Annotated in this window: 103 protein-coding genes, 1 tRNA gene, 5 pseudogenes and 1 riboswitch (1 of these 110 only partly in view); of the genes and pseudogenes, 71 read left to right on the top strand and 38 right to left on the bottom strand. The window is 70.5% G+C overall.

The window, feature by feature from the left end; all coding sequences use genetic code 11:
* From dacB to folK, 11 genes and pseudogenes are all read left to right on the top strand, one after another.
* Window positions 1–1,623, top strand: the 3' portion of a protein-coding gene (gene dacB / locus AB0I53_RS05835; RefSeq protein WP_358597090.1) for a D-alanyl-D-alanine carboxypeptidase/D-alanyl-D-alanine-endopeptidase. 2,325 nt of this gene lie to the left of the window's left edge; only the last 1,623 of its 3,948 coding nucleotides appear in the window; the start codon falls outside the window, past its left edge; the stop codon is at window positions 1,621–1,623.
* Window positions 1,624–1,838: 215 nt separating this feature from the next.
* Window positions 1,839–2,966, top strand: coding sequence for a zinc-dependent metalloprotease (locus tag AB0I53_RS05830; RefSeq protein WP_358597087.1), 1,128 nt, complete (start codon window positions 1,839–1,841; stop codon window positions 2,964–2,966).
* 127 nt (window positions 2,967–3,093) lie between these two features.
* Window positions 3,094–4,083 (top strand): tRNA lysidine(34) synthetase TilS, encoded by a 990-nt coding sequence (gene tilS, locus AB0I53_RS05825; RefSeq protein WP_358597084.1) that lies wholly within the window; start codon window positions 3,094–3,096, stop codon window positions 4,081–4,083.
* A 90-nt stretch (window positions 4,084–4,173) separates the two neighbouring features.
* Window positions 4,174–4,728 carry a hypoxanthine phosphoribosyltransferase gene (hpt, locus tag AB0I53_RS05820; protein WP_132484498.1) on the top strand — a complete coding sequence of 185 codons (555 nt, stop codon included), beginning with the start codon at window positions 4,174–4,176 and terminating at the stop codon, window positions 4,726–4,728.
* A 229-nt stretch (window positions 4,729–4,957) separates the two neighbouring features.
* On the top strand, window positions 4,958–7,330 hold the full coding sequence (ftsH, locus tag AB0I53_RS05815; protein WP_358597082.1) for an ATP-dependent zinc metalloprotease FtsH: 2,373 nt from the start codon (window positions 4,958–4,960) through the stop codon (window positions 7,328–7,330).
* A gap of 120 nt (window positions 7,331–7,450) precedes the next feature.
* Window positions 7,451–7,678, top strand: a pseudogene (locus AB0I53_RS05810) (GTP cyclohydrolase I); the annotation flags it as partial.
* Window positions 7,670–8,197, top strand: a pseudogene (locus tag AB0I53_RS05805) (hypothetical protein); the annotation flags it as partial. The pseudogenes AB0I53_RS05810 and AB0I53_RS05805, both read left to right, overlap by 9 nt.
* A 456-nt stretch (window positions 8,198–8,653) precedes the next feature.
* Window positions 8,654–8,995 (top strand): annotated as a pseudogene (gene folE / locus AB0I53_RS05800) (GTP cyclohydrolase I); the annotation flags it as partial.
* Window positions 8,995–9,843, top strand: a complete 849-nt coding sequence (gene folP, locus AB0I53_RS05795; RefSeq protein WP_358597079.1) for a dihydropteroate synthase — start codon at window positions 8,995–8,997, stop codon at window positions 9,841–9,843. The pseudogene folE and the gene folP, both read left to right, overlap by 1 nt.
* Entirely contained in the window at window positions 9,836–10,225 is a 390-nt protein-coding gene (folB, locus tag AB0I53_RS05790) for a dihydroneopterin aldolase (protein ID WP_358597076.1), read from the top strand. Before folP ends, folB begins: the two co-directional genes overlap by 8 nt.
* A gap of 127 nt (window positions 10,226–10,352) precedes the next feature.
* Complete coding sequence (folK, locus tag AB0I53_RS05785; protein ID WP_358597073.1) at window positions 10,353–10,847, top strand: 2-amino-4-hydroxy-6-hydroxymethyldihydropteridine diphosphokinase; 495 nt, start codon at window positions 10,353–10,355, stop codon at window positions 10,845–10,847.
* A gap of 337 nt (window positions 10,848–11,184) precedes the next feature.
* On the opposite strand, the gene AB0I53_RS05780 is transcribed toward folK, so the two are convergent.
* Window positions 11,185–12,132 (bottom strand): MerR family transcriptional regulator, encoded by a 948-nt coding sequence (locus tag AB0I53_RS05780; RefSeq protein WP_358597070.1) that lies wholly within the window; start codon window positions 12,130–12,132, stop codon window positions 11,185–11,187.
* Between the two features lie 91 nt (window positions 12,133–12,223).
* Between AB0I53_RS05780 and AB0I53_RS05775 the strand changes: the two genes are divergently transcribed.
* The 15 genes from AB0I53_RS05775 (at window position 12,224) to AB0I53_RS05705 (ending at window position 28,738) form a co-directional block, all read left to right on the top strand.
* Window positions 12,224–12,709, top strand: a complete 486-nt coding sequence (locus tag AB0I53_RS05775) for a DUF3180 domain-containing protein (RefSeq protein ID WP_358597067.1) — start codon at window positions 12,224–12,226, stop codon at window positions 12,707–12,709.
* 153 nt (window positions 12,710–12,862) lie between these two features.
* Window positions 12,863–13,741, top strand: a complete 879-nt coding sequence (locus AB0I53_RS05770; RefSeq protein ID WP_358597064.1) for a DUF6779 domain-containing protein — start codon at window positions 12,863–12,865, stop codon at window positions 13,739–13,741.
* 50 nt (window positions 13,742–13,791) lie between these two features.
* Complete coding sequence (locus tag AB0I53_RS05765; protein ID WP_358597061.1) at window positions 13,792–15,075, top strand: PrsW family intramembrane metalloprotease; 1,284 nt, start codon at window positions 13,792–13,794, stop codon at window positions 15,073–15,075.
* A 188-nt stretch (window positions 15,076–15,263) separates the two neighbouring features.
* Window positions 15,264–16,163: a DUF2520 domain-containing protein gene (locus AB0I53_RS05760; protein ID WP_358597266.1), complete on the top strand. Its 900-nt coding sequence runs from the start codon at window positions 15,264–15,266 to the stop codon at window positions 16,161–16,163.
* A gap of 23 nt (window positions 16,164–16,186) precedes the next feature.
* On the top strand, window positions 16,187–17,077 hold the full coding sequence (gene panC, locus AB0I53_RS05755; protein ID WP_358597058.1) for a pantoate--beta-alanine ligase: 891 nt from the start codon (window positions 16,187–16,189) through the stop codon (window positions 17,075–17,077).
* Window positions 17,078–17,161: 84 nt separating this feature from the next.
* Window positions 17,162–17,638, top strand: coding sequence for an aspartate 1-decarboxylase (gene panD, locus AB0I53_RS05750; protein ID WP_358597055.1), 477 nt, complete (start codon window positions 17,162–17,164; stop codon window positions 17,636–17,638).
* 94 nt (window positions 17,639–17,732) lie between these two features.
* Window positions 17,733–18,536: a type III pantothenate kinase gene (locus tag AB0I53_RS05745; protein WP_358597052.1), complete on the top strand. Its 804-nt coding sequence runs from the start codon at window positions 17,733–17,735 to the stop codon at window positions 18,534–18,536.
* Between the two features lie 288 nt (window positions 18,537–18,824).
* The gene (gene lysS / locus AB0I53_RS05740) at window positions 18,825–20,279 is read left to right on the top strand and encodes a lysine--tRNA ligase (protein ID WP_358597263.1); all 1,455 of its coding nucleotides are present in this window, start codon (window positions 18,825–18,827) and stop codon (window positions 20,277–20,279) included.
* Between the two features lie 185 nt (window positions 20,280–20,464).
* Entirely contained in the window at window positions 20,465–20,818 is a 354-nt protein-coding gene (locus AB0I53_RS05735) for an Lsr2 family protein (RefSeq protein ID WP_358597049.1), read from the top strand.
* Between the two features lie 291 nt (window positions 20,819–21,109).
* Entirely contained in the window at window positions 21,110–22,192 is a 1,083-nt protein-coding gene (locus AB0I53_RS05730) for an iron ABC transporter permease (protein WP_358597046.1), read from the top strand.
* Window positions 22,189–23,280 carry an iron ABC transporter permease gene (locus AB0I53_RS05725; protein ID WP_358597043.1) on the top strand — a complete coding sequence of 364 codons (1,092 nt, stop codon included), beginning with the start codon at window positions 22,189–22,191 and terminating at the stop codon, window positions 23,278–23,280. The genes AB0I53_RS05730 and AB0I53_RS05725 overlap by 4 nt, the downstream gene beginning before the upstream one ends.
* Complete coding sequence (locus AB0I53_RS05720) at window positions 23,277–24,146, top strand: ABC transporter ATP-binding protein (RefSeq protein WP_358597040.1); 870 nt, start codon at window positions 23,277–23,279, stop codon at window positions 24,144–24,146. Before AB0I53_RS05725 ends, AB0I53_RS05720 begins: the two co-directional genes overlap by 4 nt.
* A gap of 243 nt (window positions 24,147–24,389) precedes the next feature.
* Window positions 24,390–26,942, top strand: coding sequence for an ATP-dependent Clp protease ATP-binding subunit (locus tag AB0I53_RS05715; protein WP_358597037.1), 2,553 nt, complete (start codon window positions 24,390–24,392; stop codon window positions 26,940–26,942).
* An 82-nt stretch (window positions 26,943–27,024) separates the two neighbouring features.
* On the top strand, window positions 27,025–27,837 hold the full coding sequence (locus AB0I53_RS05710) for a helix-turn-helix transcriptional regulator (protein WP_358597034.1): 813 nt from the start codon (window positions 27,025–27,027) through the stop codon (window positions 27,835–27,837).
* Window positions 27,838–27,907: 70 nt separating this feature from the next.
* A complete protein-coding gene (locus AB0I53_RS05705) occupies window positions 27,908–28,738 on the top strand; it encodes an NAD(P)H-binding protein (protein ID WP_358597031.1) in 831 nt (276 codons plus the stop codon).
* Window positions 28,739–28,798: 60 nt separating this feature from the next.
* Here the strand turns inward: AB0I53_RS05705 and AB0I53_RS05700 are convergent, their stop codons facing one another.
* Window positions 28,799–29,524 (bottom strand): DedA family protein, encoded by a 726-nt coding sequence (locus tag AB0I53_RS05700; RefSeq protein ID WP_358597028.1) that lies wholly within the window; start codon window positions 29,522–29,524, stop codon window positions 28,799–28,801.
* Between the two features lie 361 nt (window positions 29,525–29,885).
* Between AB0I53_RS05700 and AB0I53_RS05695 the strand changes: the two genes are divergently transcribed.
* Window positions 29,886–33,050 carry a BTAD domain-containing putative transcriptional regulator gene (locus tag AB0I53_RS05695; protein WP_358597025.1) on the top strand — a complete coding sequence of 1,055 codons (3,165 nt, stop codon included), beginning with the start codon at window positions 29,886–29,888 and terminating at the stop codon, window positions 33,048–33,050.
* Between the two features lie 324 nt (window positions 33,051–33,374).
* On the opposite strand, the gene AB0I53_RS05690 is transcribed toward AB0I53_RS05695, so the two are convergent.
* Together AB0I53_RS05690 and AB0I53_RS05685 are read right to left on the bottom strand one after the other, a co-directional pair.
* Window positions 33,375–34,193 carry an ABC transporter permease gene (locus tag AB0I53_RS05690; RefSeq protein ID WP_358597022.1) on the bottom strand — a complete coding sequence of 273 codons (819 nt, stop codon included), beginning with the start codon at window positions 34,191–34,193 and terminating at the stop codon, window positions 33,375–33,377.
* Window positions 34,190–35,143 (bottom strand): ATP-binding cassette domain-containing protein, encoded by a 954-nt coding sequence (locus AB0I53_RS05685; RefSeq protein ID WP_358597019.1) that lies wholly within the window; start codon window positions 35,141–35,143, stop codon window positions 34,190–34,192. The genes AB0I53_RS05690 and AB0I53_RS05685 overlap by 4 nt, the downstream gene beginning before the upstream one ends.
* Before the next feature lie 84 nt (window positions 35,144–35,227).
* Here AB0I53_RS05685 and AB0I53_RS05680 point away from each other — a divergent pair, with 84 nt between their 5' ends.
* Window positions 35,228–36,241, top strand: coding sequence for an endonuclease/exonuclease/phosphatase family protein (locus tag AB0I53_RS05680; RefSeq protein WP_358597016.1), 1,014 nt, complete (start codon window positions 35,228–35,230; stop codon window positions 36,239–36,241).
* Window positions 36,242–36,339: 98 nt separating this feature from the next.
* Here the strand turns inward: AB0I53_RS05680 and AB0I53_RS05675 are convergent, their stop codons facing one another.
* From AB0I53_RS05675 to AB0I53_RS05655, 5 genes are all read right to left on the bottom strand, one after another.
* Complete coding sequence (locus AB0I53_RS05675; RefSeq protein ID WP_358597013.1) at window positions 36,340–36,648, bottom strand: antibiotic biosynthesis monooxygenase; 309 nt, start codon at window positions 36,646–36,648, stop codon at window positions 36,340–36,342.
* A gap of 138 nt (window positions 36,649–36,786) precedes the next feature.
* A complete protein-coding gene (locus AB0I53_RS05670; protein WP_358597010.1) occupies window positions 36,787–38,727 on the bottom strand; it encodes a YhgE/Pip domain-containing protein in 1,941 nt (646 codons plus the stop codon).
* Window positions 38,724–39,404, bottom strand: coding sequence for an ATP-binding cassette domain-containing protein (locus AB0I53_RS05665; protein WP_358597007.1), 681 nt, complete (start codon window positions 39,402–39,404; stop codon window positions 38,724–38,726). The genes AB0I53_RS05670 and AB0I53_RS05665 overlap by 4 nt, the downstream gene beginning before the upstream one ends.
* 165 nt (window positions 39,405–39,569) lie before the next feature.
* Window positions 39,570–40,088, bottom strand: coding sequence for a 2'-5' RNA ligase family protein (locus tag AB0I53_RS05660; RefSeq protein ID WP_358597004.1), 519 nt, complete (start codon window positions 40,086–40,088; stop codon window positions 39,570–39,572).
* Window positions 40,088–40,990 carry an A/G-specific adenine glycosylase gene (locus tag AB0I53_RS05655; protein ID WP_358597001.1) on the bottom strand — a complete coding sequence of 301 codons (903 nt, stop codon included), beginning with the start codon at window positions 40,988–40,990 and terminating at the stop codon, window positions 40,088–40,090. Before AB0I53_RS05655 ends, AB0I53_RS05660 begins: the two co-directional genes overlap by 1 nt.
* A gap of 339 nt (window positions 40,991–41,329) precedes the next feature.
* Here AB0I53_RS05655 and AB0I53_RS05650 point away from each other — a divergent pair, with 339 nt between their 5' ends.
* Window positions 41,330–41,923, top strand: coding sequence for a hypothetical protein (locus tag AB0I53_RS05650; RefSeq protein WP_358596998.1), 594 nt, complete (start codon window positions 41,330–41,332; stop codon window positions 41,921–41,923).
* A 57-nt stretch (window positions 41,924–41,980) separates the two neighbouring features.
* Here the strand turns inward: AB0I53_RS05650 and disA are convergent, their stop codons facing one another.
* The 3 genes from disA to AB0I53_RS05635 all read right to left on the bottom strand — a co-directional run bounded on the left by disA (window position 41,981) and on the right by AB0I53_RS05635 (window position 45,187).
* Window positions 41,981–43,090 (bottom strand): DNA integrity scanning diadenylate cyclase DisA, encoded by a 1,110-nt coding sequence (gene disA, locus AB0I53_RS05645; protein ID WP_358596995.1) that lies wholly within the window; start codon window positions 43,088–43,090, stop codon window positions 41,981–41,983.
* On the bottom strand, window positions 43,087–44,463 hold the full coding sequence (gene radA / locus AB0I53_RS05640) for a DNA repair protein RadA (RefSeq protein ID WP_358596992.1): 1,377 nt from the start codon (window positions 44,461–44,463) through the stop codon (window positions 43,087–43,089). The genes disA and radA overlap by 4 nt, the downstream gene beginning before the upstream one ends.
* A 133-nt stretch (window positions 44,464–44,596) precedes the next feature.
* Window positions 44,597–45,187, bottom strand: a complete 591-nt coding sequence (locus AB0I53_RS05635; protein ID WP_358596989.1) for a hypothetical protein — start codon at window positions 45,185–45,187, stop codon at window positions 44,597–44,599.
* A gap of 298 nt (window positions 45,188–45,485) precedes the next feature.
* Between AB0I53_RS05635 and AB0I53_RS05630 the strand changes: the two genes are divergently transcribed.
* The 7 genes from AB0I53_RS05630 to rlmB all read left to right on the top strand — a co-directional run bounded on the left by AB0I53_RS05630 (window position 45,486) and on the right by rlmB (window position 50,762).
* Window positions 45,486–45,974: a CarD family transcriptional regulator gene (locus AB0I53_RS05630; protein ID WP_009947449.1), complete on the top strand. Its 489-nt coding sequence runs from the start codon at window positions 45,486–45,488 to the stop codon at window positions 45,972–45,974.
* A 19-nt stretch (window positions 45,975–45,993) separates the two neighbouring features.
* The gene (gene ispD, locus AB0I53_RS05625) at window positions 45,994–46,683 is read left to right on the top strand and encodes a 2-C-methyl-D-erythritol 4-phosphate cytidylyltransferase (RefSeq protein ID WP_358596986.1); all 690 of its coding nucleotides are present in this window, start codon (window positions 45,994–45,996) and stop codon (window positions 46,681–46,683) included.
* Window positions 46,680–47,162, top strand: a complete 483-nt coding sequence (gene ispF, locus AB0I53_RS05620) for a 2-C-methyl-D-erythritol 2,4-cyclodiphosphate synthase (protein ID WP_358596983.1) — start codon at window positions 46,680–46,682, stop codon at window positions 47,160–47,162. Before ispD ends, ispF begins: the two co-directional genes overlap by 4 nt.
* Window positions 47,163–47,376: 214 nt before the next feature.
* Window positions 47,377–47,577, top strand: a complete 201-nt coding sequence (locus AB0I53_RS05615) for a hypothetical protein (protein ID WP_358596981.1) — start codon at window positions 47,377–47,379, stop codon at window positions 47,575–47,577.
* Window positions 47,578–47,658: 81 nt separating this feature from the next.
* On the top strand, window positions 47,659–48,339 hold the full coding sequence (locus AB0I53_RS05610; protein ID WP_358596978.1) for an HAD-IA family hydrolase: 681 nt from the start codon (window positions 47,659–47,661) through the stop codon (window positions 48,337–48,339).
* A gap of 71 nt (window positions 48,340–48,410) precedes the next feature.
* The gene (cysS, locus tag AB0I53_RS05605) at window positions 48,411–49,805 is read left to right on the top strand and encodes a cysteine--tRNA ligase (protein WP_358596975.1); all 1,395 of its coding nucleotides are present in this window, start codon (window positions 48,411–48,413) and stop codon (window positions 49,803–49,805) included.
* Window positions 49,806–49,808: 3 nt separating this feature from the next.
* The gene (gene rlmB, locus AB0I53_RS05600; protein ID WP_358596972.1) at window positions 49,809–50,762 is read left to right on the top strand and encodes a 23S rRNA (guanosine(2251)-2'-O)-methyltransferase RlmB; all 954 of its coding nucleotides are present in this window, start codon (window positions 49,809–49,811) and stop codon (window positions 50,760–50,762) included.
* A 61-nt stretch (window positions 50,763–50,823) separates the two neighbouring features.
* Here the strand turns inward: rlmB and AB0I53_RS05595 are convergent, their stop codons facing one another.
* Window positions 50,824–51,684: a phospholipid scramblase-related protein gene (locus tag AB0I53_RS05595; RefSeq protein WP_358596969.1), complete on the bottom strand. Its 861-nt coding sequence runs from the start codon at window positions 51,682–51,684 to the stop codon at window positions 50,824–50,826.
* A gap of 151 nt (window positions 51,685–51,835) precedes the next feature.
* Here AB0I53_RS05595 and AB0I53_RS05590 point away from each other — a divergent pair, with 151 nt between their 5' ends.
* A complete protein-coding gene (locus AB0I53_RS05590) occupies window positions 51,836–53,269 on the top strand; it encodes an MBOAT family protein (RefSeq protein WP_358596966.1) in 1,434 nt (477 codons plus the stop codon).
* Window positions 53,270–53,462: 193 nt separating this feature from the next.
* Window positions 53,463–55,103, top strand: coding sequence for a hypothetical protein (locus AB0I53_RS05585; protein ID WP_358596963.1), 1,641 nt, complete (start codon window positions 53,463–53,465; stop codon window positions 55,101–55,103).
* A gap of 214 nt (window positions 55,104–55,317) precedes the next feature.
* Here AB0I53_RS05585 and AB0I53_RS05580 read toward each other — a convergent pair whose 3' ends face one another.
* A complete protein-coding gene (locus tag AB0I53_RS05580) occupies window positions 55,318–56,304 on the bottom strand; it encodes an alpha/beta hydrolase (protein ID WP_358596960.1) in 987 nt (328 codons plus the stop codon).
* Between the two features lie 105 nt (window positions 56,305–56,409).
* On the opposite strand from AB0I53_RS05580, the gene AB0I53_RS05575 reads away from it, so the two are divergent.
* Entirely contained in the window at window positions 56,410–57,000 is a 591-nt protein-coding gene (locus AB0I53_RS05575) for a TetR/AcrR family transcriptional regulator (RefSeq protein ID WP_358596957.1), read from the top strand.
* 155 nt (window positions 57,001–57,155) lie between these two features.
* Here the strand turns inward: AB0I53_RS05575 and AB0I53_RS05570 are convergent, their stop codons facing one another.
* Window positions 57,156–57,377, bottom strand: coding sequence for a hypothetical protein (locus tag AB0I53_RS05570; protein ID WP_358596954.1), 222 nt, complete (start codon window positions 57,375–57,377; stop codon window positions 57,156–57,158).
* 313 nt (window positions 57,378–57,690) lie between these two features.
* On the opposite strand from AB0I53_RS05570, the gene AB0I53_RS05565 reads away from it, so the two are divergent.
* Window positions 57,691–58,974 carry a hypothetical protein gene (locus AB0I53_RS05565; protein WP_358596951.1) on the top strand — a complete coding sequence of 428 codons (1,284 nt, stop codon included), beginning with the start codon at window positions 57,691–57,693 and terminating at the stop codon, window positions 58,972–58,974.
* 60 nt (window positions 58,975–59,034) lie between these two features.
* On the opposite strand, the gene thpD is transcribed toward AB0I53_RS05565, so the two are convergent.
* From thpD to AB0I53_RS05540, 5 genes are all read right to left on the bottom strand, one after another.
* Window positions 59,035–59,937, bottom strand: a complete 903-nt coding sequence (thpD, locus tag AB0I53_RS05560; protein ID WP_358596948.1) for an ectoine hydroxylase — start codon at window positions 59,935–59,937, stop codon at window positions 59,035–59,037.
* A gap of 202 nt (window positions 59,938–60,139) precedes the next feature.
* Entirely contained in the window at window positions 60,140–60,550 is a 411-nt protein-coding gene (locus AB0I53_RS05555; protein WP_132484580.1) for an ectoine synthase, read from the bottom strand.
* A gap of 221 nt (window positions 60,551–60,771) precedes the next feature.
* Window positions 60,772–62,019, bottom strand: coding sequence for a diaminobutyrate--2-oxoglutarate transaminase (gene ectB / locus AB0I53_RS05550; RefSeq protein ID WP_358596945.1), 1,248 nt, complete (start codon window positions 62,017–62,019; stop codon window positions 60,772–60,774).
* Between the two features lie 83 nt (window positions 62,020–62,102).
* Entirely contained in the window at window positions 62,103–62,603 is a 501-nt protein-coding gene (ectA, locus tag AB0I53_RS05545; protein ID WP_358596942.1) for a diaminobutyrate acetyltransferase, read from the bottom strand.
* A 403-nt stretch (window positions 62,604–63,006) separates the two neighbouring features.
* Window positions 63,007–63,726 carry a trypsin-like serine protease gene (locus tag AB0I53_RS05540; RefSeq protein WP_358596939.1) on the bottom strand — a complete coding sequence of 240 codons (720 nt, stop codon included), beginning with the start codon at window positions 63,724–63,726 and terminating at the stop codon, window positions 63,007–63,009.
* Between the two features lie 67 nt (window positions 63,727–63,793).
* On the opposite strand from AB0I53_RS05540, the gene AB0I53_RS05535 reads away from it, so the two are divergent.
* Both AB0I53_RS05535 and AB0I53_RS05530 read left to right on the top strand, forming a co-directional pair.
* Window positions 63,794–64,012 (top strand): hypothetical protein, encoded by a 219-nt coding sequence (locus tag AB0I53_RS05535; protein ID WP_358596936.1) that lies wholly within the window; start codon window positions 63,794–63,796, stop codon window positions 64,010–64,012.
* A gap of 99 nt (window positions 64,013–64,111) precedes the next feature.
* Window positions 64,112–65,320 carry a hypothetical protein gene (locus AB0I53_RS05530; RefSeq protein WP_358596933.1) on the top strand — a complete coding sequence of 403 codons (1,209 nt, stop codon included), beginning with the start codon at window positions 64,112–64,114 and terminating at the stop codon, window positions 65,318–65,320.
* A gap of 8 nt (window positions 65,321–65,328) precedes the next feature.
* Here the strand turns inward: AB0I53_RS05530 and AB0I53_RS05525 are convergent, their stop codons facing one another.
* Together AB0I53_RS05525 and AB0I53_RS05520 are read right to left on the bottom strand one after the other, a co-directional pair.
* Window positions 65,329–65,637 (bottom strand): DUF3099 domain-containing protein, encoded by a 309-nt coding sequence (locus AB0I53_RS05525; RefSeq protein WP_358596930.1) that lies wholly within the window; start codon window positions 65,635–65,637, stop codon window positions 65,329–65,331.
* 66 nt (window positions 65,638–65,703) lie between these two features.
* On the bottom strand, window positions 65,704–66,180 hold the full coding sequence (locus tag AB0I53_RS05520) for a DUF2127 domain-containing protein (protein ID WP_358596927.1): 477 nt from the start codon (window positions 66,178–66,180) through the stop codon (window positions 65,704–65,706).
* Window positions 66,181–66,363: 183 nt separating this feature from the next.
* On the opposite strand from AB0I53_RS05520, the gene AB0I53_RS05515 reads away from it, so the two are divergent.
* Window positions 66,364–67,458: a chitinase gene (locus tag AB0I53_RS05515; protein ID WP_358596924.1), complete on the top strand. Its 1,095-nt coding sequence runs from the start codon at window positions 66,364–66,366 to the stop codon at window positions 67,456–67,458.
* Window positions 67,459–67,658: 200 nt separating this feature from the next.
* On the opposite strand, the gene AB0I53_RS05510 is transcribed toward AB0I53_RS05515, so the two are convergent.
* Window positions 67,659–67,958, bottom strand: coding sequence for a hypothetical protein (locus tag AB0I53_RS05510; protein WP_358596921.1), 300 nt, complete (start codon window positions 67,956–67,958; stop codon window positions 67,659–67,661).
* Window positions 67,959–67,960: 2 nt separating this feature from the next.
* Window positions 67,961–68,191, bottom strand: a complete 231-nt coding sequence (locus AB0I53_RS05505; protein WP_358596918.1) for a hypothetical protein — start codon at window positions 68,189–68,191, stop codon at window positions 67,961–67,963.
* A gap of 82 nt (window positions 68,192–68,273) precedes the next feature.
* Between AB0I53_RS05505 and AB0I53_RS05500 the strand changes: the two genes are divergently transcribed.
* A complete protein-coding gene (locus AB0I53_RS05500) occupies window positions 68,274–69,617 on the top strand; it encodes a helix-turn-helix transcriptional regulator (protein WP_358596915.1) in 1,344 nt (447 codons plus the stop codon).
* Between the two features lie 26 nt (window positions 69,618–69,643).
* The gene (locus AB0I53_RS05495; RefSeq protein WP_358596912.1) at window positions 69,644–69,850 is read left to right on the top strand and encodes a DUF397 domain-containing protein; all 207 of its coding nucleotides are present in this window, start codon (window positions 69,644–69,646) and stop codon (window positions 69,848–69,850) included.
* Window positions 69,851–70,068: 218 nt separating this feature from the next.
* On the opposite strand, the gene AB0I53_RS05490 is transcribed toward AB0I53_RS05495, so the two are convergent.
* A tRNA-Thr gene (locus AB0I53_RS05490) sits at window positions 70,069–70,144 on the bottom strand.
* A 233-nt stretch (window positions 70,145–70,377) separates the two neighbouring features.
* Between AB0I53_RS05490 and AB0I53_RS05485 the strand changes: the two genes are divergently transcribed.
* The 9 genes from AB0I53_RS05485 (at window position 70,378) to AB0I53_RS05445 (ending at window position 80,515) form a co-directional block, all read left to right on the top strand.
* The gene (locus AB0I53_RS05485; protein WP_358596909.1) at window positions 70,378–71,817 is read left to right on the top strand and encodes a threonine/serine exporter family protein; all 1,440 of its coding nucleotides are present in this window, start codon (window positions 70,378–70,380) and stop codon (window positions 71,815–71,817) included.
* Window positions 71,818–71,961: 144 nt separating this feature from the next.
* On the top strand, window positions 71,962–73,401 hold the full coding sequence (locus tag AB0I53_RS05480; protein WP_358596906.1) for a trehalose-6-phosphate synthase: 1,440 nt from the start codon (window positions 71,962–71,964) through the stop codon (window positions 73,399–73,401).
* A 136-nt stretch (window positions 73,402–73,537) separates the two neighbouring features.
* On the top strand, window positions 73,538–76,087 hold the full coding sequence (gene otsB / locus AB0I53_RS05475; RefSeq protein WP_358596904.1) for a trehalose-phosphatase: 2,550 nt from the start codon (window positions 73,538–73,540) through the stop codon (window positions 76,085–76,087).
* Window positions 76,088–76,096: 9 nt separating this feature from the next.
* Complete coding sequence (locus AB0I53_RS05470) at window positions 76,097–76,297, top strand: hypothetical protein (protein WP_358596901.1); 201 nt, start codon at window positions 76,097–76,099, stop codon at window positions 76,295–76,297.
* A gap of 42 nt (window positions 76,298–76,339) precedes the next feature.
* Window positions 76,340–76,951, top strand: coding sequence for a DUF4178 domain-containing protein (locus AB0I53_RS05465; protein WP_358596898.1), 612 nt, complete (start codon window positions 76,340–76,342; stop codon window positions 76,949–76,951).
* 3 nt (window positions 76,952–76,954) lie between these two features.
* A complete protein-coding gene (locus AB0I53_RS05460; protein WP_358596895.1) occupies window positions 76,955–77,392 on the top strand; it encodes a DUF4247 domain-containing protein in 438 nt (145 codons plus the stop codon).
* Entirely contained in the window at window positions 77,389–78,405 is a 1,017-nt protein-coding gene (locus AB0I53_RS05455; protein WP_358596892.1) for a hypothetical protein, read from the top strand. Before AB0I53_RS05460 ends, AB0I53_RS05455 begins: the two co-directional genes overlap by 4 nt.
* 33 nt (window positions 78,406–78,438) lie before the next feature.
* Window positions 78,439–78,864 (top strand): DUF350 domain-containing protein, encoded by a 426-nt coding sequence (locus tag AB0I53_RS05450; RefSeq protein ID WP_358596890.1) that lies wholly within the window; start codon window positions 78,439–78,441, stop codon window positions 78,862–78,864.
* Window positions 78,865–78,877: 13 nt separating this feature from the next.
* Window positions 78,878–80,515, top strand: a complete 1,638-nt coding sequence (locus AB0I53_RS05445) for a polyamine aminopropyltransferase (protein WP_358596887.1) — start codon at window positions 78,878–78,880, stop codon at window positions 80,513–80,515.
* Between the two features lie 117 nt (window positions 80,516–80,632).
* On the opposite strand, the gene AB0I53_RS05440 is transcribed toward AB0I53_RS05445, so the two are convergent.
* The gene (locus tag AB0I53_RS05440) at window positions 80,633–81,733 is read right to left on the bottom strand and encodes a LacI family DNA-binding transcriptional regulator (RefSeq protein WP_132487085.1); all 1,101 of its coding nucleotides are present in this window, start codon (window positions 81,731–81,733) and stop codon (window positions 80,633–80,635) included.
* A gap of 184 nt (window positions 81,734–81,917) precedes the next feature.
* Between AB0I53_RS05440 and ugpC the strand changes: the two genes are divergently transcribed.
* From ugpC to AB0I53_RS05415, 5 genes are all read left to right on the top strand, one after another.
* Window positions 81,918–83,012, top strand: a complete 1,095-nt coding sequence (gene ugpC / locus AB0I53_RS05435; RefSeq protein WP_358596869.1) for a sn-glycerol-3-phosphate ABC transporter ATP-binding protein UgpC — start codon at window positions 81,918–81,920, stop codon at window positions 83,010–83,012.
* A gap of 229 nt (window positions 83,013–83,241) precedes the next feature.
* Window positions 83,242–84,195, top strand: coding sequence for a zinc ABC transporter substrate-binding protein (locus AB0I53_RS05430; protein WP_358596850.1), 954 nt, complete (start codon window positions 83,242–83,244; stop codon window positions 84,193–84,195).
* Window positions 84,196–84,198: 3 nt separating this feature from the next.
* Window positions 84,199–85,044 (top strand): ATP-binding cassette domain-containing protein, encoded by an 846-nt coding sequence (locus tag AB0I53_RS05425; RefSeq protein WP_358596847.1) that lies wholly within the window; start codon window positions 84,199–84,201, stop codon window positions 85,042–85,044.
* Entirely contained in the window at window positions 85,041–85,919 is an 879-nt protein-coding gene (locus AB0I53_RS05420) for a metal ABC transporter permease (RefSeq protein ID WP_358596844.1), read from the top strand. Before AB0I53_RS05425 ends, AB0I53_RS05420 begins: the two co-directional genes overlap by 4 nt.
* A 406-nt stretch (window positions 85,920–86,325) precedes the next feature.
* On the top strand, window positions 86,326–86,835 hold the full coding sequence (locus AB0I53_RS05415) for an ion channel (protein ID WP_358596843.1): 510 nt from the start codon (window positions 86,326–86,328) through the stop codon (window positions 86,833–86,835).
* A 93-nt stretch (window positions 86,836–86,928) separates the two neighbouring features.
* On the opposite strand, the gene AB0I53_RS05410 is transcribed toward AB0I53_RS05415, so the two are convergent.
* Complete coding sequence (locus tag AB0I53_RS05410; RefSeq protein ID WP_358596840.1) at window positions 86,929–87,963, bottom strand: ADP-ribosylglycohydrolase family protein; 1,035 nt, start codon at window positions 87,961–87,963, stop codon at window positions 86,929–86,931.
* A 320-nt stretch (window positions 87,964–88,283) separates the two neighbouring features.
* Here AB0I53_RS05410 and AB0I53_RS05405 point away from each other — a divergent pair, with 320 nt between their 5' ends.
* Entirely contained in the window at window positions 88,284–91,127 is a 2,844-nt protein-coding gene (locus AB0I53_RS05405; protein WP_358596837.1) for a BTAD domain-containing putative transcriptional regulator, read from the top strand.
* A 558-nt stretch (window positions 91,128–91,685) separates the two neighbouring features.
* Here the strand turns inward: AB0I53_RS05405 and AB0I53_RS05400 are convergent.
* Window positions 91,686–92,489, bottom strand: a complete 804-nt coding sequence (locus AB0I53_RS05400) for an SGNH/GDSL hydrolase family protein (RefSeq protein ID WP_358596834.1) — start codon at window positions 92,487–92,489, stop codon at window positions 91,686–91,688.
* 492 nt (window positions 92,490–92,981) lie between these two features.
* On the opposite strand from AB0I53_RS05400, the gene AB0I53_RS05395 reads away from it, so the two are divergent.
* The 4 genes from AB0I53_RS05395 (at window position 92,982) to dapA (ending at window position 97,495) form a co-directional block, all read left to right on the top strand.
* Window positions 92,982–95,003, top strand: coding sequence for a hypothetical protein (locus AB0I53_RS05395; RefSeq protein WP_358596831.1), 2,022 nt, complete (start codon window positions 92,982–92,984; stop codon window positions 95,001–95,003).
* Window positions 95,004–95,150: 147 nt separating this feature from the next.
* Window positions 95,151–95,888 (top strand): ESX secretion-associated protein EspG, encoded by a 738-nt coding sequence (locus AB0I53_RS05390; protein ID WP_358596828.1) that lies wholly within the window; start codon window positions 95,151–95,153, stop codon window positions 95,886–95,888.
* Window positions 95,889–95,960: 72 nt separating this feature from the next.
* The gene (locus tag AB0I53_RS05385; protein WP_358596825.1) at window positions 95,961–96,623 is read left to right on the top strand and encodes a DUF3159 domain-containing protein; all 663 of its coding nucleotides are present in this window, start codon (window positions 95,961–95,963) and stop codon (window positions 96,621–96,623) included.
* Window positions 96,624–96,652: 29 nt separating this feature from the next.
* Window positions 96,653–97,495, top strand: a complete 843-nt coding sequence (gene dapA, locus AB0I53_RS05380) for a 4-hydroxy-tetrahydrodipicolinate synthase (protein ID WP_358596822.1) — start codon at window positions 96,653–96,655, stop codon at window positions 97,493–97,495.
* A gap of 327 nt (window positions 97,496–97,822) precedes the next feature.
* On the opposite strand, the gene AB0I53_RS05375 is transcribed toward dapA, so the two are convergent.
* Window positions 97,823–98,776 (bottom strand): BadF/BadG/BcrA/BcrD ATPase family protein, encoded by a 954-nt coding sequence (locus tag AB0I53_RS05375; RefSeq protein WP_358596819.1) that lies wholly within the window; start codon window positions 98,774–98,776, stop codon window positions 97,823–97,825.
* A 226-nt stretch (window positions 98,777–99,002) separates the two neighbouring features.
* Here AB0I53_RS05375 and AB0I53_RS05370 point away from each other — a divergent pair, with 226 nt between their 5' ends.
* Window positions 99,003–99,845, top strand: coding sequence for an amidohydrolase family protein (locus AB0I53_RS05370; protein ID WP_358596816.1), 843 nt, complete (start codon window positions 99,003–99,005; stop codon window positions 99,843–99,845).
* Window positions 99,846–100,024: 179 nt separating this feature from the next.
* Here AB0I53_RS05370 and AB0I53_RS05365 read toward each other — a convergent pair whose 3' ends face one another.
* Genes AB0I53_RS05365 through AB0I53_RS05350 form a run of 4 tightly spaced genes read right to left on the bottom strand, consistent with a single transcriptional unit; the run spans window position 100,025 to window position 104,158 of the window.
* Entirely contained in the window at window positions 100,025–101,074 is a 1,050-nt protein-coding gene (locus AB0I53_RS05365; RefSeq protein ID WP_358596813.1) for an SIS domain-containing protein, read from the bottom strand.
* A 30-nt stretch (window positions 101,075–101,104) separates the two neighbouring features.
* Entirely contained in the window at window positions 101,105–101,926 is an 822-nt protein-coding gene (locus tag AB0I53_RS05360) for a carbohydrate ABC transporter permease (protein WP_358596810.1), read from the bottom strand.
* Window positions 101,923–102,888, bottom strand: coding sequence for a sugar ABC transporter permease (locus tag AB0I53_RS05355; RefSeq protein ID WP_358596808.1), 966 nt, complete (start codon window positions 102,886–102,888; stop codon window positions 101,923–101,925). Before AB0I53_RS05355 ends, AB0I53_RS05360 begins: the two co-directional genes overlap by 4 nt.
* A gap of 1 nt (window position 102,889) precedes the next feature.
* Window positions 102,890–104,158, bottom strand: coding sequence for an extracellular solute-binding protein (locus tag AB0I53_RS05350; RefSeq protein ID WP_358596805.1), 1,269 nt, complete (start codon window positions 104,156–104,158; stop codon window positions 102,890–102,892).
* Between the two features lie 325 nt (window positions 104,159–104,483).
* On the opposite strand from AB0I53_RS05350, the gene AB0I53_RS05345 reads away from it, so the two are divergent.
* The 3 genes from AB0I53_RS05345 (at window position 104,484) to AB0I53_RS05335 (ending at window position 107,612) form a co-directional block, all read left to right on the top strand.
* Window positions 104,484–105,239: a GntR family transcriptional regulator gene (locus tag AB0I53_RS05345; protein WP_358306931.1), complete on the top strand. Its 756-nt coding sequence runs from the start codon at window positions 104,484–104,486 to the stop codon at window positions 105,237–105,239.
* A gap of 172 nt (window positions 105,240–105,411) precedes the next feature.
* Window positions 105,412–106,326 (top strand): hypothetical protein, encoded by a 915-nt coding sequence (locus tag AB0I53_RS05340; protein WP_358596802.1) that lies wholly within the window; start codon window positions 105,412–105,414, stop codon window positions 106,324–106,326.
* 158 nt (window positions 106,327–106,484) lie between these two features.
* Complete coding sequence (locus tag AB0I53_RS05335) at window positions 106,485–107,612, top strand: S1 family peptidase (RefSeq protein ID WP_358596799.1); 1,128 nt, start codon at window positions 106,485–106,487, stop codon at window positions 107,610–107,612.
* Window positions 107,613–107,670: 58 nt separating this feature from the next.
* Here the strand turns inward: AB0I53_RS05335 and thiE are convergent, their stop codons facing one another.
* Window positions 107,671–108,342: a thiamine phosphate synthase gene (thiE, locus tag AB0I53_RS05330; RefSeq protein WP_358596796.1), complete on the bottom strand. Its 672-nt coding sequence runs from the start codon at window positions 108,340–108,342 to the stop codon at window positions 107,671–107,673.
* Between the two features lie 143 nt (window positions 108,343–108,485).
* A riboswitch (TPP riboswitch) is annotated at window positions 108,486–108,591 on the top strand.
* Between thiE and thiO the strand changes: the two are divergent.
* The 3 genes and pseudogenes from thiO to AB0I53_RS05315 all read left to right on the top strand — a co-directional run.
* A pseudogene (gene thiO / locus AB0I53_RS05325) lies at window positions 108,579–109,709 on the top strand (glycine oxidase ThiO); the annotation flags it as partial. It overlaps the preceding riboswitch by 13 nt.
* Window positions 109,697–109,897 carry a sulfur carrier protein ThiS gene (thiS, locus tag AB0I53_RS05320; RefSeq protein WP_358596793.1) on the top strand — a complete coding sequence of 67 codons (201 nt, stop codon included), beginning with the start codon at window positions 109,697–109,699 and terminating at the stop codon, window positions 109,895–109,897. The pseudogene thiO and the gene thiS, both read left to right, overlap by 13 nt.
* Window positions 109,898–110,012: 115 nt before the next feature.
* Complete coding sequence (locus AB0I53_RS05315) at window positions 110,013–110,777, top strand: thiazole synthase (RefSeq protein WP_093268724.1); 765 nt, start codon at window positions 110,013–110,015, stop codon at window positions 110,775–110,777.
* A gap of 153 nt (window positions 110,778–110,930) precedes the next feature.
* Here AB0I53_RS05315 and AB0I53_RS05310 read toward each other — a convergent pair.
* From AB0I53_RS05310 to thiD, 4 genes and pseudogenes are all read right to left on the bottom strand, one after another.
* Window positions 110,931–111,191 (bottom strand): annotated as a pseudogene (locus AB0I53_RS05310) (hypothetical protein); the annotation flags it as partial.
* 130 nt (window positions 111,192–111,321) lie between these two features.
* Window positions 111,322–111,774 (bottom strand): hypothetical protein, encoded by a 453-nt coding sequence (locus AB0I53_RS05305; protein ID WP_358596791.1) that lies wholly within the window; start codon window positions 111,772–111,774, stop codon window positions 111,322–111,324.
* Window positions 111,775–111,853: 79 nt separating this feature from the next.
* Window positions 111,854–113,815 (bottom strand): FUSC family protein, encoded by a 1,962-nt coding sequence (locus AB0I53_RS05300; protein ID WP_358596788.1) that lies wholly within the window; start codon window positions 113,813–113,815, stop codon window positions 111,854–111,856.
* 196 nt (window positions 113,816–114,011) lie between these two features.
* Window positions 114,012–114,878: a bifunctional hydroxymethylpyrimidine kinase/phosphomethylpyrimidine kinase gene (gene thiD, locus AB0I53_RS05295; protein ID WP_358596785.1), complete on the bottom strand. Its 867-nt coding sequence runs from the start codon at window positions 114,876–114,878 to the stop codon at window positions 114,012–114,014.
* Window positions 114,879–115,011 lie beyond the last annotated feature (133 nt).

Here is a 115,011-nt window from a genome sequence, read left to right as displayed (position 1 = left end):
GCCCCGCCCGGCCCGACCGCGTCGCCCGAGGACTTCGCGGGCCTGGCCCCGCCCCGGGCGCAGCCGCAGCGCATCGAGCCGCAGCAGGCTTCGCCGGCGGACTTCGCCGGTCCCGCCGCGCCGCAACCGGCTTCGCCGGCGGACTTCGCGGGCCTGGCCGGCTCGCGGGCGCAGCCGCAGCGGATCCCGCCGAACGCTCCGCCCACGCCGCCGCCGGTGAGGGCCGAGCCGCCGAAGGCTGCGCCGCGACGGCGCCGCGGAGTGCTGATCGCGGTCGCGGTGGCCGTTGTCGTGCTGCTCGGGGCGGGCGTCGCGTTCGGCCCGAACCTGGTCGATGCCCTGATGAAGACGCAGATCGCGGAGCCGCCCGCGCCGGTGCAGCTCAACCCGTCGTTCAAGCCGCTCGACCGGAACGCGCCGCAGCCGCAGCAGTCCGGCATCCGCTCGGCGCTGGCGGGACCGCTCTCCGACACCCAGGCCCTGGGCACGCTCGGCGGCGTCGTGCTCGACGCCCAGACCGGGTCGGTGCTGTGGCAGCAGAACCCGGACCAGGCGCTCATGCCCGCGTCCACCGGCAAGCTGCTGACCACCAGCGCGGCGCTGCTCGTGCTCGATCACCAGCACCGCTTCACCACCAAGGTGGTTCGCGGCAGCACGCCGGGCAGCGTGGTGCTGGTCGGCGGTGGCGATCCGACGCTGTCGAAGCTGCCGGCCGGCGAGGAGTCGGTGTACGAGGGCGCGCCGCGGCTCGACGACCTGGCGGCCCAGGTCAAGGCCGCGACCGGCGGGAACGTGACGTCCGTGCAGGTCGACACCAGCCGGTACACCGGGCCGACCGTCGCCCCGGGCTGGCTGCCGCAGGACGTGGCGGCCGGGTTCTACTCGCCGATGGAACCGGTGATGCTCGACGGCGGCCGGGCCGATCCGAAGCGGGACACCAGCCCGCGTTCGCCGACGCCGGCGACGCAGGCCGCGCAGGCGCTGGCGGCCCGGCTCGGCCTCTCGGACGCGTACGTGTCGGAGGGCACGGCGCCACCGAACGCACAGGTGCTCGGGCAGGTCCAGTCGGCGACCGTGCAGGACATGGTCGAAACCACGCTGCAGCGCTCGGACAACATCCTCGCCGAGGCGCTGGCCCGCGAGGTCGCCATCGCCACCGGGAACGAGCCGTCGTTCGCGGGCGGGTCCAGGGCGGTGCACGAGGTGCTCCAGAACAACGGCTTCGACCTGGGCGGATCGACGATGGCCGACGCCAGCGGGCTGTCGCTGGACGACCGGGTCACGCCGAACCTGCTCGCCGAGCTCCTGGCGTCGGCGACCGCCTCCGCGAGCCCGGAGGGCGGACTGCCGCCGCAGGCCGCGAAGCTGCGGGCGCTGTTGCCCGGCCTGCCCATCGCGGGCGGCAGCGGCAGCCTGGTCAGCCGCTACCAGGACGGCGTGGGCCAAGGCTGGGTGCGGGCGAAGACCGGCACCCTGGACGGCGCCAACAGCCTGGCCGGAACGGTGGTGACGGAGGACGGCCGCCTGCTGGTGTTCGCGATGGTCTCCAACGGAACGAGCTCGGCGGCGGCCCGCCCGGCGCTGGACAAGCTCGCCGCAACCCTACGAGGCTGCGGCTGCTAGCAGCGCGGTCAGGACGGCCCGATTTCAGGCGAGGACGGGAACTTTCCCATCCGCGGCGGGGTGCCCGATTTCAGGCAAAATGGGGCATTTCGGTACCGGAGTTCCGCATTGCGGAGGTCGGCTTCGGCGTCGGGGACGGTGCGCAGCTCGGAGGCCCGGCTGGGCGCTCGAAAGTGAGGTACCTGCCGCGGTGGTGAGCGGGTACGGTCGGTCGTGTGAACGCCCGACCTTCCACCCTGCCTCCGTCGCAGGACCGGGGCGCCGCCGGGGAGCATCGGGCGCTGGACTGGAACGTCGCCGTCGCCACCGCGGTCCGGTTGATGAAGCCGGGGCCGGATGTGCCGCGGTCCGAGGCCGAGCAGGCGGTGCGCTCGCTGCGGCAGTTCAGCGTCGAAGCCGAAACCCACGTCCGCGAGCAGACCGGGCTTGGCCTGGATCTGCCGATCGCCGAGGGTGACGTCGTCGACCGGCCCGCCTGGGTGCGCGGTGCGGCGGACGGCCTCGCCGAGCTCACCGACGCCGCACTGTCCACAGCGGACTCTCAAGTGCTGCGGGACCACGACATCCTCGGCGGCATCAGCGCGCGCGGCGCGGGAGTGCAGGCCGGAGTCGTGCTCGCCTACCTCGGCGGCAAGGTGCTCGGCCAGTTCGACCCGTACGGCGAATCCGGCGTGGTCGGGCAGCGCGGTCGGTTGCTGCTGGTGGCGCCGAACATCGTCGCGGCGCAGAAGTCGCTCGGCGTGCCCGGCGACGACTTCCGGATGTGGGTGTGCCTGCACGAGTCGACGCACCGGCTGCAGTTCAACGCCGTGCCGTGGCTGCGCGAGCACTTCGCGGAGAGCCTGGGCACGCTGCTGGCCGAGATGGAAGGCACCACCGGCGATCTGCTGGGCCGGTTGCCCGCGGTGCTGCGGGAGGCCCGTTCGGCACGCTCCAGCAGCGGTGACTCCAGCCCGGGCATGCTCGGGGTGATCGAGCTGCTGCAGACGCCGAGCCAGCGGGCCGCGCTGGACCGGATCATCGCCATCTCCACGCTGCTGGAGGGCCACGCCGACCACGTGATGGACGCGGTGGGCCCGCGAGTGGTGCCGAGCGTGGCGACCATCCGCCAGCGCTTCACCGAGCGGCGCAAGGGCGGCGGCCTGCTCGACCGCGTGCTGCGCAGCCTGCTCGGGGTGGACGCGAAGATCCGCCAGTACGCGCAGGGCGCGGCGTTCACCCGGCACGTCGTGGACGCCATCGGGATGGCCGACTTCAACGCGATCTGGACGTCGCCGGACCACCTGCCGACCCGCGCCGAGATCATCGACCCCGCGGCCTGGATCCGCCGCATCCACGGCTGACCCGCCGCCGACGCTCGTGAGCGATGGCTCCGGTTCTTACCGGAGCCATCACTCACGAGGGTCGTGAGCGCACAAGCCGGTTCTTACCGGAACGACCACTCACGAGCACGGACGGGAGAATGACGCCGTGCCGCCGCCCGATCCCGCCGTCAGCGCCGTCCGCACCGCCGTCCGGCGCCTCCTCGGCTCCGCCGAGGCGGCTCCGTTCCGGGGCGCTCCGCTGGCGGTCGCGTGCTCCGGCGGCGCGGATTCGCTGGCGCTCGCCGCTGCCGCGTCGCACGCCGCTCGCCGCGAGGGCGTCGCGGTGCATGGTCTGGTGGTGGATCACGGGCTCCAGGCCGGCTCCGCCGCCGTCGCCGCCCGGGCCGTCGATCAGCTCCGCGAGCTGGGGTGTTCCGCCAGGGTGATCGAGGTCGAGGTCGGGCGCGGTGGGGGGTTGGAGGCCGCCGCCCGGCGCGCGCGCTACGCGGCGCTGCGCGCGGAGCGTCCGCCGGGTTCGCTCGTGCTGCTCGGGCACACCCTCGATGATCAGGCCGAAACCGTGCTGCTCGGGCTCGGGCGAGGTTCGGGTGCCCGGTCGATCGCGGGGATGCGGCCGTTGGATCCGCCGTGGGCGCGCCCGTTCCTGGGCGTTCGCCGGGCGACGACGGAGGCCGCTTGCGCGGCGCTCGGTTTGGCGCCGTGGCAGGACCCGCACAACTCGGATGCGCGTTTCACACGTGTGCGGTTGCGCACAGAAGTCCTTCCACTGCTGGAAGATGTGCTGCAAGGCGGGGTGCGCGAGGCGCTCGCGCGCACCGCGCGGCAGCTGCGCGAGGACGCCGACGCGCTGGACGCCGTGGCCGCCGATGTGCGTGGGCGCGTCGAGTCGGGCGAGACGCTCGATGCCTTGGCATTGCGGGAAGTTCCGGGTGCGCTGCGGCGCCGGGTGTTGCGCGCGTGGCTGTTGGCGCGAGGGGTTCCGGAGATCACCGACGAGCACCTGCGCGCCGCGGACGCGTTGGTCGCCGATTGGCGGGGTCAGGGCGGGCCGGCCTTGCCGGGTGACTTTGTGCTGCGCCGGGCGCATGGCACGCTTCTGGTGGAAGCGGCGGGCCGCAAGCCGCCGGATGGTTGACGGGACGCCGAGGCGTTCGGCTCGGGCGGTGGGATACCGGCGCCGGAGGACCGGTGTTCGCGTCGATTCGACAAGAGGGGAAGCCGGGCCGTGTACGACGGCGACATTGCTTCTGTGCTCATCTCCGAGCAGCAGATCAACGACAAGGTCACCGAGCTGGCCAAACAGGTCGACGACGACTACCAGCACGTCGGTGGTGATCTGCTGCTGGTCGGCGTGCTCAAGGGCGCGGTGATGTTCATGACCGACTTCGCGCGGGCGCTGCCCCAGCCTGCTCAGCTGGAGTTCATGGCGGTCAGCTCCTACGGCTCGTCCACCTCGTCGTCCGGCGTGGTGCGCATCCTCAAGGACCTCGACCGCGACATCGCAGGCCGGCACGTGCTGATCGTCGAGGACATCATCGACTCCGGGCTGACGCTGTCCTGGCTGTTGAAGAACCTGAGCTCGCGCAACCCGGCGTCGCTGGAGGTGTGCACGCTGCTGCGCAAGCCGGACGCGGTGCAGGTGGACGTCCCGGTGAAGTACGTGGGCTTCGACATCCCGAACGAGTTCGTGGTCGGCTACGGGCTGGACTACGCCGAGCGGTACCGTGATCTGCCTTACATCGGCACGCTGGACCCGAAGGTCTACACGTCCGGGGTGTGAGCCTGGGAGTGGCCGGGCAGGCGTGTCCGGTTCGGCCCTCCCGCCCCATTGCGGTCGGGCGGCCGAGTACGCTGGGCGTCCTGCGTCGAGCTCGACATGGTCGCGCCCTCGCATCGGCCGGTACGCTGGTCTGAAGGGGTTGACGGCGATGGCGAATTGTGTCTACCGACAGCCGTTTGCCCGAAGTGACAGTCAGGGAGGGTCGAGGCCGCCCGTCGGCCGCAAGTGAATGGACCGAAAGCGCCTGCTCCGCAACCCGCTGCTGTGGATCCTGACAGCGTTTCTGCTGATCTGGGCCTTCAGCGTGCTCTTCGACGAGACTCGCTCCTACCGCGAAGTCTCCACCTCGCAGGCCCTGGAACAGATCGCCCAGGGCAAGGTCAAGGAAGCGACCATCGAGGACAAGGAGCAGCGGGTCCGGCTGACCCTTAATGACGGCCAGAACTTCCAGGGCAGCAACCAGCTGATCGCGCAGTACCCGGCCGGTGCCACCGACACGATGGTCACCGAGATCCGCAACGCGCACGTGCCGGTCTGGAACACCAAGGTCACCCAGGACTCGCTCTGGGTGCAGATGCTGTTCTACCTGGTTCCGATCGGCCTGCTCGTGCTGCTGCTGATGTGGATGATGAACAACGTCCAGGGCGGCGGGAACCGCGTCCTGAACTTCGGCAAGTCCAAGGCCAAGCAGCTCACCAAGGACATGCCCAAGACGATGTTCTCCGACGTCGCGGGTGCCGACGAAGCCGTCGAGGAACTGCACGAGATCAAGGACTTCCTGCAGAACCCCGGCCGCTACCAGGCCCTCGGCGCGAAGATCCCGAAGGGCGTCCTGCTCTACGGCCCGCCCGGTACCGGTAAGACGCTGCTCGCGCGAGCCGTCGCCGGTGAGGCCGGCGTGCCGTTCTACTCGATCTCCGGTTCCGACTTCGTCGAGATGTTCGTCGGTGTCGGTGCCTCCCGCGTCCGCGACCTGTTCGAACAGGCCAAGCAGAACGCGCCGTGCATCATCTTCGTCGACGAGATCGACGCGGTCGGCCGCCAGCGCGGCGCCGGCCTCGGCGGTGGGCACGACGAGCGCGAGCAGACCCTCAACCAGCTGCTGGTCGAGATGGACGGCTTCGACTCGCGCGGCGGCATCATCCTGATCGCCGCGACGAACCGGCCGGACATCCTGGACCCGGCGCTGCTGCGCCCGGGCCGGTTCGACCGGCAGATCCCGGTGTCCGCTCCGGACATGCGCGGCCGCCGCGCGATCCTGAACGTGCACTCCAAGGGCAAGCCGCTGGCGCAGGATGCCGACCTGGACAGCCTGGCCAAGCGCACCGTCGGTTTCTCCGGCGCGGATCTGGAGAACGTGGTCAACGAGGCCGCGCTGCTCACCGCTCGTGAGAACGGCCAGCTGATCAACGCCGCCGCGCTGGAAGAAGCGGTGGACCGCGTGATCGGCGGCCCGCGCCGGAAGAGCAAGATCATTTCGGAGCGCGACAAGAAGATCACCGCCTACCACGAGGGCGGGCACGCGCTGGCCGCCTGGGCGATGCCCGACCTGGAGCCGGTGTACAAGCTGACGATCCTGCCGCGCGGTCGCACCGGCGGGCACGCCCTAGTCGTCCCCGAGGACGACAAGGACATGATGACCCGCTCGGAGATGATCGCCCGTCTGGTGTTCGCGCTCGGCGGTCGCTCCGCCGAGGAGCTCGTCTTCCACGAGCCGACCACCGGCGCGTCCAGCGACATCGAGCAGGCGACCAAGATCGCCCGCGCGATGGTCACCGAGTACGGCATGACGGCCCGGCTGGGCGCGGTGAAGTACGGCAAGGAAGAGGGCGACCCCTTCCTCGGCCGCACCGCCGGTCAGCAGCCGAACTACTCGCTGGAGGTCGCGCACGAGATCGACGAGGAGGTGCGCCGGCTGATCGAGGCCGCGCACACCGAGGCGTGGGAGATCCTGAACACCTACCGCGACGTCCTCGACGACCTGGTGCTGGAGCTGATCGACAAGGAGACGCTGGTCCGCAAGGACCTGGAGCGGATCTTCGCCCGGGTGGAGAAGCGGCCCCGCATCACCGCGTTCAACGACTTCGGTGGTCGGACGCCGTCGGACAAGCCGCCGATCAAGACGCGGGGCGAACTGGCCAAGGAGCGCGGCGAGCCGTGGCCCCCGGTCAAGGAGGAGCCGGAGCCCGCTCCGGCGCCCTCGCCGGCCGGTCAGAACGGCGTCCCGCCGCACCACGAGCAGCCGACTCCGGCCGGTGCCGGTGCCGGTGCGCACCAGGGCACGGTGCAGTTCCAGAACCCGAACCAGGGCCAGCCGCAGCAGCAGCAGGGCCAGTACGGGCAGGCGCCGCAGGCGGTGCCGCCGAACTACGGCGCGCCGCCCGGGTGGACCCCGGCGACCAACCCGTCCGGTTCGAGCTACCCGGGTGGTGGCGGCGGTCAGTACAACTGGACGCCGTCCTGGGAGCGCGGGCAGCAGGCCCCGGCCGAGCACCCGGCGCCGCAGTCGGGCGAGCCGAAGGCGGACGACGTCCAGCGGTCCAACCCCGATGCGAGCCAGGACCCGGCTCAGGACAACGGCAGCGGCAACACCAGCCGCTGAACACTCCGGTGCACTCGGCGCCTCCGGGCGCCTCAGCCGGTGGAGGAACGACAATTGACCAGCACGGTCGACGAGCCGATCGGGGCGGAAGGCGACTTCCGTCCCGACGGCTCTTTCCACATTCCCCAGTTCGACCAGCCCCGCGCTGAAGCGGCCGTCCGGGAACTGCTGATCGCGGCAGGCGAAGACCCGGACCGCGAGGGCCTGCGGGACACCCCGGCCCGCGTCGCCCGCGCCTACCGCGAGCTGTTCGCGGGGCTGTACACGAACCCCGACGAGGTCCTCGACAAGACCTTCGACGAGGCGCACGAGGAACTCGTCCTGGTCCGCGACATCCCGGTGTACTCGCAGTGCGTGCCGAGCAAGCAGACCGTCAATCTGGTTGATGGGGCGAAGCCCGCTCGGGATGTCCGGATCGGAGATCGTTTCTGGACCCTCGTCGATGGCAAGGTCGAGCAGACCGAGGTTGTCGAGGTCAGTTCGCACCAAAAGCGCGAACTCGTCGAGGTCGTCACGGAGAAGGGCCGATTCCAGGTCACGCCTGACCATCCGTTGGCAACGCCGCAGGGATGGCAGGAAGCCAAGGATGTGGCGGGTACCTACATCGAGTGGACTCCGCCGAAGAAGCTGTGCCGCCAGCGCTGGCAGCCGCGGATCGGTTACGAGTTCGGCTACGTGCTGGGAGCCTTGTGCTCGGACGGCACGGTCGGCGACCGGTACGTGTCGTTGGTCGTGAATGATCGCGACTTCGCGAAGAACTTCGCCTACGCGCTCGACCAGGCATTCGGCATCGATGCCACGATCGAGGAGATCGAGCGGCCGTCCGGTTACCTGCAACGCCAGGTCGAAGGCTTCCGCGTGCGAGTCGTTTCCTCCTACCTGGCGGACCTGGTGCGCCAGTACGTGGGGGGCGACGCGCACCACCAGCGGCAGCGGTTCCCGCGAGTCGTGATGTCGAACGAGATCACGTTCCGCGGTTTCCTGGACGGCTGTGTGGACGGCGACGGGTGCCGAGTGAGTGGTCGTCGCTTCCGGGTGATCACGGGACGCAACGTGCCGTTCCTCGATGACATCGCGCAGGTGATCTCCGCGAGGTTCACTCCAAGTCAGACGCAGACTTCGAGGTTGTACGTTTCGGACGACTGGATTCTTCGCCACGGATTCGCGCAGGAATCGCACCGCACCGATCTTATCGAGTCGCAGTGGGTTAAAGTCGAATCGGTTCGTTCGCTGGAAGCAACGGGCGCAAAACCGTACACAGTTTATAGCTATAAATGCGCTCCGCATCCAACATTTCTAATTAATGGACATTTGACCCACAATTGTGAGCATCATCTTTTGCCCTTCCACGGCAATGCGCACGTCGGCTACATCCCGAACGAGCAGGGCCGGGTCACCGGGCTGTCCAAGCTGGCCAGGCTGGTCGACCTCTACGCCAAGCGCCCGCAGGTGCAGGAGCGGCTCACCTCGCAGGTCGCCGACGCCCTGGTGCGCCGGCTGGAGCCGCGCGGCGTGATCGTGGTGATAGACGCCGAGCACCTGTGCATGGGCATGCGCGGCGTCCGCAAGGCGGGCTCGACGACCACGACGTCCGCCGTGCGCGGAATCTTCCGCAGCTCGGCGTCGTCGCGGTCCGAGGCGCTGTCGCTGATCAGGGGTCGCTGATGCATTCGCTGCTGCCACATCCGCAGCGCTGCGCGGTGATGGGCGTGCTCAACGTGACGCCGGATTCGTTCTCCGACGGCGGGCGCTACCTGGACCGCGCGGCGGCCGTCGCGCACGGCGTCGAGATGCACCGGCTGGGCGCGGACATCATCGACGTCGGCGGCGAGTCGACGCGGCCCGGTTCGCAGCGAGTCGACCCCGCCACCGAGATCGAGCGCGTGCTGCCGGTGGTGCGGGAGCTGGTCGCGGCCGGCGTTCCGGTGAGCGTGGACACCACCCGTGCCAAGGTCGCGGCGGCGACGGCGGAGGCCGGCGCGGCGATGATCAACGACGTGTCGGGCGGGCTGGCCGACCCGGACATGGTGCACGTCGCCGCGGACACCGGGCTGCCGTGGGTGCTGATGCACTGGCGCAGCCACAGCAGGGACATGAACAGCCTCGCGGTCTATCAGGACGTCGTCGCGGAGGTGCGCGACGAGCTGCTGCAGCAGGTCGACGCGGCGTTGACCGCCGGCGTGGCCGAGGACGCGATCGTGCTGGACCCGGGGCTCGGATTCGCCAAGACCGGGGCGCACGACTGGCAGTTGCTGCAGCGGCTCGACGTCTTCGTGGAACTGGGCTTCCCGGTGCTGGTCGGGGCCTCGCGCAAGCGGTTCCTCGGCCGGCTGCTCGCCGATGCCGACGACAAGCCGCGACCGCCCGCCGGGCGGGAGACGGCGACGGCCGTGGTGTCGGCGCTGGCGGCGGATCGCGGAGCCTGGGGCGTGCGGGTGCACGACGTCCTGCAGTCATTGGACGCGGTCGCGGTGACCGCGGCGTGGCGCAGCGGAGGGGAACTCGGTGGCTGACCGGATCACGTTGACCGGCCTGAAAGTTCGTGGCAACCACGGCGTCTTCGACCACGAGAAGCGCGACGGCCAGGACTTCTTCGTCGACATCACGGTGTGGATCGACCTGGGCGAGGCCGCCGCGAGCGACGACCTGCAGAAGACGCTGCACTACGGCGAGCTGGCCGAGCGCGCGGCGGCGATCGTCGCCGGGCCGTCGCGGGACCTGATCGAGAGCGTGGCGGGCGAGATCGCGGACGACATCATGACCGACGAGCGGGCGCACGCCGCCGAGGTCACGATCCACAAGCCGAGCGCGCCGATCCCGCTGACCTTCGCGGACGTGGCGGTGACGATCCGCCGATCCCGCCGAGGCGGACGCGGCAACGCCGTCCCGGCGTGAGACGCCCGATTTCAGGCGAAATCGGGAACCCCGGCCGCCGGGGTATCGCGCGGGCGCGCACGGAAGTTCCCAATTTCAGGCAAAATCGGACGTTCCCTGCGGGGCCGTGCGATCTCGGGAGGGTGCGATGAGCAGGGCGGTGCTTTCGCTGGGGTCGAACCTCGGCGACCGGTTGGCGTACCTCCGGCTCGCGGTCGACGGCCTGTCGGACGTGCTGATCGCGGCGTCTCCGGTGTACGAGACGGCGCCGTGGGGAGTCACCGACCAGCCGGACTTCCTCAACGCGGTGCTCATCGTGGAATCCCCGGAGCTAGACGAGTGGGGCTGGCTGCGCCGGGGCCAGGCGCTGGAGCAGGAGGCGGAACGCCGCCGCGAACAGCGTTGGGGCCCGCGGACTCTGGACGTCGATGTGGTCACAGTGGACGGTGTCCGCAGCGAGGATCCGGAGCTGCTGCTGCCGCACCCCGGCACGCCGAGCCGGGCCACCGTGCTGATCCCGTGGCTGGCGATCGATCCGGACGCCGAGCTGCCCGGGCACGGCCGCGTCGCGGATCTCTTGGAAGCGCTGCCTGCCAACGAGATCGCCGACGTCCACCTCCGAACCGATCTGATCCTCCACTGAGGACACCCGGTACTCGCGCGCATTTTCTGGTGCTGTAGAGGCTGTTTTGGATGTGGTGACGTGCGGGTGTGGTAACGCGGGCGTTTTGTCTTTGAAGCGGCGCAGCCGCTTAGCCCACCCTCGCAACCGGCACCGCCGCGGGTTCACGGTGCCCACCCCTCCGGGGTTCTTCCAGCGAGGACAGCCCCGACGTGGTGAATTGGTCATTCATGATGTCGGGGATCCCACAGCGAGAAGGCCGCGGTGACTCCCGCAGGGGGGCCGCCACCCGCACCGCTATGCAGGACGAGTTTGGAAACAGGCCCTATAGCGACAGAAAATGCGCACGGGTGACCGGCTACTTGATCGACGCGCGGATGGCCGCGGCCAGCCAACGGGTGCTCGCCGCCGTCACCGGATGCGTCGGCCATTCGTTGATGATCGCCAAAAGCTCCCAGTAGCGCGACATCCGCTCGTCCGTGTCGTTGGCGTAGTGCTCCGCCAGCTCGTGGCGGAACTCGGCGGTGTCGGGCCGTTCCCAATCTGCGGTCGCCATCGCCATCATTCGCTCGACCAGCGCCTGCGCCTCGGTGCTGTCCGGCGACTTCCCCGCCTCGACCGACACCCGCGCTTCGTCGGTGATCGCCCACCACTTCCGCGAGTCCTCCGGGTTCGCCATCGCCATCGACTCGCCGGCGTCGCGGCGGTCCGAGTGCTCCTGGGAGAGCGCCCGGACCGCTTCCCGGAAGTCGGCGTCCCGCACCAGTTCGGCCAGCTCGATCCAGGCCTCCAGCTGCTCCGCCGTCGGGTCCTCCGGCAGGTTCGGCTTGACCGAGCGCATCCACTCGGTGAATCCCGGCGTCATGTTGAGGTCCGCGCTGACCTCGTCCCAGAACTCGTCGATCAGCCGGTTGCGCTCCTCGTCGGACATCTGCGCCAGTTTGTGCATGAGCCGTACCTCCTCGGTCGAACGGTTCAGCTTCACGACCGCCCGCAGCACCGCCCGCCGGGTCTGCAGCAGGCGCATCTGCTCCTCCAGCAGCTCCAGGTGCGTCCTGGCCAGGTGCGAGAGCGTGGTCTCGCGGGCGAGCACCCGCTGCACCTCGTCCAGCCCGGCGCCCAGTTCGCGCAGCGTGCGCACCAGTTCCAGCCGGCTGATGGCCGTCACGTCGTAGCGCCGGTAACCGGCTGCGGTTCGGTCGGTGGGCGGCACCACGCCGCTGTCGGAGTAGAACCGGATCGTCTTCACACTCAGCCCGGTGCGGCGGGCCAGTTCGCCGATCGTGTAGAGCGCGGTGTCGTCCACGTGATTCACCTTGGGCCCTCCAGTAGGGGGAGACTCAAGACGATTTTCGCCCGCGGATGGTGCCGGTGCCGCGAGGTGCCATGCTGGAACCGTGGCACCGCGACAGGCAGAGCACTTGACCTTCACCAAGCCCCGGACCCTCATCGCGGGCGGCCTGGCAGCGGCAGTCCTGGTCTACCTGGTCACCCGGCTGCTGTACGGCGAGCTGCCGCAGCTGCCGGTGCTGGCCGGGGCGACGCTGCTGCTGATCGCGCTCGTCGACATGCTGCTGGCGCTGAACATGCGGCCGCGGGTCAAGCGCAAGCCCGGCACCGAACCGGTCGACGGGCTGACCGCCGCGCGCGCGGTCGCGCTGGCCAAGGCGTCGTCGCTGGCCGGCGCGATCATGGCCGGCGTGTGGATCGGCCTGATCGCCTACCTGCTGCCGATGTACAGCAGGGTCGAGGCCGCCCGGACCGACACCGCCTCCGCCGTGGTCGGGTTGATCAGCGCCGGCGCGCTGATCGCCGCCGGTCTCTGGCTGGAGACCTGCTTGCGCAATCCCGACGAGCCGGAAGAGCCCTACGACGAAGAATGAGTCGTGAGCGCGCAAACCGGTTCTCACCGGCTTTCGCACTCACGACTCGTTCGGCCGTTCGGCGGGCGATGTGCTGCGCCACACCGACCAAAGTGGAGCTCGGTCGCTCGCCTTGAGGTCTCGAACTGATAACCGCCCGGTACCGTGGTGGGCATGTCCGAACGCGGCGGCACCGAGACCGAATCCGGCAAGGGGCGATCGACGGCCCTGTGGGTCGGCGCGCTGGTGCTCGCCGCTGCCGCCACGGCGGTGCTGGTGGTCAGCAATGACGCCCGATTCCTGCGGCTCGGGCTGGTCGCGGCGCTGTGGTCGGCGCTGATCGGCGCGTTCGCGGTCGCCAAGCTGCGGCATCGGGTGGTGCAGGGCGAGGAGCTCGCCGCGGACCGGCAGCGGATCTACGAACTCGAGCTGGAGCGGGAGATCGCGGCCCGCCGCGAGTTCGAGCTGGAGGCGGAGGCCGAAGCTCGGCGGCAGGCGACCGAGGAGTCCGAAGGCGAGATCAAGGCGCTGCAATCGGAGCTGCGCCGGCTGCGCGAGAGCCTGGAACAGGTGATGGGTGGCGACCTGCTGTTCGAGCGGGTCGCCCTGCGCGCCGAATCCACCCGGGTCCGCTCGCTGCCCGAACGCGGCAAGGTCGAGGGGCAGCTCATCCAGCCGCCGCCGGGACGAGAGCTCCCCGCCGCTGCACCGCCGCCGCCGAACGGCGCCCAGCCCAACACCGAGCTGATCACCAAGCTGGCCGGGGAGCAGCCGGAGCGGCGGCCCAACAAGCCGCGCCAGCGGCCGAAACCGCAGCCGACGCAGGCGCATCCGGCCCGCCAGGCCGCGGCCCGGCGCCCCGACAAGGCGCACTACGAGCGGCCGCAGCCGGTGGCGCCGCCCAAACCCAAGCCCGAACCGGCCGCCGCCGCCCCGCCGCCGCCGGAGCCGGACCCGGCGGGCGCGCACGCCGAGGGAACCTCGGTGAACGACCTGCTCGCTGCGTACGGGGGTCCCTCCGACGCGCAGCGCCGGCGCCGCCGACGCGCCTGAGAAGGTGACTATCCGGGCATGGCTCGGGGCCGTTCTCTAGGGTTTTGTCCGTGTCGAGTCCTGATCTTCGGAGGCAGCCCGCCGATCTTTCCGGCGCGCGCAGGCTCCAGACCCGCAAGAACCACGCCGTCGGATGGCCCGTCGCCGGCCTGATCGTGCTCGGAATCTGCGGGTTGGTGATGGTCGGCGTCACCACCTCGAAGGTCGGCGCGGCGGCGGCTCTGGTCGGAGCGGTGGCCGCGCTGCTCCCGGTGGGCGTGGTGTTCGCCGCGATCATCTGGATCGACCGCTGGGAGCCGGAGCCGCCGATGCTGCTGCTCGGCGCGTTCCTGTGGGGCGCCGGCGGGGCGACCGCGTGCTCGCTGCTGCTCAACGACGCGATGTTGGGGCTCGGCAACGTCCTGTTCGGCCAGGGAGGCGACCGGTTCTTCGCCACGGCCGTGATGGGGCCGCTGGTGGAGGAGGCGGCGAAGGCGCTGTTCGTGGTGGCGCTGTGGTTCCGCCGCCGGTCGGAGTTCAACGGGCTCGTCGACGGCATCGTGTACGCGGCGCTGACCGCGGCGGGCTTCGCCTTCACCGAGAACATCCTGTACTTCGGCAAGGCGTTCGTCGCCGGTGGGCTCGGCGGTGTCAGCGGCGGTGTCGTGGCCTTGTTCATCGTGCGCGGCGTGCTCGCGCCGTTCTCGCACCCGCTGTTCAGCTCGATGTTCGGCATCGGCGTCGGATTGGCCTCGCGCACCGACCGGAAGCGGGTGCGGGTGCTGTACCTGGTGCTCGGTTTCGCCGGCGCGGTGCTGCTGCACGCGGTGTGGAACGCGTCCACGCTGTTCGGCGGCGCGGAGTTCCTGAACGTCTACTTCCTGATCATGGTGCCGATCTTCCTGGGCACCTTCTGGCTGGTGGTGTGGCAGCGCAAGCGGGAGCAGCGGATCGTCATCCAGCAGCTGCCGGTGCTGGAGCGGGCCGGGCTGATCGTGCGCAGCGAGATGGAGATGCTCGCGACGCTCGCGGGTCGCCGCGGCTGGCTGCGCAAGGTGCGGCGCAGCGCCGGGAACGAGGCGGCGAAGGCGGTGCGGGACTACCAGATCGCGGTCACCGAGCTGGCGTTCCTGCAGCACCGGGCCGAGCAGGGCCGGACCACCAGCGCGGCGCGGCGGGCGCGCCGGGAGAAGCTGATCGAGGACCTCAAGCAGGCCCGGCGGTCGGCGGCGGGCACCCAGCAGGCGATCCAGACGGCGCGCATCAAGATCACCGAGCTCACCCAGCACAACCTCAAGCGCCCGCCGTACCCAGGGAACCGGCCGAAGCCGCCGATCCAGCGCTCCCGGGACTGACCGCGATTTCAATGGAATTCGAACGCTAGGTTTCCATTGGGATCGCGGGCCTGGAGGCGGCGGCCGGAACCGGATTGCGTGGTTCTCGCCACCTGATGGGCACGGCGGCGGGATCGGCGGGCTACTCTCGCGCTGCTGTCCGGTACCCGGTGGTTGGGACTGGAACGGTATTGGAGGACGACGTGGCGATTGCTGCTGGTCGCACGGGCCCCCGGCTGCGGGTCGGAGTCATTTCGGCCGGTCGGGTGGGTGCCGTGCTGGGTGCGGCGCTGCGGCGCGCGGGTCATCAGGTGGTCGCGGTTTCCGCGGTGTCCGAGGCTTCGCTGCGCCGGGCCGAGGAGCTGCTCCCCGGGGTCGCCGTGCTGCCGCCCGACGAGGTCGCCCTGCAGGCCGACCTGGTGCTGCTGGCCGTGCCGGACGACGCGATCGCCGGGCTGGTCCGCGGCCTGGTCGCCACCGATTCGCTGCGCGGCGGGCAGATCCTGGTGCACACCTGCGGCGCGCACGGCGTGGACGTCCTCGCTCCGGCTGCCGACATCGGCGTGCTGACCCTGGCGCTGCACCCGGCGATGACATTCACCGGTCGCGCGGAGGACGTCGAACGCCTCGCCGCCGCCTGCATGGCCGTCACTGCGTCCACTGTGGACGAGGCGGGCTGGCACGTCGCCGAGGCGCTCACGCTGGAGCTCGGGATGGAGCCGGTGCGGGTTCCGGAGGAGTCCCGCCGCCTCTACCACGCCGCGCTCTCGCACGGCGCCAACCACCTGATCACGCTGGTCAACGAGTGCGCCGAGCTGCTGCGCGGCGCTGGCATCGACGTCCCGGACCGGGTCATGGCGCCGATCCTGTCCGCCTCGCTGGACAACGCGCTGCGCCTCGGCGACCGCGCCATCACCGGCCCGGTGATGCGCGGCGACGCCGGCACGGTCCGCGCGCACCTGGCGGCGCTGTCCGACGCGAACCCCGAGATCGTGCCCAGCTACCGCGAGCTGGCGAAGCGAACCGCGCAGCGCGCCGAGGAGGCCGGAATCCTGCGCGCGGACGGGGCTGCGGCGGTCCGCGAAGCGTTGGACGAGGAGCCGTCATGAGCCGTGCGAGCACTGGAGTCGTCATGAGTGAAAGCCCGGGTTTCGCACAGGGCGAGCTGACCGTGCACAACGAACCCGCCCAGCTGGGCCGGGTCACCCGCGCCCTGCGGGCCACCGGCCGCCAGATCTACCTGGTGCCGACCATGGGCGCGCTGCACCGCGGCCACCTGGAGCTGATCCGGCGGGCCCGGGACATCAACGCCGTCACCGTGGTGTCGATCTTCGTGAACCCGCTGCAGTTCGGGCCGAACGAGGACTTCGACCGCTACCCGCGCACCTTCGAGGACGACCTGGCGGCGTGCCGGGAAGCCGGGGTGGAGCTGGTCTTCGCGCCGTCGGTCGAGACGATGTACGGCACCGACCCGCAGATCACCGTCCACTCCGGACCGCTGGGCGAGCAGCTGGAGGGCGCCTCCCGGCAGGGGCACTTCGACGGGATGCTCACCGTGGTGCTGAAGCTGCTCAACATCGTGCGCCCGGACCTCGCGTTCTTCGGCGAGAAGGACTACCAGCAGCTCGTGCTGATCCGGCGGATGGCGCGGGAGCTGAACCTGGACGCCCGGATCCAGGGCATCCCAACCGTGCGGGAAGCGGACGGCCTGGCGCTGTCCTCCCGCAACGCCTACCTCACCGCCGAGCAGCGCGAAGCGGCGCTGGTGCTCTCGGCGTCGCTGACGGCCGGGGCGCACGCCGCTGCGGCCGGGGCGGACGCGGTGTTCAAGGCCGCCGGTGCGGTGCTGGCCACCGAACCGTCGGTGGCGGTCGACTACCTGGAGCTGCGCGACACCGAGCTGGGCCCGGCCCCGGCCGAGGGCCAGGCGCGGCTGCTGGTGGCGGCCAAGGTCGGCTCGACCAGGCTGATCGACAACGCGCTGGTGCTGCTGGGCAGCCCCGGGGTGTCGGAGCAGCCGTGAGTCGGGGAAGGCGCCCGTCGAACCGGATCGGGCGTCGCGCAAGATACGTCGGCAAGCCGCGGTATCGGCAGTAGGAGGTCTGCGATGTTCCGCACCATGCTGAAGTCCAAGATCCACCGAGCGACGGTGACCCAGGCCGACCTGCACTACGTCGGCTCGGTGACGGTGGACGCGGACCTGATGGAGGCCGCGGATCTGCTGGAAGGCGAGCAGGTCGCGATCGTCGACGTCACCAACGGCGCGCGGCTGGAGACCTACGTGATCACCGGCGAGCGCGGCTCCGGGGTGCTCGGCATCAACGGTGCGGCCGCGCACCTGATCGAGCCCGGCGACCTCGTCATCCTGATCTCCTACGGAGTGATGGACGAGATGGAGGCGCGTTCGGTGCGGCCGAAGGTGATCTTCGTCGACGCGGACAACCGGATCGTGGAGCGGGGCGAGGACCCGGCCAGCGCCCCGGCGGGCTCCGGGCTCACCAGCGGCGCGGTGCTCGCCGATCCGACGGCCGAGACGGACGACGCCGCGAAGCTCGACGCCCTCCTGCAGCAGCCGGAGCACTGAGCAGCTGTCGTGAGCGATCGTTTCCGGTAAGCACCGGAAACGATCACTCACGAGTCGTGACCTGGCACGAATCTCCCCGAAGGGACGAACGACGGTGCTGCTCGCCATCGACGTCGGAAACACCAACATCGTGCTCGGCCTCTACCCCGACCGCCCGGGCGTCGCGGACGCCGACGTCGCCACGACGCTGGTGCGGGACTGGCGGATGCGCACCGAGCCGCGGATGACCGCCGACGAGATGGCGCTGACCATGCGCGGGCTGCTCGGCGACTACGCCGACGAGATCACCGGCATCGCGGCGCTGTCCACAGTGCCCGCGCTGCTGCGCGAGCTCCGCGTGATGCTGGGCCGCTACTGGAGCGACGTGCCGCGCGTGGTCGTCGAGCCGGGCGTGCGCACCGGGGTGCCGCTGCTGGTGGACAACCCGAAGGAGGTCGGCGCGGACCGGGTGATCAACACCCTGGCGGCGCACCACCTGCACGCGACGAACTGCGTGGTGGTCGACTTCGGCACGTCCACGAACATCGACGTGATCTCGTCCAAGGGCGAGTTCCTGGGCGGCGCGTTCGCCCCGGGCATCGAGATCTCGCTGGACGCGCTGGCCTCCCGGGCCGCGCAGCTGCGCAAGGTCGAGCTGGTCCGCCCGCGCTCGGTGATCGGCAAGAACACCGTGGAGTGCCTGCAATCCGGCATTCTCTTCGGATTCGCGGGCCAGGTGGACGGGCTGGTGCGCCGCATCGTCGCCGAGCTGGAATCCACCCACGGCGGCCCCACCACGGTCCTCGCCACGGGCGGCCTGGCCCCGCTGGTGGTCACCGAGTCCACGACGATCACCCACCACGTCCCGGACCTGACGCTGCTGGGCCTCCGCCTCGTCTTCGACCGGAATTTCCGCTGATATCTCAGGACTCGTGAGCATTTCGGACCGCTATAGCGATCCAAACCACTCACGAGCACAACGGAAATACGGGTGTGAATCCGCAGTGAGAAGCCGTCTGGGGTTCGGTTGCTCGCACCGCCGTGCAACGCGAGCCCGGAAACAGGAGGACGTGGTGTCAACCGCTGAAAGGATGCCTGGTGGTGGGCTCGGAGAGGGCGAAACGTACCCTTGGAGGCCGTGACTGACCAGGACCTTCCCAACCCCCCGGCAACCAGCGCTGACGGCGTCGACGACCTGCCGGAACAGATGCGGATCCGGCGGGAGAAGCGGGAGCGCCTGCTCGCCGCCGGAGTCGATCCCTACCCGGTGAACCTGCCGATCACGCACGGCCTCGCCGAGGTGCGCGCCGCCTATCCGGACCTGGAGCCCGACACCGCCACCGGCGACCAGGTCGGCGTCGCGGGCCGCGTGATGTTCTTGCGCAACACCGGAAAGCTCTGCTTCGCCACGCTGCGCGCCGGCGACGGCACCGAGCTGCAGGCCATGCTCAGCCTCAAGCAGGTCGGCGAGGACTCGCTGGCGGCCTGGAAGGCCGATGTCGACCTCGGCGACCACGTCTTCGTGCACGGCGAGGTGATCACCTCCCGGCGCGGCGAGCTCTCCGTGATGGCCGACGAATGGCGGATGGCGGCCAAGACGCTGCGCCCGCTGCCGGTGATGCACAAGGATCTCGGCGAGGAAACCCGCGTCCGGCAGCGCTACGTCGATCTGATCGTGCGGAAGCAGGCCGCCGACACGGTGCGCACTCGCGCCGCGGTTCAGCGATCGTTGCGGGATTCCTTCGACCGGCGCGGTTTCGTCGAGGTGGAAACACCGATGTTGCAGACGCTGCAAGGCGGTGCCGCCGCTCGCCCGTTCACGACGCATTCCAACGCGTTCGACATCGACCTGTTCCTGCGGATCGCGCCGGAGTTGTATCTGAAGCGATGCGTGGTCGGCGGGATCGAGAAGGTTTTCGAGATCAACCGGAACTTCCGCAACGAGGGCAGTGATTCTTCCCACTCGCCGGAGTTCGCGATGTTGGAGTTCTACCAGGCATATGCCGATTACAACGACATGGCAGACCTCACCAGGTCGCTGATCCAGGAAGCGGCCGAGGCGGTCGCGGGTTCGCAGGTGGTCACCTGGTTCGACGGGACCGAGTACGACTTGTCCGGCGAGTGGGCGTCGCTGCGGATGTACGACTCGTTGTCGGAAGCGCTGGATTCTGAGATCACCCCGGAAACTCCAGTGGAGGCGCTGCGCAAGTACGCGGACTCCTACGGATTGCAGACCGATCCCGCGCACGGCCACGGAAAGCTCGTCGAGGAGCTGTGGGAGCACCTGGTCGGCGATCATTTGACCGCGCCGACGTTCGTTCGCGACTTCCCGTTGGAGACCTCGCCGCTGACCCGGCAGCACCGCACCGAGCCGGGGTTGGCGGAAAAATGGGATCTGTACGTTCGCGGGTTCGAGCTCGGGACCGGATACTCCGAACTCGTCGACCCGGTCGTGGAACGCGCTCGGCTCGAGGAACAGGCCGCACTCGCGGCCGCCGGAGACGACGAGGCCATGCCGATCGACGAGGACTTTCTCCGCGCCCTGGAGTACGGAATGCCGCCCAGCGGTGGGGTCGGAATCGGTATCGACCGGTTGTTGATGGCGTTGACCGGTCTCGGTATCCGGGAGACGATCCTGTTCCCGCTGGTCCGGCCGGAATGACCCGATCAGGGCGGGAGACGGTGAATTTTCCGGCCCGGGTGAGTGCATTATCGCAGTTACTGCGCTAACCTGTGCTCAGAATGTTCCGGTGACGGCTTATTGACGTACTCGCAAGGGAGTTGCGCTCCTGGCGGATGTCGCTGTCCCGCTATTGCACATTTTTTGCTCCGGGGAGGACTTCGAAGATGGCGCAGAAGGTCACAGTCACCCTTGTCGACGATCTCGACGGCGGGCAGGCGGATGAAACCGTCGAGTTCGGATTGGACGGCGTCTCCTACCAGATCGACCTTTCCGCCGACAATGCCGGCGAGTTGCGGGATGCGCTGGCGAACTACGTCTCCAACGCGCGCCGGGCCGGCGGCCGCAAGAAGCCGGGTCCGCGGCCGGGCGCCACGGCGCGTTCCGCCGGCGGTTCCACGAGTGCCGATCGCGAGCAGAACCAGGCCATTCGGGAATGGGCTCGCAAGCGCGGTCTGAAGGTGTCGGACCGGGGCCGTATCCCCGCCGACATCGTCGAGCAGTACCACCAGGCGAACTGAAGTAACCGACGCCGAGGGGCGTTTGCGAGGCTCACCGGCCCGCAAACGCCCCTCGTTGCGTTCGGATAACTCTTATTCGCCGCTTAAGGGTCGAAAAGTGGCGACTGATCAACACGAGATCTTGTCCGATTACGGCCCGAGTTGCCCTTTTTCCCGGTTGCCCGCGGCGCCGGTCGCCTGCCGCCCGCTGCCGACATGTGACATCGGACATTCCGGCCCACCCTGTTGGCACGACCTTAGGTCGGCCTAACCTAAGTGCGGTCCGGACGAGTGAACATGAGGGAGTGGGACGTGAGTCGCAGCGTGGCCGTCGACAGCCCTCGTGGATCCGGACAGGCTTCGGCGTCGACGGCTTCCGGCGGTGACCGCCTGCGACAACGCCGGCGCCGCCGGGTCACGGGCATCGTCGTCCTGCTGATCGTGCTGGCGGTCAGCTGCGTGCTCAGCGTGGTGATCGGCGCCAAGACGATCCCACTGGCGGACGTGTGGGCCGGGCTGTTCGCGCCGACCGGCACGGAGAACGACCTGATCATCCGCGAGCTCCGGGTGCCGCGCACGGTGGTCGGCGTCCTCGCGGGCGCGGCGCTGGGCCTGGCAGGGGCGCTGATGCAGGGCCACACCCGCAACCCGATCGCCGACCCGGGCATCCTCGGCATCACGCAGGGCGCGGCGCTGGCCGTCGTGCTCGCGGTCTACACCTTCGGCGTCACGACGCTGCTCGGCTTCATCTGGTTCGGCTTCGCCGGCGCGCTGCTCGGCGCGATGGCGGTGTTCGCGATCGGCTCCATGGGCCGCGGCGGCCCGACGCCGGTGACGCTGGCGCTGGCCGGCACCGCGATCAGCCATCTGCTGCAGGCCATCACCTCGGCGCTGGTGATCTCCGACCAGCAGACCATGGACACCTACCGGTTCTGGAAGGTCGGCTCCATCGCGATCAGCGACACCGCCGTGATCCCGCAGGTGGTGCCGTTCCTGGTGGCCGGCGTCGTGCTGGCGCTGGCGAACGCCTCCAGCCTCAACGCGCTCTCGCTCGGCGACGACGTGGCCCGCTCGCTCGGCCACCGCGTGGAGTGGGCCCGCCGGGCGGGCATCGCCGCGATCGCGATCCTGGTCGGCGGCGCGGTCGCGATCTGCGGGCCGATCGGGTTCGTCGGGCTGATCGTGCCGCACGTGGCCCGCTTCTTCACCGGCGCCGACTACCGCTGGCTGCTGCCGTTCGCCGGGCTGCTGGGCGCGTCGCTGGTGCTGCTCGCCGACGTGCTCGGCCGGATCGTGGCGCGGCCGTCCGAAGTGCAGGTCGGGGTGATGCTGGCGATGGTCGGCGCACCCTTCTTCATCGCGCTCGTGCGTCGCCGGAAGTTGGTGCGGTTGTGACCCAGGTCCTCGACAGCGAGCAGTCGGGCGTCGCCGGCCGGCGATCGGTCCGGGTGGGCCCGTTCTCCGCGGTGCTGCGCTTGCGGCCGCTGCTGGCGCTGCTGGGCGGCCTGGCCGTGCTGCTGGCCGTGTTCGTGCTCAACGTCGGGCTCGGCGAGTACCAGATCAGCCCGGTCGAGGTGCTCAGCACGCTGTTCGGTGGCGGCGACCGGGCGCAGCAGATCATCATCTGGGAGCTGCGGCTGCCGAGGTCGCTGACCGGCCTGCTGGTCGGCGCCGCGCTCGGCCTCTCCGGCGCGATCATGCAGGCCCTCGCCCGCAACCCGCTGGCCAGCCCGGACATGCTCGGCATCACCTGGGGCGCGGGCACCGCCGCGACGCTGGTGATCGTGCTCGGCGGCACCGCGGGCAGCCTCGCGGGCGCGCTGGCGAACTACGGCCTGCCGCTGGTGGCGCTGGCGGGCGGGCTGGTCACCGGCATCGCGGTCTACGCGCTGGCCTACCGCCGCGGCGTGGACTCCTTCCGGTTGGTGCTGGTCGGCGTCGGCGTCAGCGCGCTGGCGGGCAACGCGACCTACTGGCTGCTGACCGTCGGCGACGTCACCGAAGCGAGCCGGGCCATGGTGTGGCTGACGGGCAGCCTCAACGCGCGCGGCTGGGAGCACGTGATCCCGGTGGCGATCGCCCTCGTCGCGCTGATCCCGCTGACCTTGATCGGCGCGCACGTGCTCGGCGCGCTGCAGTTCGACGACGACACGGTGCGCGGCCTTGGCGTCCGGGCGGACTTCTCGCGCGGCGCGCTGCTGCTGGCCTCGGTCGTGCTGGCGTCGATCGCCACCGCCGCGGCCGGGCCGATCCAGTTCGTCGCGCTGGCCACCCCGCAGATCGCGCTGCGCGTGGCGCGCACCTCTCGGCCGCCCCTGCTGACCTCGGCGGTGCTCGGCGCCGCGCTCGTCGTCGGTTCGGACGTGATCTCCCGGACCGCCTTCGGCGGCACCGAGCTGCCGGTCGGCATCATCACCGCCATCCTCGGCGCCCCGTACCTGATCTACCTGCTCGTTCGTCGGTACCGGGAGGTCCGCGCATGACCGCATCCGCCACGTCCAACCAGGCCGCCGCTGAGCAGCGCGAAGACCGGCGGCGGGAGCGGCTGCACGCCAGCGACCTGCAGCTGGCCTACGGCGACCGCGTCATCGTCGACGGCCTGGACTTCGACGTCGTGGACGGCACCATCACCGCGGTGATCGGCCCGAACGGCTGCGGCAAGTCGACGCTGCTGCGCGCGCTGGGCCGGCTGCTGAACCCGCGGCGCGGCAGCGTGCTGCTGGACGGCAAGCAGATCCACAAGATGTCCACCAAGGAAGTCGCCAAGGTGCTCGGCGTGCTCCCGCAGTCGCCGGTGGCGCCGGAGGGCCTGACCGTCGCGGACCTGGTCGCCCGCGGCCGGCACCCGCACCAGTCCTGGTACCGGCAGTGGTCCTCCGACGACGAGTCGGCGGTGGCCGAGGCGCTGGGCATGACCGGCATCGCCGACCTCGCCGACCGCACCCTGGACGAGCTCTCCGGCGGCCAGCGGCAGCGCGCCTGGCTGTCCATGGCCTTGGCGCAGGGCACCGACCTGCTGCTGCTCGACGAGCCGACCACCTACCTCGACCTCTCGCACCAGGTGGACGTGCTGGAGCTGGTCGGGCAGCTGCACGACGAGAGCGGTCGTACCGTCGTGATGGTGCTGCACGACCTGAACCTGGCCGCCCGCTACGCCGACCGGCTGGTGGCGATGAAGGCCGGCGCGATCGTCGCCGAGGGCGAGCCGGGCGAGGTCCTCACCGAGGAGTTGCTGGCCGAGGTGTTCGGGTTGAACGCGCGGGTGATTGCTGATCCCGTCGCGGGTACCCCGATGGTGGTGCCGGTCGGCGGACGGCGTGGCGCACCCGCCGATCAGTCCAAGCAGTAGGACTCTGTTCGCGCTGAGCGGACAGGGCCATCCGATCGGTCGAAATCCGGAATCCCGCAGGCCAGCGAGCCGTTAGTCAGGGTGCCGGACAAGAATGTGGGCAGTAGGCCGTAGCGGGCACGGACCGCGACCGGGTGGGGCTACTACAGTGGTCCTCAAGAGTGCTGAACCCGTCGTGGGCATCGGCGATGCAGGAGCCGTGTCCCGGAACGAGACCGCCGGCGCAGCAGTCAGGGAGTGCGAATGTTCGAGAGGTTCACCGACCGCGCGAGGCGGGTGGTCGTCCTGGCCCAAGAAGAGGCCCGGATGCTCAACCACAACTACATCGGCACCGAGCACATTCTCCTGGGCTTGATCCACGAGGGTGAGGGTGTCGCCGCCAAGGCGTTGGAGTCGCTGGGTATCGCGCTTGAGGGCGTGCGCCAACAGGTCGAGGAGATCATCGGCCAGGGGCAGCAGGCTCCCAGCGGACACATCCCGTTCACCCCACGGGCCAAGAAGGTGCTGGAGCTGTCGCTTCGGGAGGCGCTGCAGCTCGGCCACAACTACATCGGCACCGAGCACATCCTGCTCGGGCTGATCCGCGAGGGCGAAGGCGTCGCCGCGCAGGTGCTCGTCAAGCTCGGTGCGGACCTCAACCGGGTGCGCCAGCAGGTGCTGCAGCTGCTGTCCGGCTACCAGGGCAAGGAGCCCGCGGAGGCCGGTGGCCGCGGCGAGGGCACGCCGTCGTCGTCGCTGGTGCTGGACCAGTTCGGCCGCAACCTCACGCAGAGTGCCCGCGAGGGCAAGCTCGACCCGGTGATCGGCCGGGAGAAGGAAATCGAGCGGATCATGCAGGTCCTCTCGCGGCGCACCAAGAACAACCCGGTGCTCATCGGCGAGGCCGGCGTCGGCAAGACGGCGGTCGTGGAGGGGCTGGCCCAGAAGGTCGTCAAGGGCGAGGTGCCCGAGACGCTGAAGGACAAGCAGCTCTACACCCTGGACCTGGGCTCGCTGGTCGCCGGTTCCCGGTACCGCGGTGACTTCGAAGAGCGCCTGAAGAAGGTGCTCAAGGAGATCAAGACCCGCGGCGACATCATCCTGTTCATCGACGAGATCCACACCCTGGTCGGCGCGGGCGCCGCGGAGGGTGCGATCGACGCGGCGAGCATCCTCAAGCCGATGCTGGCCCGCGGCGAGCTGCAGACCATCGGTGCCACCACGCTCGAGGAGTACCGGAAGTACGTCGAGAAGGACCCGGCCCTGGAGCGCCGCTTCCAGCCGATCCAGGTCGGCGAGCCGTCGCTGCAGCACACCGTCGAGATCCTCAAGGGCCTGCGGGACCGCTACGAGGCGCACCACCGGGTGTCGATCACCGACTCCGCGCTGGTCGCCGCGGCGACCCTGGCCGACCGCTACATCAACGACCGCTTCCTGCCGGACAAGGCGATCGACCTGATCGACGAGGCCGGCGCCCGGATGCGCATCCGCCGCATGACCGCGCCGCCGGACCTGCGCGAGTTCGACGAGAAGATCGCCGACGTGCGCCGGGAGAAGGAGTCCGCGATCGACGCGCAGGACTTCGAGCGGGCCGCCCGCCTGCGGGACGAGGAGAAGCAGCTCCTCGGCCAGAAGGAGGAGCGGGAGAAGCAGTGGAAGGCCGGTGACCTCGACGTGGTCGCCGAGGTCGACGACGAGCAGATCGCCGAGGTGCTGGCGAACTGGACGGGCATCCCGGTGTTCAAGCTCACCGAGGAGGAGACGACCCGCCTGCTGCGCATGGAGGACGAGATCCACAAGCGGATCATCGGCCAGAACGACGCGGTCAAGGCCGTGTCGCAGGCGATCCGCCGCACCCGTGCGGGCCTGAAGGACCCGAAGCGGCCGTCGGGGTCGTTCATCTTCGCCGGCCCGTCCGGTGTGGGTAAGACCGAGCTGTCGAAGGCGCTGGCGGAGTTCCTGTTCGGGGACGACGACGCGCTGGTGCAGATCGACATGGGCGAGTTCCACGACCGCTACACCGCCTCGCGGCTGTTCGGTGCCCCTCCGGGCTACGTCGGCTACGAGGAGGGCGGCCAGCTCACCGAGAAGGTCCGCCGCAAGCCGTTCTCCGTGGTGCTCTTCGACGAGATCGAGAAGGCGCACCAGGAGATCTACAACACGCTGCTGCAGGTGTTGGAGGACGGCCGCCTGACCGATGGTCAGGGCCGCACGGTGGACTTCAAGAACACGGTGCTGATCTTCACCTCGAACCTCGGTACGCAGGACATCTCTAAGGCCGTCGGCCTGGGCTTCTCCAGTGGTCAGGGCGCTGAGTCCAACTACGAGCGGATGAAGAACAAGGTCAACGAGGAGATGAAGAAGCACTTCCGGCCGGAGTTCCTCAACCGCATCGACGACGTGATCGTCTTCCACCAGTTGACGGAGCAGGAGATCATCCAGATGGTCGATCTGCTCTCTGGCCGGGTGGAGAAGGCGCTCAAGGCCAAGGACATGGCCCTGGAGCTGACCGACAAGGCGAAGAAGATGCTGGCCAAGCGCGGGTTCGACCCGGTGCTTGGTGCGCGGCCGCTGCGCCGGACGATCCAGCGGGAGATCGAGGACAAGCTGTCCGAGAAGATCCTGTTCGGCGAGATCCAGCCGGGCCAGATCGTGATCGTGGACGTCGAGGGCTGGGACGGGGAAGGCGCCGACGACAAGGCGCACTTCACCTTCCGCGGCGAGCAGAAGCCGTCGCTGGTCCCGGACGCCCCGCCGGTCGCGGTCTCGGCGTCCTCCGACGAGAAGCCGGAGGGCACGGACTCCGAGTCCGCCTGACGCAAGTCCCAGAAGGCCCCGCGCTCCACGGCGCGGGGCCTTCTGCGTTGGGTTCACGGGGAACGGTTGTGGAGGAGTTTGGGTGCGGGCTGAACTGGCCGAGTTCCTCAGGGATCGGCGGTCCCGCGTCGGGCCCGCCGATGTCGGGCTCGAGGCGAGCAGCGGTCGGCGGACGCCCGGGTTGCGGCGGGAAGAGGTCGCGCGGCTCGCCGGGATTTCCGTCGACTACTACATCCGCATGGAGCAGGGGCGCGGGCCGCGGCCGTCCCGGCAGGTGCTCAACGCGCTCGCCGGCGCGCTGCGGTTGTCCGGCGACGAGCGGAACTACCTGTTTCGCCTGGTAGGCGAGGCTCCATCGGTGGTGTCGTCGCGGGAGGTCCCGGCGAGCGTGCTGCGGCTGCTGGAGCGGTTCGACGACGTTCCCGCGCTGGTGCTCGACGTCAAGTACGACATCCTCGCCTGGAACCGGATGGCGGTGGGCCTGATGGGCGACTTCGGCCGCCGGCGCGAGAAGGAGCGCAACATGCTCTGGTGGATGTTCTGCCACCAGCCGTCGGTGCTGGACACCGAGCACGGGCGGCGGTTCGCCAAGTCGTGCGTGGCGAGTGTGCGCGCCGCCGGTCGTTATCCGGGCGATCCCGGCGTTCGCGCGCTGGTCGACGAGCTCAGCGAACGGAACCCGGTCTTCGCCGAGATGTGGGCCGCGCACGAGGTCCAGGTTCAGCGCAGCGCGCAGAAGCGTGGCCTGCACCCGGTGCTCGGCGAGCTGGAACTGGATTCCGAGGTCCTGTTGATCCCCGAGCTGGATCAGCGGCTGATGTTCTTCACCGCCGCTGAGGGCTCTTCCTCGGAGCGGGCGCTGCAGAGCCTCCGGGACTGGGATCGGCAGTCCTAGGTTCGACCGGTCTCTGCCGGGCGTCTTCCATCGCGGCGATCGTGGTGGCACATCGCTGGAAGGAGATCAAATGACGATCCTGGTGACCGGTGGACGCGGCAACGTGGCGCGCAGCGTGGTCGAGCAGCTGTTGAGCGCCGGGGAGAAGCCGCGGGTGATCAGCCGCGATCCCGCCGCCACCCGGCTGCCGGAGCAGGTCGAGGTGGTTCGCGGTGACCTCGCCGAACCGTCGGCGGAGGTGCTGGACGGGGTGTCCGAGGTGTTCCTCTACGCCGATCGCGGCGGCGTGGGCGGTTTCCTGGACGCCGCCCGATCCGCCGGTGTGGAGCACGTCGTGCTGCTGTCGGCCAACGTCGTCACGACCCCGGGCGACCCCGACGATCCGCTGATCCGGCTGCATGGGTCGGCCGAGCGTGCGGTGCTCGATTCCGGGCTGACCTGGACCTTCCTGCGGCCGGGAGGTTTTGCCACGAACGCCCTGGCGTGGGCGGAGTCGATCCGCGCCCGGGGCATCGTCGCGGCGCCGTACCCCGACGCGCACACCGACGCGATCCACGAAGCGGACATCGCGGCCGTTGCGGTGCGGGCGCTGACCGAGCCCGGCCACGGCGGCAGGGCTTACCCGCTGAGCGGGCCGCAGTCGATCACGCAACGCGAGCAGGCCCAGGCGATCGCGGCGGCGATCGGCCGCCCGGTCGAGTTCGTGCCGCAGAGCCCGGACGAATACCGCGCGACGATGGCCGGGCTCGGCATGGCGCACATCGCCGACACGCTCCTGCGCTACCTCGCGGGCCAGGACGGCCGCCCGCTTCCGGTGGTGAACACGGTGGAGGCCCTGACCGGCCGCCCGGCCCGCTCTTTCGCCCAGTGGGCCGCCGACCACGCGTCGGATTTCCGCTGACCAGCCCGGTGCGGAGTCGGCGCAATTTCGCGAGGAGTTGCGCCGGCTCGGTGGCGCGGTTCAGCGGATGCGGCGGATTTCTTCGGTCGGGGCTTCGGCGCTGACCCGGGCGAGCCGGACCGTGGGGGCTTCCGACAGTTCGCGCTCGCGGCGGTTGTTCCGGATGCGGATCGCGATGAACGCCGCGACCGTCAGGATCGCCGTGATCAGGACCGCGCGGGAGAACAGGCCCGCGTACTCCTCGACGAGGTACCAGCTCTGGCCCAGCAGGTAGCCGGCCAGCACGAAGACCGTGTTCCAGATCAGGCTGCCGAGCGCGGTGAACAGGGCGAACGTGGCCAGGCGCATGCGTTCGACGCCGGCCGGGAGCGAGATGAAGCTGCGGAACAGCGGGATCATCCGCCCGAAGAACACCGCCTTGACGCCGTGCTTGGCGAACCAGGCCTCGGTCCGGTCGATGTCGGAGATCTTCACCAGCGGGATCTTCGCGGCGAGGGCGCGGGTGCGGTCGCGGCCCAGCGTCGCGCCGATGCCGTAGAGCGCCAGCGCGCCGATCAGCGAGCCGAGCGTCGTCCACAGGATCGCGCCGATGACCGACATGTTGCCCTGGCTGGCGGTGAATCCGGCCAGCGGCAGGATCACCTCGGACGGGATGGGCGGGAAGAGGTTCTCCAGGGCGACGATCATCCCCGCTCCCGGGCCGCCGAGCACCTCCATCACGGAGATCACCCAGGCGGCGAAGCCGGTCGGTTCGGCGGAGGTGGCGGCCAAGGTCGTCAGATCCATTCGAGCGGCTCCGGGTTGCGCCCCGCCCGGACGGTGTGGAGCACGTCGGCGTGCGAGCCGTGCCGGCGGAACAAGATCGGTGGTATGTCCGTTTCTTCCATGATTCCAGCCCGCAGCGGCACTCCGGCCTCGCGAGAGGTGATCTGTCCCATACTTCACGGGCCGCGCTCGCGAGGGAGATGTCCGATTTTGCCTGAAATCGGATCGGCCGAACCAGGCAAAACGGGCTCTGATTCGGCCTGAGTTTGGGCGCACTCGGCGCGTCGGGCGCCTGACGATCTCTCGGGTTTCGGCGTGCGGTTCCGTGCGCACCGCCCGAAATGGCAGGCACCGGGTCGGTGCCGTCTGCGAAGCTGGTGCGGTGCGCGTGGCGTTGCTGGGGCCCTTTCGGCTGAACGCACCCGACGGTCGGGCGATAGAGGTCGGCGGCCTCCGGGTGCGGATGCTCCTCGCGCGACTCGCGCTCGACGCCGGCCGCACCGTCTCCACCGAGCTCCTCATCGCCGACCTCTGGGGCTCCGCCCAGCCGGCCGGCGCGCTGAACGCGCTCCAGTCGCTGGTGTCTCGCGCGCGCCGCGCGCTCGCGGGCGAGCTGTCCTTGCGCTCCGACCAGTCGGGCTACGCCCTCCTGGTGGATCCCGATGACGTCGACGTCATCCGCTTCGCTTCGCTCGCGGCCGAGGGGCGGCGCTTGCTTCGCGGCGGCCGGGGCGATGCTGCCGCCGCCGCGCTTCGCGAGGCGCTGGCGTTGTGGCACGGGGATGCTCTCGTCGACTTCGTCGACGCGCCGTTCGCCGAGGCGCAGGCCGCGCGCTTGGCGGAGCTGCGTCTGGCCGCGATCGAGGATCGGGCGGATGCCGATCTCGGTGCTGGTCGGCATGCCGATCTGGTGCCCGAGTTGGAGGGGCTTTGCGCGCGCTTTCCGCTGCGCGAGCGGCTCACGGCGCTGCGCATCCGCGCGCTTTACGCGTCCGGCAGGCAGGCCGATGCGCTTGCCGCTTACGAGGCTTTGCGGCGCCGTTTGGATCAGGAGCTCGGTGTGTCGCCGTCGCAGGAGCTCCGGGATCTGCAGGTCGCGCTGCTGCGTGGCGATCCAGGCTTGTCGCCGCGATCGGAGCCGGATGCGCATGCGGAGCTGCGGTGGGCGCCGATCAGGCCGGTGTTGCCGACCCGGTTGAGCAGCTTCGTCGGCCGGGAGCGGGAGATCGAGCGGGTTCGCGCGGAGCTGGCGGATTCCCGGCTGGTCACCCTGTTCGGTCCCGGCGGCGCGGGGAAGACGCGGCTGGCGATCGAGACCGCCGCCGGGATGTCGGATCGGCGGGTGTGGTTCGTCGAGCTCGCGCCGGTGCGCGACGGGCAGGACGTGACGGCGGCGGTGCTCGCCGCGCTCGGGGTGCGCGAGACCCGGCTGCTGGAATCGCCGATGAAGCACGCGTTGAGCCGGGCGGCGGACCTGTTCTCCGCGGAACCGGCGCTGCTGGTGCTGGACAACTGCGAGCAGGTGATCGAGGCCGCCGCCGAGTTCGTGCAGGAGGTGCTGAGCCGGGCACCGCAGCTGCGGGTGGTGGCGACCAGCCGGGAGCCGTTGGCGCTGACCGGTGAGCGGCTGCTGCCGGTCGGGCCGTTGGCGCTGCCGGAGGCCGAGGACGCGGCGCCGGAGGCCGCGGCGGTGCGGCTGTTCGTGGATCGGGCGGCCGCCGCCCGGCCCGGTTTCGCGCTCGACGACGGCAACACCCGCGACGTGGTGGAGATCTGCCGCCGGCTGGACGGCATGCCGCTGGCGATCGAGCTGGCGGCGGCCCGGCTGCGGGCGATGAGCGTCCGGCAGGTCGCCGAGCGGCTCGACGACCGATTCCGGTTGCTCACCAACGGGAATCGCACCTCCATGCCGCGGCACCGGACGTTGCGCGCGGTGGTGGAGTGGAGCTGGGACCTGCTGACCGGGCCGGAGCAGGTGCTGGCCAGGCGGCTGTCGGTCTTCGCCGGGAACGCATCGGCCGACGCGGTCTCCGCGGTGTGCGCCGATGCCGGGATGCCGGCCGCGGACGTGTTCTACGTGCTCGTCTCGCTGGTGGAGAAATCCCTGGTGGAGGCGGTCGATTCGGAACTCGGCATGCGGTACCGGATGTTGGAGACGGTGCGCGCGTTCTGCGCCGAGAAGCTCGCCGCGGCCGAGGAGAAGGATGGCCTGCGCAGCTCGCACGCGACGCACTTCGTCGAGTTCGCCGAAGCCGCCGCGGTCCGGCTGCACGACGCGGAGCAGATCGACTGGCTGAACCGGCTGGATGCCGACCACGACAACATCATCGCCGCGCTGCACTGGGCGACCGAATCCGGCGACGCGGACCGGGGATTCCGGTTGGGCGCTGCGTTGAGCTGGTACTGGTCGATGTCCGCGCAGCACGACGAGCTGAAGGGCCGGCTGGAAGAGGTGGCGGCCCTGCCGGGCGCGGCGCAGCCGGAGAGCCGGGCGGTCGTCGACCTGATGTTGGTGATGTCAGCCGACTCCACCCCCGACTGGGCCGCGGCCCTGCGCACCGCGGTGACGGCGGTCCGCGACACCGGCGCGCGGTTCCGCTACCTGTACGCGACGGTGATGGAACCGATCGGGTGGATCCTGATCCGCGAACAGTCCGAATTGGACAGATGCGTCGAGCGGGCGCTGCGGCACCCGCACCCGTGGGCGCGGGCCGCCGGCCTGTTCTGCCGGGGATTCGGCGCGGAACACAACGGAAATCCCATCGCGGGGGAGAAGGACATGCGCGCCGCGCGCACCGAGTTCCGCGCCATCGGCGACCGGTGGGGCAGCGCGCAGACCACCACCAGCATCGCCGAATTCCGGTCGCGGCGCGGCGACCACGAAGGCGCGATCGAGGCGTTCCAGGAATCGGTCGAGACGTTCCGCGAACTGCGCGCCACCGAAGAGCTGGTGCCGGTGCTGGCGAGGATCGGCATGGAGCGGCTGCGCGGCGGCGACCTCGACGGGGCGCGCGCCGACCTGCTGCGCGCCGAACGCATCGGCCGGAACAGGTTCCTCTACCACCAGATCTCGGCGTTGACCGGACTCGCCGAGGTCGCCCGGATCTCCGGCGACCGCGATCAGGCCCGCGACTACCTGGCCGCGGCGCGGGCGGCACTGGCCGAGTCGGCAATGGCACCGGAACCGCTGCGGCAGATGGAGCTGCTCGGCGAAGCGAAGCTGTGCCTCGAAGAAGACGAGCTCGACGAGGCGCAGGCGTTGCTCGCCGAAGCCTTCGCCGTGGGACTGGAGCTCCGCGACATGCCGCTGAACGCGACCCTCGCGGAGCAGGCGGCACGCGTCGAGTTCGCCGCCGGGCGGCCGCAGCGGGCGGCACGCCTGATCGGCATCGCCGTCGTGCTGCGCGGCCTGGTCGACGAAGGAGACCCCGAAGTGCGAGCGCTGGTGCGCGAGCTGGCCGAGGAGCACCGCGCAGAGCGCGACGGCGCAGCCGCGCTCTCGCGGGACGACGCCTTCGCGGAGCTCCGCGACGCGCTGGGGGCTTGAGGGGCGTCAGCCCCGATTCCGGCGGCGCAGCCGGTTCGCCGAACCTGCGGTCGGTCCCTCCCGCCCCCGACGCGGGAGGGCTCGACCGCAGGCGGACATGAGGATTATTCCGCTCCCATCGGGGACACCTCCCGGCGACCACCGATATCGGCGCCGTCACCGCTGGTCAGGCGCCGTTCGCGCGTCCCACAGCGGGGCTTCGCGGTTCGACGGCTCCGCTGGTCACGGGGCCGTGAGTATTTTGGGCTGCTATAGCGACCCAAAGTACTCACGGCCCCGGACCTGCGGAAACACTGCTGCTGCAGCCGAGGGCGGCGCCTGCGGTCACATCCGGCGGCGGTAGGCCCACATCGCCAGCGGGAAGAACACCGCCACGATCGCGACCATCCAGATCAGCGTCGCCGTCAGCGGGCCGGCGACCGGGCCGCCGATCATCAGGCCGCGCGCGGTGTCCGCGAGCTTCGTGACCGGGTTGATGTTCACCCACACCTGCAACCAGCCCGGCATCGTCTCGGTCGGCACGAACACGTTGCTGCCCATGGTCAGCGGGAACATGAACGCCATCGCCACGCCGGGCAATGCCTGCTGGTTCTTGATCAGCATCCCGAGGAACACCGTGATCCAGCACATCGCCAGCGCGAAGGCGATCACCACCACGATCGCCGCCAGCGCGGACAGCGGATCGGTCTGGATGCGGAAGCCCATGATGGTGGCGAAGACCAGCAGCACCGCCAGCGCCACCAGGTATCGCACGATGTCGCCCAGCACCGCGCCGATCAGCGGCGCCGACCGCGCCACCGGCAGGCTGCGGAACCGGTCGAACACGCCCTTGGAGATGTCGGTGTTGAGCGCCCAACCGGTGCCGAGGCTGGCGAAGACCATGTTCATCGCCATCACGCCGGGCAGCGTGAGCTGCAGGTACGAGCCGGTGTCGCCGACGATCGCCCCGCCGAAGAGGTAGACGAACATGACCAGGAACAGGATCGGCTGGATGGTGACGTCGATCAGGCCCTCGGGCGACTTGCGGATCTTGAGGATGCTGCGCCCGGCCAGCGTCAGGCCGTGCCGCAGCGCGCGGATCGGGCCGATGCGTTCCGACGTGGTCGTCGGCGCGGCCGGCGAGCGTTCGATCGTGGCGGTCATGCGGCGGTCTCCTCCTCGGCTGCCTTGCCGGTGATGGCCAGGAACACCTCGTCCAGGCTGGGCAGGCGCAGCGCGAGCTCGTCGGCGGTGATCCCGGCGTCGTCCAGCCGGCGGACCAAAGTGGACAGCAGCACCGGGTCGTCGACCGGCGTGGTGAGCAGCCCGCTGTCGTTGTTCGTGGCCGGTTCGGTGCCGGTGAGTTCGGCGAGGATCCGGCGCACCGCGGGCACGTTCGCCAGGTCGGTCGGCCGCACCTGCAGGGTCTGGCCGCCGACGCGGCGCTTGAGCTCGTCGGCGCGGCCGTCGGCGACCACCCGGCCGTGGTCGATCACGCTGATCCGGTCGGCCAGCTGATCGGCCTCCTCCAGGTACTGGGTGGTCAGCAGCACCGTCACCCCCTCGCCGGAGAGGGTGCGCACCATGTCCCACACCTGGTTGCGGCTGCGCGGGTCGAGCCCGGTGGTGGGCTCGTCGAGGTAGAGGATCTCGGGGCGGCCGATCAGGCTCGCCGCGAGGTCCAGGCGGCGCCGCATGCCGCCGGAGTAGGTCTTGATCGCGCGGCCGCCGGCCTCGGTGAGGTCGAACCGCTCCAGCAGCTCGCCCGCCCGCGCCTTGGCGTCGCGCTTCGGCATTTCGAGCAACCGGCCGATGAGCACCAGGTTCTCGATGCCCGTCAGCTCCTCGTCGACCGAGGCGTACTGGCCGGTGAGCCCGATGCGGCTGCGCACCGCGACCGGCTGGCGGAGCACGTCGTAGCCCGCGACGGTCGCGGTGCCGGCATCCGGCCGCAGCAACGTGGCGAGGATCCGGACCGCGGTCGTCTTGCCCGCACCGTTGGGGCCGAGCACGCCGAGGATCGTTCCCGCCGGCACGGCGAGATCCACCCCGGCCAGCGCGGTGGTGGAGCCGAATCGTTTGACCAGGCCCTCGGCCTGGATCGCGAATGACATGCCTCCAATCTCCGTGGGGGCCCTGACAAGTCGCGCACAGCTCGCTGACAGGCTGGGTGACGGGGACGACACGAGGAGCCAGTGATGGATCGGACGTTGGTGGCCGAGCCGGAGCACGAGCCGGGGCAGGACGACCCGCCGCGGCGCAAGCCCGGTGGCCGGGTGGTCACGGTGCTCCTGGTGCTGGCCACGGTCGGCCTGCTGGCCTGGGCGACGCTGCCGCTGTCCGGTTGGGACCGCGGCCGGTACCTGGTGGCGCTGGCGGCGTTGACCCAGTACGCGGCGCTGTCCGGCATCGTGCTGGCGTTGCTCGCCGTGATCCTGCGGCGCTGGTTGACCGCGCTCGTCGCCGGCCTGGCCACCGCGATCTTGGTGCTCTCCGTCGCGCCGCGCGCCATTCCCGATACGACTCCGGCGCAGGGCGTTGCGCTGCGGGTGCTGTCGTTCAACGCCTACTTCGGCGGTGCGGACGCCGCGCAGGTCGTGGATCTCGTGCGGCAGAACCAGGTCGACGTGCTCAGCCTGCAGGAACTCACGCCCGAGATGGTGGCCGCGCTGGACGCCGCCGGGCTCGCCGAGGCGCTGCCGCACCGGGTGTTCCAGCCGGGGCCAAGGGCGGACGGTTCCGGGATCGCGTCCCGCTACCCGCTGCGGGAACTGGCGTTGGTGCCGGATTCGACGCTGGCCCAGCCATCGGCGCTGGTGGAAAGGCCGGGCGCGCCGGCCGTCGAGATCGTGGCGGTGCACCCGCTGTACCCGATGGGGCGGGACACGGCCGAGGTCTGGGACCGCGAGATGCGCGCGCTGCCGTCACCGGCCGCCGACGGCACGCCCCGGATCCTGGCGGGCGACTTCAACGCGACCCTCGACCACACCCGCCTCAAGTACCTGATCGGCCAGGGCTACACCGACGTCGCCGAGGCCACCGGCGACGGCCTGCACCCGACCTGGCCGGGCCCGGGCTCCTGGTTCCCGCCGCCGGTCACGATCGACCACGTGCTCACCAGCGGCGGCATCGCGCCCCAGTCGTTCCGGACCATCGACGTGGCGGGCGCCGACCACCGCGCGATCCTCGCCACGGTCGTCCTGACCGGCTGACGGCGTCGCCGCAGGTCAGTGCCCGTGAGTACTTTGTGCTGCTATAGCGACACAAAGTACTCACGGGTCCTGAACAGCCAGAACGGTTCCTCAGCCGGTCACTTGCCGGGGTGGGACTCCTGGATGAGCTCGAACTCCAGCAGGCTGGAGCCGGTGGCCACCGGGTTCTTGGCCTCGCCCGCGTGCGCCTCCTTCGCCGGGCCGCTGGCCCACGCCTGGAACGCCTCCTCGGATTCCCACTTCGTGTACACGAAGTAGCGGTTCTCGCCCTTGACCGGGCGCAACAGCTCGAACCCGAGGAACCCGGGCGCGCTGTCCACCGAGCCGTGCCGCGAAGCGAACCGCTTCTCCAGCTCCGGGCCCGCACCTTCAGGGACCTCGATCGCATTGATCTTCACAACAGCCATGCAGCCAGCCTACGAGCCCGCCGCGACCACCGGCGACCGCGGCGGGCACGCCCGCTGGCTGTTGTCTTTGAAGCGGCGAAGCCGCTCAGCCCACCTTGCGGCTTGCGCCGCCACGCAGAACGAGCCTGGAAACAGTCTCTAGAGCTCGATCTGCGGGTGTAGGCGGGCGATGTTCCAGACCCGTTGGCGCCGCACGACCAGCGTGGTCAGGGCCAGGAAGACGACCAGGAATCCGGCCAGCACCGCCACGTCCAGCAGCAGGTGTTCCGCCACGCCGCCGGAGATCGTCACGCGCAGCCCGTCCACCAGGTAGGTCATCGGCAGGAACGGGTGCACGGCCTGGAACGGCACCGGGGCCGTCTCCATCGGGTACAGCCCGCCGGAGGCGGTGAGCTGGATGATCAGCAGCACCAGCGACAGCAGGTCGCCGACCGCGCCGAGCGCGGTGCGCAGGAAGTGGTCGATGGCGACGAACGCGACCGCGGCGAGGGCGACCAGCCCGATCGTCCACCAGACGTGCACCGGGTCGAGCCCGAGCCCGAAGTCGACCACCGCGTACAGCACCAGCCCGCCGACGATGCCCAGCGCCGCCGCGGGCAGGAAACCGGCGAGCGCGACGGTGAACGCCCCGACGCGATCCGCGAGCGCGCGCAGGTTCACCGGCTTCAGCAGCAGGTATGCGAACAGCCCGAAGACCCAGAGGGCGATCGCGAAGAAGAACGGCGCCAGCCCGCGCCCGTAGACGTGCGCCGGGTTGAGGTTGTCGGTGTGGATCTCGGTCGGCGACCCGAGGACGTCGGCGGCCTGCGCGACCTCGGTGGGATTCGTCGGCGGGATCTTGCCCAGCGTGTCGTCGACCAGGCCCTGCAGGTTCTTCGCGCCGTCGTTGAGCTGCCCGGCGCCGGTCTCCAGCACCCCGCTGCTCGCCGCCAGCGTGTTCAGGCCGTTGGTGATGCCGTTGGCGCCGCCGGCGAGTTCCGCGACGCCCGCGCGCAGCGTGTCCGCAGGCGCGGTGAATGCGCGGATCTGGTTCTGCAGCGGGCCCATGTTGTTCTGCAGGGACAGCGCTTGCGCGTTGGCGTCCTGCGCCGTGGTCAGGGCCTGCTGGGCGTCCTTGTCCGCGGTGCTCGCGGCATCGGCGAGCTTCTGGGAGTTGTCCAGGGCGCGCTGGTAGACGGCGTCCTGGGAGAGCTCGGGATGCCGCTTGCCGAGTTCCTCGATCGCCGAGTGGCCCTCGGTCGCTCGCTGGCTGAGGAAACCGGTGGTGGTCTTGATCGTGCTCAGGCTGTTGACCGCGATGTTGCTCGCGTTGACCAGGGCGTTGACCGCGCCGGGCAACCGCTCGGCGGTGAAGTTGCTGACCGCGCTCAGCTGCTTGTCCAGCTGCGCGGTGGCGTCCGAGATGTCCTGCACGCCGCGCGAGACCTGGCCGGTGCCGTCGCGAACGCCGTTGAGGCCCTTGGAAAGCGCCGCCGTGCCCTGCTTGCTCAGGTCGGTGCCCTCGACGAGCTGTTTCGACGCTTCCGAAGCGAGTTGCAGCTTCTCGCGCGCCTGGTCGAGCTCGCCGTAGAGCGCGCGGGCGTAGGTGGCGTGCGCGGCGGCGTTGATCTGGTTCTGCAGCTCGGTCTGCACCGTGTCGGCCATGATCCCGGCGATGTAGCCGTTGGCGTCGTTCTTGACGATCTGCAGCGCGGCGCGCTCCGGGTTGCGGTCGGCCGCGGTCGCCAGCTTCGCGCTGAAGTCCGACGGGACCTCGATCGTGAAGTAGTACCGGCCTTCCACGAGGCCGTGCCGCGCCTCGGCGGAATCCACGAAGTTCCAGTCGAAGATGTCGGTCGCCTTGAGCTGCTGGACGAACTGCTCGCCGGCGTTGATGTGCTCGCCGCGGGTGTCGACCGGCAGGTCGGAGTTGACCACCGCGACCGGCACCCGGTTCAACTGGCCGTAGGGATCCCAGTTCGACCACAGGTACAGCGACCCGTACAGCAGCGGGACCAGGATCAGCACGAGCGGCACGAAGCGGCGCAGCGGCCCGCGAAAGCGCCGCAGCTCCAGCCAGGCCAGCTTGATCGCTTTCACGGGGCGACCTCTTCCTGCCGGTCGAGCACCTTCGTGGGTCGTTCCGGTTCGCGGGCGGGCAGCGGGATCACCTCGACGTCGCCGGACGGCGGATCGGTGGCGCTGGCCAGCACCGTCATCCCGGTGCGGGTCACCTCGCGCAGCCCGGCCCACACCTGCGCGCGTGCCGCCCGGGGCAGGCCCGCGTCGACGTCGTCGACGAGGATTCCGGCGGGGGAGGCGGCGATCGTCAGCGCCACCGCGAGCAGCAGGCGCTCGGCTGGGGGCAGCTCGTCGATCAGCTTGGTGCGATCCGGGGCGATCCGGACCCTGTCGAGCGCGGCGTCGATGGAGTGTTCGGAGACGCCGCTGATCAGGCGGCGTTCCACGATCGCCTCCCGGACCCGGTGCTTGTCCTCCAGCTCGTAGCCGGGGCGCAGCCGCGCGGGGCGGATCAGCTGCCGCACCGCCTTGGCCTGCGCGGGCAGCACGTGCCCGGAGACGTCCAGGTGTCCGGTGATGAGCGGGAGCCTGCCGGACAGCGCGAGCAGCAGCGAGGTGCGGCCCGTGCCGGACGGCCCGGCCACCACGGCTAGCGCGCCGGGTTCGACGCGCAGGTCCAGATTGGCGAACACGATGCCCTCCGGGCCCCTGGCGGCGATTCCGCGGGCGAGGATGGCCACGCCGTCGACGTCCATTCACCCTCCTGAGTGCGCGATTTGCTGCTCCAAAGTGGCGGCTCGCGCGGAGGTCGGCAACTCGTGATCCACATTAGTCCACTGTGGATCGAATGTCGCGGGCTCGAGGCGTGTCGAGAGCGGTTTCGACCGAACGGTGTGAACCAAGCCGGGAACGGCTCGGGCTCAGCGGGTGGTGACGGTTTCGGCCTCGCCGGTGCGGGTGTCGACGATGGCGATCTCGCTGATCCCGGCGCGCACCGGCTCCGGCGGTTGCAGCGCCTGGAAGCCCGCCGCCAGCTGGTCGTCGGTGATGCCCTGGGCGAGCGTGCAGTGCGGGATCCACGCGCCCGGGAAGTAGTAGGCGGAAGGGTGCTGCACCCGCCCGGCGAGTGCGTCGTGCACCGCCGAATGCACCGCCAGCAGCTCGGTGTCCACGACCGCGCCCAGCAGCAGCACCCGTTCCTCGCCGGGGAACGTTCCCAGGGTGTGCAGCCAGAGGTCCGGAATGGACAGCAGCTCCAGCTCGGCGCGCAGCGCCTTGCGCGCGGCGGTCGGCATGCCGCCGGCCGCGGCGAAGGTCACGTGCGGGCGGTGCTTGCGCGTGGCGAGGCTCGGCACCCCGGCTTCGTCCAAGCGCCGCCACAGCGCCCGGATCTCGGAATCCGCGGCGTCGTCGAAGAATGCCACGACCGCCTGCGCCATCAGTGCTCGCCGGGCAGTGCGAAGCGGCCGTCGTCGGTCTGCTCGATCAGCCCGTCCACCAGCAGGGAATCCAGGCAGCGGTCGCGCTGCCCGGCGTCCGCCCAGACCGCGTCCAGCTGCTCGCGCAGCACCGGGCCGGTCGAGCCGCGCAGGACGTCCAGCAGCTTGCCGCGCACCTGGCGATCGGTACCGGCGAACTTCTGCACCTTCTTCGGCGGCCCGGCGTAGGCCGGGCGGCCGGCGTGCTGCCAGGCGCAGTCGTGCGCGATCGGGCAGGCCTCGCACTGCGGCGACCGCACGGTGCACACCATCTGGCCGAGCTCCATCAGCGCCGCCGAAAGCTTCGCGGCGCTTGCGTCGTCGGCCGGGAGCAGGGCGTCGACGTCGTTGAGATCGCGCTTGGTCGACGGCGGACCGGCGTCACCGGCACCGTGCACGGCGCGCGCGACCACCCGGCGGACGTTCGTGTCGACGACCGGCGCCCGCTTGCCGTAGGCGAAGGCCGCCACCGCTCGGGCGGTGTAGGCGCCGATGCCCGGCAGGGCCAGCAGCGTGTCGACGTCGGACGGCACGACGTCGCCGTGCTCGGCGGCGATCGTCGCGGCGGCCTCGTGCAGCCGCAGGGCCCGGCGCGGGTAGCCGAGCTTCCCCCAGGCGCGCACCACCTCGCCCTGCGGCTCGGCGGCCAGGTCGGAGGGGCGCGGCCAGCGGCGCATCCATTCCTCCCAGATCGGCTGGACCCGGTTGACCGGGGTCTGCTGCAGCATCGTCTCGCTGACCAGCACGCCCCAGCCCGTGGTGCCGGGTGCGCGCCACGGCAGCGGCCGGGCGGTGGCGGCGAACCAGTCGATCAACTCGACCGGATCCAGGGGCGGGGCGGGATGCGCGGCGGTGGTCTTCATGGCACCGCCGATCCTGCCAGGCCCCCTGCGGCGCGGGAAACCACGCCCGAGAGGACCTCGCGACGTCGTCCCGCCCGTCGCAGGAACTTCCATCTATCTGGAGCTGAAACAGTGTTGACCACCTGCGAGAACGCTCCTGCGATGGCTTGAGCGATGCACTGTGTCGAAAAGCTGCGCCGCCCGCTTCCCGGGCGGAAGCCGATTTCCCGAGAAGCCGCGCTCCGGTGCGGGCTGGCGGGCAGGTTCTTCCGGGATTCGGGGCTTGATCGACCGAGATGCGCCTGATCGGGTGATCATTGGTAACGCCGTTCGGAGTATTCGCCGGGTTACTGTCGAGCCGTGATTGATCCGACCGGACCGCTCCCGCCCGCGGTGTACTGGCGTCGCCGCGCGGTGGCGATCGGTGCGGTCGTGCTAGTGGCGACGCTCCTCGGCTGGGGCGCGATCGCCCTGCTGGGCGGAGCCTCGGCGCCGCAGGGTGTCCCGGCGCCGCCGCCGGGTCCGCCGGTCGCGGTGGCGGCCGACGCCCCGCCGCCGCCTTGCGCGGACGAGTCGATGCGCGTCGTCGCCGAGGTGGCCCGCCCGGAGTTCAAGGTGGGCGAGCGGGTCGGCATGAGCATCGTGGTGACGAACGCGGGCGACCGCGCATGCGTGCGCGACATCAACCGATTGCTGCGCGAGCTGACGGTGTCGACGCCGGGCGGAAAGCACGTGTGGTCGAGCAGCGACTGCTACTCGGAGTCGACGAACGAGCAGCAGCTGCTGCAGCCGGGCCAGTCGGTGCGCAACGACATCCAGTGGTCGGGCCAGACGTCCACATCGGACTGCGAAGACGGCCAGGGCCGAGCCCAGGCGGGCGACTACCAGCTGATCGCCAGGCTGGCGGCGCTGAACAGCTCGCCCACCCCGTTCCGCCTGGCCCCGGCCGCCTGACCCGAGACCGGGAATCCCCGATTTCAGGCAGAATCCGACGCTCCTGATGGGTGTTTGTCAGGCGAATCGGTCCACTATGGAGGATTCCGCGAGCCGGGAAAGGCCCTCCCGGATCGCGCTCGCTCGCGCGTCGCCGATCGAACCCACCTCACGCAGCTCGGCCACCGTCGCCGCGAGCAGCCGCTGCAGCGAACCGAAGTGCTCCACCAACTGCCGCCGCACCGTCATCGGCAGCCGCGGCACCCTGGCGAGCAGCCGGTAGCCGCGCGGGCTCAGGTGCTCCTCCAGCGCCTCCGGCTTGTCCGGGTAGCCGAAGGCCCCGGCGATCGCCGTCAGGTCCAGCAGCTCCGTGCCGTCGAGCTTGCGCAGCGCCGCCTCGACCTGCTCCGAGGTCGGCATCGCGCCGCTGGTCGGCAGGTACTCCTGCACGATCAGCTCGCGGTCCAGGTCGATGTCGTCCCTGGCGTGGCCGCGACCGTTCCGCGCCTCCCGCGAGGAGCCGACCAGCTCGTCCAGCTGCAGCTCGATCAGCCTGCCGTCCTTGCCGAGTTCGACGACGTCGCCCTCGATCTCGTCGGCGATCCGCCGCACCATCTCCATCCGCTGCACGACAGTCATCGCGTCGCGCAACGTCACGTAGTCCTCGATCTCCAGCGCCGACAGCGTCTGCGCGACCTCGGCCAGCCGCGCGGTGTAGCGCTCCAGGGTCGCCAGCGCCTGGTTGGCGCGGGAGAGGATCTCCGGCGAGCCGATCAGCACGTGCCGGTGGCCCCGCGCGTAGACGCTGATGATGCTCATCGACTGGCTCACCGACACCACCGGGTAGCCGGTCTGGATAGCGGTGCGCTCCGCCGTGCGGTGCCGCGTGCCGGACTCCTCGGTGGGCGTGCTCGCGTCGGGCACCAGGTGCACGTTCGCCCGCATGATCCGCATCGCGTCCGTGGACAGCACCACCGAACCGTCCATCTTGGACAGTTCGCGCAGCCGGGTGGCGCTGAACTCGATGTCCAGGTGGAACCCGCCGTCGCAGAGCGCCTCCACCGCCGGGTCGTAGCCGAGCACGATCAGGCCGCCGGTGCGGCCGCGCAGGATGCGCTCCAGCCCGTCCCGCAGCGCGGTTCCGGGAGCCAGCCCGGCGAGCGTGCCGCGCAGCTGCTCGTGGCTCATTTGACACCCACGATCTTGAGCGCCTCGCTGACGTTCGACACCACCGTGGCGCGCACGCCCTTCGGCAGCGGGCCCGCGTCCGGCGGCACCAGCGCCCGGTCGAAGCCGAGTCTGGCCGCTTCGGCCAGCCGCCGCCCGACACTGCTGACCCGCCGGATCTCCCCGGCGAGCCCCACCTCGCCGACCGCGATCAGGTTCGGCGGCAGCGGCTTGCCCCGCTGCGACGAGGCGATGGCCAGCGCGATCGCGAGGTCCGCGGCAGGCTCGTGCACCTTCGTGCCGCCGACCGTCGCCGCGAACACGTCGTACTCGCCGGTGGGCACCTTGCCGTGCTTGCCCAGCACCGCGAGCATCATCGACACCCGGGCCGAGTCCAGGCCGCTGACCGATCGCCGCGGCATGGCCATCTGGGTCTTCATCACCAGCGACTGGACCTCAACCAGCAGCGGGCGCTTGCCCTCCACCATCACGGTCACCGCGGTGCCGTCGACCTGGGTTTCCTTGCGGTTGATGAACAGCCCGGACGGGTCCGGGACCTCGGCGATGCCGTCGTCGCGCTGCTCGAAGCAGCCGACCTCGTCGGCGGGCCCGAACCGGTTCTTCACGCCGCGCAGCATCCGCAGCGCCGAGTGCCGGTCGCCCTCGAAGTGCAGCACCACGTCGACCAGGTGCTCCAGCACGCGCGGACCGGCCACCGCGCCGTCCTTCGTGACGTGCCCCACCAGCACCACCGGCAGGCCGCGCTCCTTGGCCAGCGACACCAGCGCCGTGGTCACCGCGCGGACCTGCGTGACGCCGCCGGGGCTGCCGTCGGCTTCGGGCGACTGCACGGTCTGCACCGAGTCGACGATCAGCAGGCCCGGCTTCACCGCGTCGACGTGCCCGAGCACGGCGGACAGGTTGCTCTCGGCGCCGAGGTAGAGCTCCGGGTGCACCGAGTCGGTGCGCTCCGCGCGAAGACGCACCTGACCTGCGGATTCCTCACCGGTGACGTACAGCGACGGGCCTGGCGAGGCGCCCGCGGCCCAGCGGTGCGCGACCTCCAGCAGGAGTGTGGACTTTCCCACTCCGGGCTCGCCGGCCAGCAGCACGACCGCGCCCGGCACGATGCCGCCGCCCAGCACCCGGTCCAGCTCCGCGATGCCGGTGGACACCGCGCGGGCGGAGTCGAGGTCGACCTCGGCGATCGGGCGGGCCGGGGTGGACGGGGCGCCCGCCGCGACCTTCGTCAGCATCGGGCGGGCGGCGGCGGTCTCGTCGATGGTGCCCCACGCCTGGCAGCTCGGGCAGCGGCCGACCCACTTGGTGACCTCGTGGCCGCAGTCGGCGCAGCGGTATCCGGGACGGGCGGTGCGGGTGTTCTTCGGGGGCACGCGGCGAGGCTATCCGCCCGCGACGACAGGCCCGGTCACCGGCATCGCGCGGCGAGCGCGCCACCTTCGAGTGGATCAGACGCGGAACGGGCCGCCCGCGAGTGCGGACGGCCCGTTCCGGCGAAGCCTGCGGTCAGTGACCGCCGCCGCCCTGCTCGGCGCCCGGCAGCGGGCTGCCGTGCTCGGGGCGCGGCGTGTGGTCGGTGCCCACCGGGACCTGCACGGTGACCGAGCCGGCCTTCTCGAAGACGAACGTCACCGGGACCGTCACGCCCGGCGTGATGTCCTGCTTGAACCCGTTCAGCGTGATCTGCACCACGCGGTCCGCGGTCGTCTCAGCCTGCTGGACCTGCGCGGACTGGCCGACGGCGTGCAGCGCGGTCCGGCTCGGCAGGTCGGTGATGCCGCCGAGGGTGGCCGACGCCGCGTACGGGCTGGAAACCTGGACCAGCTTGTCGCCCGGGCCCTCGTTGGCGATCACCAGCTGCACCGGCGCGGAGGAACCGGCCGGGTAGCGCGCGTCGGTGGTCGGGAAGGTGAAGGAGGCGTCGCGGATCGAGATCTGCTTGAGGTCGGCGTTACCACCGTTGACGGCGGCGACCTGCGTGTCGGTCTCGGTCACCTGACCGGCACTGCACCCGGCGAGGGCGACGACGGCGCCGAGCCCGATAGCGGCCGGGATCAACCGCAGGCGAACGGCCTTGAGGTGCTGAGGGCGGCTCACGGATGCAGCGTCCTTCCTGATTGCCGGACAACCGCTGGAAGCTTAATCCCCACCGCGCGCGGCCGTTCCAGGGGCTAGCCGAACTACCTATTTCCTGGTCCCCGAAGGCCCGGACGGCACCCCGTCCAGACTATCCATAGTGGACGATTTCAGTGGGCCGAAAGGTGTCTCCTTGCACGTTCGGGGCATCCTTGTCAACCCCCGTCTGCCGCCTGACCTGCGATTACGGATGGCGAGGTGGTCGAGGCCCAGTTGCCCCACGTGCTAAACTGGGCATAGCGAAAGGGGCAGAGGACACATGGTTTTCAAGGTCGGAGAGACCGTCGTCTACCCGCATCACGGTGCCGCGCTCATCGAAGCAATCGAGACTCGTGTGATCAAGGGCGAGGAAAAGCAGTACCTCGTCCTCAAGGTCGCGCAGGGCGACCTGACCGTGCGCGTTCCCGCGGACAATGCCGAGATCGTCGGTGTCCGGGACGTTGTCGGCCAGGAGGGGCTCGATCGGGTCTTCGACGTGCTGCGGGCCCCGCACACCGAAGAGCCCACCAACTGGTCTCGGCGGTACAAGGCCAACCTTGAGAAGCTCGCCTCCGGCGATGTGAACAAGGTGGCCGAAGTGGTGCGCGACCTCTGGCGACGCGAGAAGGATCGTGGCCTGTCCGCAGGCGAGAAGCGGATGCTCGCAAAGGCGCGGCAGATCCTGGTAAGCGAGCTGGCATTGGCCGAAGGTACTGACGAAGGCAAGGCTGAAACCCTGCTGGACGAAGTCCTCGCCACCGCAGTGTGATCATCGGGAATAGACGAGCGTGAGCGTTGTCGCGCTGGTGCCCGCGGCCGGCCGCGGGGTGCGCCTGGGTGCCGGGATGCCGAAGGCACTGGTTCCGGTGATCGGTGAATCGTTGTTGTTGCGCGCGGTCCGTGGCCTGTTGGCCTCGGGCCGCGTGCAGCATGTCGTGGTCGCGGCGCCGGCAGATCAGGTCGAGGTCGTGGCCGCGGAGCTGGCCGAGTTGCCGTCCGCGCACGTGGTCGCCGGTGGAGCGGAGCGGACCGACTCCGTGCGGCGCGCGCTCGACGCGGTCGAGTGGGTCGCGCCGGATGCGCGGGTGGTGCTGGTGCACGACGCCGCGCGTGCCTTCACCCCGGCTTCGATGATCCGAGATGTCGTGTCCGCGGTCGAGCAGGGCGCTCCCGCGGTGATCCCGGTGCTGCCGGTGAGCGACACGATCAAGCAGGTCGACGACGCGGGCGACGTCGTGTCGACCGTGGACCGCTCGCGGCTGCGGGCGGTGCAGACGCCCCAAGGTTTCGCCATCGACGTGCTGCGGGCGGCCTACGCCGCGGCCGGTGACGTGGCCACCGACGACGCCGGGCTCGTGGAGCGGGTCGGCGGCAAGGTGCACACCGTCGCCGGGCACCCGCACGCCCTGAAGATCACCACCGCCTTCGATCTGGCCATCGCCGAGTCGGTGCTGGCCGTGGCTGGAGAACCCGAGTGACCGAGCTGCTGCCCCGAGTCGGCCAGGGCGTCGACGTCCACCCCGTCGAAGCCGGGCGCGACTGCTGGATGGCGGGCCTGCTCTGGCCAGGCGTGGACGGCTGCGCCGGGCACTCCGACGGCGACGTCGCGGCGCACGCGCTGTGCGACGCGCTGCTGTCGGCGGCGGGGCTCGGCGATCTCGGCGCGGTGTTCGGCACCGACGACGACCGCTGGGCCGGCGCCCACGGGGCGGACTTCCTGGTCGAGGTGCGGAATCGGGTCGCTGCGGCGGGTTTTCGCATCGGCAACGCGACCGTGCAGGTGATCGGCAATGCGCCGCGCATCGGCAAGCGCCGCGACGAGGCGCAGCAGGCGCTTTCGGAGGCGGTCGGGGCGCCGGTGTCGGTGTCCGGCACGACCTCCGACGGCCTGGGCCTCACCGGCCGCGGCGAAGGCATCGCCGCCGTCGCCACCGCCCTGGTCTTCCCGGCTGTCTGAAACCTCCGCCGAGGTCTGGAAGTTCCCGATCATGGAACTTGCGGAGCTCGGTCGATGACGAGCCGGTTGACGATCTGCGGTAAACCGCCGGCCTGCTGGTCGCCCGACCGTCGAGTAACGGGCGGGTACCTGGGCGTAACGGGTAGGCGGAGTCAGGGAAAACTCAGGGCTCGCGGTCTGGAATGCCGGGGTCGGGGCGCGCCATGCTCGACGCATGGTGATCGAGCGGAACCGGTGGGTGCGTCGGCTGCTCGTTGTGCAGCCGGTGTTGGTGTGGCCAGTGTCGTTCGTGTTGTGGTCCGGGGGCGGCGGCCTCGGGCTGGCGGCGGCCGTGGCCCTGTTGTGGGTGAGTGCGGCGATCTGCGTCGCGGGCATCGTGGTCCCGATGCGCAGCCACCAGGCGCGGCGCTGCTGACTGCGGCGGTGGGGTGGTCCGGGTCGTGAGCTTGGCCGCATGTCGGTGCCGGCCCGGTCCGGTCCACTTACCGTGGATGTCGTGACTTCGCGCGCGGTGCTCTTCGATTTCTCCGGCACGCTGTTCCGGCTCGAGGAAGACGAGTCCTGGTTCGCCGATCTCGCCGACGCCGACGGCGCCCGGTTAGACCTGGAGGCGCAGGCCGAGGTGATGCGCCGGATGACGGCGCCGGTCGGCCAGATCGTCCAGCTCGGCCCCGAATTCCAGGACGCGTGGGAGAACCGCGACCTCGATCCGGCCCTGCACCGCAAGGTCTACCTGGAGGTGCTGCGCAGCTCCGGGGTGCTGGACGGCCAGGCCGAGGGCCTTTACGAGCGGCTGATCGACACCGACTTCTGGACGCCGTACCCGGACACCGTCGAGGTGATGCGCCGGCTGCACGAGTCGGGCACCAAGATCGGCGTGATCAGCAACATCGCCTTCGACATCCGGCCCGCGTTCGAGCGGATCGGCATCACCGGCTACGTCGACGAGTTCCTGCTGTCCTACCTCGAAGGCGTGATCAAGCCGGACCCGAAGATCTTCCTGCGCGCCTGCGAGCGGATCGGCGTCGCGCCGGAGGAGGCGCTGATGGTCGGCGACAGCGAAGAGGCAGACGGCGGCGCGGCCGCGGTCGGCTGCCGGGTGGCGATCGTCGACCCGGTGTCCACCACCGAGCGGCCGGACGGATTGCTGACCGCCGTCGCCGACGTTCTGCGCTGACGATCACTACCCCTTGACGCGCCAGCCCCTGTCGTGATTGTGCGCCGACCTGTCCCCGTACCATCAGGGGCGTGAGCCTGCAGCTGCATGACACCGCGACCCGCACGACGCGCGAATTCCACCCGCGCTGCGACGGAGTGGCGTCGATCTACGTCTGTGGTGCCACCGTGCAGGGCATTCCCCACGTGGGCCACGTCCGCAGCGGCCTGAACTTCGACGTGCTGCGCCGCTGGCTGCAGCACACCGGCTACGACGTGCGACTGGTCCGCAACGTCACCGACATCGACGACAAGATCCTCACCAAGGCCGGCGAGGCGGGCCGTCCGTGGTGGGAGTGGGCCGCGACGCACGAGCGCGCCTTCGAGCTGGCCTACGACCAGCTCGGCTGCCAGCCGCCGTCGGTGCTGCCGCGGGCGACCGGGCACGTCACGCAGATGGTCGACCTGATCCAGCGGCTGATCGACAAGGGCCACGCCTACGCGGCGGGCGGCGACGTCTACTTCTCGGTGGCCTCCTACGCCGACCACTACGGCAAGTTGTCCGGGCAGCGCCTCGAAGAGGTGCAGCAGGGCGAGACCCTGGCCAGCGGCAAGCGCGACCCGCGCGACTTCACGCTGTGGAAGGGCGCGAAGCCGGGCGAGCCGAGCTGGCCGACGCCGTGGGGCCACGGCCGCCCGGGCTGGCACCTGGAATGCTCCGCGATGGCCACCTTCTACCTCGGCAGCGAGTTCGACATCCACGGCGGCGGCCTGGATCTGGTGTTCCCGCACCACGAGAACGAGCTGGCCCAGTCGAACGCGGCCGGGGACGGGTTCGCGCAGTACTGGATGCACAACGCCTGGGTGACCATGAGCGGCGAGAAGATGTCGAAGTCGCTCGGCAACACGCTGTCCATCCCGGCGGTGCTGCAGCGCGCCCGCGCGGCCGAGCTGCGCTACTACCTGGTCACGCCGCACTACCGGTCGACGATCGAGTTCTCCGAGGGCGGGCTGGCCGAGGCGGTCGCCGCGTACCGGCGCATCGAATCGTTCGTGCGCCGCGTCGGGCAGCGCGCCGGCAGCGTCGAGCACGGCGGGCTGGCCGCGGAGTTCGCCGAGGCGATGGACGACGACCTGTCGACGCCGCAGGCGATCGCGGCGGTGCACAACGTTGTCAGGGAAGGCAACGCGGCGCTGGACCGCGGTGACGACGAGGCGGCCCGCGACGCGGCAGCGTCGGTGCGGGCCATGATGGGCGTGCTCGGGTTGGACCCGCTGTCCGAGCAGTGGGCCGAGGACGCCGGTTCGGACGACGCCGCGCACGGCGCGCTGGCCGACCTGGTCCAGGCGATGCTCGACCAGCGCCAGCAGGCCCGCAAGGAGCGCGACTTCGCCACCGCCGACCTGCTGCGCGATCGGTTGCAGGCCAGCGGGATTGCCGTCGAGGACACCCCCGACGGTCCGATGTGGACATTGAAAGACGGGTAACACGTGGCCGGCAACGACAAACGCCGCGGCGGCATGCGCAAGAGCAACAAGAAGGGCATGGTCGTCGGATCCGGCGGGCAGCGCCGCCGGGGGCTGATCGGCAAGGGGCCGACGCCGAAGGCGGAGGACCGGGTCAGCCACCCCGCGAAGCGGCGCGCCGACGCGCGGAGCAATGCGGAGCAGCAGCGCGCGAAGCGCAAGGCGCAGCAGGACACGCAGCCGGAGCTCGTGGCCGGGCGCAACCCGGTGGTGGAGTGCATCCGGGCCGGCGTGCCGGCGACCGGGCTGTACGTGGCGCAGGGCATCGACATCGACGACCGGGTCACCGAGGCGGTGCGGGAGGCGAAGTCGCGCGGAATCTCCGTGGTGGACGTGCCGCGCATCGAGCTCGACCGGATGACGAAGAACGCGATGCACCAAGGACTCGCGCTCCAGGTGCCGCAGTTCTCTTACGCGCACCCGGATGACGTGCTCGCGGCGGCGCGGGATTCCGGCATGCCGCCGCTGATCGTCGCGCTCGACGGCGTGACCGACCCGCGCAACCTGGGCGCGGTGATCCGTTCCGCGGCGGCCTTCGGCGCGCACGGCGTGATCGTGCCGCAGCGGCGCAGCGCCGGGATCACGGCCGTCGCCTGGCGCACCAGCGCGGGCACGGCCGCGAAGCTGCCGGTGGCCAAGGCGGTCAACCTCACCCGCACGCTGAAGGACCTGAAGGAAGACGGGCTGATGGTCATCGGGCTGGACGCCGATGCCGACGTCACCTCGGACGAGCTGGAGCTGGCCGCGGGGCCGCTGGTGGTCGTCGTCGGCTCGGAGGGGCGCGGGCTGTCCCGGCTGGTCCGGGAGACCTGCGACCAGACGGTGTCGATCCCGATGGCGGGCGGCGTGGAGTCGCTCAACGCCTCGGTCGCCGCGGGCGTGGTCCTCGCCGAGGTCGCCCGCCGCCGCCGGAGCTGACCCCGGAAGTGCCTGTGCGAAGGGCACCTTCGACCTCGGTCGGAGGTGCCCTTCGTCGTGCTCAGCTCTGGTTCTGGCTGAGGATCGTGTCGACCGTCAGCGCCGACGCGACGACCATGCTCAGCAGCGGGTCGGGGAGCGGCCGGTTGATCCGCAGGACGTAATTGTCCGCGGTGGTGAACGCCGCCTTCGCCAGACCCTGCCAGGTCTTGGTGATCTGCCCGATCTCGGCGTCGGCGTGGTCGAGCACCTTGATGTCCCAGGCGCGCAGGTTCTCGGCGCGCATGCCACCGATGCGCTGCCCGTTGACCTCGAAGTCGAACCTGGCCTTGCCCCAGACGTTCGCCAGCTTGATGTCCCCGACCGGCGACTGGTCCGGGCGCTGCACGTGCACCGTGCCCTTCCACATGGTCGCGGGGCGGGTCAGCACCAGGACCGGGCGGCCGGTGGCGTCGCGGATCTCCAGCGTCACGGTCATCAGGGAGTCGAGCTTGGTGAACATCCGCAACGCCTTCTGCGCGCCGCTCTGGCCGACCTGCATGACCGAGCCGAGCTGGCGTCCGTGCTGGTCGTAGACGGCGTACTCGTTCGCAACCTCGATCAGCTTCGCCTTCTGGTTGATCACCAGAACCGGCTCGGTGAACAGCGTGCCACCGCCGCCGGAGACCGGGCCGCCGACGCCCGCGCGCTGCTGCACCTGCTGCTGGACGGACGCGGCGTCGCCGGTGCCGCCCATCGCCATCTCGATGGCCGAGGCGTCGTTCTGCTGCGCGGCCGGGTGCTGCTGCGGGTACTGAGGGTGCTGCTGCTGAACCGGCTGGGCGGGCTGGACGTGCGGAGTCCACTGCCGGCCGTCCCACCAGCGCACGTAACGCGGATCTGCCTGGTCCGGGTACCAGCCGGGCGGCGGCGGAGCGTTCATGAGCCCCAGGCTAGGCGATCGCCGCGGCGGTCGTCCGGGGTTTTGCACTCATCGCGTTCCGGGCCGGTGACGTTCCGGGCTCGGCTAGAGTCCGACGGAGCAATTCAGCTCCAGCGGGGAGGCGCGGGCCTCCCATACCCCGAGGCCCCCGATGTCGTTCGCAAGTCCGCTGTTCCTCTGGTACTTCCTGCCGGCCGTGCTCGCGGCCGTGCTGATCGCACCGCGCAGCGGACGCAACGCCGTGATCGCCGTCGCCAGCCTGCTCTTCTACGCCAGCGGTGCGGGCGGAACGACGCTGCTGCTGCTCGCCTGCATCGTGGTGAACTTCTTCGCCGGGCGGCGGCTGGAGCCCGACGACTGGGGCTTCGAGCAGAACCGGCGGAAGTGGCTGCTGATCGGCACCGTCGCGTTCAACCTCGCGATCCTGGCGGTGTGGAAGTACGCCGGGTTCGCCACCGCGCAGCTCGCGGTGCTCAGCCAGTGGTTCGGCGGCGACTTCCCGGTGCTGCACCTGGCGCTGCCGATCGGGATCTCGTTCTACACGTTCCACCACATCTCCTACGTGGTGGACATCTACCGGGGCGAGCGCCCGGCGCTGCGCGACCCGGTCTCGTTCGTCACCTACATCGCGATGTTCCCGCAGCTGGTGGCCGGTCCGATCGTGCGCTACCGGGAGATCGCCGACCAGCTCCCGCAGCAGCGCACCCACCGGCTCGACGACATCGCGGCGGGCTTCCCGAGGTTCGCGTGGGGCCTGACGAAGAAGGTCGTCATCGCGGACACGCTGGCGCCGATGGTCGACGCCTGCTTCGCCACCCCGAACGAGGACATGACCTTCGCGATCGCCTGGCTCGGCGCGATCGGCTACACGATGCAGCTGTACTTCGACTTCTCCGGCTACTCGGACATGGCGATCGGGCTGGGCCGGATGCTCGGGTTCCGGCTGCCGGAGAACTTCGCCCGGCCGTACTCGTCGGTGACCGTCACGGAGTTCTGGCGGCGCTGGCACATGTCGCTGTCCCGCTGGTTCCGGGACTACGTCTACATCCCGCTGGGCGGCAACCGCGGGGGCACCGCGCGCACCTACCGGAACCTGGCGATCATCTTCGTGCTAACCGGTTTCTGGCACGGCGCGGCGTGGACGTACCTGGTGTGGGGGCTGTTCCACGGCGCGCTGCTGGTGGTGGAGCGCGCCTTCGGCTGGTCGCACGCGCCGAGCAGCACCCGGGCCCGGCTCGGCCGCCGCGCGCTGACGATGCTGCTGGTGGTGATCGGCTGGGTGTTCTTCCGGTCGTCGGACCTGGGCAGCGCGTTCGTGATGCTGGGCCACATGCTGCTGCCGGACTTCGCGGGCCTGACGGACATCGTCGCGGCCTCGGTGACGAACCAGCGCCTGGTGTTCCTGCTGCTCGCGCTGGTGGTCGTGGCGCTGCCGGCGAACTCGGGCACGGGCCCGTTCCTCGAGGCGGTCCGGACTCCGCGGGCCTACGCGGTCCGAATCGGAGTCCTGACCCTCGGCCTCGGCTACGCGGGCCTTCTGGTCGCCACCGGCTCCTTCAGCCCGTTCCTGTACTACCAGTTCTGACGATCACACCAGGCGTTCGCTTGTTGGGACTTTCTGCTCTGTCGGTCCACGAATCGATGTGGCGTGGACTGGGAGTGGAGATTCCCGGCCTGTCGGGGACCGGCTGCACCACATGGTGGTCCTGGCCGGACGGCGCCCGTTGGCGCAGCCCTCTCTTCGGACGAGTACGCGGAGTATCCGGAGGCGGGGACGAATGGTCACTACGAAGCAGCAGGTCGTCCAGAAGGCGATCGACAACTACATCGAAAATCAGGAGAGGGGCCTGGAGGTCGCCCAGAAGGCGCTGGCGATGCACCAGAAGATGCATCGGCCGGAGGTGCAGGAGGCCGAGGCCCTCGGCAAACCGGTGTCGGAGGTCGAGCACCTCGATGAGGATGCACGCGGGCTCAGCGACGAACTCCGGGACGGTCAGCGGGAGATCGAGGCGACCAGGCAACGCATCGAGGAGGCGCGGACCGCTCGCCTCAACGGGTCCCGCGCGAGCGCGGATTTCCTGAACGACCACCAAGGGGACAACTGGGCGGACCAGACCGCTTTGGACGAGTTCGGTGTGACGCCGCCCAAAGATTCCGGTCTGGGGCCGATCGAGGGTTACGAACCGGGGCAGCCCGCCGGTGATGACGTTGAGCTGCCGGTCACCGAGCCTGCGGAGCCGTTGCCGATGCCGAGTGCCGGCGAGCCGCCGGCGGTGGATGCGGGTGCCGGCAAGTCGTCCACGTTGCGCACCGGTGAGAAAACGCCGGACTGGACCCTGAAGCCGGGCCAGGCGCAGCCGACCCCCGGACCTTCCGCGCCGTCGCCCGTGGGACCTGACGGTGAGCCGCCCACGACTGAGCCGGGTGATCAGCTGCCTCCGGCGCCGGGACCGGGTGGAGCGGAGCCTTCCGAAGGCCCGGGTGTGGTGAGCCAGATCGCGAAGTGGCTGGCAGGCACGAGTCTGGTCAAGGCGGCGCAAGTCGGGTTCGAGGTCGTCAAGGGTCGTTTCAAGAAGGTCGTCGCCGTGGTGGGCACAGTGGTCGCCGTCGGTGGCCTGATCTACACGTTCTGGCCGAGCGGGGGTGCTCCCGAGCCACGACCTCCCGAACCTCCCGGAGTGCAGGCCCCATCGGCACCTGCAGTACCGGAACTGCCGCCGCCGAATCCGTTCGTGCCACCTAATGTTCCGGAACCGGTGCCGCCAAACCCGTTCGGCGGACCTGAATCCCCTCCGCCGAACCCATTCGGTGGGCCCGAATCCCCGCCCCCGAACCCGTACGTACCGCCCCACGTTCCGGAACCGGTACCACCGCCCCCCTTCGAGCCTGGTGGGGGCACGAACAGTGAGCCAGCGGTGCCCCCGGCAGCACCCGCACCCGCGAATCCGTTCGAGCCCGGGCAGCACGGCAGCAACCCCGGCGGCACCGACACTGGCGGCGGCACCGACACCGGCACCGGCGGCGGCACCGGCGGCACCGACACCGGCACCGGCGGCACCGACACCGGCGGCGGCACCGGCAGTGACACCGGCACCGGCGGCCACAGCGGTACCGGCGGCGGCACTGGTACCGGCAGCGATACCGGCACGGGCACTGGCAGCGACGGCAGCACTGGCAGCGACAGCAACAGCGGCAGCGACACCAGCGGCACCGGCAGCGATACCGGCACTGGCACGGACAGCGACAGCAGCACTGGCAGCGATACCGGCACTGGTAGCGACAGCAGCACGGGCACCGGCAGCGATACCGGCACGAGCGGCCACAGCGGCACCGGCGGCAGCGACACCGGCACCGGCACCGGCGGCAGCGACACCGGCAGCGGCACCGGCGGCAGCGACACCGGCACCGGCGGCGGCTGAGTGCGCCGCGCACATAAAGATGGCGAATGAGATCAGAAGGTTCGGCCGGATGGCCGTCCGGCTCGGGCGCTGCTGGCGGGCCGTCCGGCTGTCCCCAGGCCGTCCGGGATCAACCAGCAACACCGGACGTCCACCATCGCCCAAAGGCGAAAGGTGCAGGTCGGGGCCGTCCGGTGGGTGATCTCCGCCGGCCCCGGATTTTCATTCGTCAGTACTACTGGTCCTGACGATCATCAGGCCCTGTTCGGCGGCCGAATGCGGCGCGGTACGGGGCCAGGAATTCGGTCAAGGCGGCGAGCATTTCCTGCGGGGCTTCTTCGGCCGGGTAGTGCCCGCAGTCGGGCAGGACGACGCTCGTGACGTCTTCGGCGGCCGGGGCCAGGGTTCCGCCGACCAGTTCGCCGACGGAGCGAGCGCCGGCGATGGTCAGCACGGGCATGGTCAGCTTCCGCGCCTTGCGCCGGGCGTTCTGCTCGATCGTCGTGTCGATCGCGCGGTAGAACTCGAAGCTGGCGCGCAGTGCGTCGCGATCGGTGGCCAGGGCCTCGATGTAGAGGTTGACGGCGTGCTCCGGCAGCTGCCGGGCCGCTTTGGTCGCGAACTGATGCCCGAAGAACAGCCGTTCCCGGCCCGCGACGAGCTGCTCGTTCAGCGAGCCGAGCCGGTTGAACCCGAAGTGCCAGAGCCGGTCGACGGCTTCCTGCGGGGCGAACAGTGGTGGGGAAGGTGCCAGGCCGGGGATCACGGCCTCGGCGAGCGCCAGGCGTTCCATCCGCTCCGGGTGGTCGGCGGCCAGCGCGTAGCCGGTCCACATGCCGACGTCGTGGCCGACCATCGCGAAGCGATCGTGGCCCAGGGCGCTCATCAGCCCCACCATGTCGGCGGCGAGGGTGCCGGTGTCGTAGCCGTCGACCGGTTTGCCGGACAGTCCCACGCCGCGGGGGTCGGGGGCGACGACCGAGAAGTCCCGCGCCAGCGCCGGCATCAGCTCGCGCCATGCGTACCAGGTCTGCGGCCAGCCGGCGAGCAGCAACAACGGCGGCCCGTCACCGCCGATCACGGCGTGCAGGCGCAGGTCGCCGACCTGCACCCAGCGGCTGCGGAACGTCTCGGCGAAGCCGGCGGGCAGCCCGGGGGCGCCGCGCGCGGAGCCGCGGCCTGCGGGTTCGGCTTCTCGATGCGTCAAGGCAGGTTCTCCCATGCTTCGACCGTAGGCCATCTTGGAACGATCGGTCCATGATTCTTGTACCGTTCGTTCCAAGAAGTACGTAGGCTCACATCGAGCCGGTGGAGCGGGAGGAGAGGAATGTCGGGCCGCAAGCAGTTCGACGTCGACGAAGCCCTGGACAAGGCCATGGCGGTGTTCTGGCAGCGGGGATACGCCGACGCCTCGCTCGACATGCTCGGCGCGGCCACCGGCCTGGGCCGGGGATCCCTCTACGGCGCGTTCGGCGGCAAGGACGAGCTGTTCCGCCGGGCGTTGGACCGGTATTCCGCGATGTACGGTGCCCGCTACGAGGACGCGCTCACCGCGCATCCGGGCAATCCCGTCCGCGCCGTCGAAGCGTTCTTCGACGTCATCCTGGCCAGGATCGACGACCCCGCCGTGCCGGAAGGCTGCCTCGTCGCCCAATCGGCCGCTCAGTCGGCGGTCCTGACGTCCGACAGCGCCGCGCACGTCCGCCGCCTGCTCGACCTCCAGCACGCGCGCGTCCGAGCCGCGCTCGACGATCCGCACGCCGATCCGGCGACGCTCGACGACCTCGCCACCTACATCGTCGCCATCAACCAATCCCTCGCGGTGCTCAGCCGCGCCGGCACATCGGATCGAGAGCTGCGGACCGTGGTGCGCTTCGCCTGCGAGACCGTCGCGAGCCGGCTCGGACCAACCGACTGACACGTGCCAGCGTGGCACCTGAGCGGCGAGCGGATTTCACGGAAGTTCCTGGAAATACGGCACCCGGGGTGCAGGCTCAATGCGCGGGTTGAACCTGCACCCCGGGGTTCGTGCGCCGCCGTGATCTTCGGGATGCGGCGCGGTTTGAAATTCGCTCAGTCGGTCCAGACCCACATGAGGATCGGGTCGTCGATACCGGCCTCGATGACGCAGTCGGTCCAGCGCCCCTGGGCCTTCCCGGCGTCGCACGCCGCCTGCGCCGCTTCGTACGACGGGTAAACGCCTGCCGGGTACGGGCCGCCGGAGGCCATGGCAGGGGAGCTGAGAGCGAAGAGTCCGGCGATGGCCGCCGCTCCGACCGCGATCTTGCGAAGCATGATGATTCCTCCGTGGTAATCGGAATGTCGTTGCGGATCCGCTTTCGCAGGGAAAAGCTATCCAGCCGCCGAACCCCCGCCCAAGAATCCGGAGCGGAAACTGCCCGAAGAGGATGTCCGATTTTCCCGGAGACGCCCGCGAATTCGTGAACGCCGGGAATCTGCTGCGTTCAGCCCGGCGACACCCGTGAGTACTTCGTGTCGCTATAGCAGCACAAAACACACACGGGTCCTGGCCAGCGGATCGCGCGCCGCGGTGCAGAATCCGCGAGTTCTGGGCCGGTCGCGCTGCGTGCCCGGATAACGTGGTGCCGTGTCGCGGCAGGAGCATTCCGATCTTCCCCCGGTCCACGAGGCGTGGCTACCGCGGGAACACCCGTTGCACCGGCCCCGGCACGGCAGGCGCCAGCTGGCCGCGCTGGTGTGCGCGGTGCTGTTCTTCACCGCGCCGGTGGTGACCTGGATCTTCGGCGCGCGCGCCGAGCAGCTGGAGAACCGCCCGCTGGCGGCTTTCCCCAGCATCACCGAGGGCTGGGGGTTCTTCACCGGGCTGAACGCGTGGGCCACCGACAACCTGCCGTTCCGCAAGGACGCCGTGCAGTCGGTCGACGCGCTCAGCCGCGGCGTGTTCGGCGAGCCCGCTCGGCTGGCCGACGGCTCGCACACCTCGCCGATCGGCGCCGGGCAGGTGGACGCGAAGCCGCCGATAAACGAGAACGTGTTCCCCGCCGTCATCGAGGGCAAGAACGGCTGGCTGTACCTCGGCCACGACGTGTCGTACCGGTGCGTGCCGAAGCGGACCATGGATCAGGTGATCGCCGGGCTGCGCCGCTGGCGTGCCGTGGTGGAGGCGTCGGGCCGGAAGTTCCAGCTGGTCATCGCCCCGGACAAGTCCACCGTGTACCCGGAGAACATGCCGGACGGCTACGCCGGGAAGGACTGCTCGACGCAGGTCCGCGACGAGTTCTGGCGCCGGGTGCCTGCCGCGACCGGCGCGGTGGACCTGCGCGCCCAGCTGCGCGAGGTCGCGGCGCGCAACCAGCGGCCGATCTACCACGACATCGACACGCACTGGACCCACGAGGGCGGCATCGCCATGACCTACCAGCTCGCGGAGCGGCTGCAGCCGGGCGTGACGAGCAGCTGGAAGGTCCTGCCGTCCCGGCAGTACGAGCACAGCGCCGACATCCCGGACCTGCTCGGGCAGGACCGGACCGTGCCGATCCAGGCGTACTCGCTGGCGCCCGACGGCGGGCCGGAGGACAACACGCAGTTCAAGCCCAGCGACTTCCACCAGCCGCTGCACCTGGAGTCGCCGGCGTTGTCGGGCATGATCACGCAGCCGGTGCGGATGGTCGGCGACTCGTTCACCCAGTTCGCGAGCCCGTACCTGGCGGCGACGTTCGGCAACATCACCGTCACGCACCCGGACAACGTCGCGGTGGACCCGGTGGCCGCGGGCCAGCTGCTCGCCGAAGGCGAGGTGGTCACCTTCGAACTCTCGGAGCGCTTCGTCGCGGGAGGCCGCTACCCGATGCTCGACACGGAGGTGGCCGACCAGGTCGGCGCGATCCTCGCGGCCCACCCCATCCGCTGACCCGCTCCGGGCGGGCGGTGCGGGGCACCCGGGGTCGTGGGTGCCCCGCACCTCGGTGGATCAGCGCTGGATCGGGATCGTTCGTCTGGATGCGACGAACTCCGGGCGCGGGCTGCTCGCCGCGAACGGGTTCGCCAGGGCGTTCTCCACGCTGTTGAACACCACGAAGATGTTCGAGCGCGGGAACGGCGTGATGTTGTTCCCCGATCCGTGCATGCAGTTCGAGTCGAACCACAGCGCCGATCCCGCCTGGCCGGTGAACTGGTCGATGCCGTGCTCGTAGGCCAGCTTCGTGATGTCGTCCTCGGTCGGCACCCCGATGCGCTGTTGCTTCAGCGACGACTTGTAGTTGTCGTCCGGCGTTTCGCCCACGCAGGACACGAACGTCCGGTGCGAGCCCGGCATGATCATCAGCCCGCCGTTGAACGGGTAGTTGTCGGTAAGCGCGATCGAGATGCTCACCGCGCGCATCGCGGGCATGCCGTCCTCGGCGTGCCAGGTCTCGAAATCGGAGTGCCAGTAGAAGCCGGTGCCCCGGTAGCCGGGCATGTAGTTGATCCGGCTCTGGTGCACGTACACGTCCGAGCCGAGGATCTGCCTGGCCCGGTCCAGCACCCGCGGGTCCCGCACCAGCTCGGCGATCAGCTCGCTCATCCGGTGCACCTCGAAGATCGATCGGACCTCGTCGGAGCTGCGCTCCACGATGGTCCGCTCGTCGGCCCGCACCGCCGGGTCCCTGGTGAGCCGTTCCAGCTCCTGCCAGTAGGTCTGCACCTCGGCCGGCGACAGTAAGCCCTCGACGACGTGGAAGCCCTTGGCCTCGTGGGCCGCGAGTTCTTCCGCGGTCGCCGGGCCCGGCGTCACGCCGGGCCAGACGGTGGGGTCGGCACGCCGGATCTGCGCCGGCTCGGCGCCCACCCGGGTCGGATAGCGATCCTGGGTGCTCAGATCAGCGACGGTCATGGTTTGCGCCTCCTTCGCGAATTCCCGCCGGAGCGGCAGGTGCCGGGTGGCACCGCCGCCATTTCTCGGTTCCTCGGTTAGAAGCGGCGCACGAATGCGCCCGCCTTCCCCACGTCACCGCGTGGGAGACCCGTCAACGCACGTGGCGGGCAACCGTTTCCGGTTACCCGCCACGGGCGGTTCACAAGCTCGAACGGCGAGTTCAGCCGGCGACCGGCGTCTCGTCGTCCTCCACGACCAGCGGGTACACGCCGTTCTCGTCGTGCACCTCGCGCCCGGTCACCGGCGGGTTGAACACGCACACCGTGCGCATGGTCGTCCGCGGCCGGACCTGGTGCTTGTCGTGGTTGTTCAGCAGGTACAGCGAACCCGGCTTGAGCTGGTGCACCTCGCCGGTCGCCTTGTCCTCGATCTCGCCCTCACCTTCGGTGATGAAGACCGCCTCGATGTGGTTGGCGTACCAGAAGTCGTTCACCGTGCCGGCGTAGAGGGTGGTCTCGTGCACCGAGAAGCCGACCTTCTCCTTGGCCAGGACGATGCGCTTGCTGCGCCAGTTCTCCGTCTTGATGTCGGCGTCGGTGTCGTCGATTTCCGACAGGTGCCGGACGATCACATTTCCTCCAGTGGATCTTCGTGGCCTTGTTCTTCAAGCGGCGCAGCCGCTTAGCCCACCCTCGCAGCTCGCACCGCCGCGGGTTCTCAGACGTCTTCTCGCGAGGACAGCCCCGACGTGGTGAATTGGCATTCATGAGTCGGGGATCCCACAGCGAGAAGGCGTCTGAGGTTCCGCTACCTGCACCGCTACGCAAGGTGAGCCTGGAATTTAGTTTTGGATCAGGCCAGCACAGACTGGACCGAGTCGCGGATGATCTGAAGACCCTGCTCCAGTTCGTCATCCGAAACGGTCAACGGCGGCATGATCTTGATGACCTCGCTGCTCGGGCCCGAGGTCTCCATCAGCAGCTTGCGGTCGAAGGCCGCCTTGGAGACCTTGCCCGCCACATTGGTGTCCTCGAAGCCGAGCCCACGCGCCAGCCCGCGGCCCTTGGCCACCGCGCCGCCGTGCTTGGCGGCGAGCTCTTCGAGCACCTCGCCGACCCGCTCGCCCTTGGCGATGGTGGACTTCTCCAGCGTGTCGTCGGCCCAGTACTGCTTCAGGGCCTCGGTGGCGGTGACGAACGCCGGGTTGTTGCCGCGGAACGTGCCGTTGTGCTCGCCCGGCTCCCAGACGTCGTGCTCCGGCTTGATGAGCGTCAGCGCCAGCGGCATCCCGTAGCCGCCGATGGACTTGGACAGGCAGACGATGTCCGGCTGGATGCCGGCCTCTTCGAAGCTGAAGAACGGCCCGGTGCGGCCGCAGCCCATCTGCACGTCGTCGACGATCATCAGAATGCCGTGCTTCTGGCAGAGCTCGTAGAGCCCGCGCAGCCAGGCCGGCCGGGACGAGTTGATGCCGCCTTCGCCCTGCAGCGTCTCGACGATCACCGCGGCGGGCTCGTTGAGGCCGCTGCCGCTGTCTTCCAGCATCTTCTCGAAGTACAGGAAGTCCGGGACCTGGCCGTCGAAGTAGTCGTCGTAGGGCATCGGCGTGGCGTGCACCAGCGGGATGCCCGCGCCGCCGCGCTTCATCGAGTTGCCGGTCACCGACAGCGAGCCCAGCGTCATGCCGTGGAAGGCGTTGGTGAAGCTGATGATCGATTCGCGGCCGGTGATCTTGCGGACCAGCTTCAGCGCCGACTCCACCGAGTTGGTGCCGGTCGGGCCGGGGAACTGGACCTTGTAGTTCAGGCCGCGCGGCTTGAGCACGTTGTCCCGGAAGGTTTCCAGGAACGCGCGTTTGGCCACAGTGGACTGGTCGAGGCCGTGGGTGACGCCGTCGCGCTCGATGTACTCGATGAGTTTTCGTTTCAGCAGCGGGTTGTTGTGCCCGTAGTTGAGCGCGCCGGCACCGGCGAAGAAGTCCAGGTACGCGGTGCCGTCTTCGTCGTAGAGGTAGCTGCCGCCGGCGCGGTCGAAGACCGTCGGCCAGGTGCGGCTGTAGCTGCGTACTTCCGATTCCAGGGTTGCGAAGATGTCGTTCACGATCCTCCGTTCGGCCGGGCAGCGCGTTCCGCGCGCGCCCAGCACCTCAAGAACAAGATTTCGCGCCAGGACGGCGGTGGCCGTCAGGATCCGGCAGCGACCGCCGGAACGGGCTCGAACGGCCCGATGCGGTACAGGTCCTCCCCCAAGTGCGCATCCGGGAACAGGTCGGCGGTGAACAGCTCGCTGCGCTCCAGGTTCGCCGCGCGTTTGCGCGCCAGCGCCGTGAACAGGTTGATCGAGGCAGCGTTGTCAGCCGTGATCGTCGTCTCCAGGTACCGCACACCGCGCGGCAGCACGCGCTCCACCAGGTGGCCGAGGAGTCGACCCGCCACGCCACCACCGCGCTGGGATGCATCGACGGCGATCTGCCACACGACGAGCGTGTCGGGGGCGTCCGGCCGGATGTATCCGGTCACGAATCCCACGACCGCACCGTCGGTGCGTGCCACCGCGGAGGTGTGCGCGAAGTCCCGGCACCACAACAAATATGTGTAGGACGAGTTCACATCGAGCACCGCCGAATCACGGGTGATCCGGTAGAGCTCAGGGCCGTCCGCGACGACCGGAGTGTCGATCTCCAACCGCCCGGCTGAACCGCTTCCGCCATTCCGTTTGTCGATGTTATGGCTCGGTTTGTCGCCGGTCATGCTTTGCCAACTTAACAGAACATCCGTAACGCGTCAGGCTCCCGACGCGATAACTATCCATCTACCAGGCGAGACACGATTTTACACGTGAGAAGCACTACACAAACGTTGCTTTGCGCTTCGGCGCGATGCTACCGATCGGCTTCCGGATTGCTAGATCAATCATTCAATGCGGCTGTGACCTGCGAAAACACAGTATTCCGCTGCCCTGTCGGGATGCATCAAGAAGAAGTTCTCCGATAGTTGGAAAAACTGCTCGGATCGAGTGAACATCAATGCGCAGACGGTCCGCCCGGGGCTGGCACGCCCCGGACGGACCGTCGTACGCTCGGCGGACCTACACGCCCGCGATGGACTGGATCCAGTCGCGGTACTCGGTGATGTTGGTGTAGGCGGTGTTGGACTGGCGGTCGCTGGTCGAAGCCACGCCCACCTGCACGTTCCCGGAGAACATCGGGCCGCCGGAGTCGCCGCCGGCCGGGATGCCGTCGCCGCGGGTGGCGCACACCGCGGTGCCGCCGCGGTAGTCGCTGCACGCGATGTCGGTCACGTTCACGTCGGCGACCTTGAGGATCTGCGACTGGCACTCGATCTCGGGCCGGTCGGTGCAGGTCGCGCCCCAGCCGTAGGTCTGCACGGTCTGGCCGACCTGGACGTCGCCGACCGAGCCCAGCGGGGCGTACTCGGTCTGCACCGCGTGGTCGATGTTCACCAGCGCCAGGTCGGCGGAGTCGTGGATGTGGACTCCGCCGGGCTTGGCGTTGGCCTGCTCGCCCTGCGTCTGGTCGACGTTGCCGATGTTGAAGCTCAGGGAGCCTCCACCCGCGACGCAGTGCTGGGCGGTGAGCACCCACTCCGGGGCGATGATGGTGGCGCTGCAGTTCTCCTGGCCGTCGGCGAACAGCCGCGCCGCCCAGGGTGCGCTGTCCACCTCCCGGCCGTCGATGATCTTGGTCGAGACGTCCGGCGGCGGGGTCTCCGCTTGGGCCGGTGCGGCGAAGGCCGCCACGGCCAGTGCGGCTCCGGCGAGTCCGGCGAGGTTTCGGGCGAGCGACACGCTGATCTCCTTCGGTTCACGAGGGCACAGCTGGTTCGAACCGAAAGGAGACTCTTCACTCGTTCGAGTGAAGATGTCCATCGCTTGGGCACAAATCGCCAATTACTGGCGAAAGATCGAAATTGATCAAGATGCCGGGAGGTCGGCGAAGTCGAACTATGATGTCGAATTCCCGTATTTCACGGATCGGCGAAACGCGATTGAGATCAACTCTTTTCGGCCGGGGGAGCCGAGCCGGAACGAGCTCTCGCCGCCCTCGGTGCGGGCGTTGCCGAACCGCGCATGATCGTATTCGGGCAGCGGGCTGGCGAGTTGAAATGATTGTCCACGCAACCGGAATGTTCGCAGGTCGGAAAGGTCCTATTAGGACATCTACGCTGCCCGGGTGATCAGAAACGTTGCACGGGCGGCGGTCGCCGTCGTGATCGCGGCGGCTTGGACGGCTGCGGGAATCGGTGCCGTCGCCCAGGTTCTCGGTGCCGAGAGCACCCTCGTGCAACTCGACATCCGCGACGTCCCGACCGCGGGCATCGCCGGATTCAACGGTCGGCTGGGGCACGTCGAAGCCTCGCCCGGCGACACCCTGGATTCGTGGGACCAGAGCGATCCGGACGGTGCGCGCAGCCGCGTCGGCGGCTGGAACGGCACTCCGGTCCCGCCGGGCACGGCCACCGCCCAGACCGCGGACGCCACCGGATCCCGGTCGGCGGAGGCCGCCTGGAGCGGCTTCGGCGTCAAGCTCGTCGAGGGCGGCCCGAACGTGCTCAGCTTCGGCGCCGTGCACACCTGGGCGCGCTGCACCCAGGCGCCGCTCACGCCGGGCCAGGAGGCGTATGCGGCCAGCGACTCGAACACGATCTACCTGTTCGACAACCCGTCCCGGCCGGTGGGCGCGGGAACGTCCACGGTGACGACGTCCGGGAGCGAGCTCGGCCTGCCGGGGATCGGCGAAGTGACGTTGACGATCACGGTTTCGCACATCCAGGAGACGGGCGACGGAACCGCGTACGCGGCCCTCGAAGTCTCGGTCGACGCGGTCATGCGGGACACGTCGGGCAACGTGGTGCACGACGGCAGCCTGCTGGACGTGACGGTGGGCGAGGTCCGGGTTTCCTGCGAGGAAGGCGAAACCACGCCGCCGACCGAGCCGACGCCGCCGACGGAACCGACGGAACCGACGCCGCCGACGGAACCGACCGTGCCGACCGTGCCAACGGAGCCGACCACGCCTCCGACCTGCCCGACGGAATCGACGACTGTTCCGACGGAACCCGCCTTGCCGACCTTGCCCACCGAGCCGACCTGCCCGCCGGTTCCGCCGTGCCCGGAGCCGCCGTGCCACCCGGGGCCGGACTGCCCGGTGCCGCCGGGCGGCACCTGCCCGCCTGGGCCTGGGCCTGGGCCGACGGATGGCGTCACGCCGCCGGGCGGCTGGCACCCGGGGCCGGGCGGCGGCGATGACGGCGGATCGACGTCGAACCCGCACCACCTGGCGACCACCGGATCGCCGGCCGGCCCGCTGAGCATCGCCGGCGCGGCCCTCGTGCTGGCCGGGATCCTGTTGCTCGTGGTGCTGCGCAAGCGGCAGGCCTGACAGCAGCGTCAAATATCGAACTGGTCGTGGTGGCGGTCCTCGATTTCGGGGCCGCCACCGCGCTTTGTGCGGGGCATGTCGCGGCGGGACGTTCGGTCGTTGGCGAGGACGACCGCGACCCACGGCAGCGCGCCGGTGACGACCACGATGCCTAGCGCGAGCAGCCAGAAGTGCGCCAGCAGCCCGGCGGCGGTGAAGCCCACCAGGTGCACCACCATCAGCACGGCGTAGACCCGCTTGCGATGCCGCTGCTCCTCGTCGAAGGACGGCGCCGCATCGGTGATCAGCACGGCCTCGTCGTGCCGCCGTCGCCGCATGGCCACCTCCCTTCCGGAGTCGGCCAAATCCCGGCTCGTCCAGCGTGACGCAATTCGACGGTCAGGTCACTGGTTCCGGCGGCGCAATTCGAGGTATTCGCGGAGCACGAGCACGATGATCGCCACGTCCAGCGCCGCGAACAGCGGCAGCACCACCGACTTCGTCTGCACCGCCCGCAGCACCTCGAAGACGACGAACAGGCCCAGCGCCGCCATCGCCACGGGGTACAACGGCATGATCTTGAGCATCAGGCCGATCACCAGGCCGATCTTGATGACGCCGTGGGCGATCAGGTAGGTGATCACGAACGTCCGGTTGCCGCCGGCGAAGTGCTGCAGGGCCTCCTCGAAGTGCCCGGCCAGCGGCCCGGCCGGCGGGCCCAGCAGGTCCCGCGTGACGACGGCGTGAGCGAGCCGCGTGATGGTGTTGGGGGACAAGAAGATCAGCAGCACCCCGGCGATCAGCTGCACGGCGCCGTCCAGGCCCTTGAGCAGCACGGCGACGCGGAAGAGCTTGTCGGTCAACGTGGTTCGGGTGCCCATGGCGCCATCATGCGGCCCCGGGCCGGGCCCGGCGATCTCGCGCGACTTTCGGTCAAATTGGTAAATACCACTTTTCCTGCAATCTTGTTTCCGGTCGCGAAATTTGTCATAAAAGTTCTTGATGGCGATCGGATGAACACCGGACCAATTGCGGAATTGGTCCTGTCGCGAAGGGATTCGGGAATGAGCGGTCGGACGAAACGTCTGCTGAGAACCGGGCTGGTGGCGGCGTTCGTCGCCGCGCTGTCGATCCCGCAGGTCGCGGCAGGGACCGAGGCGCAGCCGGTGGCGAACGCCGCGAACCCGGCTCCCGCGGCGGCCGAGACGTGCCCGGTGAAGTCGAAGCCCGAGGGCAAGGTGCTGCACGGCTACTGGGAGAACTGGGACGGCGCGGCCAACGGCGTGCACCCGCCGTTCGGCTGGACGCCGATCACCGACCCGGCCATCCGCGAGCACGGCTACAACGTGATCAACGCGGCGTTCCCGGTCATCCGCTCGGACGGCACCGTCTTGTGGGAAGACGGGATGGACAGCACGGTGAAGGTGGCCACGCCCGCCGAGATGTGCCAGGCCAAGGCGGACGGGCTGACGATCCTGATGTCGATCGGCGGCGCCGCCGCGGGCATCGACCTGTCGTCCAGCGCCGTCGCCGACCGGTTCGTCGAGACGGTGGTCCCGATCCTGCAGAAGTACAACTTCGACGGCATCGACATCGACATCGAGACCGGCCTCAGCGGCAGCGGCAACATCAACGAGCTCTCGCCGTCGCAGGCCAACCTGATCCGCATCATCGACGGCGTGCTCGCCAAGATGCCCGCCAACTTCGGCCTGACGATGGCGCCGGAGACCGCGTACGTCACAGGCGGCAGCGTGACCTACGGATCGATCTGGGGCGCGTACCTGCCGATCGTGAAGAAGTACGCGGACAACGGCCGGCTCTGGTGGCTGAACATGCAGTACTACAACGGCAGCATGTACGGCTGCTCCGGCGATTCGTACCAGGCGGGCACGGTCGAGGGCTTCGTGGTGCAGACGGACTGCCTGAACAACGGCCTGGTGATCCAGGGCACCACGATCAAGGTGCCCTACGACAAGCAGGTTCCCGGCCTGCCCTCCCAGCCGGGCGCGGGCGGCGGCTACATGTCGCCGAACCTGGTGGCCCAGGCGTGGAACAACTACAACGGCGGCCTGAAGGGCCTGATGACCTGGTCGCTCAACTGGGACGGCTCGAAGTCCTGGACCTTCGGCAACAACGTCAAGTCCCTGCAGGGCCGCTGACGGCTGGGCTCGGGCGGGGCGCCGGTTTCGCGCGAAACCGTCATCTGGCACGCGTGGGAATGGCGTTTTCGCGCGAAACCGCCGCTGCGGGACCTGGACGCAGGTCCTACCCGGGTGGCCGGTCGGCGCGGGCCCTGCGCCGACCGGCCGTCCGCTCGATGCCTCGGGGTCGGGGGAGGCGGCATCGGGCGGAGTCTCGGTCACGCCGTTCGGCGATGGGGATTCGCCTTGTGGCGCAACCAGGTCCGGAGATGGGCGGCCACGTCAGCCTCGTCCGCCCAGTCGTGACCTATGTGGACGGTGTCGATCAGGTGGGCGTCGTCGGGGGAGCTGCCGATGTCGCCGCGGTGGACGGTTAAGTAGCCCGCGCCGCGTCCCCAGCGGATGGTGTAGGCATCGGTGGGCGAGAGCCGTTCGACGCGCCAAGCCATCGGCAGGAACCGATTCGGCTTGGTGCGCTTAACCCGGACCACGCGCGGTGGCTTGGAATTCGCGGCCATGGCTACACCGCCACCCGGAACAGGCCCGGATCGCGCAGCGCGTGCCTGCCGTAGCAATCCGTTGACACCTGGTCGTTTTCGACGCGCGCGATGAGGCGCTCGACGGTCAGCGCGCCGTCGCCGGAGCCGGAGTGCTGACCGGTCGGCTCCCGTCCGTGCAGTCGGCACAACGCGATGACCAGCGCGGCGAGCCCGGGCACGTATCCCGCGAAGAACCACAACAGCCAGGTCATCCCAGTCCTCCGTTCCGAAGCAGGTCATCGCCGGGAAGCCACAGCGACCGCGACCGAGCCAAGCTCCCGCGCCGGGCGAGCCGTGCGGCGGCAGCTCAAGCAGTGCGCGGACCACTTCTTCCACCGTGCCGTTCCGGCACCAGAGGGATGGCGGGGCGACGCCGGATTCGATGTCCTCAACGCGAAATCTGGCTGCGCTGGCGATGTGGGGCGCTTCTGTCAGGTACACGTCGATGACGCCACTGGATATGCGAATCCCTTGCAGGGCAAGAAGGTTGTCGATCGCGGGCAGGTAGCGAAACCGGAAACCCGCTCGCATGCTCGCCTCGATCGCTGCTATCGCCGCGCGATGTGCCGGGTCGAGATCGCCCGCAGCAGCGCGCCATTTGAGGTGATCCATCCCCGCACCCTTCTTCGCGATCTCGTTGGTCCTCACTTGTTTACAAGCGCCTCAATTCTTTCGTCAATGAAACTCGAAACTTTCGCGTTGACGTTCCCTAGATTGAGTGACAAGCTGCGATCTTGGCGCGCCGCGCCGGACCGGATCGGTAGAAGGAGAGACGTGGCGACAAACGACCCGCAGGTGGTGCTGATCCAGCTGGGAATCATGCTGCGGAGGTTGCGGAACGCGGCTGACCTGCCCGCCAGCGCTGCGGCGAACCGCCTCGACTGTTCCATAGCGAAGATCTCGAAGATGGAGAACGGCAAGCAGCGCATCCTGCCGAGCGAGGTGAGTTCGCTGCTGGAGCTCTACGGCGCCGACGACTCCCAAACGGCAGAAGCGCTTCGGCTCGCCACGGTGCCGAAGCCGCGCCGTCGCGGAACATACCGAGACTCGGTTCCCGATTGGTTCAGGCGCTTCATCGTGCTGGAGTCAGAAGCAGCCGAGCTGCTGATTTACGAGTTCGAGGTCATCGCAGGGTTGCTCCAGACGAAGAACTACGCTCGCGCTCTTCTGGAAGCGGGTAATCCGCTGGCTTCGCATCGAGACATCGACCAGCAGGTCGAGATGAGGATGAACCGGAAGTCCGTGCTGACCAAGGACGATGCTCCGCTGGTAGACGTCGTCCTGCATGAGGCGGCTCTGCATCGCGTGATCGGTGGCGATGATGTGATGAGGGAGCAGCTCGAGCATCTTCGGGAGCTTGCCGATCTGCCGAACGTTCGGCTGCACGTTATGCCGTTCCGGCCAGCTCCAACGCCGACCAAAGATGAAGCGTTCGTTGCGAGAGCGGCCTTCGTCCTGCTCAAGCTGGAAGCCACGGGTGCTGTCGTCTATGTCGAAGACGTCGTCTCGGCGAACTACCCGGAAGAAGCGAACGTCATCAAGGAGTACGCCGCCGCATTCCAACGGCTGCGCAACGCTTCTTTGTCCGTGGACGAGTCGAGCAAGCTCATCGGTAAGGTTGCGTCCCAGTACACCTGAATGAATGAGTTTGAAAGGCTGCCGCCATGACTAGCGATGACCTGCGGCACCTCCCGTGGCACAAGTCGAGTTACAGCGGGAACAGCGGGAACTGCGTCGAGGTGGCCGGCCACCCGGACGGGACGCGCTACGTCCGCGACACCAAGGACCGCGAGCGTGGGGTTCTCGCCTTCGGCGCGGCCCAGTGGGCGGCGTTCGTCGTCGCGTCCAAGGCTGGCGAGCTCGACCGCTGACCTCGGCAAGGTCAAGGCTGGTGGGTTTCGCAGGTAGGTGGCCGTGAGTGGTTTGGGGCGCTATGGCACCCCAAAGCACTCACGGGACATCAGCTGCCGAAACTTCAGCTCCGGCCGTTCGAGCGAATGCGCCCCGCTCGGCCGATGCCGGGCGGGGCGTTTTTGTGCTGCAATCGACAGATCGTCTGATTTCGTCAAAAGCGCTGGTCAGGTACCTTTGGAGCCGCTGAGGGGACTCGAACCCCTGACCGTCCGCTTACAAGGCGGGCGCTCTACCAACTGAGCTACAGCGGCATGCACTTCCGTCGTGCGGGGACATCGTAAGCGTCGATCCGCCCGGGGTGGAAAGCGGCCGCGCGACCGCTTCCGGACGGTGACTTCCGGCGAAGTAGACGACTGGCCGCAGATCAGTGATGGACGCCACAGATTGTGGGTGCAACGGTCGGCTTATGACAGGCGATGCCCGAGGGGAAGATCAGGCACGGCGGCCCGTTCGCAAGGCGGCCCGGCAGGAAGGAAGACCAGCAGTGGGAATCACGCAGCGCGCCCGCGGTGTGCTGCGACGGCGCGACCCCGAACTGACCATGCCGCCGGGGGCACGCAACGTCGTTTACGGGCCGGCACTGCCCGACGAATCCACCGTCCACCTCGTCCTCGACCTCGGGCTGCGCATCGGCGAGGTGCAGATGGCCAGCGGCGCCGGCGCCTCGGACGTGACCGCGACGGTCATCGCCGTGGTCAGCGCCTACGGTCTGCCGCACACCGAGGTCGACGTCATCTACACGTCGATCACGGTGTCCACCTACCGGGGCACCGACCTGCCGCCGATCACATCGCTGCGGGTGGTCCGCAACCGCTCCCTCGACTACACGCGCCTCGCCGACGTCGAAGATTTGCTGCGGCGGATCACCGCCAACGAGCTGACCGCCTCCGAGGCCTACGCCGAGCTGGATCGGATCACCACCGCGCCGCACCCGTTCCCGCGCTGGGTCGCCACGCTGTCCTGGGCGGGCATGGCCGCTTCGCTGGCCGTGCTGCTCGGCGGCGGCACCACCCCGATGTTGCCGCTGGTGGCCGCCGCCTCGACCGCGCTGGTGGACCGCGTCGGGCGGCTGCTGAACAAGCGCTCGCTGCCGTTCTTCTTCCAGCAGGCCGTCGGCGGGGCGATCGCCACCGGCGTCGCGCTGGGCTGCTACGCCACCGGCCTGCTCGACAACGCCGCGTTGGCGATCGCGGCCAGCATCATCGTGTTGCTGTCCGGGATGACCGTGGTCGGCTCCATGCAGGACGCGATCACCGGCTACAACGTCACCGCCGCGGGCCGGATCGCCGAGCTGGCCCTGATGTCCGCCGGGCTGATCGCCGGCGTCGTGCTTTCGCTGTACATCGGCGTGCGCATAGGCGGCGATACCGTCGGCAGCCTGGATGCGCAGAGCCTCGGGCGCGCCGAGGTGCTAGCACCGGCCCTGCACCTGCCCGTGCAGATGCTCGCCGGTGCGTCCACGTCGGCATGCTTCGCGCTCGCCAGCTACGCGCCGCCGCGGCCGCTGCTCGCGGCCGGGATCGGCGGTGGCGTGGCCGCGGCGGTGCACTCGCTGCTGACGCTGGTCGACGTGCACACCGTGCTGGCAGGGGCCGTCGCGACCACCGTGGTCGGCTTCATCGGCGGGATCATCGCGCGGCGGCTGCGGATTCCCGCGCTGGTGATCGCCGTTTCCGGCGTCGCGCCGCTGCTGCCCGGCTTCGCGACCTACCGCGGGCTGTACGAGCTGTCCGTGCTGGGCAGCCCGGCCGGCGTCGCCACGCTGATGCTCGCCGTCGCCACCGGGCTCGCGCTCGGCGCAGGCGTGGTGCTCGGCGAATATCTCGCGCAGCCGGTTCGCACCCGGCTCGGTAGGTTGGAACGCCGGTTCGCCGGGCCGCGGATGTCCGGCCCGCTGCGTCCCGCCAAGCGCCGGCTCGACTGATCGGTTGCGGGTCTTCCGGCGGCGCTGCGGCAGGCCGGAAGACCCACGGGCCGACCGGTCCGGTTTGCACCACACGCAGCACGCAGCGGCAGGCTTGATTAGCTAGCCTCGCGACAGGTGGCCGACACGGCGGGAGGAATACCGGTGAGCAAGGGCAGCACGCCCGATCGAGCGGACTTCGTCGTGGTCGCGAACCGGCTGCCGGTGGATCTGGAACGCCTCGACGACGGCACGGAACGCTGGCGGCACAGCCCCGGCGGGCTGGTCACCGCGCTGGAGCCGTTCCTGCGCGCCCGGCGCGGCGCGTGGGTCGGCTGGCCCGGAGTCGCCGACATCGACGTCGAGCCGTTCAGCGACGACGGCCTGCAGCTGCACCCGGTGCGGCTGTCGGCGGACGAATTCGCCGAGTACTACGAAGGATTCTCCAACGGCACGCTGTGGCCGCTGTACCACGACGTGGTCGTGCCGCCGGTCTTCGAGCGCTCCTGGTGGAACGCCTACCGGCGGGTCAACAAGCGGTTCGCGGAGGCCGCCGCCGCGGTCAGCGCCGAGGGCGCGACGGTGTGGGTGCAGGACTACCAGCTGCAGCTGGTCCCGGCGATGCTCCGCGAGCTCCGGCCCGACCTGCGCATCGGGTTCTTCCTCCACATCCCGTTCCCGCCGGTCGAGCTGTTCATGCAGCTGCCGTGGCGCACCGAGATAGTGCGCGGGCTGCTCGGCGCCGACCTGGTCGGCTTCCACCGGCCCGGAGGGGCGCAGAACTTCCTGTGGCTGGCCCGTCGGCTGGCCGGCTTCGAACCCAGCCGCGGCCAGGTCGGTGTCCGCTCCCGGCCCGGCGTCGTGCAGGTCGGCGACCGCACCGTGCGCGTCGGGGCGTTCCCGATTTCCATCGCCGCCGCCGGGCTCGACAAGCTGGCGCGCACCAAGGAGATCCAGCAGCGCGTCAAGTCGCTGCGCGCCGAGCTCGGCAACCCGCGCAAGATCATGCTCGGCGTCGACCGCCTCGACTACACCAAGGGCATCGACGTGCGGCTGCACGCGATGCACGAGCTGCTCGCCGAAGGCCACATCAAGGCCGAGGACGTGACGATGATCCAGATCGCCACGCCCAGCCGGGAACGCGTCGAGCACTACAAGCAGATGCGCGAGGACATCGAGCGCGAGGTCGGGCGGATCAACGGCGAGTTCGGTCGCGTCGGCCACCCCGCCGTGCACTACCTGCACACCTCGGTGGACCGCAAGGACCTGGTGGCCTTCTACTGCGCCGCCGACGTCATGGTGGTGACGCCGGTGCGGGACGGCATGAACCTGGTGTGCAAGGAGTACGTGGCCTGCCGCTACGACCTGGGCGGCGCGCTGGTGCTGAGCGAATTCGCCGGTGCTGCGGCCGAACTCACGAGTGCGTTCCTCGTGAACCCGCATAACCTGGACGGAGTGAAGGACGCATTGCTCGCGGCCCTCGACATCGACGAGGCCGAGGGACGCCGTAGGATGCGCGCACTGCGTAGGCAAGTGCTCACGCACGATGTCGACCGCTGGGCGCGGTCGTTCCTCGAGGCGTTGGGCGCACCGCTCGTGGAGTAGCTGCGGGTAACCGGTCCACAACACGGGCAGCCCGGACTCAGCGATACTTGTTCGAACCGCTCGCCGTCGACGGTCACCGCCGCGGCGCGAACGGGATCGATCCACATCCGATTTTGACCGCGCCCCCCTGAGGAGTATGGCGTTGACCGCCGAAGCCCTTCCTGCCGAGCTGCGCCGCGTGATCGTGCAGCTCGCGCGGACGCCTCGACTTCTGGTCGCCTGCGACTACGACGGCACCCTCGCCCCCATCGTGGCGGACCCCACCCAGGCCAAACCGCTGCCCGAAGCGGTGCACGCCCTGCGGTCGCTGGCCGCGCTGCCGGCGACCACCACGGCGGTGATCTCCGGCCGCGCGCTGCGCGACCTCGCCACCCTGTCCCGGCTGCCCGCCGAGGTCTACCTGGTCGGCAGCCACGGCTCGGAGTTCGACGTCGGGTTCGTGCACGAACTCGAACCCGAAGCCACCCAGCTGCGCACCGAACTGCAGATCGCCCTGCAGGACATCGTGCGCGGAAAACCCGGCGTCACGCTGGAGAACAAGCCCGCCAGCGTCGCGATGCACGTCCGGCGCGCCGAACCGGCGATCGCCGAGGAAGCGCTGGACACCGTCCGCAACGGCCCGGCGACCTGGGAAGGCGTGCAGGTCACCGAGGGCAAGGCGGTCATCGAGCTGGCCGTGGTGCAGACCGACAAGGGCAACGCGCTCGACGCGCTGCGCCACCAGGTCGGCGCCACCGCGGCGGTCTTCCTCGGCGACGACGTCACCGACGAGAAGGCCTTCGCCCGGCTGCACGGCCCCGACCTGGGCATCAAGGTCGGCGACGGGGACACGCTGGCGGCCTACCGGATCGGCAGCACCACCGAGGTCGCGACCGTGCTGGCGTTCCTGATGGAGGAGCGGCGCACCTGGCTTTACGGCGAGCAGGCCCCGCCGATCGAGCGGCTGACGATGCTGTCCAACGAGCGCACCGTCGGCCTGCTCACCCCCGACGCGCGGCTGACCTGGATGTGCCACCCCGGCCCCGACTCGGCGGCGGTGTTCGCCGACCTGCTCGGCGGCCCCGGCGCCGGGCACTTCTCGATCCGCCCGCAGGGCGGCAACGGCGCGCAGCGCAGCCCGCTGCCGCTGGGCCAGCGGTACGTGCCGAACACCATGATCGTGGAAACCCGCTGGTCGCGGCTGCTGGTCACGGACTACCTCGCGCACGGCAGCGACAGCCACCGCACCGACCTGGTGCGGGTGATCAGCGGCAGCGTGCCGGCGGCGGTGGAGTTCGCGCCGCGGCCGGAATTCGGGCAGGTGCCGGTGCGGCTGACCGCCGAGGCCGGCGGGCTGCGGGTGCAGGGCACCTCCGAGCCGATGGTGCTGTACTCGCCGGGCGTGCAGTGGGAGATCACCTCCGACGGCATGCACGAATCCGCGCACGCGGTCGTCGACCCGAGCGAGGACAACCCGGTCGTGCTGGAGCTGCGCTGCGGCACCGACGACCTGTCGCCGACGGACCCCGAGATCGAGCGCCGCGACGAGGCCGACCGGTACTGGTCGGAGTGGATGAAGACGCTGTCGCTGCCCGACGTGGAGCGCGACCTGGTCGCCCGCTCCGCGCTGACGCTGCGCGGGCTGTGCAACTCCGACACCGGCGGGATCATGGCGGCCGCCACCACCTCGCTGCCGGAGGAGATCGGCGGCGTCCGCAACTGGGACTACCGGTACTGCTGGCTGCGCGACGGCGCGATGACCGCACAGGCGCTGGTCACGCTCGGCTCCACGGCCGAGGCCGAGGCGTTCCTGAACTGGCTGCACCGGGTCCTGGAGACGCTGCCGGGGCCGGAGCGGCTGCACCCGCTGTACACGCTGCAGGGCACCGGGCTCGGCCCGGAGGCCGTGATCGACAGCCTGCCCGGCTACGCCGGATCGCGGCCGGTCCGCGTCGGCAACCTCGCCGACCAGCAGGTGCAGCTGGACGTGTTCGGTCCCGTGGTGGAGCTGATCGCGCACCTCGCGCAGTTCACCGGCCGGATCCGCGACGTGGACTGGGAACTGGTGAAGGCGATGGCCGCGGCCGTCTCGCAGCGCTGGTTCGAGCCCGACCACGGCATCTGGGAAGAGCGCGACGTGCCGCGCCACCACGTGTACTCCAAGGTCATGTGCTGGGTGACGCTGGACCGGGCGGTGAAGCTGGCGACCGCGTACGGCCGCGAGGCCGACCCGTCGTGGGCGCCGCTGCGTGACCAGATCGCCCAGGACGTGGTCAAGAACGGCTGGCACCCGGACGTGCAGGCGTTCACCACCGCCTACGAGGGCTCGGACCTGGACTCGGCGTCGCTGCACGTCGGGCTGTCCGGGCTGATCGACCCGTCCGACGAGCGATTCCAGGCCACCGTCACGGCGATCGAGGCGGAGCTGCGCAGCGGGTCCACCGTGTACCGCTACCGCCGCGACGACGGGCTGCCCGGCGACGAGGGCGGCTTCCACCTGTGCGCGGCCTGGCTGATCGAGGCGTACCTGCTGATCGGCCGCCGCACCGAGGCGGAGGAGCTGTTCCAACAGATCGTCGACACCGCCGGGCCGACGGGGCTGCTCTCCGAGGAGTACGACCCGATCGCGGAGCGCTCCCTGGGCAACCACCCGCAGGCGTACTCCCACCTGGGCCTGATCCGCTGCGCCCAGCTGCTGTCCGCCTAGTCCCGCGACATGAACGGCCCGTTCGCCTCGGTCGGTTTCGGAGGTGAACGGGCCGTTCGTCTTGTTGTGCGGCAGGAACGGTCCGTTCGCTTCGGCCTGGTGGGTGAGGTGGACGGGCCGTTCGCCACGTTCAGCGCGTCGATTGGTCCGTTCAACATTCAACTGGTCACGATTTGGGCGATTGATGTCATCCCGTCGGGGGTGGGCTAATACGCTCTGTGCCGGACGCTCGCACGAGGGGAAGGCGGACGGGTGAACGGACTGACCGCAACGCTGATCGTCGTGATCATCGTGCTGATCGTCGTCGCGGTGTTCGCCGTGATCATGGGGGTGCGGGCCAAGCGCTCCGCCGCGAAACCGGAAGCCCGGCCCACCGATCCTTTCCACACCGGTGACCAGGACTCGCTGCGCGGCGACCCGCGGGCGCTGAAGGCCGGCGACATCGTCGAGGTGCGCGGCGGCACCTACACCGTCCGCGGCACCGTCCGGCTCTCCGAAGGCGGCTGGACCTGGGCGGAGCACCTGCTCGACGACGCCAAGGGCGGGCAGGTGTGGCTGGCCGTGGAAGAGGACCCGGACCTGATCCTCTCGCTGTGGACGCCCGTCGCCGACGCCGGTGAGCCCGGCCCGAAGACGATCGACTTCGGCGGCCGCACCTACCACTCCGAGGAAGCCGGCAGCGCCGAGTTCCACAGCGAGGCCACCACCGGCCTGGCCGAGCGGGGCACCGTGCGCTACCACGACTACGAGGCCTCGGACGGATCGATGCTGGGCTTCGAGTCCTACGGCGGCGCCGACTGGGAAGCCAGCAGCGGCGAGGCGCTCAGCCGCTACGACGTGCTCATCTACCCGACGGCGGACTGACCGGTGAAACCACGTTTCTGGTTCGTGATCGCCGGCGCCGCCGCGGTATTAGCCCTGATCATCGGGCTGGTGACGATCTTCTCCACCGGCACCGGGCCGCACGGCTACGTCGCGAAGAACTACACCCGCGCCGCCCACCTCGACCTGCCCGGCGACTCCGACAACCGGGCCTACACCAGCCCGAAACCGCCGAGCGTCGTCGCCGCCGAGATCACCTCGAAGTGGCGTCCGCAGTCCCAGTACGCCGACTCGTCGGGCATCTACCTGCGGTACTCCGGCGACGCGGTGATCATCCAGCCGCAGGCGCCCGGATCGGTGATCCACCTGATGGACTCCGACCGCGCCTACCGCCGCTACCACAGCCACGTCGGCGGCGTCTGGGGCTGGAGCAGCCCGCACGGCGAGAGCTTCCGCGGCCGAGGGCCGGGAGCGGGCAAATGAGCGGCAAGAAGGTCGGGCTCGTCGTGACCGCGGGCGCCGTCATCGCCGTCGGCCTGGCGGTCGCCGGGACGATCGGCGGCGAGTCCGCGCAGAACACCTTCACCTCGGAGGAAACCACCTACTACCTGGACGGCACGAGCTACTCGGGGCCGCCGATCGAGCGGTTCACCCCCGCCGATGCGCAGCAGCTCGCGCAGCGGCTCGCGGAGGCGGAGCGGGCGCACGGGGTGTGCTTCGGCTGGAAGCTCGTCGACGGCTCGACGGAGCAGTTCGACCAGGGCTCCAGCCGCGGCCCCGGCGTCCCGGCCGACAGCTGCCCGCGCTGGGCCGAGACCCAGGTGTTCGTCGCGGCCGGCGACACCGACGACGACGTCGACGCGGCCGACATCAAGGTCGCGGCGTCCGGCGACCTCGACGCGCAGCTGGACGCGGACGACTTCGTGAACCTCGGCGTCACCGCCGACTCGCTGGCCGCGGAGCCGGTGACCGCGACCGGGCAGGCCGCGCTCGGATTGCCCTTGCTGCTGGTGGAGAACGGCGTGCTGACGGCGCCGCAGGCGGCCGAGGACCCCTCGGGAACCGCCTCGGTCCCACCGCTGCCGAAGGGCGATGGCTCCGGCTCGGACTGGGTACCCTGGGCGTGGCTCGGCGGGCTGGGCGTCGTCGTGGTGCTCGGTTTGCTGCTGGGCTTCCGGGCCCGCGCGAAGCAGAAGTCCACATCGGACACTCCGCACGCGCCGCCACCGGCGGGACCGCCGCCGGGATCGCAGGGCGGCCCGCCACTACAGGGGCCGCCGCACGGTGGACCGCCTGGTCCGCAGGGAACGCCGCCGCCCGCGCCGCAAGGGACGCCGCCTGGACCGCCGCTGCAGGGACCGCCGCTGAGCGGACCGCACCCGCCGCGAGGCCCCGCGGCGCCGGGGCAGCAGGGGTGGCCTCCGCCGCCCGGGGGTCCGCGGCAGTCCTGGCCACCGCCGCCGCAGGGGCCGCCGCCGGCAGGTCCCCGTCGCTGACCGCACCGAACACGACACCAGAAGGGCCTCACCTTGCTCCAGGAAATGCTCGCCGGCCTGCTCGCCGCCGTCGCCTACGGGGCGATCGGCGTGGTGATGATGGCGCTCGGCTACGTGCTCGTCGACCTGGCCACGCCGGGCAAGCTTCGCGATCTGATCTGGGTCCAGCGCAACCCGAATGCGGCGTTGCTGCTGGTCTCCGGCCTGATCGGGGTCGGGATCATCCTCACCACCGCGATCGTGGGCAGCGCCGACGACCTGATCGCCGGGCTGATCGACACCCTCGCCTTCGGCCTCCTCGGGCTCATCCTGATGAGCCTGTCGTTCCTGCTGATCGACGCGGTCACGCCCGGCAAGCTCGGCGACGAGCTCTCCTCCCCGGACATGCACCCGGCGACCTGGGTGTCGGCGACCGCGCACGTGGTGATCGCGGTGATCATCGCCGCCTCGATCTGGTGAACAGCGCGTGTCGGTGACCGCCGAACCCGCCGCAGAACCAGCCGAGCTGGCCGATCCGGTCAAGCCGCGCGGCCGGGTCGCCCGGACCGCGGTGCTGGTGGCCGTCTTCATCTGCGCCGCCTGCGGTCTGGTCTACGAGCTGGCGCTGGTCGCGCTCGGCAGCTACCTGATCGGCGACACCGTCGGCCAGGCGTCGATCGTGCTGTCGCTGATGGTGTTCGCGATGGGCGTCGGCGCGCTCGCCGCGAAACCCCTGCAGCGCTGGGCGGCTCCGGCGTTCGCGGGCATCGAGCTGCTGCTCGCGCTGCTCGGCGGGATCAGCGTGCTCGGGCTGTACGCCGCGTTCGCGTGGCTGAGCCTGTACATGCCCGCGCTGATCGCCACCGCGCTTGTGCTCGGCGTGCTGATCGGCGCGGAGATCCCGCTGCTGATGGTGCTGCTGCAGCGGATCCGGCGGCAGGACGCGGGTTCCGCGGTCGCCGACCTGTTCGCGGCCGACTACGTCGGTGGTCTCGTCGGCGGGCTGGCGTTCCCGTTCCTGCTGCTGCCGCTGTTCGGGCAGGTGCAGGGCGCGTTGCTGGTCGGCATGGTCAACGCCGCCGCCGGGCTCGGGCTGGTGCTGACCGTCTTCCGCCGGGAGCTCTCCAAGCGCGCGACGTTGCTGCTGACCGGGGCGTCCGTGCTGGTCGGCGGCGTGCTCGTCGGGGCTTACGCGTTCGCCGACGACTTCGAGGTCACCGCGCGCCAAGCGCTGTACGCGGACCCGGTGGTGCATTCGGAGCGCACGCCGTACCAGGACGTCGTGCTGACCGAGTCGGTGTCGTTGAGCGAGAGCAGCGACACCCGGCTGTACCTCAACGGAGACCTGCAGTTCAGCTCGATGGACGAGTACCGGTACCACGAGGCGCTGGTGCATCCGGCGATGGCGGGGCCGCGCGAGCGGGTGCTGGTGCTGGGCGGCGGAGACGGCCTGGCGCTGCGCGAAGTGCTGCGATACCCGGATGTCCGCGAGGCCACGCTGGTGGATTTGGACCCGGCGGTGCTGGAACTGGCGCGCACCGACCCGCGAGTGTCTACTTTGAACAATGATGCCTTCGCCGATCCGCGGGTGCGGGCGGTCGCGGCGGACGCCTTCAGCTGGCTGCGGGACAACCGCGACCGCTACGACGTGGTGCTCGTGGACATGCCCGACGCGGACTCGGCGGCGACGGCGAAGCTGTACTCGACGGAGTTCTACGGGCTGGTCCGGCACGCGATGTCCGACAACGCGCGAGTGGTGGTGCAGGCCGGTTCGCCGTTCTTCGCGCCGAAGGCGTTCTGGTGCATCGAGTCGACGTTGCGGGCGGCGGGCCTGAACACGGTGCCGTACCAGATCGCGATGCCCAGCTTCGGCGAGTGGGGCTTCCACCTGGCCGCCGCGAACCCGACGCCCGACGATCACACGACGAGCGGAACCCCGCTCTCCTCGCCAGGCGCGCCGCCCCTGCGGCTACCGGTTGACGCCCCGCCGCTGCGCTCGCTGGACGCGGCGACCCTGCAAGCCGCGGCGACGTTCTCGCCGGATCGCACCCGGATCCCGGGCATGGAGCCGTCGACCCTGATGCACCCGACGATCCTCCAGTACGCCCAGGGCGAGTGGGCCAACTACTGATCGGCCAGGTCAAGGAAAATTCCCGATTTCAGGCAGAATCGGGACGTCCCGTGCCCGGCCGGCCACCGGGCTGATCTGGGAAGTTCCCAATTTCAGGCAAAATCGGGAGCCTTCCGATCACGGGCCGAACCAGCGCTCTTCCGCCGAGCGGGGCGGGGCCGAGGTGGCTCCGGTGATCAGCTGGGTCTCCAGCTGGATGTGGCGGGGGCGGCCCGGCTCGCTGGCCTCCAGCAGCAGGCGCCCGGCCGCGCGGCCCTTCTCCAGCCACGGCTGGCGCACCGTCGTCAGGCCCGCCCGCTCCGCGTCCGGGATGCCGTCGAAGCCCGTGATGGTCAGGTCTTCCGGCACCCGCAGGCCGCGGTTGCGGGCCTCGCTCAGCGCGCCGAGCGCCAGTATGTCCGAGGTGCACACGATCGCGGTGATCTCCGGGTCGATCTCCAGCAGCTGCGCCGCCGCCGATGCCCCGGAGGCCGTGGTGTGGTCGAAGCGCTCCACCACCGGCACCTTCGTCCAGTCGACGCCCGCCTCGCTGAACACCTCGGCCAGCGCGGTCAGCCGGGCCTTCTGCACGTGGAAGCTGGCGTTGGCCTGCCGCTGCACCGACGCGGGCCCGTCGTTGCGGCCCCGGGCCAGGCGCATGCACAGCACGCCGATGCGGCGGTGTCCGAGCCCGATCAGGTGGTCGGCGACGCTCTTGATGGCCTTCCCGTCGTCCGGGCCGACCCAGTCCAGGTTGTCCAGGCGCGGCTGGTCGCAGACCACCACCGGCACCGGCCGTTCGAGCACCGCGGCCAGGTGCGGGTCGTCCTCCGGAACCGAGTACACGACGAATCCGTCCACGCCGGCGCGGTGCACCGAGGCGACGTCTTCGCGCTCCGGGCTCGCCGGGATCAGCAGCAGGCCCTGACCGGCGTCTTCGCAGGCCAGCGCGAGTCCTTCGAGGAAGCCCACGGCGCCCGGGTCGCGGAATGCGTAGGAGAGGTTCTCGGTGAGCAGCAGGCCGACCGCGCCCGCCTTCCTGGTCCGCAACGACCTCGCGACCGGATCCGGCCCCGGGTAGCCGAGCCGGCGAGCGGTCTCGAGGACCCGCTTGCGCAGCTCCGGGGAGAGCTGGTCCGGACGGTTGTAGGCATTGGAGACCGTCGTCCGGGAGACCCCGAGTTCTGCAGCGAGCGAGGCGAGCGTCGCAGGCCGCCGGGCATTCGTTGACCGCGCCATGGAGGAACCGTAACGGTTCAGTACCCCTCGGTGAAGTGAGCATGATGCATATCCCACTCACGTTCGAATCATGAACACGGAGCGACGCAGGGTGATCACTCTCCGAGTTGGTTCATTCGAGGGGCTGACCCCGAGCGATTTTGCGGTTACGTTTTCATGACCGATTCCGTGAAAGGTGTCACAGATGGCTGAGGTTGCTTACGTCAACGCCTCGCGCGTTTACCAGGGGAGTCCGCCGGTTCGTGCGGTCGACAAGCTCGCCTTGGACATCGCCGACGGCGAGTTCCTGGTGCTGGTGGGGCCGTCGGGGTCCGGTAAGTCGACGGCGTTGCGGATGCTCGCCGGTCTGGAGGACGTCGACGAGGGCGGCATCACCATCGGTGGCAACGATGTCACCAACACCCCGCCGAAGTCGCGGGACATCGCGATGGTGTTCCAGTCCTATGCCCTGTACCCGCACATGACGGTCGCGGAGAACATGGGCTTCGCGCTGAAGCTGCGCAAGACGCCCAAGGGCGTCATCAAGGAGAAGGTCACCGAGGCGGCGAAGATGCTCGACCTCGAGAAGTACCTGGACCGCAAGCCCAAGGCGCTCTCCGGCGGGCAGCGGCAGCGGGTCGCGATGGGGCGCGCGATCGTCCGCGAGCCGAGCGTGTTCCTGATGGACGAGCCGCTGTCCAACCTCGACGCCAAGCTGCGCGTCGAGACCCGCGCCAACATCGCGGCGCTGCAGAAGCGGCTGGGCACCACCACCATCTACGTCACCCACGACCAGGTCGAGGCGATGACGATGGGGCACCGCGTCGCGGTGCTCAAGGACGGGCTGCTGCAGCAGGTCGCCACCCCGCGCGAGCTGTACGAGAACCCGGCCAACGCGTTCGTCGCCAGCTTCATCGGGTCGCCGGCGATGAACCTGAAGACGGTGCCGCTGACCAGCGACGGAGCGGTGCTGGACGGCACCACGATCCCGCTGCCGCGCGAGGCCGTGGCCGCCGCCGGAGACCTCAAGGAGATCACCTTCGGCGTGCGCCCCGAGGCGCTGTCGCTGACCTCCAGCGAGGACGCCGGGATGGCGATGACTGTCGAGCTGGTCGAGGAGCTCGGCGCCGACGCGCTCATCCACGGCGCCATCGACGTCAACGGCTCGCAGGAGCGGTTCGTCGTCCGCGCCGACGGCCGCACCCCGCCCGCGCTCGGCCAGAAGGTCACCGTGGCGCTGCGCGACCACAGTGAGATCCACCTCTTCCACCCCGAGACCGGAGCCCGCCTGGTCGCTTGATCGCGAGCGGTCGTGGCTGCTCAGGCGGCCATTGCCGGTAACGGCCCTCCATGCCGACGCCCCCGCTGGTCCTGGCGGGGGCGTCGTTGTGTGCGCAACAGGAATAACCCGGTTGGTGGAGTGTTGTGCGGAGACGTGCTTAGACTGTAGTTGACAACGGTTTCCGTTACCGTTCGCAGTTAGCCGTCAGTCTGCTGCGCAAGAGGCTTATCACCGAGGAGTGCAACCGATGACCGTCCGCAGCCGCTCCGCTGCCACCGCCCTGGCCGGCCTCGCCGCCACCGCCATCGCCCTGACCGCCTGCGGCACCGGCGGGCAGGCAGCGGACGGCGGCAAGATCAAGGTCGTCGCCTCCACCAGCGCATGGGCCAGCGTCGTGCAGGCGATCGGCGGCGACCACATCGAGGTCGAGGCGATCATCAACGACCCCAACGCCGACCCGCACTCCTACGAGAGCACCCCGCAGGACGCCGCGAAGGTCACCGACGCGGACCTGGTCGTGTTCAACGGCGGCGGATACGACGGGTTCATGGAGAAGATCCTCGGCAGCAGCGGCCAGGGCAAGCCGACCATCGAGGCCGTCAAGGACGAGCACGAAGGCGAGCCCGCGGGCGGGCACGAGGAGCACGGCGGGCATGAGGGCCACGACCACTCGGCGAACGAGCACGTCTGGTACGACCTGCACGTGGTGCAGCAGGTGGCCGCCCAGGTCAACGCCGAGCTGAGCAGGCTCCAGCCGGCCAACGCCGGGCAGTTCGGCCAGGCCGCGGGCCACTTCGCGGAGGACATCGGCAAGCTGCAGGGGCGGGTCGGCGAGCTGGGCGACCAGAACCGGGGCAAGCAGGTGATCGTCACCGAGCCGGTCGCGCACTACCTGGTGGAAGCCGCGAACCTGCAGGACATCACGCCGCCGGAGTTCGTCAACGCCATCGAGGCCGAGACCGACCCGTCGGCGGCCGCGGTCGCCGCGATCCAGAACGCCGTGAACTCCAAGCAGGCCGCGGCGATCATCTACAACCCGCAGACCGAATCGCCGGTCACCCGCAACGTCCGCAGCGCCGCCGAGCAGAATCAGATCCCGGTCGTGGAGATGACCGAGACGCTGCCGCAGGGCAAGACCTACGTGCAGTGGATGGACGCCCAGATCACGGCCCTGCAGGCCGCCCTGACCCAGAATCGCTGAGATATGACCGCCAAATCCGAGACCGAAACCGTCCTCGCGCCCACCGCCACGGCGTCCGCCGTGCGGCTGCGCGGCGCGGAGCTCTCCTACGGCCCCCGCGTCCTTTGGTCCGGCCTGGACCTGGACGTCGCGCCGGGCGAGTTCCTGGCCGTGCTCGGGCCGAACGGCTCCGGCAAGACGAGCCTCCTGCGGGTGCTGCTGGGTTTGCAGCCGCTTTCCGCGGGCAGCGTCGAGATCGCCGGCGCGCCGGCCCGCCGCGGCAGCAACCGAATCGGCTACATCCCGCAGCAGCGGGCGCTGGACGCCACCGTGATGGTGCGCGGTAGCGATCTGGTCGGTCTCGGCCTGGACGGTCACCACTGGGGCACGGGCCTGCGCGGCCGCCGCGAGCGCAAGCAACGGGTCGCTGCGGCGCTGCGCGCGGTCGAGGCGACCGAGTACGCCCGGATGCCGCTCGGCCTGCTCTCCGGCGGCGAGCAGCAGCGGCTCCGGGTGGCGCAGGCGCTGGTCAGCGATCCGGCGGTGCTGCTGTGCGACGAGCCGCTGCTGTCGCTGGACATCGCGCATCAGCGCAAGGTCAGCCGGCTGATCGCGAACCAGGCGCGGGAGGCCGGGGCCGCTGTCCTGTTCGTCACCCACGAGATCAACCCGGTGCTGCCGCTGGTCGACCGGGTCCTCTACCTGGTGGACGGCCGGTTCCGGATCGGCCCGCCGGACGAGGTGATGACCTCCGCGACGCTGTCCGAGCTTTACCGCACCGACGTCGAGGTCGCCCGAGTCGGCGGGCGGCTGGTCGTCGCCGGCACCGACGAGCACGACCACCACGTGCAAGAGGCGGAAGAGGCGTGAACGCAATCATCGACGGGCTGGGCAAGATCCTGGACTTCTCGACCACGGTCGACCTGCTCGGCTACCCGTTCGTCCAGCAGGCGCTGCTGGCCGCGGCGGCGCTCGGCCTGGCCTCCGGCTGCCTGGCGCCGCTCGTCGTCGCGCGGAAGATGTCCTTCGCCGTGCACGGCACGGCCGAGCTCGCGTTCACCGGTGCCGCCGCGGCGCTGCTGATCGGCGTGGGCGTCGGCGTCGGGGCGCTGGCCGGCGCGGTGGTCGCCGCGCTGCTGCTCGGCCTGCTGGGGCAGCGCGGCACCGAACGCGATTCGGTGATCGGCGCGATCTTGTCCTTCGGACTCGGCGTCGGCGTGCTGCTGCTGTGGCTCAACCCGGAGCGGACCTCGAACAAGTTCAGCCTGCTGGTGGGGCAGATCGTCGGCGTCGATTCCGCGGACGTGCTGCTGCTGGCCGGTTCGGCGGCGGCCGTCCTGGTCGTGCTGGCCTTCGTGTACCGGCCGCTGCTGTTCGCCAGCGTCGACCCGGATGTCGCGGCGGCCCGCGGCGTTCCGGCGCGGCTGCTGACGCCGCTGTTCGCGGTGCTGGTCGGCGTGGCGACCGCGCTCGGCGTCTACACCGTCGGCGCGTTGCTGGTGCTGGCGCTGATGGTGACGCCGGGAGCCGCGGCGGCGCGGGTGACCGCGAGCCCGGTCAAGGCGACGGTGCTGGCGGTGGTGTTCGCCGAGGTGGCAGTGCTGGGCGGCATCCTGCTGTCGCTGGCGCCCGGGGCGCCGGTGAGCGCCTTCGTCACGATCATCTCGTTCGTGATCTACCTGGTGTGCCGCGTGGTCGGCAACCGCCGGCTCCGCCGCCTGTCCCGAATCCCAGCCGCCGCCTGACCGTTCCGGCAAGGTTTGCGCTGGCAGCGGGGCCGTGAGTCTTTTGGGCGGCTATAGCAGCTGTTTGAGAGCTCGTTTGCGCAGTGGTTGGCTGGTGTGGAGTGAACGACCTGTTCTCCTCGATAGGTGAGGTGAACGGTCCGTTCGCTTCATCCATCCAACGTCGGCGGGCACCAGCTGGTGTGGGGTGAACGGCCCGTTCGTCCCGATAGGCGAGGTGAACAGGCCGTTCGCTTCACCGCTTTGAAGGCACAAGCCGCCCTGCCACGACCCCACACCACCACATCCAAAACAGCCTCTACAGCGACCCAAAAGACTCACGGCCCCGTACCTGCCGGAACGCGCCTCCTGGGCCGGGCCGCGGGCTGAATGGCGGCGGGTCGGGTGGTGGCCCACGCTGGCGATCGTGTCCCCGAGCGATCGGTGGAAAGTCCTGATCAACCTGGCGACGGCGCTGGGCGCGGTCGTGGCGTGCACCGTCGCGTACTACCTGTTGCCGATCGGCCGGTTCGGCCTCGTCGGCACCGTGAACTCGGTCGTGGGCTTCGCCGTCGGGCTGGCCGCCATCTCCACGCTGATCGCGGTCCAGGTGCGCCGGTTCCGGGCCGGCGGCGCGCACCGCGGCAGCTCCATGGCCGGGGTGGTGGTGGCGTTGTACCTGGCAGTGCTGTTCTTCGCAGCCGTGTACTTCGGAATGGCCCACTACGATCCGGCCTCGATCGCGTCGCTGCGCACCAAGACCGACGCCCTCTACTTCTCGCTGTCGATCACCAGCACGGTCGGCTTCGGCGACGTGCACGCGATCTCCCAGCCCGCCCGCGCGGCCGCCGCAGTGCACATGGCCTTCAACATCGGGTTCCTCGCCGCGGCCGTCACCATCGTCCGAGCCAAGGCCGCCCGGCCCGAAGGCGCCTGAGGGTTCCGTTTCCGCTGGTCAGGTGCCGTGAGTGTTTTGTGTCGCTATGGCAGCGCAAAACACTCACGGGTCTTCACCAGCGGAGACCGCGCTTCAGGCGAGACCGAGGTAGCGGCGTTCGTTGAACTGCTCGCCGGTGCAGGAGGCCCCGAGGTCGTGGCCGATGCGCTCGATCACGTCCGCCAGCTCCAGCCGGGCCAGCCACGGGCGGGGCAGCACCGCCGTGCCGTGCCGGGCGCCGAGGATGCTGCCGGTCACGGCGGCGGTGGAGTCGCTGTTCCCGGAGTGGTTGACCGCCAGCCGCAGGGCGTCGGCGAACTGCTCGGGCTTCGGCATCGCGAGCGCGCAGTAGACGCCGATGGACAGCGCTTCCGGGCCGATCCAGCCCTGGCCGAGCCGCTCGATGTGCCCGACGCTCGCGCCCAGCCGCGCCAGCGTCGAGGCCTCCGCGAGAGCGGTGGCGGCCTCGCCGTCCTCGCGCAGCACGCGGCCCGCCGCCTGGTCCACCGCGGCGGGCAGCTTCCGGTCCTGCACGGCCACCAGGTGCACGATGAGCGACAGCGCCCCGGCCGAGGCCCAGCCGCCGACGCCGCCGTGGGTGAGCGCCGCGCACTGGCAGGCCAGCTGGTAGGCCATCTCGGCGGTGGGCGCGAAGCCGAGCGGCGCGCTGCGATCCACACCGCCGCAGCCCTTGGAGGTGTTCCGCGGCCGGTCCGGCGTGCCGAGCTCGGGTTCTTGCAGCGCGCGCAGGCTGGTCAGGCCGGGAGCGCGGCTGGCGTACAGCTCGGGCTCGGCGAGCAGGCCGGTCGCGCCGGGTATCGGCTTGTCTTCCTGCTGGGTGGTCAACCACCGTCGGTAAGCGGCGGCGGTGGACTCGACCGGTCGCCACTTGCCGCCGTTGTTACCGGTGGTCCAGGCGTGCAGGTAACCCTCGCCGGTGAACAGCGACAGCTGCGTGGCATCGCCGAGCAGGGCCTGCGGCGGCGGTTCGGCGACGCCTGCCTGGCCGAATTCTGCGCGGATGCCGTCCAGCTGCGCGTACTCGACCGGGTTGCCGAGCGCATCGCCGAGCGCCCCGCCGAGCAGGCAGGCCACCGCGCGATCGACCACTGTGGACGGGGTGGGCACGGGTGCGGCTCTCCTTCCACAGTGTCCTCGTACGAGTGATCGGCGTGTCCAGACTTTACTTGGCGTATCCGATCGCCGGGAGATGTTCACCGCAACAGTGGGTGCGGGCCGGACGCTCCGGGAGGAATCGGGCATGGCTCCATTGGGGTGAATAGTCGGCCGGTGATCGACATGCGTTCGGCCGCGCCTCGTTACGGTGTGTCGGGTTTTGGGCGGCGGACCGGCCGCCGCGTGGGCTTTCCGGGGTGTGGACTCGCTGTGCACGTTGCCCGAGACTGTCTGAAGGCTCAACAAAACATGAGTGAGAGTCGGATTTGGAGATGATGGCGGGGCACGGCAGCTCGACCGAGGCACCGGGCGCGGGGTTCGAGTTCCGCCTGCTCGGCCCCCTCGAGGTGCGCGTCGACGGCAGCTCGCAACCGCTGGGCAGCGCCCCGGTCCGCGCGCTGCTGGCCTGCCTGCTGCTGGAGCCGAACCAGGTCGTCTCGATGGACCGGCTGATCGACACGCTGTGGGAGCACGAGCCGCCGGCCAGCGCCCGCACGATCATCCACGGCTACGTCTCCCGGCTGCGCAAGCTCTTCGGCGCCGGCGCGGAATCGGCCGAGATCGTCACGCGCCCGCCCGGCTACCTGCTGCGGGTCGACAGCGACCGGATCGACGCGCACCGCGCGCGAGCGCTGATCAACCGAGCGCACGGCATGGAACCCGCGGCGCGGTCGCGGATGCTGGCCGAGGCGCTGACCCTGTGGCGCGGCCCGGTGCTCTCGGACATCGCCAGCAGCCGGTTGTACCGGATGGTCGCGCCGAACCTGGACGAGCTGCGGTTGCTCGCGCTGGAGGAGCGGGTCGCCGCCGACCTGGACCTCGGCCGGCACCACCAGCTGGTGCTGGAACTGTCGATCCTGGTCGACCGGAACCCGCTGCGGGAACGGCTCACCGGCCAGCTGATGCTGGCCCACTACCGCGCGGGGCACCGCGCCGAGGCGCAGTCCCGCTACCACGCCCTGCGCCGCAGGCTGTCCCACGAACTCGGCCTCGATCCCGGCCCCGACCTGCGCGAACTCTACGAGAAGCTGCTCCGCGACGACCCTGCGCTGCGCAGCCCGCAGCGCCGCCCGGAACCCGGGCTCGGCATCAGGCGCCCGATCCCGGCGGAGCTGCCGCCGGCCCCGGCCGGGTTCGTCGGCCGCCAGGGCGAACTCGCCGCGCTCGACGAGATGCTGGCGGAGCGGGAACGCGGCTCCAGTCTGCTCGCCGTGGTGACCGGCACCGCGGGCGTCGGCAAGAGCTCCCTCGCGCTGACCTGGGCGCACCGCGTCGAGCACGAGTTCCCAGATGGGCAGCTGTACGCGTCGCTGCGCGGCTTCGATTCGGAGCGCGAGCCGCTGACGCCCGGCGAGGTGCTGACCAGCATGCTGAAAACGCTCGGCGTCGCGGCGAATGCGATCCCCGTCGAGCTGGACGACCGCACCGCGCTGTACCGGTCGCTGCTGGCCAAGCGCCGGGTGTTGGTGCTGCTGGACAACGCGCGGGACTCCGAGCAGGTGCGGCCGCTGCTGCCGGGCAGCGCCGAGTCGCTGGTGCTGGTCACCAGCAGGCGGCGGCTGGACGGGCTGGTGGTGCGCAGCGGGGCCCGGGTGCTGCCACTGGAAACGCTGCCGACCGAGACCGCGATCGAACTGCTCGACCGGGCGGGCGTGCCCGGCAAGTCGGCCTCCGAACCGGCGGCCGCGGCCCAGCTTGCGGAGTTGTGCGGCGGGCTGCCGCTGGCGCTGCGGATCGCCGCCGCGCGGCTCGCGGCGAACCCGGCGCGCGGCGTGTGCGATCTGGTGCACGAGCTGACCGACGAGCGGAACCGGCTGCACGCGCTGGACATCGACGACGCCGACACGAGCGTGCGCCGCGCGTTCGACATCTCCTACCGCAGCCTGCACCCGGTGCACGCCGACACGTTCCGGCTGCTCGGGCTGGTGCCCGGCCACACCTTCACCGCGCACGCGGTCGCCGCGCTGTGCGGCACCGATCCGCCCAGCGCGCAGCGCCGGCTGCGGGCCCTGGCGCTCGCGCACCTGGTCACCGAGACCGAGCCGGACCGGTTCGGCATGCACGACCTGCTGCGCGTCTACGCCCGGGACCTGCTCGCCGAACCGACCCCGGACGACATCGAGGCGCTGCGCAGGCTGCTGAACCACTACCTCGTCACGGCCGACCACGCGCGCCGTTTCCTCCGCCCGGCCCGGGACGATCTGGACTTCTCCAGCGGGCCCGAGGTGCCCCGGCCGGAGATCGCCGACCGGTCGCAGGCGCTGGAGTGGTTCGACGCGGAATGGGCGAACCTGGTCGCCGCCGTCCGGGCGGCGAACGCGGAGGGCATGCACGAGCTGGCCTGGCCGCTGGCGCGCCTGCAGTTCAACTACCTGATGGTGCGCTGCCCCTGGGAGGACTGGATCCGGATCTACACCGACGGGCTCGACTCGGCCCGGGCGGTGGACGACCCGGCGGGCAAGGTGCTGATGGCCGCCGGGCTCGGGGTGGCGTACTCGCGGTCGGGCAAGCTGGACGCCGCGCTGGCGCACTACGACGAGTCGTACCAGGTCGCGGTGCAGACCGGCGACTCCGCGCGGTTGGCGATGACCCAGGTCAACATGGGCAGCGTGCTGTTCCGGCTGAAGCGTTACGAAGAGGCGAAAGTGCACTGCCAGGACGCGTTGCGGGTCTACCGTTCGCTGGGCGACCGGTACTTCGTGGCGGGGGCGCTGAACAACCTCGCCATGGTCGAGCAGGTCAACGGCGAGCTGGTGGAGGCGTTGGCGCACCTGCGCGAGGCGGAGGCGCTGTACCGGGACGCCGACGACCTGGAGACGCTGGCGATGGTGCTGAACAACTGCGGCGAGGTGAGCATCGAACTGGGCCGGATCGCCGACGGCGAGCGGTTCCACCACGAAGCGCTGGACGTGGCGTTGAAGTGCGGTTCCGCGATGCGGCAGGCGTCCGCGTACCTGGGCCTCGGCGACGCCGCCCGGTCCCGCGGCGACCTGGAGGTGGCCCGGACCCGCTGGGACACCGCGCTGGCGATCTACGAAGCCGAAGGCTCGCCACGCTCGAACGAGGTCCGCGCGCGGCTGGAAGATCTCCGCGGCCGCCTGCTGAGGGGCGTTTAGCCGACGTTTAGCGGCCGTGTAGCGATCGCTGGGAACTTCATCATGTGCGGATCAAGCCGTGCATGGTTCGCACGACGGGCGGCTCTGGGGGGAGTCCAAGGGGGGATTGTCGCCCGGTCGTCCCGGTCGGCACTCGTGGCCGGCCGGGACGGCCGCAAGGGGGGCTTGGCATTCGGGAGGGGTTCATCCCGAATGGACGTGGGGGTGAGTGCGGGCTTTCGGCCTCAGGAGTGGGTGATCCTGCCGAAGGTCCGCACTTCGTCCTTTCACGGGTACCTGTGGTCGCCTTGCGTGGCGGTGCGGGTGGCGGCCCCCTGCGGGAGTCACCGCGGTCTTCTCGCTGTGGGATCCCCGACATCATGAATGACCAATTCACCACGTCGGGGCTGTCCTCGCTGGAAGAACCCCGGAGGGGTGGGCACCGTGAACCCGCGGCGGTGCCGGTTGCGTAGGTGGGCTAAGCAGCTGCGCCGCTTCAAAGACAAAGACCGAGGGACCGGTGGTCCTTGCATTCGTCAGCGCAGGCGTCTCTACCAGGCGAAACGGCACCACATCGGCTCAGGCCGAGGGATGTCCCGCGGTGAGCTTCTCCAGCTGGGGCCGCTTCGCGGTGCGGCCGTCGCCGCTGGAGACGCCGCGCAGGCGGCGGCTGATCCACGGCGCCAGGTACTCGCGGGCCCAGCGGATGTCCTGGGCGCGCTGCTCCCGCCAGTGCATCTCGGGGGCCGCGGGCCAGGGTTCGCGCCAGTCGGCGGCGACCGGGACGCCCAGCGCCTCGCAGGCGCGCAGGGCGACCCGCCGGTGGCCCGCTGCGGACAGGTGCAGCCGGTCTTCGCTCCAGGCCCGGACGTCCCGCAGCACCCGCATCGACCACAGGTCCATCACGTAGCAGTCGTGCTTGTCGGCGATCGCCCGCAGGTGCGAGTTGTAGGTCCCGATCTTGCCGCGCACGTGCCGCAGCACCGGGGTGCCGCGGGTGTCGAAGCCGGTGCCGATCAGCACGTCGGCGCCGGTCGCCCGCAGTTCGCCGACCGCGCTGTCGAAGAGCTCCGCGACAGCGTCCGGGTTGCTGCCGGGGCGGATGATGTCGTTGCCGCCGGCGGTCAGGGCGACCAGCCCGGGCCGCAGCGCCACGGCCTGCGGCACCTGGTCGGCGACGATCTGGCGGATCAGCTTGCCGCGCACCGCGAGGTTGGCGTACCGCAGATTGGGGTCGTGGGCGAACAGGTACTCGGCCAGCCGGTCCGCCCAGCCCCGGAAGCTCCCGGTCGGATCCGCGTCGGCGAGCCCTTCGGTGAAGCTGTCTCCCAGCGCGACGAAGCTGCCCCAGCGCGCCGAGCCGGCGTTGCGCTGCGATTCCATTGACGATTTCCTTCCTGGTCTTCCTCCCGCACGCGCGGTGGACCGGGAACCAGATTGGCGTTCGAACGGCTACCTACGCCACCGTCGGTTCCGCAGTAGTGATTAACGGCACTGAACGGTCTAGTATTTCTGCCCGATTCGCCCGATAGCTGCGCGAACTTTGCGTTTTTCGTTGCCGCACTGCACTTTTCCGGCGCCGCGGTGACAACTGGGTGGCTATTCCTCGAAACACCGATACGGGTGAACGCCAGCTGCTACTGTCCTTCGGCGGTAACAGATGCAATGAGGGGGCCCGCGATGTTGCGATCGATGCAGGTGGCAGCTCGACGTGCGTTCGGGGGGACGCCGCGCCGTCCGCCGTTTCGCGTCATCGCGGTTGGTTGAGTTGGGGAACGACAGCGTGCTCCGTTGCGTCGATTCCAGTGCGCCCGCGATTCGGGTCCGCCCGGATGTCGCGCGGCGCTACAACCGTCCCGAATATCTGGGGGAATCGTGACGTCACCGCAGAATCCGGCGTCCGCGCCGGGGCCAGCGGGCTTCGACGCGCAACAGCGGGCCGCGGGCCCGGGAGGACGACGCCGTGCGGACGCGCCGATGCGCGGCTCGCTCGGCGGTGAGGTGCCGCCGGCACCAGGCGGGCCACGGCCGCCCGCCCCGCGTCCGATGCGCTTCGATCTGCGCGGCGAGTTCGCCGCCCTGGCCGCCGAACCACACCCGTTCGCGCTTTGGCAGCGCGCCGAGCAGCTCGTCGATCGCTTCGAGCACGAGCAGCGCAGGCAGCCCCAAGACGCCCGACCGGCGCCGGACCGGCCCGAAGCACCGAAGACACCGGGCGGCGGAATGGCGCTGTCCGGAGACCTTGGCGGGCTCGACGCCCCGCAGGGGAGCCTGGCCCGCCCGGAACCGCCGGCCGAGCTGTCCGGCTCGCTCGAACCGGAGCCGTTCGAAGATCCGCAGCGCCCGACCGGGTTCAGCGGCGGCCTGAGCGGCTCGCTCCTGCAGGACGACCCGCTGAGCGGCCCGCTGCCGCCGATCCACGACGGCCTGGTGGGCGGCCCGCCGCCGCAGGCCGGCCCGCCACGCCACGACCTCCCGCCGGACGGCCCGCCGCGGCGGCGCGACTCCGGCCCGCTGCCGCAAGGACCGCCGAGCGGCCCGCTGCCGCAGGACGGGCTGTTGGCGCCCGAGCCGGAAGGCCTGCGGGGCGCTCCGCCGCCGCAGGCCGGCGGGCGACGGCACGACGTTCCGCCGCCAGGCCGGGATGGCCTGCCGCACCACGATGCGCCGATGCCGGGGCCGGACGGATTGCCGCCACGGCATGACGCCGGCCCATCGAGCGGACCGCTGCCGCAAGCGGGACCGCCGCGGCACGACGTTCCGCCGCCAGGACCGGATGGTCCGCCGCACCACGACGCGCCGATGCCGGGGCCCGATGGGCTGCCGCCGCGGCATGACGCCGGCCCGCCGACCGGACCGCCGCCGCAGGCCGGTCCGCCGAGCGGCCCCCTGCCGCAGGCCGGTCCGCCGAGTGGCCCCCTGCCGCAGGCCGGTCCGCCGAGTGGCCCCCTGCCGCAGGCCGGTCCGCCGAGTGGCCCCCTGCCGCAAGCCGTGCCGCAGGCCGGTCCGCCACGCCATGACCTTCCGCCGGCCGGGCCTGACGGCCCGCCACCGCGGCATGACTCGGGTCCGGCGAGCGGCCCGCTGCCGCAGGCCGGCGTGCCCCGGCCCGACGGCCCTCCGCCCGGGCCTCCGCTGCCGCAGGCCGGCCCGCCGAGCGGCCCGCTGCCGCAGGCCGTGCCGCTGAGCGGCCCGCCGCCGCAGGCTCCGCCGCGGCACGACTCGCACGGACCTCGGCTCGCCGGGCCGCCGCCCTCTGGGCCGCCGCCCGTCGACGGTCCGCCGATGGGCGAACCGCGTCCTCCTGCTCCGCAGGGGCCGCCGTCGCCTCCGGTGGGCAGCCCTTCGCTGGGTGGTCCGCCGCCGCGGCCTCCGGCCGCTCCCGGGCCGCAGCCCGAGGGCCCGCCGCCGCAGGCCGGTCGCCCGGTCGGGCCGCCGCCCGCGCGGCCGGACGGTCCGCCGAGCGGTCCGATGCCGGTCAACTCCGGCCCGCCACCGGCTCCGCAGGCGCCACCGCGCCCGCCGGAGCCGCCGCAGCAGGAGCCGCCTCGTCCGCCGGAGCAGCGGCGTCCCGTGCCCGCGCGGGCGCCGAAGCTCACGCAGCGCGCCGACGGCGGGTTCGGGCCGATGGGATCGACCGGCACCTGGAGCGGGTCTTCGTCCCGGGCCGGTTACGGCCGGAACATGACCTGGTCGGCCGATGACTTCAAGGAGGAGCGGCGGGAGGACGACGACCTGCGCGTCGGCGCCGGCTACAAGCCGGGCGAGAGCGGCAGCGGCGCGGTGCCGCAGTTCCTGGTCGAAGCCGACGAACTCTTCGAGGAGGACGACGGCGGAAGCCGCTTGGTCGCGCCGCCGGTGCTGGGCGAGGCCCCTTCCAGCTACCGGGACTTCTAGGGATTGTTCGATGTGGCTTGCGCGGCCGGCGGACCCCTCGCTGCGGCGCGGGCCGAGTCCCGCGCCGCAGGCGGCCGCCGCCTGCGGCGCTGACCTCAGCGGCACGGCCGGCGCCGGCCGGTGCACCCCGACTCGAAATGAGCTGTGATGGTCGAGACGATCACCCTGTCGATCCCCGCGGTCGACTTGCTCGGTGAGCAGCTGAACCTCACCGTGCGGCAGTACCCGTTCGAGCTCCCGCGCGTCGGTGAGGTCGCGGAGGACCGCAACCGGCTGGCCGCCCAGGTGTGGCAGGAGCTGGAGTCGACCGGCCTGGCCCGCAATGGCCGCCCGGAGCCCGAGGTCGAGGACGCGCTGTACCTGCTGTGCAGCTCCGAGGTGTCGATCGCCGCCGCCGGGCTGCTCGACGTGCGCGCCGGGCAGCGGCTGGCCGCGCGCGTGGTGGCGACCGGCGAGGTCGGTGTGGTGGGCGTGCTCGACGGCCGGGGGCTGCGGATGAGCTTCCTCGCGCCGGACACCCTGCCCCGGGTGTGCGCCGACCTGCTGCCCGACGCCCCGCCCGGTAGCGGCGGAGAGGTGCGCGCGGTGGCCGATCGCAGCCACGGCCGCCCGACCGACGCCGACATCGACGGGCTGGCCGAACTGCGGTCGATCACCTCCGGGCAGAAGTACCGGCTCGGGCACTTCGTGGTCGGCGGCGCCCGCCGCAGCGGACCGCGCGGCCGCATCCCGAACCTGATCTGGTTCGACAACGACCGGGGCCGCTACGCGCTGCAGGGCGAGCGCGCCGACGGCCAGGACGTCGTCACCTGCCGCCCGGCGGACAAGCCTCGCATCGCCGGCCAGCTCGCCGCCCTCCTCGATCAGGCCCGTCGAGGCCTCTGAAACGGCTCGTCGGAGGAGTTGCGTGCCACTGGTGGGTGCGGGCGGGGCGCTGGTTAGGGCAGGCTGGGTTCCGTGACGCAGGACCGGCAGACGGAGATCGCGGCGGAACGCGACGACCGCGATTCGTTCATGCGGCTGCTCGGCGGCCGCGCCAGCGCGATCGACGCGAGCCTGCCGCCGATCGCGTTCGGGCTCGGCTGGTACTTCGGCGGCGAGTCGATCGACATCGGCAGCGGCGTAGCGGTCGGAGTCAGCGCGCTGATCGCGGCTTGGCGCCTGTACCGGGGCGCCCGACCAGTGGCGGTTCTGATCAGCTTGCTGGCGGTCGTGGTCGGGGCGCTGATCGCGTCCTACACCGGCGATGCGGCGGACTTCTTCCTGCCCCGATTGGCGAGCAACGGGCTCAGCGCGCTCGCCTGGATGATCAGCATCGCGATCCGCTGGCCGCTGCTCGGCGTGGTGGTCGGCGCCGCTCTCGGTCAGGCCCGGCGGTGGCGCCGCGACCCGGTGCTGCTGCGGGCGTACAGCCGGGCGAGCTGGGTCTGGGTCGGCCAGTACGTGGTGCGGCTGGTGGTGTTCATCCCGCTGTGGCTGCTGGGCCTGACCGGCGCGCTGACCATCGCGCAGGTCGTGCTGACCTGGCCGCTGGTGGCGGTGTGCGTGGCGGCGAGCTGGTGGGTGATGCGGCGGTCGCTGCCGCGGGAGCACCCGGGGCTGCGGCATCCGCAGTCGTGACCGCTCGGCCGGAGGAGCAGAATGCGCTCATGTCTCTCGGCAGCGTGATCACCGCGATAGTCACCCCGTTCGACGACGAGCTGCGCGTCGACGAAGCCGCCTTCCTGGCGCTGTTCCGCCACCTGATCGACCACGGCTCGGACGGCATCGTGGTCTGCGGGACGACCGGCGAGGCACCTACGCTCACCGACGAGGAGCACCTGCGGCTCATCGAGCTCGCCTGCGCCGAACGTCCGGCGGGTGCCACGGTGATCGCTTCGACCGGGTCCAACAACACCGCGCACGCCTGCGAGATGACGGAGCGGGCGACCGAGCTCGGCGCCGACGCGGTGCTCTCGGTGACGCCGTACTACAACCGCCCCAACCGCCGCGGTCTGGTTCGCCACTTCACCGAGATCGCCCGGGCCACGGACAAGCCGGTGGTGCTCTACAACGTGCCGTCCCGGATCGGCCTGTCGTTGCCGCACGACCTGCTCGCCGAACTCGCCCAGGTCGAGAACATCGACTACGTCAAGCAGGCGGACAACGCCGCGCTCGCCCAGATCGACGGCCTCGGCCTGTACGCGGGCAACGACGACGGCTTCGCCGCGGCCCTGGACCTCGGCGGCCTCGGCGGAATCCTGGTGGCCAGCCACCTGGTGGGCCCGCAGATGCGGCGGATGGTCGACGAGCCGGCGCGCCGCGCGGAGATCGACGCCTCGCTGAAGCCGCTGTACGCCGCGCTGTCGGTGACCACCAACCCGATCCCGGTCAAGGCGGCCCTGAACCTGGTCGGCCACCGGGTCGGCGGCGTCCGGCTGCCGCTGGTCGACGCGGACGAGGCGGAGCTGGCGACGATCCGCAAGGGCCTGCAGGACGTCGGCCTCGCCTGAGAGCCTGTTTCCAGGCTCGTTCTGCGTGGCGGTGCGGGTGGCGGCCCCCCTGCGGGAGTCACCGCGGTCTTCTCGCTGTGGGATCCCCGACATCATGAATGGCCAATTCACCACGTCGGGGCTGTCCTCGCTGGGAGAACCCCGGAGGGGTGGGCACCGTGAACCCGCGGCGGTGCGGGTTGCGTGGGTGGGCTAAGCGGCTGCGCCGCTTCAAAGACAAAACGCCCGCGTTACCACATCCGCACGTCACCACATCCAAAACAGCCTCTTGAGGCGCATCTCCTTCCAGGCAAAATCGGAACACCACCCGACGCCGCTGCTCCGGAGCTAGGCGAGCAGGCGTTCGTGGAGGGTCTGCGGGTCCTCGGTGAGGTCCAGCGCCGCCAGCCAGGCCGCTCCGGCTTCGCCGGGACCTGCGGTGCGCTGGGTTTGGAAGCCTCGGGCCGACAGCGGGCCGCGCAGTGCCTCGCGGACCGGGTTGCCCGGCGCCACCAGGCCGCCGGCCAGCACGATCGTCCTGGTTTCGCCGTGGCGGCGGGTCGCCGCCGCGGTGTCGGCCAGGACGTGGGCGGCGCGCCGGACGATGTCGGCCGCCGTGTCGTCGGTGGCCGCTGTGACCAGCGGCGCGAGCTCCGCGAGGCGGATCGGCGGGGCCGCGTTCACCGCGCTGATCAGCTGCTTGCGCTGTCCGTCCGGTGTGTCCGGCAGGAGCCGATCGCGCACGGCTGCCGTGAGGCCGTGCAGCGGCTCGCCGCGATCCAGCGCGCGCAGCGCGGCTCGCACCGCTTCGCGGCCCAGCCAGAACGCCGAGCCCTCGTCGCCGAGCAGCCAGCCGTGCCCGCCGGCGGTCGCGACCATCCGGTGCTGCTCGATGCGGGCCGCGATGGCTCCCGTTCCCGCGATCAGCACCGTCCCATCGGGTTTCGGCGTGCCCGCCGCGAAGGCCACCTCGCAGTCGCTGATCGCCTGCTTCGGGCTCCGCAGGCCCAACCCGGACCACGCGTGGTCGAACACCGCGCTGAACCCGGGATCGACCATCTTGCTGACCCCGGCCATGCCGATCACGCAGTTGCGCACCGCCGCCGGATCGACCCCGGCGAGCGCCGACCGCGCGGCTTCGGCGATCTGCCGCGCCGCCTGGTCGGGCGGGTGCGAATTCGGATTTCCGCCGGCCGCTTCGCCGCGGCCCAGCACCCGCCCGGACAGGTCGCTGACGAGCGCCCGGCTGCTGGTTCCGCCGATGTCCAGGCCGAGTACGAGAGCCGCTTCGTCGCCGTGCATTCGCTCTTTCTACCCGCCGCGACCGCGAACGGTGGTCGGCGCGACCAAAACCGGCCATGACCTTCTCGCCAACCCCTGGCATCCGGCGTGGCGAGCGGCTATACATCGAGACGTTGCTTGATCAGCTTGATCAGTCGGGGAGCTGGAGCATGGACGACCTTTCCGGGTCACGCCGCATGTCCGATTTGGGCGGTGCGGGCAGTTGTGGTGCGAGCGGGGCGGCTCGATGACCGTCGACACCCACCACCACCTGTGGGACCTCGACGTCCGGGACCAGCCGTGGATCGTCGGCGAGGAGATGGAGCCGCTGCGCCGCGACTTCCGGCCCGCCGACCTGCAAGCCGCGCTGAAGGGTTCCGGCGTGACCGCGACGGTGCTGGTGCAGACCGTCGCCGACCCGGACGAGACGCCCGAGATGCTGGTGCTGGCCGACACCGTGGACCGCGTCGCGGCGGTGGTCGGCTGGGTCGATCTGACCGCGCGGGACGCCCGTGAGCGGATCGGCCGCCTGCAGTCGCACCCGTCCGGCGGCTGGCTGAAGGGCATCCGGCACCAGGTCGAGGACGAGCCGGATCCGGACTGGCTGATCCGCCCGGAGGTGCTCAACGGGCTCGCCGCGGTCGAGGACGCCGGGCTGCTGTACGAGCTGCTGGTCCGGCCGCACCAGCTGCCGGCCGCGATCAAGGCGGTCGGGCAGTTCCCGCAGCTGACCTTCGTGCTCGACCACTGCGCGAAACCGCCGGTGGCCACCGGCGAGCTGGAGCCGTGGGCGAGCCGCATCCGGGCGCTGGCCGCCCACCCGAACGTGGTGTGCAAGCTGTCCGGATTGGTCACAGAGGACGACTGGGCCCGGCAACCTGATCCGGTGAGGCTTGCGCCATACGTGGACGTGGTGCTGGAGGCGTTCGGGCCGGGCCGGCTGATGTTCGGTTCGGATTGGCCGGTGTGCCTGCTCGCCGCCGACTACGGGCAGGTCATGGGCGTGGCCAAGCAGCTGACCGCCGGTCTCGACGACCGGCAGCGCGCGGCGGTGTTCGATAGGACGGCGCGCGAGGTGTACGGCATTTAGGGCCTTTGGACTCTGTCGTTCGCCGCGCCCCGAGGCTTGCGACATGCTCCGTTCGGCGTAACCTGACGGTGCCCGTCTCACCCCGCCCCCTCGGTGAGGCGGGCTTTCATCTGCCCCGCAGTGGAAACTGCCGCCTCGGTCGTCGCTCACCGCAACCGCGCCCTTGAAAATGCCGTCGGTCACCGGGTGCGGGTGACCTTCTTCAGGCCTCGCGGGTTGTCCGGGTCGAAGCCCCGGGCCAGCGCCAGGCCGAGGGCCAGCTGCTGGACCGGCAGGACCTCCAGCACCGGCGCCACCTCCTCGGCGCAGGCCGGCACCGGGATGCGGTGCGACGCGGGCACGTCCGAGGCCGCCGAGCCGATCGCGCAGATGTCCGCTCCGCGCTCGTGGACCACGTCGAGCACCTCGCGCATCGCGTCGCCGCCGCGCCCGTTGCTGCACAACGCGAGCACCGCGGTGTCCGCATCGACGGCCGCGACCGGGCCGTGCAGCAGGTCGGCGCCGCTGTAGGCGCGGGCCGAGAGGTAGCTGGTCTCGGCGAGCTTCAGCGCCGCCTCGGAGGCGGTGGCCAGCGAGTAGCCGCGCCCCGTGGTGACCATCCGCTCCGCGAAGCGGTACCGGCGCACCGCGTCGTCCACCACCTTGTGGCCGGCGTCCAGGGCGGTCGCGGCCAGCTCGGGGATCGGTTCGGCGTCCCTGCCGGTCCCGCCGCGCACCGCGTCGATGAGCAGGTACAGGGCGAGCAGCGTCGCGCTGTAGGTCTTGGTCGCGGCCACCGCCTGCTCGCGGCCCGCCCGGATGTCCACCGACAGTTCGGCGGCGGAGTTCAGCGGCGAGTCCGAGGTGTTGGTGACCGCGACCGTCAGCGCGCCGCGCTTGCGGCCGGACTCGGTGACCTCCAGCAGGTCCGGGGACCCGCCGCTCTGGCTGACCGACACCAGCAGCACGTCGGTCAGGTCCGGCTGCGCGCCGTAGAGCGTGGTCGTCGACGGCGACGTCAGCCCGACGGGCAGTTCGAGCAGGACTTCCAGCAGGTACTTCGCGTAGAGCGCGGCGTGGTCGCTGGAGCCGCGCGCGGCCAGCAGCGCGAAGCGCGGTCGGCGTTCCGCGATCTTCGCGGCCACCTCGGCGATCGCGTCCCGGCCTGCCAGCAGGTCGGCGAAGATCGCGGGTTGCTGGCTGATCTCGTCGGTCATGTGGCGACCGGGGGTGGCGGTCATCAGGCCCATCCCTTCCGTTTAGGTCTAGACCAATCTTACTCAGCCCTTCACGGCGCCCGCAGTGACACCCGACACCATTTTCCGCTGAACCGCCAAGAAGAACACCAGCACGGGCAGCGTGAACAGGGTGGCCGCGGCCATCGTGGCGCCCCAGTCGGTGCCGAACGCGTTCTGGAAGGTCTGCAGGAACACCGGCAGCGTCTGGAGGTCCTGGGAGCGCATGAAGATCAGCGCGTAGAGGAACTCGTTCCACGCGGTGATGAACGCGAACACCGAGGTGGCCACCAGGCCCGGCCCCAGCAGCGGCAGCGTGACGCGGCGGAACGCCTCGGCCCGCCCGCAGCCGTCCACCATGGCGGCCTCCTCCAGATCCACCGGGATCCCGTCGATGAACCCGCGCAGCGACCAGATGGTGAACGGCAGCGTCGTGATCCAGTACACCAGGATCAGCGACGGCAGCTTGTTCAGCAGCCCGAGATCCCGCATGAACAGGAACATCGGCACCATCAGCGCCTCGAACGGCACCATCTGCGCGACCAGCACGAGCATCAGGAAGCCCTTGCGGCCGCGGAACCGGAACCGGCTCATCGCCAGCGCCGCCAGGGTGCCCGCGACCAGCGAACACGCCACCGCGGTGAGCGTGACCAGCAGGCTGTTGCCCAGGTAGCGCAGGAAGTCCGAGCCGAACAGCGCCGTCGCGTAGTTCTGCAGCGTTACCGAGCTCGGCACCAGGTCGTAGGACGTGGACAGCACCTCGCCGCGCGGCTTGAAGGAGCTGGCGAACATCCAGTACGTCGGGAACACGAAGATCACCGCGATGGCCAGCGCCAACGCCGACAGCCCGATCCGGCGGGTCCTCACAGCTCCACCTCCTGAGAACGCAGCAGCAGGCGCTGGTACTGGGCGCAGACCACGACGAGCACGATCACCATCAGCACGCTGACCGCGGCGGCGGCGCCGAAGTGCTTGCCCGCGATGCCTTCGAGGTACTGCATGACCGGCAGCGTGGTGCTCCCGCCGCTCGGGCCGCCCTCGCGCATCGCCCACACCTGCGAGAACACCTTGAAGTCCCACAGCACCGACAGGAACGTCACGATCATCAGCACCGGCTTGAGCTGCGGCCAGGTGATCGCGGTGAACGTCTGCCAGCCGCTCGCGCCGTCGATCCCGGCCGATTCGTAGAGGTCCTTGGGCACCCCGAGCAGCGCGGCGTACAGCGTCATCGCCACGAACGGCACGGCCTGCCAGGTGATCAGGATGCCCACCACGGTGAGCGTGCTCGCGCCGGTGGCGAACCAGGAGTGCCCGGCGAACGAATCGAAGCCGAGCAGCACCAGCGTCTTGTTCAGGATCCCGTACTGCTGGTCGAAGATCCACTGGAACACCGTGGTCGCGGCCAGCTGCGGCACCGCCCACGCGAGCAGCAGGCTGACCTGCAGCACCACGCGCGGAACCACCGGCACGTGCTTCATCAGCAGCGCCAGCAGCAGCGCCGTCAGCACGGTGGCAGCCACGATGGACGAGGTGAACACCACGGTCCGGAGCGTGACGGTCCAGAACTCGGGGTTGCCGAGGATCTGCGCGTAGTTGTCGAAGCCGATCCAGGTGACCTCGCCGCGGGTGAGCTCACCGAGGTCGAGCTTGCGGAAGCTGGTCACGACCACGTTCACCGCGGGCCAGCCGAGCAGTGCGATCAGCGCGAGCACCGCGGGAGCGAGCAGCAGGTACGGCATCGCTTCCCGGATTCGCGGGCGGCGCCGAGCGCCGGGCACCACGGGCGAACCCGCGGTGCCCGGCGCCGGGCGGGTGTGCGTAGCGGTCATATCAGTTGTTCGCCGCCAGCAATCGGGTGATCTTGTCGTTCGCCTCCAACGTGGCGTCGACGACCGACTTCTGGCCGGTCAGCACGGCCGTCATCATGTCCTTGAGCGGGTTCTGCCCGGACTCGATGGCCGCCCACTGCGGAACCGGCGGCGGCACCTTGCCGTCCTTCGACGCGATGGCCATCGCGGCGCTGACCGGGTTCTTCTCCAGCGCGCTGGTGTCCTGCGAGGCACCCGGCACGACGCCGCTGTCGGCGAGCTTGGTCTGGTACTTCTGGCTGGTCAGCAGCTTCAGCCAGTCCTTGGCGGCGGTGGCGTCGGCGCTGCCGGCCGGGATCGCCAGGGTGGAGCCGCCGAGGAACACCGGCGCGGTCTTGCCCGGGAACTTCGACGGGATCGGGAAGGCGCTGGAGACCTCGGTGATCTTCGGGTTGGTCTTCGCGGCGGTCTGCACCTCCCACGGCAGCGCGATCATCATCGCGACCTTGCCCTTGGCGTACACCTCGGCCTGCTGCGGCTCCGCCTCGTCGGTGTCGGCCGGGGCGGACGTGGCCGAGGTCTTGAACAGCTGCTGGTAGTACTCGACGCCATCGCGGGTCTGCGCGGTGTCCAGCGCGCCCTTGTAGTTCGCGCCCTGGCCGGTCGCGATGTCACCGCCGGAGTCCCAGATGAACGACAGCAGCGAGTACCAGGACTGGCCCGGCAGGTAGAGCGACTGGAAGTCGGGGTCCGCGCCGTGGGTCTGCTCGAGCTTGGTGATCGTGGCGAGCAGCTCGTCGCGGTTGGTCGGCAGCTGGGTGATGCCCGCCTGCTGGAACAGCTCCTTGTTGTAGACGACGACGCGGTTGGCCGCGTAGAACGGCACGGCGTACTGCTTGCCCTCCCACGCGCCGGATCCGGCGAGCGCCGGCACCCACTGCGGCTTGCCCAGGCCGTCGGCGTCGGCGGTGAGGTCCAGCAGCGTGCCCTCGGAGGAGAACTGCGGGGTCTGGCTGTTCCCGAGCTCGATCACGTCCGGCGGGTCGTTGCTGGTCAGCGCGGTGGTCAGGCGATCTTGGATGCCGTTCCACTGCTGGATCTGGTAGTCCACCTTCATGCCGGGGTGGCTCTGCTCGAATTCCTTGTTGAGCTCGTCGATCAGGACGTCGGGCGCCGAGCCGTCCATCAGCCAGACGGTCAGCTTGTTGTCGCTCGCGCCGGCTCCGCCGCCACAACCAGCGAGGGTCAACGACAGCGCGGCGGCCGCCGCGAGCGCCTTCCAGGTCTTCAACGTTCGCCCCTTCCTCCGCGCTGGCGCGCGGAGCCGCGGGTGCTCGCCGTCGGTGCCGAGCCCCCGCCTACCTTTGGTGTAGACCAATGCGATGAAGATTGTGGCGCGGGGCACGCGATGTCAAGACTTTTCGGCGCTACTGTTCAGGCACGCATAAGGCTGGCTTGATCTTCGGGCGCCGGCTCGCCGCGGCAGCAGGTCGCCGCCGCCGGCGTTCGGGCGGCCGACTTTCGGGCATGCTGAGGTATCAGGACTCGGCAGGCCGGCGACTCGACGCCTCGGGGAGCGGAACAACGGCGGCAAGGTTGCGGTGGTAGGAGGAACGATGCTCGAAACGTCCGTGTCCGGTGGGGCGGACTCGCCCGGACGCGCACAACGCGAACCGAAGTACTGGGGGCTCAAGCAACACCTGCTGGACATGCTCCGGTCCCTGCCGCCCGGTGCGCCGATTCCTACCGAACGCTCGCTGGCCGCCGAGTTCGACGTCTCGCGCACCACGGTGCGCCAAGCGCTGGCCGAGCTGACCGTGGAGGGCCGGCTGCTGCGGGTGCAGGGCAAGGGCACCTTCGCGGCGAAGCCGAAGGTCGCCCAGCGCTTGCAGCTGAGCAGCTACACCGAGGACATGCGCGCCCAGGGCCGCCAGCCCACCTCCCGGCTGCTGGAGGTCGTCGAGGAACCGGCCGCGGAGGAGCTGGCCGAGCTGCTCGGGACCAAGCCGAGCTCGACCGTGCTGCGGCTGCGCCGGCTGCGGTTGGCCGACGGCGAGCCGATGGCCATCGAGACCACCCACCTGCCGCTGACCCGGTTCCGCGGGCTGACCAGCCGCCTGGAGTCCGGCGGCTCGCTCTACCAGGTGCTCCGCGAGAGCTTCGAGGTCGAGCTGGGGCACGCGGAGGAGACCATCGAGACCGCGCTGGCCAGCCCGGAAGAGGCGGAACTGCTCGGCTCCGACGTCGGCTTGCCGATGCTGCTGCTGTCCCGGCACTCGTTCGACACCGAAGGGCGCCCGGTCGAGTGGGTGCGCTCGATCTACCGAGGTGACCGCTACAAGTTCGTCGCCCGCCTCAACCCACCTAACTGATCTAGAAGCTCTTGTTCCCAGGCGAAGGGCACCCCGGATCGGGGTGCCCTTCGCCGTTGCCGGCCGCGTTACGCGAAGTGGGGGTCCTCACGGTTTGGCAACGATCTGGAGAAAACGCTCGTGCTCGCCCGTTGGGACGTTGAGGGAGAGTGCGTTCAAGAGCGTGGGAGCCATGGTCAGGCAGAAAGCGGAGCCGAACGAGCAGGAGTCGGACGAGGAGGTCGAGAAGCCCAAGAAGGTCGACGTGTCACCGACCCAGGTCGCGGGCGCGGCGCTGGCCTCGGTGACGGCGGCCTTCCTGGGATCCCGGCTCGGGGTGGCGGGCACCTTGATCGGTGCCGCGCTGACGAGCGTGGTGATCACCGTGGGCGGAGCGCTCTACCAGCGATCGTTCGACAGCGCGAAGGAGAAGGCGGTGCACGCCGCCGCGAAGGCTTCGGTGATGAAGCTCCGGCGGACCACCGTCGCGCGGTACGTGTCCAAAAAGGACGAGCCCGTCGAGGCGACGCGGCGCATCCGCCTGACGCCCGGAATGCATTGGCCGGGCGGGGAAACGGTCGTGGACGAGGACCGCACGGTGAAGGTCGACGCCGACGCGGCGACCCGCATGCTGAACGTGGCCGAGGCTGGACAGGCGACCGAGGTCGTCGCGGCCGCGAAGCCGGCCGCCGACCGGCGCAAGCGCCACGTCCGGTGGGCGATGGTGGCCGCGAGCTGCGCGGCGGTGTTCGCGCTGAGCATGCTGGTCGTCACCGGATTCGAAGGGGTGACGGGGAAACCGCTCTCCGGCGGCGACGGCGGCACGACGCTCGGCCAGGTGCTGCACCGCGATGAGCAGCGCGCGCCCAGCGTCCCGACCGAGCCGACGAAGCCGCGGGAGACCCCGAGTCAGCAGCCGCAGCCGTCGACCGAGGTGACGCCCACCCAGCAGCCGACGGTGCAGCCGACCACGGAAACCCCGACGCCCACCCGGGAACCGATGCAGGCGCCGACCACGGCCGAACGGCCCAGCCAGGCGCCGGAGTCGGGGTCCGTCGAGGTGCCCATCGAGACCGGCGAACCGCGTCAGTCTTCTTTCGAGGGATAGAGAATCCAGGTCAAACGCCTCCTGCGCTAGCTCGATCGAGTTGCGCAGGAGGCGTTTTGGGCGAATGGGGCGAAAGGCGGATGTGGGACTGGTGATCTCCTCTGATACTGGATCGGCGACGGGGTGATGAGATCCAGCTCACTAAGAGGAGACATCAGATGAAGCGCAGACTCGCGGCTCGGGTGGCCGGGACCGTGATGTTGGCGGCGGGAACGGTGGCCGCATTGACCATGCCCGCCACCGCGACCGAAAGCGCGCCGCCCGCGGCAGAAGCGGCGAACCTGCTAGACGCGATGCAGCGCGACTTCGGCCTGGACCATGACCAGGCCCTCCAGCGGCTCGATCAGGAAGCCGCTGCCACCGAGGCCGAGCAGCGACTGAGCAGCACGCTGGGCAGCGCCTACGGCGGGGCCTACTTCGACCCGGCGCTCGGCAAGCTCGTCGTCGGCGTCACCGACCAGGCGCGCTTCGACGAGGTGCGCGCGGCGGGCGCCGAACCGAAGCTCGTCATCTACAGCATCCAGCAGCTCAACGGGGTCGTCGATGGCCTCAACCTGCGCAGCGGGGTGGCGCCGAAGGGCGTCTCCGGCTGGTACGTCGACGGCAAGGCGAACTCGGTCGTCCTCACCACCAGGCCGGGCACCGCGCCCGAGGCCGCGCAGTTCGTGCACGGCTCCGGCGTCCTCACAGATGCGGTGCGCGTCGCCGAATCGCTGGAGAACCCCCGCACCTACGCCGACGTCATCGGCGGCAACGCCTACTACATCGGCAGCGGCTCCCGCTGCTCTGTCGGATTCTCGGTGCAGGGCGGGTTCGTGACCGCCGGGCACTGCGGCAGCGTGGGCGACTCCACCTCGCAGCCCACCGGCCAGTTCGAGGGCTCGTCGTTCCCTGGCAACGACTACGGCTGGGTCCGGGTCGGCTCCGGCGACACCCCGCGACCGCTGGTGAACCAGTACAACGGCAGCAACGTCGGTGTCGCGGGCTCCACCGAGTCCGCCGAGGGCGCGTCCATCTGCCGCTCCGGCTCCACCACGGGCTGGCACTGCGGTTCGGTGCAGGCCAAGAACCAGACCGTGCAGTACCCGCAGGGCACCGTGACCGGCCTGACCCGCACCAACGTCTGCGCCGAGCCCGGCGACTCGGGCGGTTCCTGGCTGTCCGGTAGCCAGGCCCAGGGCGTGACCTCCGGCGGTTCGGGCAACTGCAGCTCCGGCGGCACGACCTACTTCCAGCCGGTGAACGAGATCCTGCAGGCCTACGGCCTGACGCTGCTCACCCAGTAAGACCCACCAGACCGGCCCCCGGCATCCAGCCGGGGGTCCCGTCATGTCCGGGGGAGCGTCACGGCAGGCGGTCGCGGAGCTCGCGGGCCGCCGCGCGCGGATCCTCGGCCTCGGTGATCGCGCGGACCACGACGACGCGCTCCGCCCCGGCCTTGAGGGCCTCGTCCAGGTTGTCCGGGCCGATGCCGCCGATCGCGAACCACGGCCGGCCGTGGCCGCGGTGCTCCGCGGCGTGCTCCACCAGCTCGAGCCCGGCCGCCGAGCGCCCCGGCTTGGTCGGCGTCGTCCACACCGGGCCGGTGCAGAAGTAGTCCACGCCGGGCTCGGTGGCCGCAGCGTCCGCCTGCACCACGTCGTGCGTCGACCGGCCGATCGCGACGTGCTCGCCGACGATGCGCCGGGCGATCTCCACCGGCAGGTCGTCCTGCCCGAGGTGCAGGACGTCCGCCTCGGCGGCCATCGCCACATCGGCGCGGTCGTTCACCGCGAGCAGCGCGCCGTGCCGCAGGCAGGCGTCGGCCAGCACCTCCAGCGCCGCCAGCTCGTGGCGGGCCTCCAGCGGAGCGCCGTTCGGGTTCTTGTCCCGCAGCTGGATGATGTCGACCCCGCCGGCCAAGGCGGCGTCCGCGAACTCCGCGAGATCACCGCGCTCGGCGCGTGCGTCGGTGCACAGGTACAGCCGCGCCTCGTCGAGGCGAGCGCGGATGCCGAAACCGTCCAATCCAGGCATGTTCCACAGGGTAGCTTCCCGCGACGAGGCCGCCGGACCACGTGAACGCCGACGCCGGTGCGCGTTCCCATCGGGCGCCCGAAATTTGTGAAAGTTGCTCGACCTCGCCCCTGACGTCGCGATCCTCGCCGGGTACGGTGGTTCGTGGTGAGCACGGGAGCCCGGGTGCCGGGCTGAGAGGGGGCGTTGGCCCCGACCGTCGAACCTGATCCGGGTCATGCCGGCGCAGGGAGCGTGGAGTGTCTGAAGAACGGAAGAAGCACGTCGTCGTCGTGGGTGGCGGCGTGATCGGCATGTCCGTGGCGTGGCGCGCAGCCGCCGCCGGGCATCGCGTCCAACTCGTCGACGCCGAACCGGCGTCCGGGGCATCGAACGTGGCCGGCGGGATGCTGGCGCCGCTGGCCGAGGCGTGGCCCGGCGAAGAGGAATTGCTGGAGCTGGGCGCGGCGTCGCTGCGGCAGTGGCCGGAGTTCGCCGACGAACTCGCCCGGGCATCGGGCCTGCCTTCGGGGCTGCGCCGCGAGGGAACCCTGGTCGTCGGCGTGGACAGCGCGGACCGCGCCGAGCTCGACAACCTGGCCGACTACCTCGCGCGGCTCGGCCGCGCCGTCACCCGCCTGACCGGCCGGGAGGCGCGGAGGCTCGAACCGTCGCTGGGCCCGGCGGTGCGCGGTGGGCTCGAAGTGCCGGGCGATCTCGCGGTCGACAACCGCCTCGCGCTGGCTGCGCTGCGCGCGGCCGCGAACGCGGCGGGCGTCGATTTCATCGCGGCGAACGCGAAGCACGTGCGGTCCGGCGCGGTGGAGCTCAAAGACTCCACTGTGGACTGCGATGTCGCGGTGATCTCGGCGGGCGTGTACTCGGGCGCGCTGCATCCCGCGCTGCAGGACCGGATTCGGCCGGTGAAGGGCGAAATCCTGCGCCTGCGCGCGCGGACCACGGCGCTGCCGCCGCCGAGCCGCACGATCCGCGGCCCGGTGCGCGGCAGGCAGACCTACCTCGTGCCGCGCGACGACGGCGGCCTAGTGCTCGGCGCCACCCAGTACGAGGTGGGGTTCGACACCGAGGTCACCGTGGGCGGGGTGCGCGATCTGATCGCCGACGCCGAGCGGCTGATGCCGGGCATCGCCGAATACCGGCTGGTCGAGGCCGCTGCCGGGCTGCGCCCGAGCACCGACGACAACCTGCCGGTGCTCGGCTGGCTGGAACCCGGAGTCCTGGCGGCCACCGGGCACCACCGCGGTGGCTTCCTGCTCGCCCCGGTGACGGTCGAGGCGGTGCTGGCGCTGCTGCGCGGCGAGGAGCCCGCCGTCGAGATCAAGGCCGCCGATCCGAGTCGATGGGGAGGACAGCAGTGCACGTCGTGATCAACGGGGAGAACCGGCAGGTCGCCGCCGACGCAACGCTCGCGGCGGTGCTGCGGGAGTTCGGGGTGCCCGACCGGGGCGTGGCCGTGGCGCTGGACGGCGCCGTGGTGCCGCGCGCCCTGTGGCCGGACACCGGGTTGCGCCCCGATGCCGCGATCGAGGTCCTCACCGCAGTGCAAGGCGGCTGACGCCCCTCCTGAGGGGCCGCCAACCCGAACCCCCTTGCGGGGCAACAGAAACGCACCGAACCAGGGCGCCGATTCCGCGCTACCCGGATTCGGCCTACCCGTCGTTAGGAGAGTCATGGACGACCCGTTGGTGATCGCCGGCCGCGAGTTCGGTTCGCGGCTGATCACCGGGACCGGAGGGGCGACGAACCTCGCGGTCCTGGAGCGCGCGCTGATCGCGTCCGGAACCGAGCTGACGACCGTGGCGATGCGCCGCGCCGACGCCGGCGGCGGCACCGGGGTGCTCGACCTGCTGCGCAAGCTCGGCATCGAAGCGCTGCCGAACACGGCGGGCTGCCGGACGGCGGCGGAGGCCGTGCTGACCGCGCAGCTGGCGCGGGAGGCGCTGGAGACGAACTGGGTCAAGCTGGAGGTCGTCGCCGACGACGACACCCTGCTGCCCGACCCGGTGGAACTGCTCGACGCCGCGGAACAGCTGGTCGACCAGGGCTTCGTGGTGCTGGCCTACACCAACGACGACCCGGTGCTGGCGCTGAAGCTGGAGGAGACCGGTTGCGCGGCGGTGATGCCGCTGGGCTCGCCGATCGGCACCGGCCTGGGCATCCGGAACCCGCACAACATCGAGATGATCGTCTCCCGCGCATCGGTGCCGATCGTCCTGGACGCGGGCATCGGCACGGCCTCGGACGCGGCGCTGGCGATGGAGCTCGGCTGCTCGGCGGTGCTGCTGGCCACGGCGGTCACCCGCGCCCAGGACCCGGAGCGCATGGCGGCGGCGATGCGGGCGGCGGTCGAGGGAGGCCGTCTCGCGGCCCTGGCGGGCCGGATCCCCAAGCGCTTCTGGGCCCAGGCATCCAGCCCCGGCCGTCCCCTGGAGTGAGCCGACCGCCCGCACGCCCGCCGAGTCCTCAGCGGACCGTCGGGGGGGGGGGGGCGTGCGATCCCTGCCCAGCCGCCAGCCGGCCAACGTCCAGCACACCCCCCAGAGCAGGAAGAACGGCGACCACAGCAGCAGGTCCCAGTACGCCAGGTAGCGCGCCAGCGCGGCGTGCTCGGCCGGCGGCTTGTCGATCCCGGTGAGCACCAAGGCGTCCGAGACGAAGCCGATGCCCAGCGGCCCGATCGACCGGACGATCATGAGGATCCCGAGCGTCCAGGCGATCGTCAGCAGCAGCCGGCGCGGGAGGGGCGCGCGCCAGGGCCGGATGGTGGCCAGCGCGACGACGATGCCGACCACCGCGGCAGCGGCCAGCACCCAGTGGCTCGCCACGAACAGCGGATCGCGGGCGAGCATCCGTTCGCGCAGGTCCGGGCGCAGCGGGTCCTTGTCGGCCAGCGCATTGGCCCCCAGCGCCTGCGCGAGCTTCATCGATCCGTAGGCCGCGGTGCAAACCGCCGCCCCGTACGCGCCCGCCCGCGTCCGGTCAGCCCACGACATGCTTCGTCTCCTCCGCGTAGGACCGGATCATCGCCACGAGCAGTCCGATCAGGACGATCCCGAGGACTCCGTGGTGCCACTGCCAACCCACCCCGATGCCGATGAAGCCGTCCACGATCATGATCGCCGCGCCGGCGCCGACGGCCAGCAGCATTCCGGCCAGCACCAGCAGCATCAACGATCTGGGCGCGCGGCGTCCCGGCGCCGCGACCGTGGCGATGGCCACGCACGCGGCCAGCAGCCCGGTCGCGGCGGCGAGCCACTGGGCCGTCGCGGCGTCCATGAAGTAGCCCTCGCGCACGGCATCCGGCACGGCCGGGCCGCCCGGGAAGCCGAGCCTGCCTTGCCAGGCGAAGGCCGCTTTTCCCGCGGCATAACCGAGGAACAGCACCGCCAACGCGTACGCGGGCCAGCGTGGTGGCCGATCACGAGCATCCATGCCTGCGACGGTAGGAATCGCAGGCCGCGAATCACTCCCGCCCGAGGCGGAAACGCCTCCCTCCCAGGAGGGAGACGGGTCAGCGGATGTGGAGGCGTTCGGGACGGACGAAGCTGATCGTGTAGCTCTTCCACGGGCTGTCGTAGCCGAAGGTCCGGTCGATCGCCTGGCGGGCGTGCAGGGCGTTCTCCACCAGCGAGCTCGCCAGCAGCTCCGTCGCCGGGGCGCTGCCCTCCGCCACGTCCGGGATCTTCGCCGTCGGCTTGCCGCCCAGCAGGTCGTCCACCGCTCGCAGCGCCGGAACCGCGATCGCCTGCTCGGCCTCCGGCCGGAACGCGAGCGTCGCGACATCCTGCCGCAACGCGTCGAGCGCGATCGCCGCCGCGCGCGTCGCGCGGTCGTCGTCGGTCTCCTCGCCGGTCCCGTCGAGCAGCGCAGGCATGCCCAGCAGGTCCTGGGTGCGCCGCAGCGCGAGCACGTTCGCGGCCTGCAACGCCGCGGGCAGATCGACGCCCTGCCCGGCCGCCCGCACGCTGCGCAGCAGCTCGGACACCGACCACACCGTGGACCGCACCGCGCCGCGCACGTCCGGCAGGATGCTGCTGGGCAGCACCAGGTAGCTGACGTAGCCGACGATCAGCGCGATGGCCGCGCCGACCGCGGTGTTCGCCGCGAAGCTGATCCCCACGTTCACCAGCGGTCGTTCCAGCCGCATCGCCTGGTCGACGACGGTCACCACGATCAGGCAGCCGAGCAGCGCCTGGTAGTCGGTGCGCAGCCGAGTCATGTTCAGCAGCATGCCGCCGATCACCAGCGGCACCAGCAAGAACGCCCCCGGCAGCAGGGTGATCAGCACGGCCAGCGCGGTCACGCCCAGCACCGCGCCGCCGGTGCGCTCCAGCGCGCCGGTCATGCTGTCCCGGGCCGCTGGCTGCAGCACCACGTAGAGCGCGAGCAGCAGGCTCGACGCCGAAGGGTCGCGCAGCAGCAGGACGATCACCATGCCGAAGGCGACCGCGAGCGTGCAGCGCAGCGCGTGCCGGAACAGCGACGAGCGGAACGAGAGGTGCGCGCGGACCGCGCCCAGCACCCGTTCCCGGCGCGCGCCGGGAGCCGGCGGCGGCAGCGGCGTCTCGACGCGCCGCACCACCGCGGCGCGGATCCGGTCAAGTCCCTGGTTGAGGCCCTGCACCGCGTTCGGCAGGTCCTGCCGTCCGCCGCGCGCCAAGACCGCCAGCACCGGGTCGCGGCGGGCCGCCGCAGGCAGTCCGGTGCAGGCGCGGGAGCGCACCGCCCGGGCGAGCTCAGCGGCGACCTGGTCGGCTTCCGCGACGATCTGCTCCAGGCGGCCGGCTTCGGCCCGGTCGCTCTGCTGGGCCTGCGCGAGCAGCGTCTCCCGCGCCGCGCGGAAGCGAGCCGCCCCGGCCAGCACCTGGCCGAGCCAGGTGCTGGAACCGTCGGCGCGCCACGCGGCGGCGGCGGATTCGACCACGCCCGGCCCGGGTTCGAGCAGCGTCCGGGCGACCGCCACGCGAGTGGCCCTGGTCGGATCGCCGAGGCCGATGATCACCCGCAGCACCAGCGCGAACGCCGCGCCTGCGGCGCTCGCGGCCAGCAGCACCAGCACCGGCTGGTCGGAACCGATGCCGGTGGTGGTGGACACCAGCGTCGCCGCGGCGAAGGTCTGCCCGCCGATGCGGTAGTGCTCGCCCAGCGCGGGCAGCATGCCGGCGCCGAAGACCACCACCGCCACCGCGAGCCCGGCCAGCACCGGGATGTTCATCAGCAGCGGGCCGACCGTCATCACGAGCACCAGCGCCGGGGTGAACCAGACGAACCGCTGCAGGTCCGAGCGCAGCGACTGGCCGCCGGTGGCGATCAGCGCCAGCACCGCGGTCAGGCCGGCGATCAGCGCCGGAGTCTGCAGGTCGAAGATCCAGCCGATGGCGGTGCCGGCCACCACGGCGATGAGCACCAGCACCGCGTACTGGCGCTGCCGGGGATCCGGCGCCCCTGCTTCGGTGGCCAGCAGCCCCCGCACTCGTGTCCACACCGTTTTAGCCACGCTGTTGCAAACCCCTGTCGTCGTCGTGCGCGCAGCGCGCAGCAGACCGCGGGCCGCCGATGGCCCACGATCTCGGGAATTACGCGCTTCTCAACCCCTGTGTCGATTGGGCACGCCATTCGGGTTACAGATCCGGGAGGAAAATCACTCTATTAGGGGCGTGGTTGGGGGGTCAGATGGACCGGGGGCTGATGCGCCAGAACGTCGACACCGGGCCGACCCCGGCGCCGAGCGGGTAGGCGTGCGAGACGCTGCGGGTGACGAATCGCTTGCCGCTGCGCACCGCGTCCGGCATCGAAGCGCCCTTCGCCAGGGCGGCCGTGATCGCCGAGGCGAACACGTCGCCGGCGCCGTGGGTGTGCACCGTCGCGTAGCGGGGGCCGGGCAGCGGGATCGCCTCGTTGCCGTCGAAGAGCAGGTCTACGCACTCCGGGTCGTCGGCCAGGTGGCCGCTCTTGATCAGCACCCACTGCGGGCCGAAGTCGAAGACGGCCTTCGCGGCGTCCAGCAGGTCCGCGCGGGTGCGCGCGTCGATCCCGGTCAGCAGCCGGACCTCGTCGAGGTTCGGCGTGACCAGCGTCGCGCGCGGGAAGGCCTTGTGCCGCAGGGCGTCCAGCGCGTCCGGGCGCAGCAGCGGCTCGCCGCTGCGGGAGGCGGCGACCGGGTCCACGACGAACGGCGTGCGGCCGCCGCGGCCGATGCCGTGCGTGTCGCAGGCGTCCAGCACGGCCTCGATGGTGGCGGCCGAGGCGAGCACCCCGGTCTTGGCCGCGTCCACGCCGATGTCCGAGGCGACCGCGTCGACCTGCGCGGCGACGGTCTCCGGCGGGATCTCGACCAGCCCGGTGACGCCGACGGTGTTCTGCACCGTCACGGCGGTGACCGCGGTCATGCCGTGCACGCCGCAGGCGAAGAAGGTGCGCAGGTCCGCGTGCATCCCGGCGCTGCCGCCGGAATCCGACCCGGCGATGGTCAGCGCGGTCGGGGGAGCGGTGTCGTTCGCGGGCCGAAGTTCGTGCCCGGCCGAGATCTCGTGCATCCACTTCATGTTACGGCCCCGCTCCTACCGATCTTCCAGGGTCCGAAGCGACGTTTCCGCAGGTCAGGTGCCCCTGCTCCTTCGGCGACCTGCAGCAATAACTCGCGCGATTCACCTAAGACACGTTCCCGGC

The organism is Saccharopolyspora sp. NPDC050389 (assembly GCF_040655595.1).
Classification (GTDB): domain Bacteria; phylum Actinomycetota; class Actinomycetes; order Mycobacteriales; family Pseudonocardiaceae; genus Saccharopolyspora.
This window is presented reverse-complemented; position numbering and strand designations above follow the sequence as displayed.

Coding starts and splice junctions, on each gene's coding strand:
- AB0I53_RS05345 (WP_358306931.1), top strand. CDS start 104,484: ATGCTCGAAACGTCCGTGTCCGGTGGGGCGGACTCGCCCGGACGCGCA.
- AB0I53_RS05430 (WP_358596850.1), top strand. CDS start 83,242: ATGACCGTCCGCAGCCGCTCCGCTGCCACCGCCCTGGCCGGCCTCGCC.
- AB0I53_RS05735 (WP_358597049.1), top strand. CDS start 20,465: ATGGCGCAGAAGGTCACAGTCACCCTTGTCGACGATCTCGACGGCGGG.
- AB0I53_RS05455 (WP_358596892.1), top strand. CDS start 77,389: ATGAGCGGCAAGAAGGTCGGGCTCGTCGTGACCGCGGGCGCCGTCATC.
- AB0I53_RS05390 (WP_358596828.1), top strand. CDS start 95,151: ATGGTCGAGACGATCACCCTGTCGATCCCCGCGGTCGACTTGCTCGGT.
- AB0I53_RS05615 (WP_358596981.1), top strand. CDS start 47,377: ATGGTGATCGAGCGGAACCGGTGGGTGCGTCGGCTGCTCGTTGTGCAG.
- AB0I53_RS05590 (WP_358596966.1), top strand. CDS start 51,836: ATGTCGTTCGCAAGTCCGCTGTTCCTCTGGTACTTCCTGCCGGCCGTG.
- otsB (WP_358596904.1), top strand. CDS start 73,538: ATGGCGTTGACCGCCGAAGCCCTTCCTGCCGAGCTGCGCCGCGTGATC.
- AB0I53_RS05525 (WP_358596930.1), bottom strand. CDS start 65,637: ATGCGGCGACGGCGGCACGACGAGGCCGTGCTGATCACCGATGCGGCG.
- AB0I53_RS05440 (WP_132487085.1), bottom strand. CDS start 81,733: ATGGCGCGGTCAACGAATGCCCGGCGGCCTGCGACGCTCGCCTCGCTC.
- AB0I53_RS05515 (WP_358596924.1), top strand. CDS start 66,364: ATGAGCGGTCGGACGAAACGTCTGCTGAGAACCGGGCTGGTGGCGGCG.
- AB0I53_RS05470 (WP_358596901.1), top strand. CDS start 76,097: ATGAACGGCCCGTTCGCCTCGGTCGGTTTCGGAGGTGAACGGGCCGTT.
- AB0I53_RS05665 (WP_358597007.1), bottom strand. CDS start 39,404: ATGGACGTCGACGGCGTGGCCATCCTCGCCCGCGGAATCGCCGCCAGG.
- AB0I53_RS05425 (WP_358596847.1), top strand. CDS start 84,199: ATGACCGCCAAATCCGAGACCGAAACCGTCCTCGCGCCCACCGCCACG.
- thiD (WP_358596785.1), bottom strand. CDS start 114,878: ATGCACGAGATCTCGGCCGGGCACGAACTTCGGCCCGCGAACGACACC.
- AB0I53_RS05575 (WP_358596957.1), top strand. CDS start 56,410: ATGTCGGGCCGCAAGCAGTTCGACGTCGACGAAGCCCTGGACAAGGCC.
- AB0I53_RS05570 (WP_358596954.1), bottom strand. CDS start 57,377: ATGCTTCGCAAGATCGCGGTCGGAGCGGCGGCCATCGCCGGACTCTTC.
- AB0I53_RS05690 (WP_358597022.1), bottom strand. CDS start 34,193: ATGACCGCCACGATCGAACGCTCGCCGGCCGCGCCGACGACCACGTCG.
- lysS (WP_358597263.1), top strand. CDS start 18,825: ATGCGGATCCGGCGGGAGAAGCGGGAGCGCCTGCTCGCCGCCGGAGTC.
- AB0I53_RS05595 (WP_358596969.1), bottom strand. CDS start 51,684: ATGAACGCTCCGCCGCCGCCCGGCTGGTACCCGGACCAGGCAGATCCG.
- AB0I53_RS05585 (WP_358596963.1), top strand. CDS start 53,463: ATGGTCACTACGAAGCAGCAGGTCGTCCAGAAGGCGATCGACAACTAC.
- AB0I53_RS05580 (WP_358596960.1), bottom strand. CDS start 56,304: ATGGGAGAACCTGCCTTGACGCATCGAGAAGCCGAACCCGCAGGCCGC.
- ftsH (WP_358597082.1), top strand. CDS start 4,958: ATGGACCGAAAGCGCCTGCTCCGCAACCCGCTGCTGTGGATCCTGACA.
- AB0I53_RS05340 (WP_358596802.1), top strand. CDS start 105,412: ATGGTCAGGCAGAAAGCGGAGCCGAACGAGCAGGAGTCGGACGAGGAG.
- AB0I53_RS05510 (WP_358596921.1), bottom strand. CDS start 67,958: ATGGCCGCGAATTCCAAGCCACCGCGCGTGGTCCGGGTTAAGCGCACC.
- AB0I53_RS05675 (WP_358597013.1), bottom strand. CDS start 36,648: ATGGCTGTTGTGAAGATCAATGCGATCGAGGTCCCTGAAGGTGCGGGC.
- AB0I53_RS05655 (WP_358597001.1), bottom strand. CDS start 40,990: ATGAAGACCACCGCCGCGCATCCCGCCCCGCCCCTGGATCCGGTCGAG.
- AB0I53_RS05715 (WP_358597037.1), top strand. CDS start 24,390: ATGTTCGAGAGGTTCACCGACCGCGCGAGGCGGGTGGTCGTCCTGGCC.
- AB0I53_RS05685 (WP_358597019.1), bottom strand. CDS start 35,143: ATGTCATTCGCGATCCAGGCCGAGGGCCTGGTCAAACGATTCGGCTCC.
- AB0I53_RS05770 (WP_358597064.1), top strand. CDS start 12,863: ATGTCCGAACGCGGCGGCACCGAGACCGAATCCGGCAAGGGGCGATCG.
- AB0I53_RS05705 (WP_358597031.1), top strand. CDS start 27,908: ATGACGATCCTGGTGACCGGTGGACGCGGCAACGTGGCGCGCAGCGTG.
- AB0I53_RS05365 (WP_358596813.1), bottom strand. CDS start 101,074: ATGGGCCTGATGACCGCCACCCCCGGTCGCCACATGACCGACGAGATC.
- dapA (WP_358596822.1), top strand. CDS start 96,653: ATGTCTCTCGGCAGCGTGATCACCGCGATAGTCACCCCGTTCGACGAC.
- ugpC (WP_358596869.1), top strand. CDS start 81,918: ATGGCTGAGGTTGCTTACGTCAACGCCTCGCGCGTTTACCAGGGGAGT.
- AB0I53_RS05700 (WP_358597028.1), bottom strand. CDS start 29,524: ATGGATCTGACGACCTTGGCCGCCACCTCCGCCGAACCGACCGGCTTC.
- AB0I53_RS05405 (WP_358596837.1), top strand. CDS start 88,284: ATGATGGCGGGGCACGGCAGCTCGACCGAGGCACCGGGCGCGGGGTTC.
- AB0I53_RS05375 (WP_358596819.1), bottom strand. CDS start 98,776: ATGCACGGCGACGAAGCGGCTCTCGTACTCGGCCTGGACATCGGCGGA.
- AB0I53_RS05680 (WP_358597016.1), top strand. CDS start 35,228: ATGGATCGGACGTTGGTGGCCGAGCCGGAGCACGAGCCGGGGCAGGAC.
- AB0I53_RS05630 (WP_009947449.1), top strand. CDS start 45,486: ATGGTTTTCAAGGTCGGAGAGACCGTCGTCTACCCGCATCACGGTGCC.
- folP (WP_358597079.1), top strand. CDS start 8,995: ATGCATTCGCTGCTGCCACATCCGCAGCGCTGCGCGGTGATGGGCGTG.
- disA (WP_358596995.1), bottom strand. CDS start 43,090: ATGAGCCACGAGCAGCTGCGCGGCACGCTCGCCGGGCTGGCTCCCGGA.
- AB0I53_RS05355 (WP_358596808.1), bottom strand. CDS start 102,888: ATGACCGCTACGCACACCCGCCCGGCGCCGGGCACCGCGGGTTCGCCC.
- AB0I53_RS05660 (WP_358597004.1), bottom strand. CDS start 40,088: ATGGCGCAGGCGGTCGTGGCATTCTTCGACGACGCCGCGGATTCCGAG.
- folK (WP_358597073.1), top strand. CDS start 10,353: ATGAGCAGGGCGGTGCTTTCGCTGGGGTCGAACCTCGGCGACCGGTTG.
- AB0I53_RS05495 (WP_358596912.1), top strand. CDS start 69,644: ATGACTAGCGATGACCTGCGGCACCTCCCGTGGCACAAGTCGAGTTAC.
- AB0I53_RS05370 (WP_358596816.1), top strand. CDS start 99,003: ATGACCGTCGACACCCACCACCACCTGTGGGACCTCGACGTCCGGGAC.
- thiE (WP_358596796.1), bottom strand. CDS start 108,342: ATGCCTGGATTGGACGGTTTCGGCATCCGCGCTCGCCTCGACGAGGCG.
- thpD (WP_358596948.1), bottom strand. CDS start 59,937: ATGACCGTCGCTGATCTGAGCACCCAGGATCGCTATCCGACCCGGGTG.
- panD (WP_358597055.1), top strand. CDS start 17,162: ATGTTCCGCACCATGCTGAAGTCCAAGATCCACCGAGCGACGGTGACC.
- AB0I53_RS05720 (WP_358597040.1), top strand. CDS start 23,277: ATGACCGCATCCGCCACGTCCAACCAGGCCGCCGCTGAGCAGCGCGAA.
- AB0I53_RS05335 (WP_358596799.1), top strand. CDS start 106,485: ATGAAGCGCAGACTCGCGGCTCGGGTGGCCGGGACCGTGATGTTGGCG.
- AB0I53_RS05305 (WP_358596791.1), bottom strand. CDS start 111,774: ATGGATGCTCGTGATCGGCCACCACGCTGGCCCGCGTACGCGTTGGCG.
- AB0I53_RS05505 (WP_358596918.1), bottom strand. CDS start 68,191: ATGACCTGGCTGTTGTGGTTCTTCGCGGGATACGTGCCCGGGCTCGCC.
- panC (WP_358597058.1), top strand. CDS start 16,187: ATGAGTGAAAGCCCGGGTTTCGCACAGGGCGAGCTGACCGTGCACAAC.
- AB0I53_RS05400 (WP_358596834.1), bottom strand. CDS start 92,489: ATGGAATCGCAGCGCAACGCCGGCTCGGCGCGCTGGGGCAGCTTCGTC.
- AB0I53_RS05315 (WP_093268724.1), top strand. CDS start 110,013: ATGGACGACCCGTTGGTGATCGCCGGCCGCGAGTTCGGTTCGCGGCTG.
- AB0I53_RS05520 (WP_358596927.1), bottom strand. CDS start 66,180: ATGGGCACCCGAACCACGTTGACCGACAAGCTCTTCCGCGTCGCCGTG.